Genomic DNA, 111,528 nt, shown 5'->3' with positions numbered 1-111,528 from the left:
CAGCCGGTCCACCGCGTCGTCGGTGAGTGACCGCCCCTCGCCCCTGGGGTTCAGCGCGTCGGCGACGTCCTTGCGGCCGCCGGTGGCGGCCAGATGCACGGCCACGGCGCGGAGGTAGGTGGCCTTCCCCTCGCGCAGGTCGTCACCCGAGGGTTTGCCGGTGCTCGCGGGGTCACCGAAGGCGCCGATGAGGTCGTCCCGGAGCTGGAAGGCGATGCCCGCGCAGCGCCCGGCGGACCGCAACGCGTCGGTGGTGCGGTCGTCGGCCCCTGCCAGGGCGGCGCCGAGCGCCAGCGGACGCTCGACCGTGTAGAGCGCGCTCTTGAGACCCGCGATGCGTACGGCTTCGACCACCGAGGAGGATCCGGTGGCCTGGGCGTGCATGTCGAGGTACTGGCCGGCGACGAGCTCCGTGCGCATCGCCTGCCACTCCCGGTGGACGCGCGGCCCCTGAGGGGACATCAGCGCGGTGGAGGTCATCAGATCGTCGGCCCACGACAGCGCCAGGTCTCCGGCGAGGATCGCGGCGGCGGTCCCGAAGGCGGCGCTCGATCCGCGCATTCCCTTCGTGGTGTGTGCCTGGGCGAAGGCGGCGTGCACGGCGGGTGCTCCACGGCGCACGGGTGACTCGTCCATGACGTCGTCATGGACGAGGGCACACCCCTGGATCAGTTCGATGGCGGCTCCGAGCCGCAGTGCCGCCTCCGCCTCCTCGCCGTCGGTGGTGCCTCCGGAGGCACGCCAGCCCCACCACAGGAAGCCCGCCCGCAATCGTTTGCCACCGCGTATGACGAACTGGGCGAGCTGTTCGGCGACATCGGCGGCGAATCGTGCGTCGACCCGGGAGGCCTCGTGCACACGCTCGCGTACGTACCGGCCGAGGACCTGCTCGACGGCGGCGGTGACGTCCCGGTCGACGTGCGGGCCCGCTGTCGGTGGGGTGCCGGTCTGCGGGCGGCCGGTGAGGATGCCCGTGCCGTTCTGCATCACCTGCGTACCGAGCATGCACGCCGCCTTCGTTCAACGGGGAGGTGTCACCGGACATCCACTCTTCGGCCGGGAGACCGGGTTCGGATGCGGTGATCTCTGCCCGTTCGGCGGAGAAATCGTGGGGTGTTCGCCCCTTTGGCGGCGTGGAAACACGTCTGCCGGAGCCCGGCGGGGCTCCGGCAGACGCGGGGCGGAAGGTCAGGTTTCCGCCCGTGCTCCCGCCGCCGTGAGCAGGGCGAGGGGGGTCGCCGCCGCCCACGCCTGGGGGGAGCACGCATGGGGGTAGGGGACGGGTCCCTCGTCCTCCTGCCGGGTGTGGCCGGCGATCACTTCCGGCAGCCGGTCGCCGTGGCGGGCCGCGGCCTCGACGAGCGCGGCGGTCACGGCTGCGGCTTCGGCGTGCAAGCCGTACCGCGCCAGGCCGAGGGTGATCACGGCATTGTCGTGCGGCCAGATGCTGCCGCGGTGGTACGACAGCGGGTGGTGGGGGGCCTGGCCCGCGGCGAGCGTACGGATGCCCCAGCCGGTGAAGAAGTCGGGCTCCAGCAGCCGCCGGCCGACGGCTTGTGCGTGGACGTCGTCGAGGATGCCGGACCACAGCAGATGGCCGGCGTCCGAGGCGAGGGCGTCGACCTGGCGTCCCGAGCCGTCGAGGGCGAGGGCGTAGAAGGTCTGCTCCGGCATCCAGAAGTCGGCGTGGAAACGCTCGCGCAGGGCCTTGGCGTGGGCGTCGAGCTCGTCCGCCCACGCGGGGTCGTCCCACACGGTGCGGGCCAGCTGTGCCGATCGGCGCAGGGCGTCGTAGGCGTAGCCCTGTGCCTCGGCCACGGCGATGCTGCCCGTCGCCTGGGTGCCGTCGGTGAAGCAGACCGCTCCCTCGGAGTCCTTCCAGTTCTGGTTGAGCAGACCGTGGGTGTCGGCCTCGTAGGTGAGGTAGCCGCGCTCGTCGAGGCCGCCGTCGGCGAACATCCAGCCGACCGCCGCGCGGGCGTGGGGCTCCAGCTGCCGGGCGAGGGAGGGGTCACCGGTCTGTTCGGCGTGGGCGCCGAGCAGGGTGAGGAACAGGGGGGTGCTGTCCACCGATCCGTAGTACCGGCCGTAGGGCACCTGACGGAAGTGGGCCAGTTCGCCGTGGCGGATCTCGTGCACGATCTTCCCTGGCTGGGCGATGCGTGCCGGGTCGTACTCGGTCGCCTGGGTGGCCGCGAGAGCGCGCAGGGTGGCCTCCGCCAGCTCCGGCCGGTAGGGCAGCGCGAAGTGCGAGGTCAGCAGTGAGTCGCGGCCGAAGAGGGTGAGGAACCACGGCACGCCGGCGCCGGGTACCAGGACGTCTTCGCCGTCCGGCCCGACGGCCGGGACGCGCAGCCGGGCGAGGTCGCGCAGGCCCTGCTCGCAGGCACGGACGAGGTCGTCGGAGACGTCCCGTACCGGGAGCGGGGACTCGTCGGTGAAGTCGTCCCTCTCCCGCCGGATCAGCGCGAGGACCGAGCGGACGTCCGGCGGCCCGGCGGGACGCGGGTCGGCACCGCCGGCAAGGGCGGTGACCTTGACGGTGATCTCCGCCGTGCCGTGCGGAGAGAGCCGGACGCGCCACGCAAGGGTTCTGAGCGTGCCCCGGGATGCCGGGGTCACCGCGGGCTCCGGGTCGGCGGTGACCGTGGTGTCCGCCTGCCACTCCTCGCGGTGGTAGGCGAAGCGGGTGCCGTCCGCCGAGTCCGAGACGGTGATGCGGGCGCCGGCCTTGTCGTAGATCCGGCGGTCGCTGCGCAGTTCGAACTGGTCGGCGAAGTCCGCGTCGGCATCGATGGCGACGATGACCGTGATCTCGCGTGCGGTGTTGTTGCTGAGCCGCAGGTTCTCCGTCAACCGGCCGTGGAACAGGGCCTGTCGTCGGTGCAGCGTCCATGGCGACGGTTCGTCGCGGGTTGCTGCCGCGGTGAGCACGGCGGCTGCTCCCCCGTCGCCGTACGCCGGCACGAGGACGGTCGGCTCGGTGCCGTCCACCGTGAGGCGCCAGTGGCTGAGATGGCGGGCGTCGCGGACGAACAGTCCGTCGGGTGAGGTGCCGCGGGTGCCGGAGATGTCCCCGCCGCCGCTGAGGGCGGCGAACGTGCCGGCGTGCACGAGCAGCTGAGGTGCCGTCATCGTGTCCCTCCCCCACAGTCGACGTCGGCCAGCAGGTCGAGGACGACGGCGGCGGTCCAGCTGAAGTCGGTGGTCCCCCGGGCCTCGCCGGTGTACGGGTCGACGTACTCGGCGAAGCCGGAGTCCGCACCGGCCGTGAGGACGGCTTGCCGCAGGGTGTCGGCGCAGTCCGCGGTGCCGTAGTGACGGAGTCCGCGTTCCAGCACCCAGTTGATGTTGAACCAGGCGGGTCCGCGCCAGTAGCGCGAGGGGTCGAAGGCGTGGCCGCGCAGGTCGTAGCTGGGGGTGAGGGCGGTGGTCGAGCCCAGTCCGAAGTGCTCACCGGCCGCGGTACGCAGCAGGGCCCGGGCGATGTCGTCGGGGAGGCCGGGAACGGCGAGCGGCAGGAGGCCCGTGACGCTCTTCTCCTCGATGGCCCTCCCGGCCCGTACGTCGTGGCAGAGGAAGAGACCCGCGTCGTCGTCCCACAGCCGCTCCACCAGGGCGTCGGTAAGCCGGCGGGCCCGTGCCCGGTGGGAGTCGGCGTCGTGTCCCAGGGCCTGGGCGATGTCGGCGAGCGCGTACTCGGACAGGATCAGCAGGGCGTTGAACCCGGGGTCCTCGACGACGAAGGAGTGCTCGGTGCCGGCGTCGCGGTAGCCATGGTCGCGGTAGTCGCCGGCCAGACGGACATAACGTCCGTAGTCCAGGTCCGTGGGCCGGTCGGCGGCGTCGCCGTGGGTGAGGTCGGCGCGGCGGAACGAGGCGGCGGGGGCGGGCTCGACGCGTGCGAGGGGCTCGTCCCAGCAGGGGCTGTTGTCCATGCCCGGCTCCCACGGGTGCAGGACGGCCGCCAGTCCCCGGCCACCGAAGTCGCGGTGGTGGGTGAGGTAGTGGTGCCAGGCGACGAGCCGTGGGTAGAGCCGTTCGAGGAAGCCGCGCCGCCGGGAGGTCTCGGGGTCGCTCTCGTGGACGAGCGCGGCCGCGAGCGCGTGGACGGGCGGCTGGACGATCCCGGAGGTCTCGATGCCGGCCGGTGCGCCCGCGGCCCTGCCCGCCGACGTCGACTGCCAGAAGTCGGGGCTCGGGAAGTAGGCGTCGAGCGGCACCGCCGGGTTGAACACGATGTGGGGAATGCGTCCGTCGGCCCACTGCCCGCCGAGCAGGGTCTCCAGTTCGCGCTGTGCGCGGCGCGGTGAGAGATGGCGCAGCCCGATGGCGATGAAGGCGGAGTCCCAGCTCCACTGGTGCGGATAGAGGGTGTGGGACGGCACGGTGGACGCGCCGGTCCAGTTGGTCAGCAGTACCCGGGCGGCCTCCCGCTCCACGCTGCGGTGGTCGCGGACGGCGCTCGGGGCGTCGGCAAGGGCGATCGTCATGCTCCCGACCTGCGCAGGAAGCCGGGAATGGAACGGACCGCGGCGACCGGGTCGCCGGTGAGACGGCATTCGGCGGCGAGGTACCCGCCGTAGCCGATGGCGTGCAGCGCGGAGAGCCAGGCCGGCCAGTCGAGGTGTCCGGCGCCGGGCTGGAACCGGTTGGAGTCGCTGACCTGGGCGTGTCCGATGTACGGCGCGGCCGCGAGGATCGAGGCGGCGGGGTCGGCCTCCTCGATGTTCATGTGGTAGCTGTCGATGCCGATCCTCACCGAGTCCAGGCCGACGGCGCGGATCAGTTCCACGGCCTGGTCGAGGCGGTTGACCATGTGGTCCTCGTACCGGTTGAGAGGTTCGAGGTAGAGGGTCACACCTTCGCGCCGGGCGTGCTCGCCCAGTTCGGTGAGGCCCTCGAGCAGGACGGTGCGCTCCTCGTCCTCGCCGCGGGGCGGCTCGAAGGGGGGCAGCCGGCGGGAGAACATGCCGTACGAGGCGGGCGTCTGGGCACCGGTGCCGCCCAGTTCGCCGATGACGGACAGCTGGGACTTCATCTGGTCGATCGCATCGCGGCGCAGGTCCGCGTCGAACGCCCCGAAGAAGTGCAGCATGTCGACGCACACCGTGGGCATGACGACGCCGTCCTTGAGGGCGGCGCGCAGTTCGGGGAGCCGGCCCTCGAAGTGGCGGTCCCCCTTGCCGCGCAGCTCGATCGCGTCGTAGCCCGCGGCCTGGGCGAAGTCCCACTTCTCCTGGAGGGTGTCGCCGGGCAGCAGTTGTTCCTGGCAAGCGGTCTTGAGCATGGGTGGATGGCCTTTCAGAATGCCAGGACGACCTGGAGCGCTTCGGCGGGTCGCTCGTCGAGCAGGTGGTAGGCGTCGGCGGCTTCCTCGACGGGCACGACATGGCTGACGAGGGACCGGACGTCGACCTGCCCGGAGGCGACCAGGGCGAGGAAGGTCTGCTGCAGGCGCTCGACGCTCCAGCGGGCGGACAACTGCGGTGGTACGCCGCCGATCTGGGAGCAGATCAGCTGGACGCGGTTGTGGTGGAACTCGTCGCCGAGCCTCAGTCCCACGCCGTCTCCCTGGTAGAAGCCGGAGGCGACGACCCGGCCGTCGACGGCGACGGACCGCAGGGCCTCGTGGAGGGCGGGGTAGACGCCGCTGATCTCGATCGCGGTGTCGGCGCCACGGCCGCCGGTGGCTTCGCGGATGCGCTCGGCGACGGCATCGGTACGGGCGTTGAGCGTGTGGACCGCTCCGTACTCCTTGGCGGTGGCGAGCCGGCTGTCGAGGGCGTCGACCGCGGTGACGCGTGCGCCGTTCAGATGCGCGAGGCGGGTGGCGAGGAGTCCGATGACGCCCTGGCCGAAGACGGCGACGTCCTCGCCGAGGTGGATGTCGCTGGAGAGGACCGCGTTGTAGGCGATGGCACCGACGCGGGCGAACGCGCCGGCCAGGGGGTCGAGTCCGTCGGGCAGGGTGTGGCCGCGCATGCGCTCGGCGGGGACGATGCCTTCGCTGCGGTGGCCCCAGATGCCCCAGACCAGGTCACCGACGACGGGCAGGCCGGGAGTGCCGACGAGCTCGGGCGAGACCTCGGTGACCTCGCCGACCTCGGAGTAGCCCCAGCCCGCGACGGGGTATTCGATCCCGGCCGCTCCGTCGCGGAAGAGGCGCGCCTCGGGGTCCCAGGTGCGGGTGAGGTAGGGGTTCGTGCCCCGGTAGGCCGTGAGCTCGGTGCCGGCCGAGATGCCGGAGTAGCGGGTGCGGACCCGTAGATGGCCGGGGGGCAGCGCGGCACCGGCGTGCTCGGCGACGTCGACCTGGCGAGGGCCGGTGAACTGGACAACACGTTCCACGAGGGGCTCCGAGGGGTTGGACTCTCCACTTAGGTCGAAGATATCCCAGGCTTATGTCTTGTCAACACGCAAAAGTGATGCTGTGATGCTTTCGAACTCGACATAAGCACGGTGAGGACATCACATGCTCAAGTGGATCCGTCGGTCAAAGGCGACGGCGGCGGGCCTGGCCGCGATCGTGGGCCTCGGCGGCCTCGCCGGCTGCGCCGACCCCGGCGACGCGGCCCGGCCGGACAACAGGATCACCGTGTGGTCCCAGGAGAACCTTCCTCCGCGGATGGCGGCGACCAACAAGATCATCGACCGGTTCGAGAAGCAGACCGGGATCAAGGTCGACCTCGTCGGCGTGGACGAGGGCCAGCTGCCGCAGCTGATCATGTCGGCGGCCGCCGCCGGCAAGCTGCCCGATGTCATCGGCGCGGTCCCCATGGGCCAGGTCTGGCAGATGTACAGCAACAAACTGCTGAACACGCAGGTCAGCCGCGAGATCGTCGACAGCCTCGGTACGAAGACGTTCAATGCGAACGCCCTGCGGCTCACCTCGGAGGGCAACACGCAGCTGGCCGTCCCCTCCGACGCCTGGCTGCAGCTCCTCGTCTACCGCAAGGACCTGCTCGCCCAGGCCGGACTGCCGGTCCCCGACACGTACGACAAGCTGCTCCAGGCCGCCAAGGGACTCGACACGAAGGGCCGCGACGGGATCTCGGTCGCCACCGACCCGGGCGATGTCTTCACCCAGCAGAGCTTCGAGAACCTCGCCCTCGCCAACGGCTGCCGTCTCGTCGACGAGCAGGGAGAGGTGCGGCTGGACTCACCGGCCTGCAAGACCTCCTTCGATCTGTACGACAAGCTCGGCCGCACCTACGGAGCCCCCGGCACCCAGTCCGTCGACTCCACCCGGGCCAGCTACTTCTCGGGCACCTCGTCGATGATCGTCTGGTCCTCCTTCCTCCTCGACGAGCTGGCGGGACTGCGCGACGACGCACTGCCCAGCTGCTCCGCGTGCAAGAAGGACAAGGACTTCCTCTCGGACAACAGCGGCATCGTCACGGCGCTCAAGGGGCCCGACGGCGCCGAGCCCGCCCAGTTCGGCGAGGTCACGTCCTGGGCGGTCACCCGGACCGCGGAGACGGCGGCGTCCAAGAAGTTCGTCGAGTACATGATGAACAGCGGCTACGAGGACTGGATCGGCATGGCGCCCGAGGGCAAGATCCCCGTCCGCCCGGGCACCGCCGACGACCCGGACCGCTACGAGCGCGCCTGGCGTGCGAGCGAGGTCGGCGTCGACACCCGCAAGCCCATGAACGAGGTGTACTCCGCGGCGCTGCTGGACCAACTGACCCAGGGCGTCGGCGACATGAAGCGCTGGGGCATCACCGAGGGCCAGGGCGCCCTGGTCGGCGCCACCAACGGCGAACTGCCCGTTCCCAAGGCGCTCGGCGCCATGACGAGCGGCCAGATCTCGCCGGGCGAGGCCGCCCGCGAGGCGGACGAAGAAGTCTCCGCCCTGCAGAAGTCCCTCCAGTAACCGCGGCCCCGCCGCCCCGTCGAGGATTGCCATGACCACTGCACCACCCGGCGCACCGAAGCGCCGCCATCTGACCTCCGGACAACGCCAGAACCGGGCCGGACTGGCCTTCGTCACCCCGACCTTCCTGGTCGTCCTGGTCGTCGTCATCATCCCGATCCTGTGGACCGTCCTGCTGGCCTTCCAGAACGCCAGGCTCGTCGACATCCAGAGCATGAGCCTGTTCGGCAACTGGACCCTGGACAACTTCAGCAAGATCTTCGGCTCCGCCGGATTCTGGACCAGCCTCAGCACCACACTGATCTACACCGTGGGAGCCACCGCCGGATCCGTGCTGCTCGGCCTGATCGCGGCGCTGGCCCTGCGCAAGCCCTTCCGCGGGCGAGGTGTGCTGCGCGGCTCGATGCTGCTGCCGTACGTCGCACCCGTCGTCGCCGTCGCCTTCGCCTGGGAGGTGGCGCTCAGCCCCCAGTACGGCATCGTCAACGAGTGGGGCTCGAAGCTCCTCGGCTGGGACGACCCGATCGCGTTCCTGTCCACCCGCTCGTACGAGCTGAACGTCCTCGGCGCGCACTTCGACATCCCCCTCGCGCTGCTGACCGTCATCGTCTTCGAGATATGGCGCTACTTCCCCTTCGCCTTCCTGTTCCTCCTGGCCAGGCTGCAAGCCGTCCCGGAGAGCCTGGAGGAAGCCGCCCGGGTGGACGGCGCCACCCCGACGCAGCGGTTCCGCCACATACTTCTGCCGCAGCTGATGCCCGTCATGGCACTGCTGTGCGTCCTGCGCTTCATCATGACGTTCAACAAGTTCGACGACGTCTATCTGCTCACCGGCGGCGGCTCCGGCACCGATGTCGTGGCCGTGCGTGTCTACGACTTCCTCACCGCCCGCTACGACGTCGGCGCGGCAGCTGCTCAGGCCCTGGTCCTGGCCGGCGTGCTGGTCGTCCTGCTCGGCATCTACTTCATGTTCTTCGCCAAGAGGGTCCAGGAGGAGGGGTCATGACCCGTACCCAGTTCGAGGAGAGACTGTTCGGAGTGCTGCGGTGGGTGACCATCGCCTTCCTGGCCGTCATCACCATCGTGCCCTTCTACTACATGCTCCTGCTGTCGGTGAAGCCGATCGACGCGCTGCTGCTGGATCCCGGCTCGCTGTGGGTTTCGGCGACGGACTTCACGCTCGACACCTACCGCGCGGTGCTGCGGCCGACCTCGGAGGGCGGCCAGGGATTCCTGCGCCTGCTGGGGAACTCGGCGGCGGTCTCCCTCGGAACGGTGCTGCTCACCCTCGCCGCCGCCGTGCCCGGCGCGTATGCGATCAGCCGGCTGAAGTTCTTCGGCAGCCGGCAGGTGGGCGCGATCTTCCTCGCCGTCTACCTCTTCCCGGCGACCCTGCTGGCCGTCCCGCTCTTCGTGATGTTCGCCAAGGTCGGGCTGTCCGGGAGCCTGCTGGGTCTCGCCATCGTCTACATCGCCCAGACGGTGCCCGTGTCGATCTACATGATGAAGAACTACTTCGTCACCATCCCGTACAGCATCGAGGAGGCGGCGGCGCTCGACGGCTGCACCCGCTTCCAGGCACTGCGCAAGGTGATCCTTCCGCTGGCGCTGCCGTCGCTGATGGCGACAGGGCTGTATGTCTTCATGATCGCGTGGAACGAGTTCCTCTTCGCGCTCCTCTTCCTGGCGGCGGACCCCGACGCCTGGACGGTTTCCCTCGGCCTGCAGCAGCTCGCCAACGGAATCGAGGTCCCGAAGACCGTCCTCATGGCAGGCTCCGTCGTGTTGACCATTCCCGTGGTGCTGTTGTTCTTCGCCGCGGAACGTTTGCTGACCGAGGGTCTGACCAGCGGCGCGGACAAGAGCTAGGAGTCGAGAACCATGCCGGCGAACCAGGCGAGTGCAGGCCATCTGCTGCAACTGATCCGCAGCGGACAGGCCACCACACGGGGCGAGCTCCAACTCGCCACGGGGCTCTCCCGATCCACCGTGGGCCACCGCCTCGACCAGCTCTTCGACGCGGGCTGGCTGTCCCACACCACAGGGACCTCGACCGGCGGACGCCCTTCGGTGCGCCTGGAGTTCGACTCCACGCACGCCGTGGTGCTCGCCGTCGACCTGGAGACCCGGCACGGGCGGGCCGCCGTCATCGACCTCTCGGGGCGGATCCTGGCCGAGCACACCGCGCAACTGCTCATCGCCGACGGCCCCGACCTGGTCCTGGACACCGTCGCCTCCTGGTTCCCGGACCTGCTCACGCAGGCGGCCGTCGACGCGAGTGCGGTGTGCGGGATCGGGCTGTCGGTACCCGGTCCGGTCGACTGGGACACGGGGCGGGTCGTGCAGCCCCCGATCATGCCGGGATGGGACGAGTACCCGATCCGGTCACGGATGCAGGAGGCGTACGCCCGGCAGGTGAATGCGGCGGCACCCGTCCCGGTCCTCGTCGACAACGACGCCAACCTCATGGCGTACGCCGAGCAGCGCCACCACTACCCGGACTGCTCGGCGTTCGTCCTCGTCAAGGTCTCCACCGGTATCGGTGCCGGAGTCGTCGTCGGCGGTGAGCCCTACCGGGGCATCGACGGCGGCGCGGGCGACATCGGCCACATCCGGCTGCACGACCGCTCCGACGCGCTGTGCATGTGCGGTTCCTACGGCTGCCTCGCCGCCGTGGCCAGCGGCCGGGCCATCGCCGGGCAACTGGCCGCGGCGGGTGTCCCCACCTCCTCCGGCTCCGACGTGCGCACCCATCTCGCCGCCGGGCAGCCCGATGCCGTACGGCTGGCGCGTGAGGCGGGACAGCGCGTCGGCGAGGTGCTGGTGACCGTCGTGACCCTCCTCAACCCGGGCGTCCTCGTGCTCGCCGGCGACCTGGCCAGTACCCCGTTCCTCACCGGCGTCCGGGAACTCCTCTACCAGCGGGCCATGCCCCGCACCACCGCCCACCTCAACGTGGTCACCTCCCGCCTCGGCGAATACGCCGCCCTCAGCGGAGCCGCCGCGATGGTGGTGGAGCACCTCTACGCCCCCGAACTGGCCGACGCCCGCCTCCAGGCGGCGACCGGCTCGCCCTCCTGACCGTCTCCCCCACGCGTTTCGCGCTTTCCTCCCAGGAGCACCCGTGCAGCACGCCTCACCTTCGGACGACTCCCTCCCGGCCCCCGTGCGGGTCGGACTGGTCGGCGCCGGGCCCTGGGCCAGGGCGATGCATGCCCGGATGCTCGCCGCCGGCCCCGAGACGACGCTGACAGCTGTCTGGGCACGGCGCCCGGAGGCGGCTCAGGAGACGGCGGCTCCCTTCGGCGCCAAGGTCGCCGCGTCCTTCGACGAACTGCTGGAGCAGTGCGAGGCGGTCGCCTTCGCCGTGCCCCCGGCGGTGCAGGCGGAACTCGCCGTACGGGCCGCGAAGGCGGGCCGGCCGATGCTGCTGGAGAAGCCGCTCGGCCCGGACCTCGCAGCCGCCCGCAGGGTCGCCGACGCCGTCGCCGAGCACCAGGTCGTGACCCAGCTCGTCCTGACCAAGCGCTACCACCCCCGCACCCGGGACTTCCTCGCCCGCGCGGCAGGTCTGACGGTGAGCGGAGCACGGTCCTGCTATCTCCACGGAGCCTTCCTCGGCGGGGACTTCGCCACCTCCTGGCGCCTCGAACACGGCGCCCTGCTGGACCTCGGCCCGCATCTGCTCGACCTGCTCGACGTCGCCGTCGGCCCCATCACCTCGATCCGCAGCACCGGTGACCCCCGCCGCTGGATCGAGCTGACCTGCGAGCACGCCGACGGAGCCGTCAGCCAGGCATCGCTGTCCGGGTCGGTGAAACTGGAACCGGCCCGGACGCGGATCGAGTTGTTCGGACCGGGCGACGAACTCGTCTACGACACCGCGGACATGGACCACGACGAGTGCTGGCCGGTGCTGCGCCGCGAATTCGCGACCGCGGTCCGCTCCGGTATTGATCACCCCTTGAACGCGGCGCGCGGCCTGCGGCTGCAGGAACTGCTGGCGATGGCCGAGGGAGTATCGGCCCGGTAGGACGGTGAGACCGGGGAGAGCAGGGCCCGCTTGTGGCGGCGCGCCCTGCTCCCGCTGTATGCGCCGGGGATCGACGCCGGGAGTGACCGGCGGCATGTACCCGCCGAGGTGTGACCATCGCGGTCCGCTGCCACGACGACCGCGAGTGGATTCCGGTGTGCTCCGTGCCACGTACACTCCCCCCATGGGTTGCACACACGCGATGAGGGAGTGCCTGCGAAGGGCCCCGTCCGCGATGCGCCCGTTCGCGCCGCGGATTCATTGCCGCGCGCTGCACGGCCACGGCTAGCCATCTCCTGACCGGGCCCCGTCCGGGCACCCACTCCCGTCCACGACGCCTGTGCGGCCTGTAGGACGGGCGCCTTCCCTCGTGCTCCCCCGCTCGACCGGTGACGGTCCCGCCTCCGCGGCCCGCCCCTCTCCACCGCGCACTCCCCCTGCACCACTCCCGCGGCCGTTCGGCGTGCCGTCGCCCCTGTCGGCGACGGCACACCACCGGACTGTCCGCACCTCCGAGAGGATCCCTGTGAAGTTGAGCGAACTGCTGGCCGGGCACGAGCACGAGGTCCTCGCGGGCGATCCCGACACGGTGATCACCGCCGGAACGTGCTTCGACGCCGATCGTGTGTCTCCCGGATCCCTGTTCATCGCGGTTCCCGGTCATCGCGAGGGCGGTCCCGAGGCCGTCGTCCCGGCCCTGGCGCGCGGCGCCGTCGCCGTCCTCGTCGAGGACTCCGCTCCCTGCCTCCCGCCGGCGGTGCAGACGGGAGCCGCCGTGTGCGTGGTGCGGGTCCCGGACGCGCGTACGGCCGCGGCTGTCGTCACCTCCCGGTTCTACGGCGAACCCGGACGGCAGATGGACATGATCGCCGTGACCGGCACCAACGGGAAGACCTCGGTGTCGTACATGGTCGAGTCCGTGCTGCGGATCTCCGAAGAGGCACGGGTGGGTGTCATCGGAACCGCCGGCAGCCGGATCGGCGACGAGCTGATCCCCATGCCGAGGTCCGTCCTCACCACACCGGAGTCCCCCGACTTCCAGTACCTGCTGGGCCATATGCGCGACCGCGCGGTGAGCACGGTCGTCCTGGAGGCCACGTCGATGGGCCTGCTGAACCACCGCGTCGACAACGCTTTCATCGACGTCGGCATCTTCACCAACCTGACCCAGGACCACCTGGACGACCACGGCACGATGGAGAACTACCGGGACGCCAAACTGCGCCTGTTCCAGGGGCTGTGCCGGCGCGCCGTGGTGAACTCGGGCGACCCGGTGGGCGCGGGCATCAGCGCGATGATGCCGGATGCGGTGACCACCTATGCCATCGACGGCGAGGCCGACTACCGGGCGAGCGATCTCAGCATGGACGCGTTCGGTACACGCTTCACCCTCCATCACGCCGGACGCGACTACCCGGCGGCCGTTCCGGTACCGGGACGGTTCTCGGTGTCGAACGCACTGGCCACCGTCGCGGCCTGCCACCTGCTGGGGCACGACCTGCCGGGGCTCATCGCCGCGCTCGGCCTGATGCCACCGGTTCCCGGCCGCTTCGAGCGGTACCAGACCCCGTCCGGCACCGCCGTGATCGTGGACTACGCCCACTCGCCCGACTCGCTCGAGAAAGTCCTCACCGCCATCCGGGAGTTCGCCGAAGGAGATGTCATCACCGTCTTCGGCTGCGGCGGCGACAGGGACACCACCAAGCGCGCGCAGATGGGCGAGATCGCCGGGGAACTCTCCGATCTGGTCGTCCTCACCTCGGACAACCCGCGCAACGAGGATCCCGAGGCCATCCTGGACCAGATCACTCCCGGTCTGCTGGCCGCGGACAGCCGTTTCAAACGATGCACGGACCGCCGTCAGGCCATCGACATCGCCCTCGCCGCCGCGGGCCCGCACGACATCGTTCTCGTCGCGGGCAAGGGCAGCGAGCCGTACCAGATCGTCGGCGAGCAGTTGGTGCCGTTCAGCGACATGGCAACGGTGCGTGAGCTGGCCGCCGCACAGGACACCGGCGGCCGGTGAGCGTGCGGGCGGGCCACACTCCGTAGGGTGGCGGGATGTCCCTATGGCTGACGCTCACACGGCACGACGCAGCGCAGATCGAAGAGCTCCTGGAGCACCCGGAGGGTCCGTCCGCCGGACGGGAGAGGCTGCGGCTCGCCTGGAACGACGTCGTGTTCGAGGACGACGAGGACGGAACTGCCTACCCGAGGGTGATCGAGGAGACCAGTGAGGTCCGCCGCAACTGGGACGCCCTCCATGTGCTGCTCACCGGCGCGGAGAGCTTCGACGAGGACGGCGAGCTGCTCACCTCCGCACCGGCGCCCGCCCGTGACGTGGTGATGGGCGGACTCGTCCTCGCGGAGCAGGGAGGCAACCAAGGACGGCTCTACAACCCGTTGTTGCTCATGCCGGACCAGGTGAGGGCCGTCCACTCCTTCCTTCAGGGCCTCGATGCCCCGACGCTGATCGCATGTCGTGGTGATCTCCTTCGGAAGGCCACCTTCTACTCGTTCAGCACGGACATCCCGCAGCCGGACGGCACCCTTCGGACGGAGAGCGTCGTCGAGGACGGTTCCCTGGCCGCCGGCGTGGACATCGTGCGTGGTTTCTACGCGCGAGCCGCGGCCGCGGGAAACGCCGTCATCAAGGAAGTCTCCTGACCCCCGGGCGGGGTGTGTCGGTCGGGGTGCCCGAGGGGTGTCGCGCGGCCGGTGTCAGGCGTCCGGTGCGCTCGCCGCAACCGCCGGCTCGTCCGCGGCGGCCTTCTTGTCGACCGCCGTGTAGTACACCGAGTTCTGCTGCTTGGAGCGCTCGCTCTGGTTCTTGGCGACGGACGCTTCGAGGGCGTTGCGCACCAACTGCACGGTCAGCGGGCGGTCGGGGTGTGCCCGTGCCAGCTCCTGGGTGACCTCGGCCGCGGACCAGGGCTCCTGGCGCCGTCCCAGGATGCCGACGGCGAGCTCCCGCAGGGGCGTGGAGGCGGTCTTGGGCGCGGTGGTGCTCTTGGGCGCGGAGTTGGCCTTGGGCGCGGTGGTGCTCTTGGGCGCGGTGGTGGTTGCCGCCGGCTTCTTGGCGGGCTTGCTCTTGCCCTTGGCGGTGGTTGCGGCAGCGGTGGTTGCGGATCCGCTCGCGCGACGCGCCTTCGGGACGGTCGCGCCCTTGGCGGCCGTGGCGGTCTTCGCCGGCTTGGCGTTCTTGGTCGACTTGGTGCTCTTCGCCGGTGTGCCGCCCAGGGCGGCCTGCATGCTCACCAGCAGTTCGTGGTCCTTCTGCAGTGTCTCCAGCCGGGCCTGCAACGCTGCCGCCTCGGACCTGATGCGCTCCTGCTCGGAGGAGTTGTTCTCCAGGTCGGCTGCAACCTGCTGGGCGTAGTGGGACTGGAGGTGGTTGGGGTTGTGCTCCGGCATGACAGCTCACTTTCCTCGCATACCAGTTGTGGTGCCGGATGCTACCTACAAACAACGCTCCACTGAACGTCCGGGCAGGTATCGACGGTGCTCACACTCACAACGAGACATGCTGTTCGAAGACTTCGGGCAGTTTCGACCCGTCTCGGTCACCCTGTCGCTCTCACTGCAACGGGGTCAGGGTTTCGGCGGCGCCGCATTTCGTGCACGCCCTGGTGCCCGGGCGCCGGAGCACCATCAGGGTCTGGTCGAGGTCGAGTACATCGCCGTCGTCGGCATCCTCGCAGTCATGCACGTGCACCACATTCCAGCCGGGGCGGCCGCGCTCACGCGGCAACCGCTCGATCCGCCAGGCCCGTCGTGACTCACCCGCCTCCACAGCGGGGGTTGCCGCGGGGACGAGTACCCCGTCCGGTTCGGGCGCGGGTGCCGCGGCAGCGGGCGGACCCGCAGCGGCAGTTGCCGGTGCGGGCACAGGTTCCACCTGCTGCGTGGGGATGTCCTCGTACGGGACGCCCTCCATCGGCCGGACGTATTCGGCGGGCACCCACAGCACCAACTCGGCCGGCTCCACCCACTCCTCGGCCGTGGTCTGCCACATGGGCACACCGACCTGGTACATCCATCCGCGTGAGGTCTGGAGCCGGGAGTGCACCAGACCGCGGACCTCCTGTCCGTCCGGGAGAACCACCACGATCGGCGGCAGCGGGTCTGCGTTCATCCCCCCACCGTACGTCCGCACCCATGATGTGCTGCCGTCGCGGTGACCTTCGGTTTCTGACGGACTGCCGGCGTCGGCCGGCGAAACCGCTGTGGTGTGGGCGTGGGGGCGGAGACATGGGACCGAGGTTGCGCAGGAGAACGAGGCCCCGCGGCCGCGGGTCACCGGTTCGAGGGACAACCGGCTCCGTAGGCCCTTGGACGCCTCCATGGAGGGAACACGGGTGGAGACGGACCGACCTCCACTCCGAGGAGACCGCACGATGAGTACCGAACTGACGGTCGCTCTGATCGTCGCCGCGACTGCCGTTCTGGCGATGCTGGTGGTGACCGTGGTGCTGGCGGTCAGGGTGTGGAAGGCGCGCGCCGTCCTGCGCGAGGCCGGGGTGCCGCTGAAGAACAAGGCGCTCTTCTGGGGCTCGCTCGTCTACGCCGTCAGCCCGGTCGACCTGCTTCCCGACCCGGTCTATCTCGACGACATCGGCGTACTCCTGCTGGCGCTGCGGGCCCTGCACTCCGCGGCGGCCGCGGCGAGGGGGCCCGTGCAGGGCCCCGCCCGACGCCGGCGGTCACTCGAGAAACCCCTCGAGCAACTCTGAGGTCCGCGAGCGCCGAGGCGCCGGTCCCCCGTCAGGTGGGACCGGCGCCTCGGCGCTGCTGGGGCCGTGCCGTGTCAGGCCTGGCTCGGCGGGCGGCTCAGTAGGGACCGTTCACGTTGTCGATCGAGCCGTACCGGTCCGCGGCGTAGTTGCACGCGGCGGTGATGTTGGCGACGGGGTCGTAGCTGTCCATCGCCGTGCCGGGCACGTGGTAGGCCAGGAACGTCGGCTGGATGACCTGGAGCAGACCCTTGGACGGGGTTCCGGCCGCGGCGTTGGAGTCCCAGTTGTTGATGGCGAGCGGGTTGCCCGAGGACTCGCGCATGATGTTGCGGTGGATGCCCTCGTACGAGCCGGGGATGCCGTGCTGGGCCATGATGTCCAGCGACTCCTTGATCCAGCCGTCCAGGTCGTTGGTGTAGCTCTTGACCGGTGCGGCCTTCTCGGCCGGTGCGGCCTTCGCCACGGTCTCGACGGCCGGCATCGACGTCCGCTCGGAGCGGTCGGCCCGCTCGGTGGAGGTCCTGGCCGGGGCGGGGGCGTCCGCCGTGGCCTTCTTGCCGACGGAGAGCTTCAGGCCGGGGTGGATGAGCGCCGGGTCCGCGCCGACGGCCCTGCGGTTGTCCTGGTAGAGCTTCTTCCAGCCGCCGCTCACGGCGAGCTGGTCCGCGATCGAGGACAGGGAGTCACCGGCGACGACGGAGTAGGTCGTGGGGGCCTTCTTCGCGGGAACCGGCGCGGCGGGGGCCACGGCCTTGTGGCCCAGGGACGGGTGCGTCGTCGCCGGGGCGGCGCCGGCGGTGGTCGCCCCGATCACCGGGAGGACCAGAGCGGCCCCGCCCGTACCCGCGGCGACAATGCCCCGGGTCAGTGAACTGTTCTTGGGACGGCGGTGCTTACCCTTTGCAGGCATGACGCATTCCTCTCCGTCGCCTGCGAGGTGAGCTGTCGGGTGCGGACTGGAGATGTCCGGCCGCGGTTGAATGCGACTTGACCCCGAGCCGTTCCGGATTGCGGATCGGCGGCTTACCTGGTTCCCCCGCTCCTGCCATGGGTCAGTGGTCGTGGTTTACGGGTGGCGGCAGGATTCGGCGTTCCACCCGGATTGACGGTGACGTTAAGCGAGGCGGGCGCGAGGGAACAAGCCCCGAATTCACGACGTAAACCCCTGCGATGATCCAATGGGGGTAAATACCGTCGGGCCGCATCGGGCGGGAGGTTCAACTTTCTTTACGCAGAACGGATCTGGGCCGACGTGCATAGATCGCGATTTCCCCGCGGAGTGACCCATTTCACTGCAACCAATTGCGAAGCCGGGCAGTCCGCGGGGGCGCACGAAAGAAAGTAAATCGCCTCTGGTTCCCCTAATTCAGACATTGCGCCACATGGTGAACAATTACTCAGGAGACGACTTTTCGGACATGCAGCATGACCTAGATGCCCGTTTCCGTCCTGGATTAATGGCGATATGACCGGTTTGCACTCTCAGGCGGTATCTCTGCATGATCTGGACGGTCTGCGGGTGGTCCCGCGTCGTCACCGGCCCTCGGGCAGGTCTGAGGGCTGTCCCGTCATCGCCGGCGGGCGCACGACGACAGCCCTTAGCGAAGGTAGTTGTAGACCGTCGCCCGGGAGATGCCCAGAAGGTCCGTGAGGGCCTGCACCGAATGCTTCACCTCAAGAAAGCCGCGCTCTTTGAGTGAACGCACCAATTCACGCCGCGATGCGCCATCGAGGCTTCGCGGGGTCTGACCCCGCGCGGCGGAGAACTCCTCGACAGCCGCGCGCAGTTCACCGCTGCTGCGGGCCCGGAGTGTTTCCTCCAGTGATACATCGGGCTCCTCGGTTCGCACGAGCCCGGCGAGACTCCGGGCCGCCGTGGCGAAGAGGGAGACATCCAGATTGAGGCAGATGGCCGCCACATAGTGGCCCCGGCTGTTCTTCAGACCGATGGAAGTGCTCTTGGCGGGACGGCCGTCGGGAAAGCGATTGGGGTAATTCTGAAGGACGCTCGGGTAGTCGGGATCCGCGATCCGGGCGAGGCCGAGTTCGGTCGCCGGGTCGCCCACGGTACGGCCGGAGAGGTTGTTCTCGATCGCCCGGACGGCATGGTCCGGATAGCGCAGGTCGTGCAGGACGACCTCGCAGAGCCCCGGGAACATCCGCCCCAGTGCGACGACAATCTTCTCCCCCTCGCGCAGGAGCAGTTCGTCCTCCGCGCGCTCGTGGTCCCCGGACGCGGCGCTCACGCGACGGTGCCTTCCGTGAACAGATTCCCCATCGCGGTCGCCGCCTTGAGCCCGGAACCGGTCAGCACCACCACCGTCGTCTCCCCTTCGCGGATGGCGCCCCGCTCGCGGAAGACGTCGATGGCCGCGACGGCGGTCGCACTCGTGGGCTCGGCATACAACCCGGTGGCGGCGAGCCGGCGGACGCCGTCGGCGATGGCGGCTTCGGGAATCGCCGCCATGTCTCCGCCGGACCGGCGGACGGCGGCCACCACCTCGGGCAGCCGGACGGGCGAACGGATGGCGGTGCCCTCGGCGATCGTCGGGCCGAACGAAGGCGCCGGGGCGCCGTGGAGCGCGGCATGGATGGGGGCGCACGCGGCGGGCTGCGCCACCAACAGCCGTGGCCGCCTGGCGATCTGACCTGCTGTCAGCAGTTCGGAGAATCCGAGATCGAGACCGAGCACGAGGCTGCCCGCTCCTGCCACGGTGACCACCGCGTCCGGGGCGGCGAAGCCGAGGTCTTCCCAGAGCTCGTAGGCAAGGGTCTTGGTGCCCTGGAGAAAGAAGGGGTTCCAGTTGTGCCCGGCGTAGCACGTGCGGTCCGAGCGGCGCAGGGCCTCGGCGGCGGTCGCGTCCCGCCCACCGGGGACGGGCTCGATGGTGGCGCCGAACGCCCGGGTCTGGAGCATCTTCGCCGGTGAGGTCCCCTCCGGCACGAGGATCGTGGCTCCGACGCCGGCCGCGGCACAGTAGGCAGCGACCGACGAGCCGCCGTTGCCCGAGCTGTCCTCGATCACCTCGCGCACCCCGGTCGCCGCCAGCGCCGAGATCATGACGCTGCTGCCACGGTCCTTGAAACTGCCGGTGGGGTTGAACCACTCCAGTTTGAAGCCGACGCGTGCGCCGTCCCACTCCCTGTCGAGCAACGGGGTGCTGCCCTCCCCCAGGGTGACCGGCCGCCCGACGGCCGACGGCAGCGCGGCCCGGTAGCGCCAGAGGGAACGCGTGCCGCTGTCGATGTCGGCCGGGGTGAGACCCGGCAGCGGTGAGACGCTCAACGGCGCGCCGTCGTCACCGCGCCAGCGGCGGGCGTCCAGCTCGTACGTCCTGCCGGAACGCTCGTCGACCAGGCGCGGAGCGTGCCCGGGCCGGTCCTCGCGTCCGTCCCCTGCTTCGCCGCCGTGCAGGTCCTCAGGTGTGTGCCGGTCGTCCACCAGGTCTCCTCCCGCCGGTCCCGCCACCTTGACGCTGGACACTTTATCCAGCGATGGACGAAACGTAAAACATCCCGATGACCGGCAGGGCGGTGGTTACCTGTGCGTTCTGCACAGGTCGAAGGTGACAGCCGTGACTGTCGGAGCCTCTCCACCACGTGACAGCGTCGGTCCCGTCATCGACCGAGGGAGTTCGCGTGAACAAGGGGTACGCCGTCTTCTGCGACGCAGACCGGCACTTCTACGACGCGCCGCACCGGCTGTCGCTCACCGACGACGCCGGACGCACCTCCCCGTACGAGCCCGCGCGCCGCCCCGTCCCCGCCGGCTGGCAGCGCAACCGGTCCGGCGACTGGCTCGCGCTCCGCCCGGTCGACACCGATCTGCCCGCCCAGGGCTGGAAGATCCACGTGTCCGCCTGTCTCGACAACGCCGAATCGGTCCTCGCCCGGGTGTGGACCTACTGCGTCGCACGGGACATCGCCTTCAAGTTCATGCCGAGCCGGTATCTGCTGCACAACCGCAACGCCAAGTACGCGGACCGGGCCGGCAGCGGCAAGTTCATCACCGTCTATCCGGCCGACGACGAGCAGTGCGGCGTCATCGCGGAGGAGCTCGCCGCTCTCCTGGCCGGCGAGGCCGGCCCGTACATCCTCAGTGACGTCCGCTGGGGCGACGGACCCGTCCACCTGCGCTACGGCAGCTTCACCCGGCGGCACTGCTACGACGAGCACGGTGAGCTGCGCCCCGCCGTCGCGAACGCCGACGGCGAACTGGTGCCGGACCTGCGGGGACCGGTGTTCCAGATACCCGCATGGGTCACGCCGCCCGACTTTCTGAAGCCTCACCTCGACGCGCGCTCGGCGGTCACGGTCGACGCCATGCCGTACACCGTCGAGAAGGCGCTGCACTTCTCCAACGGCGGTGGTGTGTACGCCGCCCGTGACAACCGCACCGGCGAGAAGGTGGTCCTGAAGGAAGCGCGGCCGCATGCCGGGCTGGCCGCCGACGGCGCCGACGCCGTGACGCGTCTGCACCGCGAACGGACCGCGCTGGAGCGGCTGTCGGGCCTGGCATGCACCCCTGAGGTCCGCGATGCCTTCGTCCTCGGCGACCATCACTTCCTGGTACTGGAGTACATCGAGGGCAAGCCGCTCAACTCGTTCTTCGCCCGCCGTCACCCGCTGATCGACGCCGATCCGGGGCCGGATCGCCTCGCGGAGTACACGGCGTGGGCACTGCGCATCCACGGGATGGTGGAGCAGGCCATGGAAGCGGTGCACTCCCGCGGCGTGGTCTTCAACGATCTGCATCTGTTCAACATCATGGTCTCCGAGGACGAGTCGTCCGTCGTCCTCCTCGATTTCGAGGCCGCGCACCAGAAGGGGCAGGACGGCCGCCAGACGGTGGCGCATCCGGCCTTCGTCGCGCCGGCCGGCCGTCGCGGGTTCGACGTGGACCGCTACGCCCTGGCGTGTCTGCGGCTCGCGCTCTTCATCCCGCTGACCAGTCTCTTCGCCGTCGACCGGGCAAAGGCCACGCACCTGGCCGACATCATCGCTCGTCAGTTCCCGGTGGACCGTGCCCTTCTGGACGATGCCGTGCGGGAGATCCTGCGGGACCCGGGCAGTGCACCGGCAGGCGCCGCCGGCTCCCCGGGGTCCGGCAGCTATCTGCCCGTGTCACCCGCCGACTGGCCGCACAGCCGCGACTCCCTGGTCCGTGCCGTCCTGGCCTCCGCGTCACCGGAGCGGGAGGACCGTGTCTTCCCGGGTGACATCGCCCAGTTCGGTACCGCGGGCGGAGGTCTGACCTTCGGTTACGGAGCGGCCGGCGTGCTGTACGCGCTGGACGCGAGCGGGGCGGACCGCTGCCCCGCGGCAGAGGAATGGTTACTCCTGCGGAGCAAGGAACCGCCGTCGGGAACACCCGTCGGCTTCTACGACGGCCTCGCCGGCGTCGCCTGGACCCTGCAACGTCTCGGCCACACCGAACACGCGCTGTCGCTCGCCGAACTCGCCCTCGGCCAGCCGTGGGACGAACTCGCGCCGGACCTCCACAGCGGCCTGGCCGGACTGGGTCTCGCCTTCGACGCCCTCTCCGCGGAGACGGGCGACACGGACCTTCGTACGGCGGCGCTGCGGTGTGCGGATCTCGCCGCCCGCTCCCTGGACGCAGGGCCGGGGCAGAACGCAGGCAGCCACACGGGCCGCGACGGATCGCGTGCCGGGCTGCTGCACGGAGCGTCGGGTACCGCCCTGTTGTTCCTGCGGCTGTACGAGCGCTCCGGCGACAGCGCCCTCCTCGATCTGGCGGCGGAAGCTCTGCGCCGTGACCTCGCCCGCTGTGTACACGGCGCGGGCGGCACCCTCCAGGTCGACGAGGGCTGGCGCACCATGCCGTATCTGGGCGCGGGCAGTGTCGGTATCGGCATGGTGCTCGACGACTACCTGGCCCACCGCCCGGACACCGATTTCGAGCGCGCCCGGACCGAGATCGTCCGCGCCGCACAGGCGACCTTCTACGCCCAGCCCGGACTGTTCCGGGGCGCCGCCGGCATGGTTCTCCATCTGAGCCGTACGACCACGGGCGGACCAGGTACGCAGCCGGCCGACGTCCGCCGGCAGATCGACGCCCTCGCCTGGCACGCCCTGACGTACCAGGGCCACCTGGCCTTCCCCGGCGAGCAGATGATGCGTCTCTCGATGGACCTGTCGACCGGCACCGCGGGCTGTCTGCTCGCGCTCGCGGCGGCACAGGGCGACCATCACGCTCATCTGCCGTTCCTCCCGCCGCTCCGGCGGCCCCAGAACCGGCCCGACTCCGGGCCGTCCTTGAGCACCACCGTCCCCGAATGAGAGGAAACATCATGAACCTTCTCGACCTGCAGTCGATGGAGACCCCGAAGGAAGAGGCGATCGGCGACGTCGAGACCGGCGGAAGCCGCGCCAGCCTGCTGCTCTGTGGCGACAGCAGCCTGAGCGTCACGACCTGTAACTGAGGTCGCCGGGCCCCGGTCGGTGGCGCCACGCCGCCGGCCGGGGCCCGTCCCGTCCCGGGCGGTTCGCCGCCCGGGACGGCCTGCATTCCCCGACCCGCACGAGGCCGTGGCCCGCGGCCGGCCACAGAGGAGCCCCCGCGATGGCCTACAAGCGCCCCCGCCCCAGCGGCACCGACTCCGGTGGCAGGGTGCCCACCGGTGGCGCGCACCGCCTGCTGCGTGCCGCCGTCCGGCGCAGCGCCACCCGTACCGCGGCGATCCTGCTCTGCTCCGTCGCATCCGCCGGCGCGGCCGTCGCGTCGCCCGCCGTTGTCGGACACACGCTGGACCTCCTCCTCGACCGGCAGAGCGATGCCACGTCCTGGGTCGTGCTCAGCGCCGTGCTCCTCACCGCCGAAGTGTTCCTGGACGCAGCCGTAGCCCTGTTGACCGGTGTCACCAATGCCCGGTCGACCGCCTGGCTGCGGACCGGCGCCCTCGGACGGCTTCTGGCGACCTCACCGGACCGGGCGTCCCCGCTCTCCCCGGGAGATGTCGCGACACGTCTGTCGGTCAACGCGACCGAGGCCGGGACGGTGCCCGCGGCGGCCGCCGCGCTGAGCGCGTCCCTGCTCGGTCCGGCCGGTGCCGTGATCGCCCTGCTGTTCATCGACGTGTGGGTCGCTCTCGCCTTCCTCGCCGGACTGCCCCTGCTGGTCCTTGTGTTGCGTGCCTTCGCCCGCAAGTCCTCGGACACGGTGGGCCGGTACCAGCAGATCCAGTCGGACATCGCGTCCCGGCTCCTGGAAGCGCTCGACGGGGCGCGCACCATCGCCGCCGCGGGCATCGAGGACCGGGAACGGGCCCGCGTTCTCCAGCCCTTGGCCGGCCTGGACCGTGAGGGACGGCGCATGTGGCGGATCCACGGCAGGGCGGTCGCGAACAGTCAGGTGCTGCTGCCGTTGCTGACGACCGCTGTTCTGGGTGTCGGCGGAATACGGCTCGCCGCCGGAGCCATCAGTGTCGGCGAACTGCTCGCCGCGTCCCGCTACGCAGCCCTGGCGGCGGGCATGGGAGCCCTGGCCGGCCTCCTCGGTGCGATCGTCCGAGGCCGCAGCGCCGCCGCCCGCCTCGCCGTGCTCCAGGACCTGCCCGCCGTTCGGCACGGAGAGGGAACACTGCCGCACGAGGGCAACGGCACGGTCGAGTTGCGCGGAGTCACCGTCGTCCGGGAGGGCCGCACGGTGCTCACCGATGTACACCTGGTGGTGCCCGGCGGGAAGACCGCGGCCGTGGTGGGCCGGTCCGGAGCCGGCAAGTCGACCCTGGCGGCCGTCGCCGGGCTCCTCACCGAACCGGACGAGGGCAGCGTCCTGCTCGACGGTGTCCCGCTGGGTTCCCTCGCACGCGACCGGTTGCGCCAGGAGGTCGCGTACGCCTTCGAACGGCCGGTCTTCCTGGCGGGGACGGTGGCCGACGCCATCGCCTCCGGGGCCCGTCGCGCCTCGGCGGACGAGATCCGTACCGCTGCACGGGCGGCGGGCGCCGACGGATTCGTCCAACTCCTGCCCGAACGCTACGAATCCCCCGTCGTCGGCGCACCGCTGTCGGGAGGGGAACGGCAACGCCTCGGGCTGGCCCGCGCGTTCGCGCATGCGGGCCGGCTGCTCATCCTCGACGACGCCACGTCCAGTCTCGACACCGCCACCGAACGGCAGGTGGACCGGGCGCTCGCCCAGGAGGTACGGCCGGGCACCCGGCTGGTGGTCGCCCATCGGATCTCCTCGGCGAGCAGGGCGGACCTGGTGATCTGGCTGGAGGACGGCGGGGTACGGGCCGTGGGGCGGCACCGTGATCTCTGGCAGGACCCCGCCTACCGTTCGGTCTTCGCCGCATCCGAAGCGCCCAGCGAAGCGACCCCCGAAGCGCCGGCGGACAGGGCACCCGCACCGCAGCAGGCGCAACCGCCCCGTCCCGTAACCGCGGACGTGGTGCGCGGTCCGGCAGCAGGACGGGCCGCCCGATGACGGCCGCCGAGACCCGCGAGCCGCGCGCCCGCGTCGCGCCCGGCGCGCTACGGCGTCTGCTGCCCCCCGCCCGCCGCTTCCTCGCGAACCGGAAGAGGGCCCTGGCCGCGCTGGCGGGCTGGTCCCTCGTCGAGTCCGTACAGACCTTTCTGGGCGGCTACTGCATCGCCCAGGCTCTGGACCGCGGATTTCTCGCGGGTGACACGGAAGCCGGACTGCTGTGGCTGTCGGCCGCCGCGGTGTCCATCCTCGTGGCCGCGCCGGTCGTCCTCGGTGTCTTCGCCCAGCTGACGCATCTCGTCGAGCCCCTCCGGGACGCCCTGGTGACGCGGGCCGTCTCGCGATCGCTGCGCAACGCGGTCGCCGCACCGGGCCGCACGGACGGCACGGCGGTGTCGCGGCTCACCCAGCAGACGGAGATCGCCCGCGACAGCTTCGCCGGACTGGTGCTCACCTTGCGGTCGTTCGCCTTCACCGCAGCGGGCGCGCTGGCCGGACTGTTCACGCTGGCGCCCGAGTTCCTGCTCATCGTCCTGCCGCCCCTGGTCCTCGGCATGGCGCTGTTCGCCGCCACGCTGCGGCCGATGGCCACGGCCCAGAACCGGTTCCTCGACGCCGACGAAGCGCTGACGCACCACAGCGGAGCCGTCCGTGCCGCGCTGCGCGACATCGTCGCCTGCGGGATCCAGACCGAGGCGGAACGCCGGGGCTCGCGGCTGATCTCGGACGCCGAGGAGGCGTCCCGTTCGCTGGCCCGCTGGGCCGCGGTACGGACGCTGGCGCTGGGCGTCGGCGGCCAACTGCCCGTCATTCTGCTGCTGGTGGCCACCCCATGGCTGCTGAGCCGGAACGTGACGGCGGGCGCGCTGATCGGTGCGCTCACCTACCTGGTCCAGGCGCTGTTGCCGGCGCTGCACACCCTCATGACGGCGCTCGGTGCGGCGGGCACCCGGCTCGTGGTGGTTCTCGACCGGTTCGTCCGGGACACGTCCGGGACTGCGTCCTCCGTCGGGCCCGTCGCCGACACACCGGTGAAACGGGCCGACTCGACAACAGCCGTCGACTTCCGCTCCGTTCGCCTGGCGTACGGGCCGCGGGCCCGGCCCGTCCTCGACGGTCTCGATCTCTCCGTCCGGACCGGGGAGCACATCGCGGTCGTGGGGCCGAGCGGCATCGGGAAGTCCACGCTCGTCGGCGTGGTGGCCGGCATGCTGACACCGGACCGGGGCACGGTCCACCTGGCGGGCCGCCCGGTCACGGGGCGCCCGGCCGACGAGCTGGCGCCGCTGCGGGTGTTGACACCCCAGGAGGCGTACGTCTTCACCGCCACCGTGCGCGAGAACCTCACCGCGTTTCGTCCCGGGGCGCCGACCGAGGACATCGAGGCGGTCGCCGATGCGCTGTGTCTCGGGCCGCTGATCCGGCGCCTCGGCGGGATCGACGCCGACGTGACACCCTCCACCCTGTCACAGGGTGAGCGTCAGCTGCTGTGCCTCGGGCGCGCCCATCTGTCTCCGGCGCCGCTGCTCCTGCTCGACGAAGCCACCTGCCACCTGGATCCGGCCGCGGAGGCCCATGCGGAGCGGGCGCTCGCCCGGCGGCCGGGAACCCTGATCGTCGTGGCCCACCGCCTGTCGTCCGCGCTGCGGGCGGACCGGGTACTCGTCCTCGACGGAACACGCGCGGAGTTCGGGAGCCACCCTGAGCTCCTGACCCGCTCGGAGCTCTACCGGGATCTGGTGGGCCACTGGCAGGAGGACCGCTGAGCGCCCCCCTGCCGGCCCCTCGTGTCGCTGTCGGGTTGCCTTACGTCCAGCCGGCGCCCTGGGCGATCCGGATCGCGTCGACGCGGTTGCGGGCCCCAATCTTGCGGATGACGCTGGCCATGTAGTTGCGGATCGTGCCCTGCGACAGATGCAGGTCACCGGCGACCTCGGCGATCGTCGCACCTTCGGCGGCGAGCGACAGCACACTGAGTTCGCGAGGAGTCAGGGGCATCTCCGCGGCCTGGAGAAACCCGAAAGCGAGCGATTCGTCGATGAATCGCTCGCCTTTGGCAACGGTGTGAATGGCCTCGAGTAATCGACAGGGAGAACAGTCCTTGTCGACATAGCCCAGCGCGCCGGCGTTGAACGCCTTGCGCAGCACTCCGGGCTTCTCGGGTGAGGCCAGCACCAGCAACGCGCCCTCCGAGCAGGCCTCGGAGAGTGCAGCGCGGCTTCCCCGCACCGACGGCTCCAGGGAGTCCGCGTCGGCGACACACACATCAGGCGACAGCGCCCCCCGTTCCTGCCTCCTCGGAATGCAGGATGCAGCCGAGACGTCAAGCGCGCCATCGGAACGCAGCAGTTCCACGAGAGCAGATCTCATCAGCTGCGCGTCGTACGCGACGATGACCCGGATCATGTCCACCCCTTCAACTCACCGACTACCGCGGCCGATCTGCCGGCCGCCGCCCCACCCTCACCCGAGTGCCCACATCGGCGCCGAAAGAACGGGCGCGCGGGGGCACGCCGGGAGCACGCCGGGTGCACGAGGGAGCGCATCGGCAACCCCGCAGGTGGTGCGGGGTTGCCGAGTCACGGCGCGGTGTAACGGGTCCCGAAGGTGCGTCGAAACGGTGCCCGAAGGCCCGTCGCTACGGTGTCAGGCCGATCTCCTCACAGTCGGCCTTGTACTTCGCGGTGCAGATCTCCTCGACCGTGTAGACACCGTCCTTGACGACCGTGTCCTTGATGTTCTCCTTGGTCAGCGAGACCACCGGCACCAGTACCGACGGAATGCCCTTGGTGGTCGGGCTGTCGATGTCGGCCTGGGCCATGGCGCCGAGTCCGATACCCCTGGCCAGCAGGATGGCCATCTCCGCGGCGGCGCTCGCCTCCGGCGCGTTGGGCTTGTAGACGCTCATGAACTGCTCGCCGGCGACGATGCGCTGTACGGCGGCGAGTTCCGCGTCCTGGCCGGTGACCGGCGGGAGCGGGGAGACGCCGGCCTTCTTCAGGGCGGCGATGATGCCGCCCGCCATGCCGTCGTTGGCGGAGTAGACACCGGCGATGTTGTCACCGCTCAGGCTCACGATCGCCTCCTGCATGTTCGCGTTGGCGTTCTCCGGCTTCCACTCCTTGGTGTCGTACTCCCTGCCGATCTCCACCTTGCCGTCGAGCTCGGAGTGCGCGCCCTTCTTGAACATGGCGGCGTTCGGGTCGGTGACCGCGCCGTTCATCATCACGATCTTCGAAGACTTGGCCTTGTCCCCCAGCGCTTCGAGGAGCGCCTTCCCCTGGACATGGCCGACCTCTTCGTTGTCGAAGGAGGTGTAGGCGTCGATCGGCCCCTCGGCGAGACGGTCGAAGGCGACGACGGGGATGTCGGCGTCCTTCGCCTTCTGCACCGCGGTCGCGATCCCCTTGGAGTCGACGGCGTCGATGATGATGACGTCGACCTTGCTCTCGATCATGGTGTCGACCTGCTGCGCCTGGAGAGCCGCGTCCTGTTTGGCGTTGGCGTAGACGACCCGGCCCTTGTCATTGGTCAGCTGGCTGACCTTCTTCTCGATGACCGGTTTGTCGAACTTCTCGTAGCGCGCCGCCTCGTTCTCCGGAAGGAGCAGGCCGACGGTGATGTCGTCGCTGGTTCTCACGCCCGTGCCCTCTTCGCTGCCACAGGCAGCGAGCGACACGGCCATCGCGGAAACGCTGATGGCTATGGCGGTGCGACGCAAATGTGCGTTCATCTGTGGAAATCAACCTCCCTGACAGGCCGCTTGCTTGCGACCGAGGTGGCTGGAAGTCAACTCCGCTCCGACAAATGCGTCAAGAAGTGCAATATTAACGAGATGGCAACAGGTTTTGTCCGTTAGTTAAGTGAACGCAGACATCTCTCCACGAAGGCCCTGGACACTTACTGACATAGCGGAAGCTTCGGACGCGAAAATGTTCGCGCCGAACCACGGTCTCGGCACGGGAAATCCGGCTTGGCGCAGGAGAAACGGAATCCCGCGCCCACCGACGGGCGCCCCGGCCCGCAGCCTTACGGCGAGAGGAACCGTCAGCGGGTCTGCTGCTGAAATCCCTCGAGCCGGGCCTGCACCTGCGGGTAGGGCGTCGCCTCGGGCAGGGCGCGGCCCTCGCGTACGGCACGCGCCGCATCGGCTGCGGCATGGAGGGCGGCGCGGTAGGGCAGCGAGCCCGTACTCACCCGGCGGACGCCCAGGGCCGCCAGGTCGGCGGGCGACAGGCCCGGGACCGCGAGCACGTTCAGCGGCACCGGGATGCTGCGGGCCAGCTCGCGGAGCACGGCCGGCTCCGACACACCGGGCACGAAGATCCCGTCCGCACCGGCCTCCACATAGAGCGCGGCACGGTCGAGTGTCGCGTCGACGGTCGCCTCCTGCCGGAGCCAGTAGGTGTCGACGCGGGCGTTGACGAAAAGATCCGGGCGGCGGCGCTTGACGGCCGCGACCTTCGCGGCGTGCGCCTCCGGCCCGATGAGCCGCTCGGCGGAACTGTCCTCGATGTTGATGCCCGCCGCATCCGGGTCGGCCGTGTAGTCGGCGACAGCGTCCGGCTCGTCCGCGTAGCCGTCCTCGATGTCCACACTGATGTAGCACGGCAATCGCGACAGGGCGCGGGCGAGGAGGATGTTCGCCGCCTTGGTCGCACGCCCGCCGTCGGGGCGGCCCATGCTGGAGGCCACGCCGAGGCTGGTCGTCCCGATGGCTTCGAAGCCGGCGTCGAGGAATGCCAGAGCCGAGGGCACGTCCCAGGCATTGGGCAGAACCAGCGGCAGTTCGCGGTGATGGAGCTCATGGAAAGCCATGAGCTCCATCTTTCCGCTCCGGAGCGGCGGCCGGCGCGAGGCCGACCGGCGTCCGGCCGGACCCGGCTGTCGGTGCACGCGGGACCGGGCCCGGTGCACGGCGAGGCGGACGGCCTGCAGCTCGGCCGGCACCGGCCCACCCGCGAGGTACCGTGCGCGCCCGGAGGCGGCGGCCGGTACGGCACCGGGAGGAAGTGCCGCACCGGCCGCCCGGTCGGTCCGTCAGGCGGTGTGGAGCCGCAGCCCGTACCGGCCGAGGATCTCGTTGATCGGCTGGTGCCAGGTCTGGCCTCCGCCGCTGCAGTTGCCCCAGCCGCCGGAGGTGACGCCTTGCGCCTGGTCGCCGCTGATGAAGGAGCCGCCCGAGTCGCCGGGTTCGGCGCACACGCTCGTCTTCGTCATCTGATGGACGGCGCCCTGGCTGTAGTTCACGGTCTCGTTCTTCGCGAGAACCGCCCCGCAGTGCCAGTGCGTGGTGGAACCGGACCGGCAGATCGAAGCCCCTATGGGAGCCTCGGCGGACCCGCGGACCAACTGGTCCGGCACCGTGCCCCAGCCGAGGACCACGGGAACGGTCCACCAGCCGCTGCCGACGCTGACCCAGGCGTAGTCGTCACCGGGGAAGGACGATCCCTGGAAGTTTCCGATGTGGGAGCCGTCCCAGCCCCTGACCGCCGCACCCCCGCCACCGCAGTGCCCGGCGGTCACGAAGCCGCCGTGGACGGAGAAGCCGATGGAGCAGCGGACGTTTCCGGTGTAGTACGGGTCGCCGCCCACGGTGCCCGCGGCAAAGGTCTTGGGCGCCTCGGCCGTCTTCTCGACCTGGACGGGTCCGGCCTGGCGCGCACGGGCGAGGAAGGCCTTGACATCGTTGTCGGCCTGCTGGTCGGCGACGACGTTCACGACTACGCGGTTGATACGCGGGTCCACATGCCAACTGCTCACGCCGGCAGGGGCCTTGAAGCCGTCGATCTTCTTCTTCACCGCATCGAGCCGGGCGGCGTCGTAGGTCACGAGCCGAACCGACGCGCCGGTGGCGCGGACGGCGTCGGCCCTGGCGGGGTCGGTGAGGGCGACACCGAGCTTGCCGGTGCCCGCGTCGAACCAGGCACCGCCGAAGGCGGCGCCCGCCGCGCGGCGCGCCGTACTCTCGATGGCGGTGGCGGCCCGCTCCGCCGCGAGGCGGGACCGGGCCTGATCCTTCGTCAGGCCGAGGTCCCTCTCCATGGCGTCCAGCAGGCCGGCGGACGCCTGCGGTTCGGCGGTGGGGGCGGGTGCTGCGGCGGATGCCGGGGCGAGTCCGGCACCGGCCCAGGCACCCAGGACGAGAAGTGCGGACATGCCGGTGCGCAGAGCTGTTGTGCGTCTCAAGGCGTTGCCCTTCGATTGTTCCAACGAGGTGGGGGTGGAACGGCACAGTCGTGGGAGCGCTCTCAACCGCTCCCGGGCGGAGCGTAGCCGAGGCACATCACCAGGTCCATGACAAGCGCACGGCGGATTCCCGGGCAACGGCTCACGGCTGCCGTGGAGTTCCGGCGGCAGCGCCCGGAACTCCACCCGTGAACAGCCGAGTTGACCGAACGGTTGGTCTAGACCTGAACGGCTCCACTGCGTCATAGTGAAGGAGTCCTCGCGACCGACCACCCACCGCGGGACCGCCGACCCGCGCCACCCCCCGATCGAACCGCCTCCCCACCGCCCGGGGAGGCGGTTCTTCGTCCGCGAGCGCCCCGGACCGTCACCCACGGATCCCGCCGTACAGAAAACAGTAGCCATGTACATAGTAGCCATGTACGGTATTTCTCGTGAGTTCAGCAAGGGAGAACGCCACGGCGGGGTTTCTCGTCTGGCGCCTGTCGATGAAGTGGCGGGTGGCCGTCGACCGGGCGGTCGCGCCGCTCGGCCTGACCCATGCGCAGTACGCGCTGATGGCGTCGCTGTACGGCATGCGGCGCTCCGGACTGACGCCCAGTCAGCGCGGCCTCGCCGACCACACCGGGCTCGAACCGCTGTACGTCTCCAAACTCGCCCGCGCACTGGAGGCCTCCGGGCTCGTCGCCCGCACCCGGGACCCGAACGACCCGCGCGCCATGCAGCTGTCGCTCACCGAGCAGGGGCTTGCCGTCACGCGACGCGCAATCACGGTGGTCCAGGGTCTGCTCGACCAGTTGCTGGAGCCGCTCGGGGGTCAGAACAGCGCGCGCACACGGCAGTTCACCCGTGAGCTGGCCACCTTGCTCGACGCACCTCTTGGTCCGCACCCCGAGAACGAGAAGGAGCCGTCATGACCACCACCACGGCACCCGCGGCCAACGCCCGGGTCATAGCCCTGGCCCACTACGCCGGGCGCGCCCTCCTGGAGGGCGTACTGGCGCGCCACGGCGTCACGTTCCACCAAAGTGTCACGCTCCGGGCCCTCGTGGCCGCGGGCGAGTCCGTCGACCGTGACCGCCTCGTCGCCGACGTCACCGGCTCGCTGAAGACCGAGGAGTCACTCACACGCGGCGTGATCGAGGAGATGACGGCCGCGAAGCTGCTGGAAGAGGACCCGGCCGAGACATCGCGGGTGCGGCTCACGGACGCCGGGCGGGAGTTGTTCGACACCACCTCCGCCGAGAGCGCCGAGATCGCCGCCCGGCTGTACGGCGGCATTCCGGCCGAGGACCTCGCGGTCGCGGGACGGGTGCTGTGCCTGGTCACGGAACGCGCGAACGCCGCGCTGGCCGGCGCCTGAGCCGGAGCGCCGGGCGCCCGGGCCGGGATGCGCTGCCCCGCGGGAGCCGAGCCCTGCCCCGCCACTCCTGAACGAAGAGGACGGCGGCGTGCCCTGCACGGCGATCCCTTCGTGGCCATGACCGGACCGGACCCGGCGCAGTCCGCCCGCTGCGGCCGGTCCGCTCCGGCCACCGACGCTCGACGGCCGGGCGGCGGGCCCCCGTTACGGCCGGCGTGACGACCGGCCACAGCTGGCGGCTCCGCTCCGCAGCGAGGGGCACGCGGGCCCGACCCGTCGGTCAGTGCGGCCGGTCGTGGGCGTCGGATTCGGCGGCGGACTTCAGTTGGCGCAGCCAGGCTTCCAGGCCCGCGCCGAGGAGCTCGGTCGCCGTGGGGACGTCCGCCTCGACCTGGGCGCCGGTGTGGGTCTCGTCGGTGCTCACCCGGACGCCGCCCTTGACCTTGGTGAAGGTCCATACATGCACGCCGTCGATGTGCAGCCCTTCACCGACCGCGGGTCCGGTCCACCGGATGCACGAGTTCTGCTTGATCTGCCGGACGGTCGAGGTGATGTCCAGACTGGTGGCGGGAGTTGCGGGGTTGGGAGGGATCGGGGTCGTCCACCGGAACGCCGAACCCTTGCGGAACGGGCCGTGGTCGAGGCGTTTCACGGACTCGACGGGGGTCTGCCAGGTCGGCCATCGCTCCACGTCGGTCTGAAGCCTCCAGATCGTGCGCAGCGGGGCGTTTATCACGACCGCGGTCCGGTGACGGACGAGAGCGTCGGGGTCGACGCCTTTCCCGCGGCAGGTGACGGACCTGTCCGGGTGGGGGGTGTGGGAGGCGGCGGCCCCGGCGGGCGCTGCTGCTGCGCCGAGGAGGCCGAGGACGAGAGGGACGGAGCAGAGGGCGGCGCGACTGCCGGTGCTGCGGATGCCGGACATGGAGTTCTCCTCTGTCGGAAGGGGTGAGCACTGCCGGTGGGCGTGTCACGCGACTGCCTCCGCAGCCGCGCTCCGCTAGAAGCTCATGCGTTCGTTAGAAGTTATAACCCCCTGCGAAGCGGCCGGTCAATGGGTTGCGTGATAACCTCTAACGAAATTTTGAGGCTGTAGACCGATGGATCGGAACGGTGGCAGGCCATGGCGACGACAGGCGCGAACACACCGCGGGAGCGCTACCGGACCCAGGTGCGGGCGGAGATCACGGAACGCGCCTGGGAGCAGATCGCCACGGCGGGAGCGTCCGCGCTCTCCCTCAACGCGATCGCCAAGCAGATGGGCATGAGCGGGCCGGCGCTCTACCGCTACTTCGCCGGCCGCGACGACCTGATCACCGAGCTCGTCCGTGAGGCGTACCGAAGCCTCGCCGACACCCTCCGCGCGGCCTCCGACACCGGCGCCGACCTGGCGGGGCTGGCACACACCCTGCGCGGCTGGGCGCTGGCGGACCCGCAGCGGTACTTCCTGATCTACGGCTCCCCCATCCCCGGCTACCACGCGCCCGAGGACATCACCGCGATCTCCTCCGAGATCATGACGACTCTGGTCGACGCGTGCGCCGCGACGGCTCCGGGCGGCGCCCCGACACCGTTCGCCGGCCATCTGGAGGACCACCGGGACTGGGCCGCCGGCCACCCCGCACCGCCGGAGGCCCTCCATCGGTTCCTGACGTTCTGGACCCGTCTGCACGGCGTCCTGTCACTGGAACTCGCGGGCCAGTTCGCGGGGATGGACTTCGACCCCGCCCTGCTCTTCGCCGCCGAAGTGGACGACCTGCTCGCGCCAAGGCCCGGAGCTCGGAGCTCCTGAGCTCAGAGCCGCCCCGCCATGTCGAGGAAGCGGTGGATCGATGCCTTCATCGCCGCGACGAAGTTCTGACGGGTCTCGTCGGCCACCAGGTCCAGCGACAGATACGGGTTGAGGTCCTCCAGCTCGACGAGCAGCAGTTCGCCGTCGGGGGCGCGGCAGGCGTCGACGCGCTGGATGCCCGAGGTGATGGTGTTCCAGTCGATGAAGCGCCGGGCGAAGTCGATGTCCGCCCCGGTCGGCTCGTACGGCTCGAGCACCCACCGCCGCTCGGGATCGGGGGCGTACAACGCGTACTGGAAGGCGTCGTCGACGAAGTAGAAGGACACCTCGTAGCGGAAGTCGATCCGCGGCTGGACGAGCACCTCACCGTAGGTGAGATGCGACAGGCGCTCGCGGGTGACGAACTCCAGGCCGATCGAGTCCGCGCCGGCCTTGGGCTTGACCGCGTACTGCTGCGCCGCCGGAAGGACGTCGAGGTCCGCGAGCCGGTCGACGGTGGGTATGACGGGGTGGCCGTCAGCGGTCAGATCCAGCAGATACTGCTTGCCGGCCATGTCTCCCCTGCCGGAGAGCGGGTTGTAGACGGGAATTCCCCAGGCAGTGGCCCGGTCACGGAAGGCGTCGTAGGCGTCCTGGTAGTGCAGGACGGGGCCGCTGTTGCGCACCACGACCGCGTCGAAGCCGTCCATCAGCGCGAGGGCCTCCCGCGGGTGGCACAGGGCGAGGTCGAATTCCTCGCGCAGCCGGGAGGTCAGGAAGATGTCCTCGTCGCAGTAGCGGCGACCCCGTGCCGGATAGGCGAGGTCGGTGACGAAGAGCAGTCGCGGTCGGACGGGCACGGGCATCTCCCGGGGAGTGTGGTCGACACCGGACTCCGGGCATCTCGCGGAGTTTGGTTGAGCTCCAAACTACCCATCGCCCGGAGCGCGCCCCGCGCCGGGGCCCGCCCGCGGCCTGCCGCGCCCTCGATCCGGTTGCGCAGGTCAAAGACGGTGCAGGCGAATGTCGGACAGCCGCCCTTCGGCCACATCCACGGTCATGAAGGTGCGGTACGGCTGACGTCGCCGGTCGGTCGGGGAACCCGGGTTCAGCAGCCGCAGCCCACCCGGAGCAGCAGTGTCCCAGGGGATGTGACTGTGCCCGAACACCAGCACGTCGAGGTCGGGAAACCGCTCCGCGCACCGCTGCTCCCGCCCCTTGGCCTGGCCGGTCTCGTGGATGACGCCGAAGCGCAGACCGCCGAGCTCGGCCCGCGCCACTTCCGGCAGGCGCGCCCGGAGTTCGGGGCCGTCGTTGTTGCCGTACACGGCAAGGAGCCGGGACGAGCGGGCCTCCAGCAGGTCGAGTGTGGCGCTGTCGACCCAGTCACCGGCGTGGAGCACCACGTCCGCCTCGTCGATCCGCTCCAGCAGCTCGGCCGGGAGGTGCCGGGCGCGCTTGGGAACATGGGTGTCGGAGGTCAGCAGCAGTCGCATCCCTCTACCCTGCCCGCCTTCCAGCTGTGCCGGTCCTTCTGACGCGCGGAGGCCGGTGCGCGGGGGTCCGGGTCAGCCGGCGGCTCGGGCGAGCAGTCCCGACAGCAGCACTTCGAGCGTCTGGCGCAGCGTGGACGGGAAGTCCAGGCGCAGGGCCGCGAGGGCGGGGTCCGCCTCGTAGGCCGCGAGCATGGCGGCCGACGGATGGGCGTGCGTCCAGACGGCGCCGGTCACCATGATCATGCCGCCGGTGAACCGCAGGGCGTCGTGTTCGCCGAGTTCGGGCAGATGGGTGCGGACCAGTTCGGCCATGGCCATGGCGCCGGCGATGGCCGAGCGCTTGTACTCCGCGGCGACCTGCGGGGAGACATTGCGCTCCAGCACCGCGGCCTGAGCCCCGATCAGGTCGCACAGCACCGGGCGCTCGGCCAGCGCGGACGCGACGACGGCGGCGATCCTGTCGGCGCGTTCGGTGACGGGTGCGGCAGCGTCGAGCGCCTCCGGCAGCGTGGTGCGCAGGTGCTCCACCAGTTCCTGGCACGCGGCGTCCAGAAGTTCGAGGAGAACGGCCTCGCGGGACTCGAAGTAGCGCAGCACGTTCGACTTCGCGAGACCGACGCGGCGGCTCAGTTCGTTCAGACTCACCTGCGCCACCGGCATCTCGGTGAGCATGGCGGCCGCCGTGTCCAGGATCGCCTTGCGGCGCTGGGCGCGCTGCTCCTCGTTGCGGGCGCGCTGGAATGTCGTTGCCATGACCACATGCTACAGACCCCCGGTCTCTTGTTATCGGACCACCGGTCTGCTAACTTCGAAATACAACAGACCGGCGGTCTGCTAGCCGTCGGCACACCTGCCATCCCAGGAGCCACCATGTATGCCGTTCCCGACCAGACCGGGAAGTTCGCCGTCGTCACCGGCGCCAACAGCGGAACGGGCAAGGAGACCGCACGCCGTCTCGCCGACGCCGGAGCCCGCGTCGTCCTCGCCGTCCGCACCCTCTCCAAGGGCGAGCGGGCCCGCGACGAGATCATGGCTCGGCACCCCCACGCCCAGCTCGAAGTTCGCCGCATCGACCTGGCCGACCTCGACTCGGTGAAGGAGTTCGCCGACGGGCTCATCGCCGACGGCACACCCCTCGACCTGCTGGTCAACAACGCCGGCGTCATGGCACCGCCCACCCGCATGACCACCGCCGACGGCTTCGAACTGCAACTGGGGAGCAACTTCCTCGGCCCCTTCGCCCTGACGCTGCGGCTCCTGCCGCTGCTGCTCACCGCCCCGGCTCCGCGCGTGGCCACCATGAGCAGCGGCACGGCCAACTACGGCCGGATCCACTTCGGCGATCTCCAGTGGGAGAACCGGCGCTACAGCCCCAACCTCGCCTACGCCCAGTCCAAGCTGGCCGACCTGATCATGGCCCGGCAGCTCACCGCGGTCGCCGCCGAGCGCGGCTGGAACCTGCTGAGCACCGCCGCCCACCCCGGGTACACCACGACCAATCTCCAGACCGCGGGCGCGAGCCTCGGCCGCGGCAAGCCCTCCCGGCTGCACGCACTGGTGAGCGCCATCGACTTCCTGCCCAAGCAAGGTGTCGAGCAGGGTGCAGAACCGCTGCTGTACGCGGCGACCGATCCGGAAGCCGTCGCGGACGGCTACTACGGTCCCAGCGCCCGGTTCGGCCTCGTCGGCCCGACCGGCACGGCACGGGTGACCCGCCGGGCCCTGGACCCCGCGACCAACGCCCGCCTGTGGGCCGAGGCCGAGCGCCTGACCAGCGTGTCCGTGCCGTCCACCGTCGCCTGACACCCGGACGCCGGCCCGCCTCGCACGCACCGCCCGGCAGTCGCCGCCGGTGCCGCCGAACGCGTGGACCGAGCACCGATGTGACATCCCACCGCACACGGACGCCGCGAGTGGGTAGGCGTGAGCCATGGACGTTGTGGACTCAGACGAGCTGTTGCGGCGAATCCAGCGAGCGCGTGACTGGGCGGGCCGTGAAGAGGAGTCGTGGAAGGCCCGGACCGGCGAGATGCAGGGCGATGATCCGGACGGGGCGCGTCGCGCCGAGGTGTTCGGATCGGCCTTCGAGACCGTCCGGAAGGTGCTGGACGAGATCGTCTCGCCCGGCCGATCGACCTAGGTCGTGTCCGTGAGCCCTCCTTCCTCCCGGCCCTCGGACCACGCCGCAGGGCCCTCTCCCCCGTGACCGAAGTCGCTGTGTGCACACCGCGGTTCATCCCTCCGGCACCGCATCAGAGACCTTCGCCGGACGCCGCACCCCGTCCACCCGACCAGACTCGGAAACGGCGACGTCACCCGACCGTGGCGTTGTGACCGTGGACGAAGAGGCGGGGAGACATGGTGCGTGACCAGCGGATGAGCCGGGCTCGGTTTCTGGCCGGGGCGGGGGCCGCGGGGATCGCGGCGGCCGGACTGCTCCCGACGGCGGGGACAGCCGCGGCGGCGCCGGAGACCCGCGCCGAGGAGAACAAGCAGCGCGGCCTGACCTACCGGGGCGTCTGCTACGAGGTCGGTGACGGCGAGACCCCGGGGACCGCCTGGAGTACCGCACGGATGCGGCAGGACATGCTGGCGATCAGGAACGACCTGCATGCGAGCTCGGTGCTGATCGGGGGCGTCGGTGTCGACCGGCTCACCTCGACCGCCACCGAGGCCGTCGAACGCGGACTGCATGTCTGGCTCCAACCGACCCTGGGCGACCGGTCCGAGGCCGACATCCTGGAGCATGTGGCGGAGGCGGGCAGGCACGCCGACCGTCTGCGCCGGCAGGGCGCCCGGATCCACCTCAGTGCGGGCTGCGAATTCGTGCTGTTCGTGCCGGGAATCGTGCCCGGCGACAATGCCGTGGAACGGATCGAGAACCTGCTGAGCGGGAACGTCGACCCCGAATTCATGGCACGTCGGCTGCGTGCCTTCACCGCACGAGCGGCCGCCGTCGGCAGGTCCGTCTTCCGCGGCCGGCTGACATACGCGGCGGCTCAGGACGAGCAGGTCGACTGGAACCTCTTCGACATCGTCGGCATCGACTACTACTCCTCCCACCCCCGCCGCGCCGACCACGTCCGGGAGATCAGCCGGTACCTGCGACGGGGCAAACCGCTGGCGATGCTGGAGTTCGGCAGCTGCACCTTCCTGGGCGCTCCGGAACAGGGCGGCATGGGCTGGAACACCGTCGACCACAGCAAGGACCCGCCCGAGATCCGCGGCGACCTCGTCCGCAGCGAGCGGACCCAGGCCGCCCATCTCACCGATGTCCTGGACGTGTTCGAGTCGATGAACCTGTACGCGGCCATGGCGTACACCTTCGTGACGCCCGACGCCCCGCACCGGCCGGAGCCACGCTACGACCTCGACATGGCCTCGTACAGCATCGTCAAGGCGATCAGGGACAGGGCCGACGACCCGGCGTCCGGCTGGCACTGGGAGCCGAAGGAGTCGTTCCACGCGCTCGCCCGGCAGTACTGCCGGATGCGGTGAGAGGGAGTTCAACGCTCAGTCGACCATGGGGAGTTCGACACTACGCCGCCCGGCGCGCCAAGGCGCCGGGCGGCGGCACGGATCGGGTTCGTCAGCCGTAGGTCACGGTCACCTGGCGGAAGCCGAGGGAACGCAGCAGGCCCTGGAGCATGGCCGTGGTGTTCTTCTCGGCGCGTACGTTCAGCTCGCTTTCCTTGGCGGCCTCACCGATGCGCTGGGCGGCGAGCCGGTGCACGGCCCGCTCGTCGGCCGGGTTGTCGGAGAAGAGGTCGCCGAGCCTGTCGAGGAGTCCGCGCTGCTTGGAGACGGCGTACGAACGGTCCGCGTTCAGGGCCGGGGTGCCGAGCCGGGCGTGCGGCAGGCGCAGCGTGGCCTCGGTCCGGTCCTCGTTGACGGTCACGCTCTTGTCGCCGAGCCGGTTCAGATCGACGTACGCGCTCACCGTGCCCGCGCCGACGTACAGGGTGCGGGTGCCCCGGATGGCGTCCGGCAGGAACTTGGCGTCCTTCTCCAGGTCGACGACGATCTGGAAGTTGCCGGCGGCGCCCTCGTAACGGTTCATGTCCTGAATGGATTTGAGTACGGCAGGACCCGATCGGTCCTTGGTCTCCTCACCGAAGACGTCATCGAGGCCGGGCACCAGGCTGAAGCGTCCGGCGAGCACGAACAGGACCAGGACGACCAGCAGGGCGACGGGTACCTTCACCCACCACGGCACCGGCGAGCGCCCCGTGGGGTGCTGCTTCTCAGGAGCTCGAGTAAGTGTCTTCACGGGCTCCGGGTTCCCCCGAAGGGCGGAGGCAGTCGCGCACCGCGGGCACTTTGCGGCACCGCTCCCGCCGGCCGGTGCCCACCCTGCTCATGGTCCCCTCATGCCACCCGCAGCACGCCGTCCGACGCGCTGTCACCCCTCGGACGGGAAGGGCTGCTCCGTCCAGATCGTCTTGCCGGACGGGGTGTAGCGCGTGCCCCACCGGTGGACGAGCTGGGCGACGATGAACAGTCCGCGCCCGCCTTCGTCGTCCTCGGCGCTGTGCCGCAGATGGGGCGAGGTGTGGCCCGTGTCGGCGACCTCGCAGAGCAGCGAGCGGTCGAGGATGAGCCGCAGATGCAGCGGCCCCTCGGCATGCCTGATGGCATTGGTGACCAGCTCGCTGACGACGAGCTCGGTCGAGAACACCAGGTCGTCCAGGCCCCATTCGTGGAGCTGTTCGGCGGCGAGCCCCCGGGCGTGACCCACCGCCACCGCCTCCGCCGGGAGTTCCCAGTCGACGACCTTCCCGGGGCCGAGTTCACGGGTGCGGACGAGCAGCAGCGCGGTGTCGTCGGCCGTCGTACCGCCCGGCAGGAGCTCGGACAGCGTGCGGTCGCAGAGCTCTTCGAGACTCCCCCGTCGTTCACCGAGCACCCTGCCCAGAGCGTCCAGACCCTGGTCGATGTCGCGGTCGCGTGACTCGATCAGACCGTCCGTGAACAGCGCCAGCAGGCTGCCCACCGGGAGTTCGATGTCCATGGACTCGAAGGGCAGGCCTCCGAGACCCAGCGGCGGCCCGGCCGGCAGCGCGGGAAACGACACACGGCCGTCGGGCGCCTCGATCGCGGGCGGCAGATGTCCCGCCCGGGCCATGGTGCAACGCCGGGTGACCGGGTCGTAGACCGCGTAGAGGCAGGTCGCTCCCGTGGCGTCGTCGTGCGGAGGGTCCTGCGCGCCGGAGCCCGCGGACGGCTCGTCGGCCGACTGCCCCACCAGATCGTCGACCCTGGTGAGCAACTCGTCCGGTGTCAGGTCCAGTTGGGCGAGCGCACGCACCGTCGTCCGCAGGCGTCCCATGGTGGCCGCCGCCTGGAGGCCGTGCCCGACCACGTCACCGACCACCAGTCCGACCCGGCTGCCGGACAGCGCGATGACATCGAACCAGTCACCGCCGACACCGGTCACGTCGTCGGTGGGCAGGTAGCGGTACGCCAGGTCGACGGCCGACTGCTGCGGCAGATGTTGCGGCAGCAGCTGCCGCTGGAGGGCGAGGGAAGCCCTGCGTTCCCGGGTGAAGCGCCGGGCGTTGTCGATGGACACGGCCGTACGGGCCGCGAGCTCGTCCGCCAGCGCGACTTCGCCGCGGTCGAAGGCCGCCGAGGGCGACTGGCGCGCAAAGGTCACCAGCCCGAGCACGTTCCCCCCGGCCCGCAGCGGCACGACCAGTGTGTTGTCCTCGAGCACCAGCCCGCCGGAGGAGAGACTGCGGTCCTGAAGCGAACCGGTCGGATACTCGACCGGGGCCGGCGGTTTCGTCCGTGCCGGGTCGTCGGGGCCGAAGGCCGGTTCGGGCCGGGCGGCGACCCGTACGAGAGCGGTGGCCTCCGAACCGCCCGGACCCTGCTCCTCGCCCTCCAGGACGCCGGACGCCAGATCGACGGTGACGGTGTCGGCGAAATCCGGCACCGCCACCTCGGCGACCTCTTCGGCCGTACGGACGACGTCGAGCACGGTCCCGATGCTGCGCCCGGCCTCCACGAGCAGGGCCAGCCGCTGCTGCGCCTCGTAACGGTCGGAGATGTCGAAGGCGTCCTCGCAGACGCCGAAGACATGCCCGTCGGCATCCTGGAGGCGGTAGTACGAGCAGGACCAGAGGTGCTCCTGTCCGGGGTCGCTGGGCGGCCGGCCACGGAAGTGGAGGTCGAGGATGGGTTCACCGGTGTCGAGGACGTGGTGCATGACCTCGTCGAGGGTGTGCGGATCGCCCTCGGTGATGAACCTGCCCTCCGAGTACAGCTCATCGGCCCGCAGGCCGCGGAACTCGGCGAACGGCAGCCCGATCTCCCGTTCGTAGGCGGCGTTGCACCAGGTGAGGCGCAGCTCCGTGTCGTAGATGCCGAGGCCCACGGGTGACTGCGTGGCGAGGCCCTGGAGCAGCGCCAGCCGGGACTCCCAGAGCCTCAGGCCCTCCAGATCGGTCGCGACCAGCACGCGGGCCGCCGGGCCGCCACCGGGCAGTGTGCAGACAGCGGTGGCGACCATCAGGCTGCGGCCGTCGCGATGCCGGGCGATACGGATCTCGGTGCCGCTGGGTGTGCCGGAACCGGGTCCGGACTCGGCCGCAGGGACCTCGGCGGGGTGCCGCGGCGACAGAAAGGCGTCCAGCGGCCGGCCGATGATCTCGTCCTGGGTGTATCCGAGGAGCTCTTCGGCGGCGCGGCTCCATCCGACGACGGTGTCGTGGGCATCGAGAACCGCCGTGGCGGCTCGGGTGACGTCGAGCGGACCACGGAAGTCGGGACCCTTCGTCGCATTCCCATCGCTCATGGCGCCACACCAGCCCGATTCATTGCCTCCAGAATCCGCCCTGACCGAGACCGGCACAAGCGCAATGGTTCTGTTGCCCGGACCGTTTTCGCCCCTACGGCCGGCCGACTGCCCCGGCGGCGGCGCGGGGTGGGACGCCGGCGCCGTGAGCAGACGCCCACGGGTCGCGGATCGGGCGGTGGAGCGGGGTCGCGCGGAAAATCCAGGCGGGCTCGAAAAGGCGCGGCACAGTCCTCCGACCTGGGCAGGGTCAGCCGCTGAACGGTGACGGAGCGTCAGAAGTCCTCGCACTCCCAGGGCTTGCGCCGAGAGGGCACACTGACCGCGCTCCAACACCTGGCCGCATAGCTTGGATGAGCCCCCAATCGCATCCCTGCGCCTCATTGTTCACTCGCACGAGTGACAGGATCATCCACGCATCTCGATGAGGCACGTGTCTGCATGTGACAATCATCGCCAATGGTGGCCGGATCTTTACCGGTGAGGTAATTCACAGAACTCGATAGTTTCGTTCTCAACAAGCCGGTGCACCGAAACATCGGACCACAAATCACTACTCCCGGGTCAGCTCGACAAAAGGACGCAGCCGCGAACACCACAATTCCGGCGCGGCGTCAAGGTCGGGATTGCCCAGGCGCGCGATCTAGTGCACTCTGTGCCCACGAGCCACGCAGTACGTGCAGCTCGGACGGCGGAGCAGCCCATCCCCGACCAAGGCCCCACCCAGGCCGGTCCGCTGCTTTCCGCCGCGCCGGGCAATAGTACAGACCAATGGGGGCGCAAGGGTGAAAGAATTTCCGCGGCCATCCGCCTCCTCCGGGGGCGAATCTCCGATTCCGGACGGGAATCCCTCCCTTGGCTCGGAAAAGGTGCAGACGAATGGGATATCCGTCTCGAGCCTGCTGGCCCACCATTGGCGGGCAGTTCTCGACTACGCGTACATCTGCACCGTTTCTCCCGAGAGCGCGAAGAAACTAGCCGGCGGCGCATTCCTCCGCACCATCGGCGACCTCTCCCCCGGTGCCCCCGGCAGCCCCGGCTCAGATGCCCCGGGTCCCGCCAGTCCGTGGCGCATCCGGCTGCTGACCGCCGTGCTCCAGACGGCCAGGGAATGGGCCGGGGACGAGCGCAGATTCACCCTCCAGCCGGGTCTGCGCGAACTGCCCGGAGACAGGGCGGGGGCGCAGTCCCGTCCCGAGCACACCAACCTCGTGCGACGTGCGTTCAACGCGCTGCCGGAACGCGCGCAGGCACGTCTGTGGCACGCGGAGGTGGAGGCCGAGGACATCGGCACGTCCGCCGTCATCGGCAGCCCGAACCCGGCCGCGGCCCGGGTGGAACTCCAGCGCGACCGGGTGCTCCTGCGCACGGCGTGCCAGCAGGCCCATCTCAATCTGGGCGGTGACTACTGCCGCAGGTACAACCGGCTCCTCGACGTCTACACGAGCCGTCCCGGAGTGCCGATGATGGCCGACCTCCAGGAGCATCTGGACAGCTGCGCCTTCTGCCGCCGGGCCGCGGATCAGCTCGACCACTCCGGTGGACGGCTGCGCCGCCTCCTCGCCGGAGCGGTGCTCGAATTCGGCGCGGACGCCTATCTGGCCGCCCGGCAGGCCGGCACCGCAACCACCGGCGGAGCCGTCCCCGCCGGCGATCCGCTCCCGGAGCACGGCAGGCACCGGACACCCGGCTCGCAGCCGCGACTCGTCCTGCGGCAGGCCCGGCAGCGCCCGGTCCTCACGCTGGTGATCGCCGGAAACGTTGTCATCGCGGCTCTTGCGGCCGGCTTCTTCCTCTTCCCGGCCGACTCGCCGTCCTCGGCCTCCCCGGCTCCGTCCGCACCCCCGTCCGCGACGGCACCGGCGCCCGGTCCCTCCGCCGCCCCGTCGGCCCGCTTCCGCAACGCCGCGACCAGTCTGTGCCTCGACGCGCGTTCCCCCGCGACATCCGGAGCCACGGCCGTCACCGCGCCCTGTTCGACGCAGCCCACGCAGCGCTGGCAGTTCGACGCGGCCGGTCTGCTGCGCAATGCCGGGACGGACGACCTGTGCCTGGCGTTCCACCGGACCTCGTTCCGGCTCCAGCTCTCGCCGTGCAGCACGCAGAGCGGCGACGAGGCGGCCTCGCCCTTCGATCTGTCGCCCGACGGGCTGCTCGTACCCCGCGAGGAACAGGGACTCGCGGTGGTCCCCGTCGACCGGACGGCGTACACCGCGGTGGTTCTCAAACCGGCCCAGTCGTCGTCCGCGACACAGCAATGGAGAAGCGACGCTCTCACCCCCTGAACGTCGCACACCTGTCCGGCCTCACTGTCCGTTTCCGACCACAGAGGTCATATTCTGATGACCGGTCATCACAGAGCTGCTCGTTCGGCCCTTCCACCACGGACATCCCGGCATAGAGTGAGGCGCTCACGGCGAGGGCTCGATCTCGGCCAAGCGGGTATCTCTACGCCACGAACCTTTGGCGCGGCCACGGCTTCCTGGGAGGCGATGCAGCCTTGACAAGGCAGGGTTTTGCTTTCTGCGGGGCCGATTTCGCAGCCGTTTATCTCTACTCGGGGGAAGACGGCCGGCTCGACCTGGCCGACGTGGTCGAAGGGCCCGACAATATCTGCGCACTGCCCGAGGCCTTCTACCTCTCCGGCAGGTCGCCGATCGCGGACGCCTTCCGCGACGACCGCATCCGATGGCTCGGCCCGGCGCAGCTGACGGAGTACGCGCGGGCGGGCGACGCGACGCCCGGTCCGGACACCGTCCTCGCGGAATGCGTCAAGGCCTGGCCGAGCAGTACATCGCTGGGCGCCCTTCCCCTGGGCGGCCACACCAGCAAGCTCGGCTGCCTCGTTGTCGTGGGTGCTTCCGCGGAGGGCTTCGACACGGACTGCCGGCATCTGCTGGAGCTGTACGCCGATCAGGTCGCGGCGGGGATCGAAGCGCTCGACACACAGGTCGTGAAGCGGCAGCCGAAGGTCCGTCCGCGTCGGGGTGCCGGACTGTTCCCACCCCGCAGCGGCGCCTTCACGCTGGTGCTCAAGACAGGCGACATGAAGGCCGACGACCAGGTCCTGGAACTGCTCGGCGTCGCTGCCGAGGATTTCGACGGGCGCGCGGAGACACTCCTCGCCTGCGCCGTCCCGGATGATGTGCCCGCGCTCATGTCGATCGTGGAGCCGGGGCGGTCGTCGTCCACGGACCACCAACTGGCGTTCCGTATCCGCCGGCCCAACGGCGAGCTCCGCTGGCTCGGCCTGCGGTGCCGGATGCTGCTCTCGCCCGACGGCAAGCCGGAACGCATGCTGGGTGTCGTCGCCGACGCCTCCTATCTGCGGCCCAACGCCGACGAGGTGTCCCGTGTGCAGCGGCTGTCCGCCAAGCTGGCCGGCGCCACGACCGTCCGGGATGTCAGCGAGGTCGTGGTCGCGGCTCTGCGCGCACCGCTCGACGCCAGCCGGGTCGCCGTGGCGGAGCTGGAGGCCGACCGCCTGGTCGTCACCATCCTCGATCCGCCCGACCCCGACGCCTGGCCGGAGGTATGGAGATCGGAGTGGCGGTCCGAGTGGCCCGACGCGGCCAGCAGCGCCCTGCCCACCCTCAGGAGCGCGCTGCGCGAGGGCACGGTCTCCGTGTGGCTGCCCGGCGCCGATCTGGAACCCGGACTCGCGAACATCGGACCCGGCGGTCTCGCCGTGCTGCCGCTGCTGGCCGACGGCAGGATGGTCGGAGCCTGTCTGGTGGGCTGGGACCAGGAGCACCGGTTCGGCCCGGAGGAACGGTCCCTGCTGACGGCGACCGCCAGTCTGGTCGGCCAGGCCCTGATGCGCGCCCATGTGCTGGACGCCCGGCACGAGCTGGCCAGAACGCTGCAGCGCAGTCTGCTGCCCCGCAAGCTTCCGGTGCTGCCCGGCGGCAAGGCCGTGGCGCGCTATCTGCCCGCGACGGTCGGGCTCGAAGTGGGCGGCGACTGGTACGACGTCATTCCGCTCCCGGACAGCCATGTGGCACTCGTCATCGGTGATGTCCAGGGGCACAGTGCCGAGGCGGCCACCATCATGGGACAGATGCGCACGGCCATCAGGGCGTACGCGGTGGAGGGACATCCGCCCGACGTCGTGGTCAGCCATGCGAACCGGCTGCTCATCGGCATGGAGACCGACCTCTTCGCGACCTGCTGCTATGTGGACCTGGACATGGAGGAGGGCATCGCCCTCTTCGTACGGGCGGGCCATCTTCAGCCCCTGCTGCGGTACCCGGACGGTTCCACCGACGAACTGAACGTCCAGGGCGGCCCACCGCTCGGCGTCATGACGGATGCTCAGTTCCCCATGACCGAGGCGGGGTTGACTCCAGGCACGGTGCTGACGCTGCTCACGGACGGGCTGGTCGAGTCGGCGAGCCTGCCGCTCGAGGACGGTATGAACCGCCTCCGTTCGCTGCTCAGCGCCGCGGATCCGTCCGACACGGGACGCACGGCCGACGACCTCCTCGGGAACGTCGACCGGCGGGACGACGACGTGGCCGTGCTGCTCCTGCGCTACGACGGCATGCTCATACGGCCGAAGCGGGCGCGCTGGACGGTGTGGAGGCTCCCCGACGCGATCGTGCACGCCCGCCGCTTCACCGCCCGGACCCTGCGCGGCTGGGAGGCGGTGGACGAGATGGACGTGGCTCTCCTCATCGTCTCGGAACTGGTCACCAACGCGATCGCGCACACCCAGGGGCAGGTGCGGCTCGACCTGACGCTCGCTCAGGACCGGCTGAGGATCGCCGTCAACGACTCCTCACCCCGCTCCCCCGCCCGGCCGACGACCCTGGACCTGGACGCGACGGGCGGTCGCGGACTGCTCATCGTCGAGGCACTGTCCACTGCCTGGGGTTCGGTGCCGTTCGCCGGCGGCAAGCAGGTGTGGGCAGAGATCGCGCTCTCACCGGGCGAGCAGATGAACGCGCCGCCGAAGGCGTAGCGGACACCCGACGGTGTGAACTCCTGCCGCCGTTCGGGGGAGTTCGAACAGCACACCGTTCGTGATCATGGATCCTCTCTGTGGACCCGAGCCCTTCGGCTGCGGGCATCACCTTTTCGAGTAGGAGACATCCATGGTCATGCGCCGTTCCCTGTCGGTCGTCATCGGTGCCGTTGCCCTCGTCCTCGGCGCCACCACCGCGTCGGCGGCCCCCGCGGCCCCGGCCGCGGGAACGGCCCGCATGAACCCGTGCGGGTTCTACGAGACGTCCAGCGACGCCTACTACCAGCACTGCACGAGCGACGGTTCCCGCGTGATCGTCGAGGTGGAAGTCTTCGGGCCCAACTACGAGCGCTGTGTGGCGCCCGGGACCACCTGGCTCGGATCCTCCGGCAAGATCGACGGCGCGTTCTACACCGGACGCACCTGCTGACACCCTTCGGGCACCGGGCCCGCGGCGCGAGCGGCGGGCCCTCGGTACGGCGACGCATCGCCACCGGAACGCTTCGGTACCGGAACGCGTCGGTACCGGAACGCTGCGCCACCGAGGCGCACCGGCACCGGGGTCGTTTCGGTACGGGGTCGTTTCGGTACGGGGCGTGAGACAGCGATGAGTCCGGCCGTCCGGTCCGGTCTCCACTCCTGGGTACTGATCTCGCAGGTACCGATCCCCAGACGAGGAGAGGCCCGATGCGGCAACCGACACCTCATTCCGCGCTGCGCCGCCTGGACGTGCTCGTGGGCGTATGGGACATGTGGGCCCTCGGGCGCCGGGCCGGGCCGGTGCGGACCGAGTTCTCCTGGCTGGAGGGCGGGGTCGTTCTCGTGCAACGCGCGGACGTGGGGCCGGATTCGGCCGTTCCCGCCGAGTGGGGTCCGCATCTGCCGTTCCCCACCGTCACGCTGACCGGCTACGACGACACGGCCGACGAGTTCACGACGCTGTATGCCGATGGCCGGGGTGTCGCCCGCGTCTACCGGACGAGTGTGAACGACGGTGTGTGGAAGCAGTGGCGGGCAGCGCCCGGCTTCCACCAGAGATTCACCGCCACCATCGACGACGGGGGCGGCACGATCAGTGGCGGCTGGGAGGGATCGCGTGACGGCGAGACCTGGACGCCGGACTTCGATGTGACGTACACAAGGGTCGGCTGAGATCTTCCGCTGCCACCGGCCTGCCCGGTGATCGGGGAGCGTGCGCTTCCCGCGACGGGGTAGCCGGGGTCTGCGGGCCGGAGCGCGCGTACAGGATTGGTCTCCTCCAGCGCGCGCCCCGGCCGCTTTTTCCTCCAGGTACAGGGACAGGAGATGGCAGTGAACAGCATCTGGAGCTATTCGGCAGCCGACGGATATTCAACAGGTCTGTCCCTCACAGGTTTTGTCGTCGAGGCGTCCGACGGCGTGGTCGGACACGTGGACAGGCAGCAGGACGACACGGGTGTGCAGCATCTGGTCGTCGACACGGGCGTGTGGGTGTTCGGCAAGAGCGTCCTGATCCCCGCGGGCCTGGTGACCCGTATCGACGTCGAGGCGCAGAAGGTCTTCCTGGGACGCACCAGGGACGAGATCAAGAGCGCGCCCCTGTTCTCCCGGGACAGCGAGACCGGTGACATGGCGTATCTGTCGTCGGTCGGCCGCTACTACCAGGAACTCGACGCGGCGCAGGGCATCTGAGCGGACCGACGGAGACGTCCCACAGCGCGCGGGGGCGAAGGGCAGACCGCCCTTCGCCCCCGCGCGCTGTGGTGACCCGGTGCCGAGTGCGGTCGTGAGCTGCGCAGACGGCGGAGAGTGACAGTTGGAGATGCGCAGCCGCGGGCTCGCTGTTTCGCTGATCTCATCCGTCTGCACGAGTTGAGGGAGGCTGTCCATGAGCGTGGCGAAGGAATCCGGTGGCCGTGCCCGCCAGCTGCGGGAGAAGGCCCTCGAACTGTCGGCGGCCGCCGCCCGCACCACCGATCCCGAACTGCGGCAACGGCTGGAGGACAAGGCCCGCCGGCTCCAGCAGCAGAGCGAGCAGCCCGGCATGGGCGGCCAGGACGCATATGCGCCGTGGAACGACGTGTAGATCCGTCGTTCCACGGCGCACTGTCCTGCGGGAGGTGCGTCCCGGGCCCGCGGCCCGGGACGTACGTCGGACGCCGGGCGACCTGCTTCAGACGCTGAGCAGGGAGTCGTCCTGCGGGCGGGCGCCAGGGAGCCGGTGGCGCGCGGCGACGAGTGCGGCGTCCACGTCCCGCGTACCGGTGGAGACGCACAGGGTGTAGGCGACGTCGTCCATGCGGCGCCGGACCTCCGCGCTTCCGGCCTCGGCGTGCAGGACCTTCAGCGTCTCGTACTGCTCGATGAGGTTCTGTAGTACCGCGGGGTGGGCCATCAGCACGGCAGGGCTCCTTCTCCGTCATGCTCCGTCATGGGGGACCCGACGTCCCGCTCGTCAGCCGCGTACCCCTGCGAAACCCATGCATTCCACACGGTTGTTGAACACGGGCAAACAACAGGCCGTCACAGGCCGGGGGTTGACCCGAGCGCTCGGCGCCACAGGTGGGCACGGGGCCATGCATCGAGCGCCCCTTCTCCGGCGGGATCGCGTGTTCGGGGCACCAAGCACGTCCGCGACCGTGCGTCACGCGCGGTGCACACAGAGCTGCCGCGGGCGCCGGGAAGGTGCCGCGGCAGCTCTGTTCATGCCGTCGGTCCTCCCGAGGGATGGGTCTCCTCCCCCTGGGTACCCGCAGCGAAGCAGCGGTGGGGTCATGAACCGCGCTTCAGCGCCCGGCCGGGCGCGAGATCTCGGTACGACGACCGCACAGCACACCCCGCCGACGAAGCGAGGAGGGAAGGTGAGCAGCGGTGACCATCTCTGAGCGCCGCGTAGAGCACGGCGAATCCAAGGAATCAGTGGGCGACTTGGTCTCCCAGGCGTCGCAGCAGTTGTCGCAGCTCGTCCGCGAGGAGCTCCGGCTGGCGCAGGCCGAGATGACGCAGAAGGGCAAGCGGTTCGGCAAGGGCGGCGGCATGTTCGGTGGCGCCGGCATCGTGGCGTTCATCGGGCTGCAGGCCCTCGCTGCCACCGCCATCGCGGCGTTGGTGCTGGTCCTGCCCCTGTGGGCGGCCGCATTGATCATCACCGGCGTGCTGTTCGTCATCGCGGCGGTTCTCGCGGCGATGGGCAAGAAGCAGGTCGGTATGGCCACACCGCCCACTCCCGAGCGGGCGATCGACAGCGTCAAGGCCGATGTGGCCGCGATCAAGGAGAGTGCACACCGATGAGTGGCAAGACCGGCCCGAAGGACTCCCCCACCCCCGACGAGTTGCGTCGGCAGGTGGAGGGCACTCGTGAGGAACTGGGCATCACCGTGGAGAAGCTGGCCGGAAAGGCAGATGTGAAGGGTCAGGCGCAGGAGAAGGCCGCCAAGGCGAAGACGCAGGTCCAGGACGCGGCCGCACAGGGCAAGGCCCAGGTACAGGAGACCGCGGCCCGCGTGGCGCACATCGCGCAGGAGAAGACACCCGAGCAGGTGCGCGAGAAGGCCGCTCAGGCCAAGGCGCAGATCGCGGAGACCGTGGCCACCGTGGCGCACACCTTCCAGGAGAAGACGCCGGACGCGGTGACCGACAAGGCGAGCCAGGCCGGCGACGTCGCGCGACGCCGCAAGGGGCCGCTGCTGCTCACCGCCGCCGCGGGCGCGCTGGTGCTGATCGCCGTCAAGCGCCGTGGCAGGAACCGTTGATGAAGGCGTCGAAGATCGCGTACAAGCCGGTCGGCATGGCTCTGGGTGCCGTGAGCGGCATGATCGCGGGCGCCGCGTTCAAGCAGGCGTGGAAGGCCATCGGGCGTCAGGACGACGCCCCCGACGCCACGGACCAGGACCGTTCATGGCGCGAGGTGCTGATCGCCGCCGCTCTGCAGGGCGCGATATTCGCCGTCGTGAAGGCCGCGGTGGACCGCGGCGGAGCGACCGCCACCCACCGGCTGACGGGCACCTGGCCCGGCTGAGGATGCTGTCCGGGTGCCCGGGGCGCACTGCGTGAAGCAGTCGGGCACCCGGACAGCCCGGGTCCGGGGGCCTGTGTGCACGCTCCCGCCGTGCCCGGTCGCACCCCGTCGCCTCGGGAAGAATTCCCGTGCCGCACGTCGGCCGCCTTCGTACACTGAGGGCATGAACCGACGACGACATTGATCCACCACTGAAGGTCCGCACGGAACGGGCTGTCGAGCGCCGCCCACGGGACGAGCGCCGACGCCGTCAACCGTTCCGCTCGCAGAAGGACCTTCGATGCTCTTTCCCACCTCAGGCGTGCCCGCACGCACCCGCGTGCCCGGCCCGCAGATCCGGCGGCTGGAGCGGACGCTCCTCGTGTCCGCCGGCTTCGAGGATCTGATCCTGCTCTACCCGGTCTACGCACTGCTCTTCGCCGAACACGGCCTGAGCACCGCCGAGATCTCCTCCCTCTTCGCCATCTGGTCGCTGACCGGACTGCTGCTCGAAGTGCCTTCGGGCGTGTGGGCCGACGTGGTCTCACGCCGTCTGCTGCTGATCATCGGGCCGCTGCTGTCGGCTGCCGGCTTCGCCCTGTGGGTCGTGGCCCCGTCATACGGGGCCTTCGCCGTCGGCTTCGTTCTCTGGGGCACCGGCGGTGCGCTGCGTTCCGGAGCGCAGGAGGCCCTCGTCTATGAGGAGCTCGACCGGCTCGGTGCCGCGTCGCGCTATGTCGGGCTCATGGGCCGCGCGGGGGCGGTGAGCATGGCCGCCACGGCGGTGGCCACCGCGGCAGCGGGCCCGCTGTTCGCCCTCGGCGGCTACGCGGCGCTGGGCACGGCCAGTGTCGTGGCGTGTGTGCTGTGCGCCGGTGCCGCGGCCCTTCTGCCCGAGCACCGGTCGGACGACTCGGCGGGGCAGGACGACGACGCCCCGGACGGCGGTTACGCGGCGACGCTCAGGACCGGTCTGGCCGAGGTCCGCGGGAGCAAGGCCGTACGCAACGCTCTGCTGATGGCGATCCTCCTGACCACGGTGTGGGGTGCGCTGGACGAGTATGTGCCGCTGCTGGCCATGGAGACGGGGGCATCGACGCGGGACGTGCCCTTTCTCGTCCTGGCCGTCTGGGTCGGTGTGACACTCGGCAGCCTGCTGGCCGCGCGCGCCGAACGTCTGGCGGTGCGCACGATGGGCGCGGCCGTCGCGGTCGCCGGACTGGTCATGGCGGTGGGCGCGCTGTCCGGCAGCCCGTACGGCTTTCTGCTTCTCGCGTCGGCCTTTCTGGTGTTCCAGATGGCCGACGTGGTCGCCGACGCCCGGTTGCAGGCGGCCATCACCGGGCCGAGCCGGGCGACCGTGACATCGCTGGCGGGTCTGGGCACCAGTGTGTCGACGCTGCTGATGTACGCGGCTTACGGCACGGCGTCCCAATACACCGGTCACGGCGCGTTGTTCGCGCTGTTCGCCGTGCCGTACGTCGTGGTTGCGTTCGCGATGGCGCGATCGGTGAGGTGAGGGCGACCACGACGGTGCACGGCTTCGCGAACGACGGCCGGACGTGCGGTGTTTACCGCCGGAAACCCCCGCACGACCTGCCCCGTTCCTACTGTGCCGAGGTACAGTAAGCGCGCCACCCATGGACGAAGGCGAGCCCGGCCGGGGGGCCGGGCCGCCGGGGGTGCGGGCGTTCGTGGTGGTCCATCGACGAGCCGCAGCGCCGGTGGGTGCGAGGGTGTCTGCCCAGGGCTGTGCAAGCATGGTGACACCGACCGCGTCCTCCCGTCCGAGGACGCCCGTCCCCCGGGGTACCGCCGTGACCAAGCCCGCCGCCCGCGAGCCGCAACGAAGCAATTCCCGCTCGAACCGGGCGCGGATCCTGGCCGTCGCACGCCGCGAGTTGGCGTTCAACCCGGACACCACCCTCGAGGAGATCGCCCGGGCCGCGGGGGTCGTACGACGTACCGTCTACGGTCACTTCGCCGGCCGCACCGCACTGCTCGACGCCCTCGCCGACGAGGCGGCGGGCGTGCTGAGGACCGCGGTCGACGTCGCGACCGCTCCGTCCGAGGACCCCGAGCGGGCCTTCGCGCGTTTCCTCCTGACCATGTGGCCCATCGGCGACCGCTACCGCATGCTGCTCTCGCTCGCACGACGCGATCTCGGCATGGAACGCGTCACCGACGTACTGGCGCCCGCGCGCCGGGAAGTGACCGGCATCCTCGACCGGGGCCAGGCCGCGGGCACCTTCCACGCCCATGTTCCGCCGGACGTCCTCAGCGCCGCGCTCGAAGCCCTGACGCTGTCCCTGCTGGAGAGCCTCAACACGCAGGCCTGGAAGGACAACGCGGAAGCCACCGCGGTCACCACGCTGATCGCCGCCGGTGTGCCGACGGAGCGGGCCGAGACCGTGGTGCGTGAACTGGCGGAGTCGATCGACGTCGTCATCGAGCCCGACGACACTCTCTGATCCCCCCACCCCCAGCAGGGCAGGTCCACCCACGCCGCTCGGGGCCTTTCACCCACCCCTCTCGGGGCCTTTTCACCCACGCCGTACGGCTGCGACCAGCCGCGCTTCAGCGTGGGCGGCATCGTCCACACACCGCTCCGGCACAGGTGCGCCACCTTGCCCCGGCACCGGCGCGCCACCTCCCCCGGGCAGCCCATTTGCACACGCCTGTGCAAGTAACTAGTCTGCACATGAGCGTGCAAATAGCTGTGCTCCCCCCATCCCCTCCCTCGAAAGACCAGACGATGCCTCTCCTCGCGAAGACGCCGGTCGACAGGATGGACACGCCCTATGCGCGGCGCTGGTGGGCGCTGCTGGTGCTGTGTCTCAGCCTGCTGATCATCGTGATGGCCAACACGTCACTGATCGTCGCGGCCCCGGACATGACCCGTGACCTGGGCCTGAGCAGCAGTGATCTGCAATGGGTGATCGACGGCTACACCGTGCCGTATGCGGCGCTGATGCTGGTCCTCGGCGCGATAGGCGACAAGTACAGCCGCCGGGGTGCCCTCGTCGTCGGTCTGCTGATCTTCGGCGCGGGATCGGTCATGGGAAGCCTCGTCGACGAGACCGGGCTGGTCATCGCCGCCCGCGGGATCATGGGTGTGGGGGCCGCCGTGATCATGCCGGCCACGCTGTCCCTGCTCGTGGCGACGTTCCCCCGCAAGGAGCGAGGCCGCGCCATCACCGCCTGGACCGCCACATCGGGCCTCGCCATCGCGGTCGGCCCGCTGGTCGCCGGCTGGCTGCTGGAGAACCACGCCTGGGGCTCCACCTTCCTCATCAACGTCCCCATCGTGGTCCTCACCCTCGTCGGAGCCCTGACGCTGATCCCGCCGTCGAAGGCGGAGGGCATGGGACGGCTCGACTTCGGCGGCGGACTGCTGTCCATCGTCTCGATCGCCGCACTCGTCTACGCGATCATCGAAGGCCCCCACTTCGGCTGGGGCACCGGTCCCGTCGCCGCCGCGGTGGTCGCCGCCGTGGGCCTGCTGCTCTTCGTCCTGTGGGAGCTGCGTCATCCGCAGCCCATGCTGGACGTACGCAAGTTCAGGATCCGTTCCTTCAGCGGCTCCATGCTCGCCGTGCTGTTCTTCTTCTTCGGCACCTTCGGCTCGATCTACTACGCCACGCAGCACCTGCAGTTCGTGCTCGGTTACGGAGCGCTGGACACCGGCGTACGTCTTCTGCCGCTCGCCGGCGCGGTGTTCGTGGGTGCCGCTCTCACCGGACGCCTCACGCCCAAGCTGGGCATGAAGACAACGGTGGTGGCCGGCATGGTCATCGGCACCGTCGGCGTCCTTCTGCTGACGCTGATCGACATGGACTCCACATACACGGACTTCGTCGGGCCCCTGGTGCTGCTGGGTGTGGCGATCGGGCTGAGCGTATCCCCCGCGACCGACACCATCATGTCGATGTTCCCGGAGAACGAACTGGGCGTCGGCGGCGGGGCCAACGACACCGCACTCGAACTCGGCGGATCACTGGGAATCGCCGTCCTCGGCTCGCTGCTCGGGACCACCTATCGCAGCGAGCTGACCGACCTGGTCGGCAGTCGGCTGCCCGCCGCGGCCCTCGACACCGCGACGGACTCCGTCGGCGGAGGACTCGCCGTCGCCGAGCGCCTCGCCCAGGACCCGGCCGTCGGGCCCCAGCAGGCACAGGCGCTCCTCGACGCCGTCCACCAGGCGTTCGCCCAAGCCGTGTCGAGCACCAGCCTGGTCGGAGGCATCACGATGGGCGCGGGCACGCTGCTCGTGCTGTTCGTCCTGCCGGGCCGCAAGCGGCGGAAGGCCGCGGCGGAGAAGGAGGCGGCGGCCAAGACGCCGGAGCAGGAGACCACGACGGTCGGCTGAACCGTCCGGCGGTGAGACGGACCGCGGCCGGCTCCGGAGTTCAGGGGCGTCCGTCGGGGCTCCGGAGTTCAGGGGGCGTCGGGGTTCCGGGGAGAGGCAGTTCACTCCCCGGAACCCCGACGCCCGCGGTCGCCGCCCCTCGACCGCGCTCCCTTCCCGGCCGGGCTCCAGAAGCGACGCCGGTCCGGCGGTGGGAGAATCGATCACGGGGGCAGCGCCCGCTGGAGGACCGTGGATCTGGAAAGCGTGACCGACGAGCTGTACCAGCTGCTGCCCCAGGACTTCACGGCCGCGCGCAATGAGCGCGCGGCCCGGGCCCGCACAGCGGGAGACCGCGAACTGGCCGCACAGATCAAGGAGCTGCGGCGTCCGACGCTGTCGGCCTGGGCCTGCAACCTTCTCGTACGGCAGCAGCCGGAGAAGGTGCAGCCGTTGATCAGCCTGGGGGAAGGGCTGCGCCAGGCCCATCAGCAGCTCGACGGTGGGCAGCTGAGGGAGCTCGGCCGGCAGCAGCACGCTCTCGTGGGTGCGCTGGCCCGGGAAGCGCGGAAGCTGGCGGAGGCGGCCGGCCAGTCGGTCGGCGAGGCGGCGCAGCGCGAGATCGAGGACACGCTGCATGCCGTGCTCGCCGATCCTCGGGCTGCCGAGGAATGGGCAGCGGGACGTCTGGCCAGGCCGCTGAGCGCGGCCGTGGGTTTTGCCGGGGCGGTGCAGACCACGGTGCCTCCCCGAGAGAAGTCGGCCACGCCGCCGGGCCGCCCGGCGAAGCCCGAGAAGCGGACACAGTCCCGTACGCAGACGCGGTCGTGGGCCGAGGAGCGGGAACAGCGCAAGCAGGTCGACCGGGCCCGGAAGGCGGCCGAGACCGCCGAAGCCGCGGAAGAGAAGGCGAGTGCCCTGGAGGCGGAGCAGCGGGAGGCCGAGTCGGAGAGGGATCGGGCGGACAGCGCGCGGGACGAGGCCGAGGAAAGGGTGTCGGAACTGGCCCGGGAACTCAAGGCCGCCCAGCGGAAGCAGAAGGACGCCCGCGCGGAGGCACGGACCGCGCGCGACACCGCGAAGGCGGCCGAGCATGCCGCGAAGTCGGCGCGCCGCGAGGCGTCGGCGGCGAGAAAAGCGGCCGAACGGCCGGCGGCGCAGACCCCCGAATGAGCCCCGGTGCGGCCGCCGGTGGCCGCGCGCGCCGCTTCCCGAGCCGCCACCGACCAGGTGCCGACCGCCTCCGGGTTCCGCCAACGACCCCGGCTCCGGCCGGCCCCCGGCGGTCGACGGGCCCGGATCGCCGCCCGACCTGGGATGGCGCCCGTGGGAGTCTGCTGAAAATGCGTCGACAGACGGCCGCAGCACAGAGATAGCATCCGTCGCCGTGACGACCTCGAACGACGACAGCATCCGCCCCTTCCGTATCGACATCCCGCAGAGCGAGCTCGACGACCTGCACGAACGTCTGGATCGCACCCGCTGGCCGGACGAACTGCCCGGGGCAGGCTGGGACTACGGAGTCCCGCTCGGTCACTTGCGGGAGCTCGTCAGGTACTGGCGGCACGAGTACGACTGGCGGGCGGCGGAGGCCGCACTCAACGCATGGCCGCAGTTCACCACGACGGTCGACGGGGCGACCATCCACTTCGCCCATCTCCGGTCCCCGGAGCCGGACGCGACACCCCTGATCGTCACGCACGGCTGGCCGGGCTCCGTCGTGGAGTTCGCCGCCGTCGCCGGCCCGTTGACCGATCCGCGGGCGCACGGAGGCGACCCGGCCGACGCCTTCCACCTGGTGATGCCCAGCATCCCCGGCTTCGGACTGTCCGGGCCGACGAAGGAGCGCGGCTGGGAGTTCCAGCGGGTGGCCGCCGCCTTCGGCGAGCTGATGGCGCGCCTGGGCTACGAGCGGTACGGCACGCAGGGCGGCGACTGGGGTGCGGCCATCGCCCGTGAGCTCGGCCGCATCCACCGCGACCGGGTCATCGGTGTCCACCTCAACCTCCTGCCGGGTGCGGCCGCGCCCGAGGAGCCGGGCGCCGAGGTTCTGGCCGCCCTGAGCCCGGCGGAGCGCGAGCGGACGCACGCCTCCTGGGAGCGCAACAAGGTGTGGATCCGCGAGCGCCAGGGCTATGCCGACATCCAGGCGACACGGCCGCAGACCCTGGCGTACGGACTGACGGACTCCCCGGTCGGCCAGCTGGCCTGGATCGCGGAGAAGTTCCACGAGTGGACGGACAGGCGCGAACACCCCGAGGGCGCTGTCGACCGCGATCACCTGCTCACCAACGTGATGCTGTACTGGCTGACGCGTACGGCCGGATCGTCCGCCCGCATCTACTACGAGCGCGCACACGCGGCCTATTGGGGCATGCCGCCGGACGTGTCGGACGCGCCGACCGCGCTCGCCGTCTTCCCGATGGACAACTTCATTCCCCTGCGCCACATCGGGGAGCGGACGAACACCTTCGTGCGCTGGACAGAGTTCGACCGCGGAGGGCATTTTCCGGCGATGGAGGTACCGGATCTGCTGGTCGGCGACGTACGGGCGTTCTTCCGGAGCCTGGCCGGCCGACGTCAGGTCTGATGTCCGCCCCGCGGGACGGGCCGAGGGGCACACTGAACACGCTGCCGATTCTGACGACGAGGAGCACCGTGCCGCCCGTTCCGATCATCATCGACTGCGATCCCGGACACGACGACGCCATCGCCATCATGCTCGCCGCGGGAGACCCGGCGATCGATCTGCTGGCCATCACGACCGTGGCCGGCAATCAGACGGTGGAGAAGACCACGCTCAACGCGCGCCGTGTCTGTACGGTCGCCGGCATCACCGACGTCCCCATCGCGGCGGGGTGCGCACAGCCGCTCGTACAGCCCCTTCTCGTGGCGGAGGACGTCCATGGCGACTCGGGCATGGACGGCCCCCGGTTCGGGGAACCGACGGTGGACACGGTTCCCGAGCACGCAGTGGAGTTGATGTACCGGATCCTGACCGGGCATCCGGAGCCGGTGACCCTGGTGCCGACGGCGCCGTTGACGAACATCGCCCTCCTGCTGACCCGGTATCCCGATGCGGCGGCCCGTATCCGCGAGATCGTGCTGATGGGCGGCTCCACGGAGCGTGGCAACCGGACCCCGGCCGCCGAGTTCAACATCCATGTCGATCCGGAGGCCGCGGACATCGTGTTCCGCAGTGGTGTGCCGGTCACGATGTGCGGTCTCAATGTCACGCACCAGGCTCCGGCAACCCCCGACGTACTGGCGCGGCTCGACGGACTGGACACGGAACTGGGCCATATGTGCGTGGAGTTGATGACCTACTTCGCCTCCACGTACCAGCGGCTGTGGGGCTTCACCTCGCCGCCGGTGCACGATCCGGTCGCCGTGGCACGGGTCATCGACCCGGCGATCGTGCAGTGCGTCGACGCGCACGTCGCGGTCGAACTGCACGGCCGGTACACGCGCGGCGCGACGGTGGTGGATCTCCATCAGTATCTGGACCGGCCGGTGAACGCGCGGGTCGCCGTGCACCTGGAGACCGAGTTGTTCTGGGACCGGGTGATCGCGGCGGTCGACACGCTCGGGCGCCGGACGGCGAGCCCGCCCGCATCCGCGTGAGGTCTGCGCCTGGCCGGGGGGCGCCGGGCGGTGGATCCCCGCGCACGGATGAGGCCCGGCCGATGGCCGGGCCTCATCCGTCGACAGCCGTCAGTCACACGCTCTACAGACGCAGCAGTCGTTCCGTCATCTCGCGGTAGGAGCGCAGCGCAAGGCGCAGATCCTCGGTGTCCGCCTCCCTCGAGCCGCCCTTCCCCTCGCCGTGCCAGTCGGCGCGAAGGGCGCGGCGCTGCTCCGTGAGCGCGGTCGTGATCTTCTGGGCGGCGTCGTCCATGACCGCGGCCGCGTCCTCGACGGCGTGCCGCGGGGCGTCGACGAACCCGCTGAGGGAGTCGCGCAGACGACGGGCCAGCTTCTCCCGCTCATCCTGCGCGATCAGATGACCCGATGTCTTGTGCTCCTGCGGCTCGGAGTGCGCGGGGCCGGCCGGAGCGCTGTGCGGAACCGGGGTGTCGTGGGACTCCGGAGTCCTGGGCACGTCCGTGGTCCCGATCCGCGGTGCGGTGGCGTCGGTGTCGGCCGCCACCGGACGGGCCGGTTCACGGGTGCCGGTCGCGGCGGCGGGCTCGACGAACGTCGCCGGTCCGGCGGGCTCGCGGGGCTCGACCGGTCGGCCGGAGTCCACAGGCTTCGCCGGCTCCAGCGGCTCGCCGGACTCGGGCCGTGCGCGGGACGCGGCCGGCTTCTCCGTCTCCAGCGGGTCGGGGGTACCGATGCGCTTCGGTGCCGGGACCTTCTCCTTTTCGTACGCCATCACACGCCACTCCCCTTCGGCTTCAGCAGGTGGCCGCGGCGGCCGCTGTCGACAGGACGCTCACGGGTGGTGCGGGTGTCCTCGGGCCCGGCCGTGACCAGGGCCTCGAAGAGCGCGCGGGCCTCGACCATCGCCTCGCGCAGTTCCTCCGTGCTCGACTTGGCGCGGGTGGCCAGGTGCATACGGCGGTAGCCGCCGACGTGCTGGGCGTGGTGCACGGAGAGGGCGTCCAGGTGCTCGTCGTGCTGCGAGGCCTCGGGGAAGCCCCGGTCCCGAGCGAGACGGGCGACGAGCTTGTCCGCGTCGGCCACCGCCTGGGCCGGGGAGTCGACGAACTGCTCCTGGAGACCGGCCCACTGGGCGACATACTGTTCGCGCGCCTCGTTGGCGAGGGGCTTCGGCCTCAGGTCACCGTGCCGCTTGACCCGTTCGTTCAGTTCGTGTTCCGTGGCCTTGGTGTCGCCGTCGTGGCGGGCGAGCACCCGGTCGTACTCGGGACCGAACCGGCGCTTGAGCCCCCGTCCGCCTCCCTTGCCCGGGCCGAGGTAGAACACCGCGGCGACGACGATCGCAACTACCGCGACCAGTGCGACGATGGTCAGGACTGTGGACATGGCTGCCTTCCCGTATCACGTGTCATGTGCCCAACTCGGTGAATTCGCTTGCTGGACGCCGTTCGAACGCCGGGTTGCCCGGATTGCAGCGGCCAAACCGGTGGTGCGAGGGCGCCCGTGCGCACGACGGACGGAAACACCGTCGGACGAAGTCGGACGAGCGAGAACACGAGGGGCGATGCCGGCCGGCTGCGGCACCGGCGGCTGTCCGGGTCAGCGGGTGGTACGCGAGGGCGACGGGTCACGCGAGGTGATCGGTGACCGGAGTCCTGACGGGCACATCAGGCGGTTCGGACAGGTCAGGCGGCAACGGTCAACTGCCCACGGGAAGGCGGGGTGGTGGCGAGAGGACGGTGCGGCGGGATGATCTCACCGTCCGGCAGCAGCTCGCCGGTGTCGTCGAAGACGACCGTGCCGTTGCACAGGAGGCTCCAGCCCTGTTCGGGGTGGGCGACGACGATACGTGCGGCGTCACGGTCGGGGTGGGCGGCGGTCGGGCAGGTGGGTCGGTGTGTGCACATCTCATGTCTCCGATTCCTGAATCTCCGGGTCTGTCTCTCATCGCGTCCGGCCTCGTGTCGAGTCCGGGTCTCTCATCAAGGATGCTGCGCTCCGTACGTCTTGTTTGTGTCACCGGATACGACCGGGCCGGCAACGAGAACTCATCGGATCGCGGCGGCCGTTCCGTGTTTCGTTCTGTGATCCGTTCTGTGGTGCCCACGGTTTCGTTGCGATCTGTTCCGTGGTGCACACGAGTCTGTCACCGGGGTCCGACAGTGCCGGCTCCGTCGATCTCGACACCTCGGAGAAAACTCTGCCGGAACCGATGAGTTCACGGCCACGGTCCCGTCTGCCTCGATGACAAATACAACCCGTCATGCGCCAGGAGGCAGCATCATGACCACCACGACCCTCACCACCGAACCCCGTACCTCCCGTGCGGCCCGCGTGTTCCGTGCCGCAGTGATCGCGCAGCCCGTGTGGCGGGCCGGTGTCGTCGCCGCCGTCGCGGGGGCGATCACGACCGAAGTCTTCGCGACCGTCGCCCGCGGCGCGGGCGTCCCGATGGAGGCGGCGAATCCCGGCGCGGATGCGGCGGCGGCGATCCCACCCCTCGGTTTCGCGTTCGGTGTGCTCTTCTGGTCCGTCGTCGGCATCGTCCTCGCGGTGCTGCTGGCCCGCTTCGCCAAGCGTCCGGCCCGTACCTTCGCCGTCACGACCGTCGCGATGACCGTGCTGTCCCTCGCACCGCCGTTCATGGCTCCGCACACATCGCTCTCGACCCAGATCGTCCTGGCCCTGTCGCACCTGGTCGCCGCGGCCGTGATCATTCCGGTGCTGACGATCCGGCTGACGCACCGTCGCCCCGCCGCGTCCTGACCGGTGGGTGCGACAGCCCGCTCGGAGACCCTCTGCCGCGGACAGGGTGGTGGCCCCGGATCCCGGGGGCCACCACCCTGTCCGCACTCGTGCCGCCTCAGCCGACGGGAAGCCCCGTGTAGTTGTCCGCCAGCTCCGCCGCCGCGTGCCGCGAGGTCGCCAGGCGGTTCAGCTGGGCCAGTTGCAGACGGGTGTCGAAGGCGGACTGGGCCGGATCGGTGTGGAGCATCGTCGTCATGGAGTACGAGAAGTACTCCGCGCGCCAGACCCGGCGCAGGCACGTGTCGGAGTAGGCGTCGAGGAGCTCCGCCGATCCGGTGTTCTGTTCGTGGATCAGGGCGCGGGCCAGGGTGATCACGTCGGATGCCGCGAGATCGAGGCCCTTCGCCCCCGTCGGTGACACGGCATGGGCAGCGTCCCCGGCCAGGAACACCCGGCCGTACCGCATCGGCTCGGTCACCGAACTGCGCAACGGCAGCACGGTCTTGGCGACCACAGGTCCTCGTCGGAGCTGCCACCCGGGGTCGCTGTCGAGGGCGAACCGGGCGTCCAGCTCGTCCCATACCCGGTCGTCGGGCCAGTCGGCGGGATCGGTGCCGTTCGGCACCTGGAGACAGAGACTGCTGACCGTGGCGGACCGCATGCCGGCCAGGGCGAACCCGCGATCGGAGTGTGCGTAGATCAACTCGTCGTACACGGGCGGCGCCTCGGCGAGAATGCCCAGCCAGGAGTACGGGTGGACCTGCTCGTACGTCGTCCGGACCGACTCGGGGATCGCGGTGCGGGTCACTCCGTCGGCGCCGTCGCAGCCCACGACACAGTCGCAGGACAGCGTCCGTTCCCGTCCCTCGTGGAGGAAGCGGACGACAGGCCGGTCCGTGTCGGCCCCCTCCACCGCGAGCACCTCCGCCTCGAACAACAGCGGGTCGCCCTGGCGCAGTTGGCGGGCAATCAGGTCCTTCACCACCTCGGCCTGCGGGTACACCATCACACTCCGGCCGCCGGTGAGCGCAAGGAGGTCGAGCCGGTGGGCACGCCGGTCGAAGCGCAGCTCGATCCCGTCGTGGGTCATTCCCTCGCGGTCCATGCGCTCGCCGACCCCCGCGGAGCGCAGGACGTCCACCGTGCCCTGTTCCAGGATGCCCGCGCCCTGGCGGCTCTCGACGTACCCCCGGTCGCGGGACTCCAGCGTCACGCTCGCTATGCCGGCGTTGCGCAGCAGCCGGGCGAGCAGCAGCCCGGCCGGGCCGCCCCCGACGATACCGACGGTGGTGTCCATCAGCACTCCTCCTCCCTGGATGAGGCTCCCTGGACGGGGCCGGTGGCGTGGGCGGTCCCCGGGTCAGCTCCCGGTGACCGCGGGCCGGGTCACGGACAGCTCACCGGGGCCCGCCGCCCCCGACACGGTCACCTCTCCAGGACGAGCGCCAGACCCTGGCCCACACCGATGCACAGGGCCGCGATGCCCGTGCCGGAGCCCGCAGCCGCGAGCTGGTGCGCCACTGCTCCGGTGATCCGGGCGCCGGACGCGCCCAGCGGGTGGCCGATGGAGATGGCGCCGCCGCGCGGATTGATCACGGCCGGGTCGAGTCCGGGCCATTGGCCGGCACACGCGAGCGCCTGGGCCGCGAACGCCTCGTTGAGTTCGAGGGTGCCGAGGTCACCGACCCCTCGGCCCGCCTTCTTGAGTGCGCGCTGTACCGCCTCGACCGGCCCGGCGCCGAAGTACTGCGGCTCGATGCCGGTCACGGCCGTGGCGCCGATGCGGGCCAGCGGTTCCCGGCCGGTGGCGCGCAGACCGTCCTCGTCGGTGAGGAGCAGAGCGGCGGCGCCGTCGTTGAGTGGTGAGGAGTTGCCCGCCGTGACCGTGCCGCCCTGGCGGAAGACGGGCTTCAGCTTGGCGAGTGCCTCGATGGAGGTGTTGTCGCGGATGCACTCGTCTCGGGCCAGGTCGGCGCCGTCGACGGGGACGACCTCGGAGTCGTACAGCCCCGCGTCCCAGGCACGGGCGGCCTTCTGGTGGCTGGCGAGCGCGAAGGCGTCCTGTGCCTCACGGTCGATGCCGTAGCGGTCGGCGACCAGTTCGGCGCCTTCGCCCAGGGCGACCGTCCACTCCTCGGGCATCCTCGGATTGACCATCCGCCAGCCGAGCGTGGTCGAGAACATCTCCTGGTGGCCCGCGGGGAAGGCGCGTTCGGGCTTGGGCACGACCCAGGGCGCGCGGCTCATGGACTCGACACCGCCCGCGACGGCGATGGACGCGTCTCCCACGGCGATGGCACGGGCGGCCTGGATGACGGCCTCCATACCGGAACCGCAGAGCCGGTTGACCGTGGCGCCGGGCACGGTGACGGGCAGTCCGGCCAGCAGCACGGCCATGCGTGCGACGTCCCGGTTGTCCTCCCCGGCCCCATTGGCGTTCCCGAAGATGACGTCGTCGATCCGCGCCGGGTCGAGGTCGGGCGTACGGGAGACGAGTGCGCCGAGGACGCCGGCCGCGAGGTCGTCGGGCCGGACGCCGGACAGCGCGCCGCCGTACTTGCCGATGGGCGTGCGGACGGCGTCCACGACGTAGACATCACGGAGGCGGTCGGTCATCTCAGCTCCTGGGTGCGGGCGTAAGGGGGTGTCATGGGGTGGTGACGGGCAGACGGACGGGCGCCGCGGTTCTCGCCCGGACCTCGTCGGGGGTGACGTCCGGCGCGGTCTCGACTAGCAGCAGCCCCTCCTCGGTGATGTCGAGGACGGCGAGGTCGGTGATGACGCGGTGCACGCACGCCCTGCCGGTGAGCGGGAGGGTGCACTCCCGGACGATCTTCGGGGTGTCGTCCCGGGCGGTGTGTTCGGTGAGGACGATCACCCGGCGGGCTCCGTGGACCAGGTCCATGGCGCCACCCATCCCCTTGATCATCCTTCCGGGGACGGACCAGTTGGCGAGGTCACCGGTGGCGGAGACCTGCATGGCACCGAGGACGGCGGTGTCGATGTGACCGCCGCGGATCATGCCGAAGGAGAGGGCGGAGTCGAAGCAGGCGGCTCCGGGCCGGACGGTGACGGTTTCCTTGCCCGCGTTGATGAGGTCGGCGTCGACCTCCTCGTCGGTCGGATAGGGCCCGACGCCGAGGATGCCGTTCTCGGAGTGGAGGACCACATCGACACCCTCGGGCAGGAAGCCGGGGACGAGGGTGGGCAGTCCGATGCCGAGGTTGACGTACGAGCCGTCGGTCAGCTCGGCGGCCGCGCGGGCGGCCATCTCGTTCCGCGTCCACGCCATCAGGCTCGTACCGTCCTCTTCTCGATCCGCTTGTCCGCGGCCTGCCCGGCGTCGAGCACGACCACGCGCTGCACGAACACACCGGGAAGGTGGACGGCGTCGGGGTCCAACTCTCCCGGTTCCACGAGCTCTTCGACCTCGGCGACGGTCACCCGCCCGGCCATCGCGGCGAGCGGATTGAAGTTGCGTGCGGCCTTGTTGAAGACGAGGTTGCCGTAGCGGTCCCCCTTCGCGGCCCGGACCAGCGCGAAGTCGGTGGTGATGCCGTACTCGAGGACGTGCTCCTGTCCGTCGAACACGCGGACCTCCTTGGCGGGGCTCGGCACGGCCACCGCGCCCGTACCGGTATCCGGCCCGGAGGGGGTGTAGCGGAGGGGCAGCCCGCCGTCCGCGATCTGGGTGCCGACACCGGCGGGGGTGAAGAAGGCGGGGATGCCGCAGCCACCGGCCCGCAGCCGTTCGGCGAGCGTGCCCTGCGGTACGAGCTCGACCTCCAGCTCTCCCCCGAGGTACTGGCGGGCGAACTCCTTGTTGTCCCCGATGTACGAGCCGGTGACACGGGCGATCCGGCCGGCGGCGAGCAGGGTTCCGAGGCCCGCACCGTCGACCCCGCAGTTGTTGGAGACGACCCGCAGTCCGCGGACCCCGCGGGCGAGGACGGCCGCGATCAGGGTGTTCGGCACTCCGCTCAGGCCGAAGCCGCCGACCGCCAGGGAGGCGTGGTCCCCGATGTCACCGACCGCGTCGGCTGCGCTCTGCTTGACCTTGTCCATCGCGGAGGTTCCTTGTCATGGGGCGGAAGCACCGACAGGGATGCGGTGGTTCGCCAGATGAACTACAGTTCATTTTTCACTCGGACGAGTGTGCGTTCACCGGCCACGCGATGTCAACGGCCCCACGGGCCGACTGGGGGCCGAGGCCGGGCTCCAGGGCATCGACGCAAGACGACCGCACGGAGGGCCGATGGCCGTCACGACCCCGATCTCCGACGCGGCGCCCCGGGAGGCCGTGGGCCCGCTGATGCGCGGTATCGCCGTCCTCGACGACATCAGCGAGGCGGACGGACGGGCCACCGTCAGCGAGCTCGTACGCTCCACCGGGCTCGCCCGCTCCACCGTCGACCGGATCGCCGCGACCCTGGCGCGCATGGGCTACCTCCGGCTCGACGGACACACCGCCGTCCTCGCGCCCCGGCTGATGGAACTCGGCAACGCCTACCTCGCCGCGATCCGGCTGCCCGGCCCGCTCGGCCCGCTCGCGGAACAGCTCGCCGACTCACTCGACGAGTCCGTCTCGCTTGCCGTGCCCGACGGTGACGGCATCCGCTTCGTCCACCGGACGAGGCGGCGGCGTGCGATGTCGCTCACCTTCGGCATCGGAGACCTCTTGCCGGCCGAACGGACCGCGCAGGGAGCGGTGTTCGCCGCGTCCTGGAGCGAGAAGGAGTGGTCGCACCGGCGCGCACGGCGCGGCGCCGGCCCGCAGGGCCACGCCGTCCTGCCGGCTGCGGATACCGCCGAAGAGGAGCCCGGCTTCGAGCAACGTGCCGCACAGGCCCGCACGCAGGGCTGGGCCCTGGACGATCAGCTCGTCGAACCGGGCCTGATCACGCTCGCCCTGCCGGTCCGCTCCCCCGACGGCCGGGTGGTCTGCGCCGTCGGCGTGGTGAGCCACACCAGCCGCCATACCGCGGCTTCGATGCGCGAGTCGCTGCTGCCCCGGGCGCGGGACGCCGTGGCCGCGATGGAGGAGCGGCTGAGGACGAGCCGGGTCGCGACCGAGCCCCGGGCGGGCGGGCTCGCCGCCTGGACCGGCGCCTCCAAGCAGGAACTCGGTGCCGAGTTCGTGGAGTCGCTGGCCCGCGGCCTGACCGTGCTCACCGCCTTCGGCGAGGGACGCGCGGAGCTCACGCTCGCCGCGGTCGCCCAGGCCACCGGACTCGCGCGCGCCACCGCCCGCCGCGCGCTGATCACCCTGGAGCACCTCGGACACGTGGAGGCAGGCGAGCGGACCTTCCGCCTCACCCCGAAGGTGCTGACGCTCGGGTATCCGCCGCTGTCGCGCATCACGCTGCCGGACATCGCCTCACCGCATCTGGCCGCCCTCGTGCGGGAGGTGCACGACTCGGCATCCCTGGCGGTGCTCGACGGCGATGCCATCCAGTACACGGCCCGGGTCGCGACCGGCCGCATCATGAGCGTCAACATCGGGATCGGTACGAGATTTCCGGCGTACGCGGCATCCATGGGGCGTGTCCTGCTGGCCGACCTGCCGGCGCGCGATCGTGCGGCGCTGCTGGCACGAACGGAACTGCGCGCACTGACGACCCGGACCGTCACCGACCGGGAGCGGCTCGACGCCGTTCTCGCACAGGTCGCGCAAGACGGATACGCACTGGTCCACGAGGAACTCGAAGAGGGACTGCGCTCCCTGGCGGTGCCGGTGCGAGACCTCGGCGGCCGAGCGGTCGGGGCGGTGAACGTCGCCATGCACAGCAGCCGCCGCACCGTGGACCAGTGCATGGCGGAGGTGCTGCCCGCGCTGCGGTCGGCGGCCGCCCGGATCGAGGCCGATCTGCGCATCGCCGGACGGTTCACCAGGATCCCGTCGTCCTGAGCGGTGGCCCTGGGCTTCGGCCCGAGCGGGGCACCTGCGGCAGCGGACGCCGCCGTCATGGCGACGTGGCTTCCCAGCAGTCCCAGTGGTTTACCCGCTTCTCTTCGGGCACCCGGAATGTGCGACTTTGCGCGTACGCACGCCGGTGCGGCACGCGCTTCGATTCGTGCCCGCCCACCACGGGGCCGATCTCACGGGAGACGAGGAGCCTGACATGTCCGACGAAGCACGTGGCGACGACGTGTACCAGCCCGACGCGACGGAGAGCCAGAACCGTCCGACCGACGACCTCGACCTGGAGAATGCGATCGGCGAGCGGGACCTGGACGACATCGTCGAGGAAGGCTACTCACCGCCCGAGCGCCCGTTGGGTGTGGGGAAGTACGGCACCACCGGCGAGGAACAGCGGGAGGGTGAGTCCCTCGATCAGCGGCTCGCCCAGGAGACTCCGGACGTCGAACCGGAGCCGGGTGACGGGATCGGCGATCTGCCCCGCGGCGAGGGCGAGCCCATCGACGACGAGGCGGGAGACGCCCGCTCCGGAAGGCTGACCCAGGACGGCTACGCGTCCCGTCAGTACAACGACGTGACGGCGCGGGACGTCGGCATCGACGGTGGCGCGGCGTCCGCGGAGGAAGCCGCGATGCACACGATTCCCGACGAGGAGGACGGCACCCCGTAGCGGCTGCGGGCCCGCCGGGCATCCGCACGGCCGCCGCACGGCGGGACTTCTGCCGGGCAGGTGACTTCAGCGGTTTTGCGGTTACCCGTAACGGCATGGCACGCATCTGGCACACCAAGGAACAGCCTCCGGCACACCCCGAGGACCCCTCGGCGCAGACCGGGAACCCTCCTCCGGGTGAGTCCGAGGCGGCCCCGGACACTCCGGCGGAGCTGCCCAAGAAGTCGTGGTGGTCGGTGCTGCGCCGTACGGCCGCGGAGTTCAAGGACGACGAACTCGCGGACCGGGCCGCCGCGCTCACGTACTACGGAGTGCTCGCGCTGTTCCCGGCGCTGCTGGTGCTCGTGTCACTGCTCGGCGTCGCGGGGAAGTCCACGACGCAGTCGATTCTCGACAATCTCGAGAAGCTCACCCCCGGGTCGGCGCGCCAGATCATCTCCGACGCCGTCGAGCAGCTCCAGGCCAGCAGCGGCACCGGATCGGTCCTGGCGATCGTCGGTCTGCTGGCGGCGCTGTGGTCGGCATCGGGCTATGTGGCGGCGTTCATCCGCAGCTCCAACGCCGTCTACGACATCCCCGAGGGCCGCCCGGTCTGGAAGGTCACTCCCCTGCGCCTCGTCGTCACGGTGGTGCTGATGGTCCTGGCCTGCGCCAGCGCGCTGATCGTCGTGTTCACGGGCGGAATCGCCCGGCAGGTGGGCAGCGCCCTCGGCATCGGGGACACCGCGCTGACGGTGTGGTCCATCGCGAAGTGGCCCGTCCTGGTGCTGCTGGTCACGGTCATGATCGCGATCCTGTACTGGGCCTCCCCGAACGCGAAGGGGCGCGGTTTCAAGTGGGTCACGCCCGGCAGCTTCCTGGCCCTGCTGATCTGGATCGCGGCCTCCGCCGGCTTCGCCCTCTACGTGGCGAACTTCGCCTCCTACAACAAGACCTACGGCACCCTCGCCGGCGTGATCGTCTTCCTGGTGTGGCTGTGGATCACCAATCTGGCGATCCTGCTCGGCCTGGAGTTCGACGCCGAGATGGCACGCGAGCGGGCCATCGTCGGCGGGCATCCCGCGGACGAGGAACCGTACGTCCAGCCCCGTGACACCCGGGCCTGGAGCGATGAGGAACGCCGCGAGATGGGCACGGAGTGAAGAGGGACCACGCCACAGGACGGGAAGCCGACAGTTCCCGGCCGGCCGACGAGGAGGACGGTGCACTCGTGAGCAAGCACTCTCAGGACGCCACGCAGCTCGGCGACCGCGCGGAGCCGACCGGCCTGCACCTGGCCGTCGGCAGCCCGGCGACCGGTCTCCCCGCCGAAGCCGCCCAGGGCGCCGGCCGGCGGAGCAGCCCATGGCCCCTGCCGCCGGACCGTACGCAGGCCATCCTGGAAGCGACCAAGCACGTCGCCGCCCGGCTCAAGAGCGGCGGGCACCCGTTCGCCCTGGTGGGCAGCGTCGCCGCCTACGCGCACGGGGTGCCCGCGAGCTTCCAGCACGACGTGGACTTCTGCATCCTGCGCGAGGACGCCGAGGCGGTGACCCAGGAGCTGGAGGCCGCGGGCGTCGAGGTCCGCACGCCTCCCGAGGACTGGCTGATCAAGGCGCGCAGCCACGGCGAGGAGATCGACCTGATCTTCGAGCTCGCCCAGCGTCCCGTGACGCACGAGCTGCTGGACCGGGCGGAGATCCTGCCGGTGGACTCGGTCCGGATGCCGGTCCTCTCCCCGACCGACCTGGTGAGCAGCCTGATGGCCGCGTTCTCGGAGCACCACTGCGACTTCGGCGCCGTCCTGCCGATCGCCCGGACGCTGCGGGAGAAGATCGACTGGGACCGGCTGCGCCGGGACTACGAGGACGCTCCGATGCCCGATGCCTTCCTCTACCTTCTGGAACGTCTGGAGATCATCGACGAGCGGGGTACGGACACCGAGCAGGGGGACGAGGACTCATGAGCCACACGGATACCGCCGAGTACCGCATCGCCCATCTGCGCGAGCGGCTGGCGAAGGGATCCGCCGCGGAGATGGGCGTGCGGATCGAGATACGCGGCGACAGCGTCCTGCTGTCCGGCAGCGTGCCGAGCGCCGCCTGCCGCGACGAGATCCTGCGTATCGCCGAGGACGAGCTCTCGGGGCTGCCCGTCCGTGAGGACCTGGTGGTGGTGTGTGCCACCGCCCCCGACCACCCCGAGGAGCTGGCGTGATCCGCGTAGCAGCAGTCGGCGACATCCATATGGCCCCGGACAGCGCCGGCGTGCTCCGCCCCGCTTTCGAGACGCTGGGCGAGTGCGCGGATCTGCTGCTCCTCGCCGGGGACCTGACACGGCACGGGACGCTCGACGAGGCCGCCGTCGTGGCCCGGGAGGTGGCCGGCCTCGACGTGCCCGTGGTGGCCGTGCTGGGCAATCACGACTACCACAGCGATCTCCAGACCGAGATCGCTCACCTGCTCGGCGAGGCCGGCGTCACCGTGCTGGAAGGCGACGGCACGGTGCTCGACATCGGCGGTGTACGCGTCGGGATCGCCGGGACCAAGGGCTTCGGCGGGGGCTTCGCGGGACGCGAGGGCGGCGATTTCGGCGAACCCGAGATGAAGGACTTCATCCGCCTGACGAAACGCTGCTCGGCGGAACTGCGGCGCTCCCTGGAGGATCTGGAGGCGCGCGGCTGCACCGTACGGATCGCGCTGACGCACTACGCGCCGGTGGCGGACACGCTGGCGGGCGAGCCGCTGGAGATCTTCCCCTTCCTCGGCAGCTATCTGCTGGCGGAGGCGATGGACGCCGCGGGCGCCGACCTCGCGGTCCACGGGCACGCGCATCACGGCGCCGAACACGGGATGACCAGCGGCGGTGTACGGGTGCGCAATGTCGCCCAGCCGGTGATCGGCAGGGCCTTCGCCGTCTACCACCTGGCCGTCCACGACGATGATGCGCAGGCCCGCGCCGCGAGCACAGGAGCGGGCGCCCTCCACTGAGGCCGCCGTGCAGCCGTCGCGGCCATGGATACGCCGGAACTTACCGAACCGGCCGTGGTGATCGACGCCGTTGGGCCCCGGGGCCGGTTCGCGCCTGCGTGACCGCTCCTGGCACGAGGCCGCGGTCGGCATAAGGCACATCACATGTCGGAACGGTGAATACCGGAACAACGCGGGCCGGCCGCCCGTTGAGCGGTATGTGGCTGCGGAGGGGACAGTGTCCCCGGGCCCTACCTACAGCCCATGGGGAAGATCGTTCGGCTGAAGCCCCATGGAGCCTTTCGCCGCGAGGCGACCGCCCTCCGTGTCCACCTCATACCGCCCCGGCTGGATTCCCCCCTCCAGCCGGGGCTTCCTCTTTCCCGATGCGGCCCGCTCCTCAGGGATGCGGCCAGTCGTCGACTCCGCCGCCACGCCACTCGATCAGATCCGTGTCGGACAGATCGATCACCTCGTCCTGGGCACCGAGTTCCTTGCGCAGCAGTTCCGCCAGGTCGCCGCGGCCGTGCGCGAGGCCGGCGATCTGTCCGTGGATGGTCACTCTTCGGCCGCCGCTGGGCGACGGAGGGTGAACGATGACCGGTGGGTGAGGAGGCATGCCTCCACCGTGCCTCGCACGGAGCGCGAATGCATCCCGGACGCCACAACCCGATGAGTCCGGCAACCCGATGAACCCGGCAACCCGATGAGTCCGGCGCACGGCGGCAGTCCTATGGAGGAGACCGAACCGACGTCTGGAGCCCGGACATGCGCGACCTGATCATCACCGAGAACATCACGCTCGACGGCGTCATCGATGCGGCAGAGGGCTGGTTCGGCCCGGCCGGGGTCGACGCGGAGGCGGACCGGTCCGACATCGAGGCAGCACTCGGCACCCATATGGCGGCCGCCGACGCGCTTCTCGTCGGGCGGGTCACCTTCGAGGAGATGCGAGGCTTCTGGCCCCGCCGGACCGACGACACCACAGGCGTGTCGGACTACCTCAACTCGGTGTCCAAGTACGTGGTGTCCGGCACCCTGGACGATCCCGAGTGGGACCGCACCACCGTTCTGCGCGGCGGCCTCATGGAGGAGGTGGAGGCGCTGAAGTCCGCTCCGGGCAAGGACATCGTCACCACCGGCAGCATGACCCTGGTGCGCGAACTCGTCGGGACAGGACTCGTCGACGAGTACCGGCTATTCGTGTACCCGGTCGTCATCGGCCACGGGCAGCGTCTCTTCGAGGACGCCGAAAAGGTCCCGCGGCTGCGCCTGGTCGAGACACGGCAGTTCAACTCCGGTGTACTGCTGCTGCGTTACCGGACCGCATAGCAACGAGCGGCGCCGGGGACGGCGAGCGCGGCAGAAGCCGCCGGCCGGGAGCTGTTCCTCGGTCCCCGGGGCACGGGAACCGGTCGTGACGGAATTGTGTCTGCCCTGGGGAGAGCAAGTGGGCTACCGTGCGGCGGTCGCGTTCCGTGCGACCACGCCCCGGACATACGGCGGGAGCACTTGCGGCAAGGGGGACGGATGAACGCGTGGACAGTGCCCGGGTACACGGAGACCCGTGAGCTGGGTTCCGGCGCCAGCGGGCGGGTCGTCCTGGCCGTCCATGACGCGACCGGCGTTCCGGTGGCCGTCAAGTACCTCAGCGAGACCCTGCGGACGGACACCGCCTTCGTCCAGGACTTCCGCTCCGAGGCCCGGCTGCTCGGCGGTCTCGACTCGCCGTACGTCGTCGGCCTGTACGAGTACGTCGAAGCGCCGCACGGCGCCGCCATCGTGATGGAGCTCGTCGACGGTGTCGCCCTGCGCACGCTGCTGCTCCGCGAGGGCGCCACCGGGCCCGAGGCCGCACTGGTGGTCCTCAAGGGCTCCCTGCTGGGGCTGGCCGCGGCGCACCGCGCGGGGGTCGTCCACCGTGACTACAAACCGGAGAACGTCCTGGTCGCCGCGGACGGATCGTCCAAGCTGGTCGACTTCGGTATCGCGGCGGGCCGTGGCACCACCCCCGGAGTGGCCGGGACCCCCGCGTACATGGCGCCGGAGCAGTGGAACGGGGAACCCGCCTCTCCGGCCGCCGATGTCTACGCGGCGACCGCGACCTTCTACGAATGCCTGACCGGACACAAGCCGTTCACCGGCGAGAACTTCGCCGAACTGGCCCTTCAGCACATCGGCGCGCCGGTCCCCGACGACGACGCCCCCGAACCGGTACGGCCGCTGATCCGGCGCGGACTGGCGAAGACCCCGGAGGAACGCCCGGAGAACGCGGCGGCGTTCGTGAACGAGCTGGAGGACGTCGCCCGGGCCGCGTACGGCGAGGACTGGGAAGAGCGGGGTCAGCGGCGGCTCGCCGCGCTGGCCGCCCTGCTGCCGCTCCTGTTCCCCTCCTCCGGCGGACAGTCGGCGGGAACGACGGCGGTGGCCACGACGGCGCTCGGCGGAAGCCGGGGCGGCAGCTGGAAGCCCGGCCTCCGGGGCATCCTGACCGGTGTCGCCGCCATCGTCATCGGGATACTGGTCGTGGTGGCCGCGGATGCCACGGGCGGCGGCGTCCCACAGGTGACGGCCCAGTCTCTCGCCACCACCAGTGCCCGGCCCGGCACGACCGTCTGGCCGAGCGAGGACCCGTCCCCGTCGGCGAGTCCCTCCGTGTCCGCATCCGCCTCGCCGTCCGCCACGGACTCCCCGTCCCCTTCACCGACGGACACCGCGAGCGGCGGAGCCGTCACCCCCACGCCCGTCGTGGATCCGCCCACCACTCCCCCGAGCCCACCGACCGCGGACCCCACGACCGCCGCACCCACACCCTCGGAGCCCACCACGGCTCCGCTGAGGGTCAAGTCCGTGTCCGTCACCGGCCTGCGCCAGGTGTCGACCACGGGCGGCGTCGCGTCGGTGGACGTCGCCACCGACGGAACGGGACCCGTCACCGTCGTCATCACCTGGTTCACGGGAGACACCCAAGGGCAACTCGGCGTCCCGGACGGGTCGCAGACCTTCGAGCGCAGCGGCGCGACGCAGTACACGCTGACGCTGGACCACACCTTCCAGGGGAGGGGCTGCTACTGGGGAGTACGGGCGTCGACCAACCCGGCGGCCGCCTCCGGCAGTTCCTCCCAGCAGGTCTTCATCCGGCGGTGCACGATCTCATGAACGACGACCGAACCCACCGTCTCCGTGACCACGACGGAGGACCCGGCTCCGAGGGCGGCCATGACCGTTCAGAGGTCGGACGAGGCCACGACGACGGCGGCGACGAGTACAGCGCGACCGCGCTCGGCAGCCAGTGGTTCGAACGCCCCGAACCCGAACCCGAACCCGAGACCGGCACCGAGAGGGCGACCCTGGTCCAGCGTGTGCGGCCGGACGCGGAGCCCGACCGGGTGGAGGGGAAGGTCCTGCGCTTCGGGCCGGGCGTGACGGCGCTCGCCCGCAACCGCGTCCCCCACAACTCCACGGCCGCGGTCTGGCACGGCGGCACCCTGGCGGGACTGCCCGAGAACGGCCGGCCTCCCGAGAAGCCCCGCCGCGGCGGCCTCCGCCGGTACACCCTGGCGGGCGTGGTGCTGCTGGCGGTTCTCGTCTTCCTCGCCTGGCAGCGCTTCGGGCCCGGTCTCGCCGTGCAGGACGTGTCCGTCCGTACGGTCACCGAGGGTCCCGGCTGCGACGGCACGGCCGATGTAGTGGGCGTGGTGGACACCAACGGCCGGCCGGGCACCCTCACCTACCGCTGGGTGCGGAGCGACGGCACCACATCGGGACTGCTGACCGAGAAGCTGACGCGCGGCCAGGAGCGGGCGCGGCTGCATCTGCTGTGGACGTTCCACGGGTCCGGGGAGTACCGCGCCCGGGCGGAACTGCGGATCGTCTCACCGTCCCCGCGCACGGCGGACGTCCGATTCGCATACAGCTGCCCCTGACGGGAACCGGCGGGGACCGGCGGGCGGTTCACGGGTGGCAGCGTCGACGGTCGCAGGGGTCAGGTGGATTGCGGGGTCAGGCGCGCCCGTACTCGTACCGCACGCGGCTGAGGTACATCTCGTCGGTCACCACGGACACCGTCCGGCGCAGCCTGTCGCCGGCCCGTACGACGGTGTCGGCGATCTGCGTGTCGCCGTCGTCCAGCCGCAGTCGGACGTCGCCGTACCGGTAGCCATCCGCGGAGGCCGGTTCGGTCACGGGATCGTGCAGCAGGAGGTGGCTCCCGGCGGGGGTGGTGACGATCCGGCCGTCGAACGGCAGGGCCTTGGCTTCGAGGACACCCTCCTCGCAGAACCACTCCACCTCGGCCGTACCCGATTCCGTGAAGGTGTCGTCGTCACCGATGTCCAGGGTCAGTCCCGCCGCCGGTTCCAGGGGCGGTTCCGCATCGAACGTCTCGCCGGCGAGCCACTTGCGCAGGAGCAGTGCCAGGTCCAGCCGGGTGCCGCCGATCACCGCGTCCATCCTGATCTCGTCCTCGGACTCGTATGCCACGTCGGGGTCGTGGGAGACCGCCCCGAGCAGTTTCCAGCGTCCCGTGAAGTCCGTCATGCCGTTCGCCCCGTCCGTAGGTGTCCTCCTTCGGGAGATCCACCATAGAACCTGGGTACGACAGTGGCGGACGGGCCGGAAGGCCCTGTCCGGCCGTTCTCCGGACAGGGCCCAGGGGGCGGACAGGCCCTAGTTGAACGGTTCCAGCGTCATGTAGGCCTCTTGCGGGTTGCCGTCGTGCACCAGGGACTCATGGGCACCCACGTCGTCGAAGGCGAAGCCGTACGCCTTACCGTCGACCATCTGCCCGTGGATGATGCGCGAGTAGTGGTTGGTGACCGCGTCCCGGTAGAAGTTGGCGTTGTTGGGGTCGGGCTGGTTGGGGTTGGTCAGCAGCGTCGAGCGGTTGTAGCCCGCGCACAGGGTGCGGGAAATCGGTCCGCGGACCAGGTCGTTGGGGGCGTCGAGGAGCTTGTAGCAGCCGAAGACGCTGTCGGAGTCGGGCTTCTGGAAGCTTGTGACCACTGCTCCCGAGCCGTTCGTGAAGTTCATGACGTTGCCCGAGACCCTGCCGTAGTACTTGGTGTTCGGCTGGTTCGCGAACGGCGTCACGGTGAGCGTGGACGAGCTGTACCTGCTCCAGACCCGGTTGATGTAGTCGTTCATGACGCCGGCGGAGAGGCCGCCCGCCTCGATGCCGTGACCGGGTGAGAGCGCACGCAGCGGAGTGCCGTCGGGGCGGTTCTGGATCAGTCCGCCCCAGCCCGCCGAACGCAGCTGGTTGAAGACGGCGTTGTACCCGCCCGGCTTGAGCCTGCCGGTGTTCTTGACCGTGCCGTTGGCGAGTTTGACGCCCACCGCGTACGGAGCCGAGAACATGTCGACCTGGGTGCTGTTGATCCACAGACCGGCGTCGTTCAGCGTGTACTCGGACCAGTTGAACAGGATGTTGCGGTTGGGGTCGGACGGATTCTGCACGGCGGGCTGCACCAGACCGCCGGTCGTGACCTTGAAGACGATCTTCTGGCCGATGGAGAAGTAGACGCGGCCCGAGAACTTGGGCATCCGGATCGTCCTGGTCTGCCCGTTGGCCGGTCCCGCGATCGAGGCGTCGGGGGCGGGCGTAGGCGGATTGCCTCCCGCCGGCCAGGGGTGGAACGTACCGTTGGCGTCGGCCCAGCCCTGCCGGCCCGACGAGAGTTCGGTGCCCAGGTTGTAGATGTAGACGGGTTCGCTGCGTCCCGAACTGTTCTTGATCGTGAGGGGAATGGTCGCCGGCACGGCCTCCGCGGATGTCGACGGGCCGAGGACCGTCAGGCCCGTGGCGACGACCAACGCCGACATCGCGGACGCGAGCATTTTCGGTAAGGGGAACACGCTCTTTCCTCCTTGTGGGGGTGAATCCCGAGGGACGGGAAGTGCGGCGCCCACGCGGCCTGTGGGTCGCCAGAGGGGAGGGAATGGACGGTGCCTGAAGGGTGAGAGCGCTCTCAGAATCCGGCCGCGTTCATCTTCTGTCAATGAACCTGACACAGCTGGGTCTGTCGATCCGGGCCGGGCGGGCCACTGAGCGAGGCCGGGTACGTCGGGTCAGGCGGGCGCGCGGACGGTGCGGGAGCGCTCTCGGAGGCGTGACGGGCCTCCGTCACGCCTCCGGCGTCGAGCACACTTCAGCGGTGCGGTCCGGCAGCCCCGCGGCACCTGCCCGGCGTCGGAGGGCTCATGGAGCCGTACTCACCGCACCGGGCCGGCGGTCTCCGCCCCCTCGTCCCGGCCGCCCACTGCGGGCAGATGGATCACGACGAGCACGAAGGCAGCGAGCATCACATTGCGGCTCGCGGCATCCAGCCCGTTCCAGTCGGACGACTGCCACATCTGGAACCACTCACCGCCGATGCCGATGAATCCGAGACCGAAGAGCAGCAGCATCATGGTCAGCCCCAGAGTGGACGCCCGTCGCGCCCGGATGAACTCGCCTCGCGCGAGACCTTTCACCCACCACCAGGTGGCCGCGACGAGGACGACCGCGGCGACCGTTTCCCAGACGATGATCCCGACGTACGCGATGTCGCTCAGCGTGCGGGACTCGATCGCCCGCCACATGACGTCCTCGTCCTTGAACGTGGTGTCCATGGCCAGCACATGCTGGACGAACTGCCGATTGGTGTCGAAGTCGGTGATGTTCCCGAAGGCCACCAGAGCCATGTACACCGCGACGGTGCCGGTGAGCGCGGTGGCCGCGAAGGGCAAGGTGCCGAGCAAAGATATCCGGTCCAGCCGGGTACGTGACCCCGGTCCACGCTCCGCCACACGCCCTCCAGTCGCCGTACAGCCCTTTGCTGCAAGGGAGTTGTAGCTTCTCAACGCGTCCCGCGCCTCTGTATTCCGGGGTGCACGGCACGGCGGGATTCCGTCGGTTGTCGTACCCGGGTGCCAGGCTGTGCCGCCATGGACACCGAAGAGTTCTGGAACGTCATGGAACAAGCTCGCGGCCGAGCTGCGGATCCGACCGATGCGGAGGACATCGCCCGCCGGGCCACGGAACTGCTGGCCGCCCAGGAACCCCAGCAGATCCTCGACGCCCAGCAGATTTTGTGGGACGTGATGGCCGCGTCGCACAAGTCGCCCCTCTGGGCTGCCGCCTATCTCATCAACGGCGGGTGTTCGGACGACGGTTTCGAGTACTTCCGCGGCTGGCTGATCACTCAGGGCCGTACCACCTTCGAGCAGGTCGTCGACGATGCCGATCGTCTCGCCGACCTGCCCGCCGTCCGCGCGGCAGCGAGCGTGGGCATGGATCTGGAAGGGGAACGGACCCTGAGCATCGCCTGGGACGCCTACGAGAGAGCCACCGATGCGCAGCTGCCCGGAGGCTCCTTCAGCATCAACTACCCCCCACTCGACCCCGCTTGGGACTTCGACTTCGACGACCACGGCCGGATCGCCGCCCGGCTGCCCCGGATCGCGGCGCTCTTCACGGACTGAGCCGTGCTGCCGGAGCCGCGACCCCGCCGCCGTTGCATTCCGGGGCGGGTGCTCCCGTCGCGGGCGGGCCCGCGCAGCCGACCGCCTACTGCGGCTGGGTCGCGATCTGGATGAGGTTGCCGCAGGTGTCGTCGAAGACGGCGGTGGTGACGGGCCCCATCTCCAGCGGCTCCTGGGTGAAGCGGACACCGAGGCCGCGCAGGCGCTCGTACTCCGCCGTCACGTCCTCGACGGCGAACTGGGCGAGCGGGATGCCGTCGCCGACGAGCGTGTCCCGGTAGGTCTTGACGATCGGGTGGCCGGCGGGCTCCAGGAGGAGTTCGGTGCCGCCGGGCTCGTCGGCCGAGACGACGGTCAGCCACCGGTCCTTCTCCCCCAACGGGACGTCATGCTTCTTCACGAAGCCGAGGATCTCGGTGTAGAAGCGCAGGGCCTTGGCCTGATCGTCGACGAAGACGCTGGTCAGACGGATCTTCATGGGGTGCTCTCTTCCGGTCCGGATGTGTCGGGCACGAGCCATCGCTCGGCGATCTGCCGAAGGGGGGCCGTGTTCAGGTCGTGGAACTTGTAGCGGCCTTCCCGCCTGGTCTCGACGAGCCCGGCGGCCTCCAGCACGGCAAGGTGCTGGGAGACCCCCTGGCGTGAGATCGCGAGCTGATGCTTCATGCTCAATCGCGAGCAGATCTCGAACAGGGTCTGTCCGGACTTCTCCGTGAGCTCGTCGAGAATGGTGCGCCGGGTGGGATCGGCCAGGGCTTTGAAAAGGTCGTCGGCCACGACCACATAATAGGCAAGCATTCACTTGCCTATCAAGTCGTGGTGCGCCGTTTCCGGTGTCGGCCCGCCGTCGAGGGTGGCCAGGACAGGGGTGGTGGACCGGGAAAGCCGTGTCCGGGATCAGGCCGCTTCGGCGGTGTGTGCTCGCCCCACAAGATCAAACGTGACGCACACGGCCCCGTGCTGTGAGCCACGCGGTCGCCTCACGCACTGCCCTCGCCGCCGGACTCGGGGGTGCTCCCGAAACGACGCTCGAACTGGGCGATGCGCCCCTCGGAGTCGACCGTCCGCGCCTTGCCGGTGTAGAAGGGGTGGCTCTCCGAGGAGATCTCGACGTCCACCACCGGGTACGTCTCGCCGTCGTCCCAGGTGATCTCCTGATCGCTCGTGGCCGTGGAACGCGTGAGGAAGGCGTAACCCGCCGCACGGTCTCGGAACACCACAGGACGGTAGGCCGGGTGCTTGTCTTCCTGCATGACAGCTCCTTGAGCATCAGACATGTGTGTCACCGGTGATCGGGTGGCCCGTCGCGCAAGCTCGCGGGGACTGCCGGACCGACTGGGCCAAGCCCTAAGCCGCTCGGGCCGGGCCCTCACCCTCGACGTCGAAGACCACCTGGTCCTCGTAGCACCACCACCAGGTCTCGCCCGGTTCGTACGAGCGAATCAACGGGTGGCCGGTGGAGGCGTTGTGTGCGGTGGCGTGGCGGGCGGGTGAGGAATCACAGCAGGCCACATGCCCACACATCTGGCACTCCCGCAGGTGCACCCATGTGCCACCTTCAGCGACGCATTCCATGCAGGAATCCGGGCTGTCGGGTGTGACCACGGGCCGGACCTGGTCGAGGTGACTGCAGACACGGAACACGTCAGTCATGGTGGCACCTCCTCGGCAGATCTCCTTGGACCACCCGCGGGCGACGTACGTACCGGCTTGCACGTACCGCTTGAACGTACCGGCATGACTCAGCGGCGTCGGCCGCACAACACGCCGGATTCACAGCGGCAGGCGCTGCCACCAGCCTGCCACCGAGATACCCCGTGTCAAGCGGAGCACCGGCAGACGAGTGCTTGACCAGGCATTTCCCGTCTCGGGACCAGTGCCGTACGAAGGTCAGCGCGAGGAGTCGTCCCCTGCACCCGACCAGTGCGTCGGCTCGCGGCAGGGGCCGCCGTACGGGGTGATGGCCAGGTATCGCGTGTCGGCCTGCGGCAGTCGGGACGCCAGTTCGGCGGGCGGGTCGGTTCCCTCAGCGACGGCATCCACGTAGCGGGGGGCGTCGGCAGGATTCAGTCCGCCCTCGGCGCGGCGAACCGCCTTGGACGCGTCGAGCCGGCGGCCCGCACATGCGAGCCGCCGCACCTCGACATCGAGCTCCCGAGGCGAGAGCTCGCCCCGGACCTTCTCCCGGTACTGGTCCTCCCATTCGAGGCCGTCACCGCAGGACTGCCGGTGCACCATGCGCAAGCTGCCGTCCAGGGCGTCGACGACGAACGGGCCGTGGCCGACGAGGGCATCGGCCGGCTCCCGCGTTCGTGCGCACCGCGCAGGCCGGCAATGGATCAGCCGGCCCAGCGCATGTCGCTCCCCACCGACGACCACCATCGGCGGCGTCGCCTGCCCGGCCGCTGCCACGAGCAGGTGCCGCTCCACCACGTCGATCACCTACGCACGCGAGATCACGCGACCACCGGACGTCGTTCCCTCACTCCCGCAGATCCATGTCACCGGCCACCGGACGACCCGGCACACCTCGGGCGTGGGGGTCGTCACCAGCCCGCTGCACCCCCGGCAACGCGGTGACCGCCGTGCGCGCCATCACCGAAACGCACACAGCAGTCCCCACGTTTCACCGTCCGCCGGTCACCGCCCCCTCGCGCAACTCCAGCCGCGAGCCGGAGAAGCGCGACCGCATCCGACGGTCGTGGGTGACCAGCACCAGCGCGCCCTCGAAACCGGTCAGCGCCGATTCCAGTTCCTCCACGAGCGCCGGTGAGAGATGGTTGGTGGGCTCGTCCAGCAGAACCAGGTCCACCGGCTCACTGACCAGACGTGCCAGTTCGATACGGCGCCGCTGGCCGTACGACAACTCCCCGACGCGCAGCCGCAGTGCCTCCGGTGCGAACAGCCCCAGCGACAGCAGCTGGTCCGCGTGTTCGTCCCGGTCACCGGGGCGGCCGTGTGCGAACGCCTCCAGGACGGTCAGTGCCGACGGCCACGGCGTTTCCTCCTGCCGCAGGTGTCCCACTCGCCCGGGAACCACCACGGTGCCGACGTCCGGGGCGAGTTCCCCGGCCAGGACCCGCAAGAGGGTGCTCTTACCGGCGCCGTTGGGGCCTGTGACCAACAACCGCTCCGCCGGGCCGATGCTCAGCTCGGGCACCCGCAGCCGGTCGTCCACGACGACACCGTCGAGCTTCGCCGCAGGCGCCTCGCCCGGTCCGCTGTCGGTGGCGATGCGGGCCGTGAACGACAACGGGTCCGGCGGCGGCGCCACGGGGTGCGCGGTGAGCCGCTCGACCCTTTCCTTGGCGTTACGGATACGGCTCATCGCGCCGTGTGCCCGCCCCCGCGCGCGGAACGCGGGGGAACCGAAGATGGCCTTCGGAATCTTGCGCGGGATGCTGCCCAGGCGCGCGACGTTGGACTCGGCCAGCCGGCGGCTCCGGTCGAGCTCAGCACGCCACTCGTCGTACTGCTGCTGCCGTCGGCGGCGCTCGGCGGCCTTGGCGGCGAGGTAGCCGGCGTATCCGTTGCCGTGGCGGGAAACGCGACCGCCGTCGACCTCCAGAACCGTGGTGGTGAGCCGCTCCAGGAACACACGGTCGTGCGTGACCGCGACGACGGTTCCGCGGTGGGCCCGAAGATGCTCCTCCAGCCACCCGACGGCCCGGTCGTCCAGGTCGTTGGTCGGCTCGTCGAGCAGCAGCAGCTCGGGCCGGGACGCCAGGGTGGCGGCCAGCGCCAGCCGCGACCGCTCACCGCCGGACAAGGTGCCGAGCTGCCGGTCCCGGGCGAGCCCCGGCAGACCGAGCCCGTGCAACGCGGCGTCCACACGGGTGTCGGCGCCGTAGCCGTCGCGGGCCTCGTACTGCTCGGTCAGCCGCGCGTACTCGGCGAGGCGATCGGTCAGATCCGCGTCCACGGGGGCCTCTGCGAGGGCTCTCTCGGCATGTCGCAGAGCCGCTTCGAGTGCACGCAGCTCCGCCAGCGCCAGGTCGACGGCGTCCTGGACGGTGGCTTCCGGGGGCAGGCCGAGGCTCTGGGCGAGATACCCGGTCCCGCCGGGCGCGGTCACGGTCAGCTCCCCCGCGTCGGGTTGCTCTCTGCCGGCGAGAAGATTCAACAAGGTGGACTTGCCGGCCCCGTTGTCACCGACGACGCCGGCCTTCTCACCGGGGGCGAGGCTGAACGAAACCTGGTCGAGCACGGTGCGGTCGTCGTAACGCTTGGAGACACCGCGCAGGGAAAGCTGTGAGAGGGATGACGAGGGATGTGGCGCACGCATGCGAAAGCCCCAGTTCTCGGCCGATGCCGATAGAACGGATTCGAGGACGAATCAACGCCGCGACCGCGGAGCAGAGCTCGACGCGGTCGTGCGGGGGGCTGTCACAGAGTTCCCATGCGGACGAAGGTACGCGCGCACAGGGCGACCGGGCAACGGAGTTTTCCGTCATCGGTCCCGCCGCCTGCTGCCGGGTGCGCGCAACCGGACCGGGTCCGCCGTCCTGACGAACTGCGCTGTGATTCCTGTGCAGTTGGCGTTTCCACCGTCCCGAAGGCGTCAACACCGGGATCGTCCGCATGCACTCAGAAGAGGCCGTCCTGATCGATGCGCACCGCCCGGCGCCGGACCGTGCGCGGAGCTCGCCGGACCGGCGACTCGTCACCGAACAGCGGGGCCGTACCGCACTCGTCGGGCTCGGCCGGAATGGCCGCAGGCCCCGTGGGGACTGCCAACTGCAGAGGGACGTCAGGGTCGAAGTCCGCGCGCGTCATGGCCGTCCAGTCGCGGCCCGGCTGCTCGGCCATGCGTCGTCTCCCCTCTGCCACTCGTCACCCACGCACCGCGCGCCTGTTGCGCGGGCAGCCGCATACGGGCGGGCCGCCTCACGTGCTCGTACCCCTATCCTTCCAGTGGATCACTCATGGCCTGCGTCATCCGGGCGACCCCAGTGCTTCGGCCGGGAAGGGTTCGACACGGCCTGACGGCCGAAAGTCCGTACGGACGCTCCCGCCGACGGATAGCGTCCCGTTCACGATGAAGGGGGCGTGACCGTGGCAGAACGTGCGGTTCCGGCTCGCGTGGTGGCCGCGGAGCGTGTCGCCTCCGAGACGGGATTCACGAAGAGTTGCCTTCCGGAAGTGGGCAGGTTGCTGAGTCTGGCCGCCGCTGCGAAACCCGACGGGGTGATTGCGGAGAGCGGCACCGGCTCGGGAGTGGGCACCGCCTGGCTGCACAGTGGGCTGGGCGCCGACGCGTACCTGGTCACCGTGGAGCGGGACGAGGAGCCGGCCCGTCGAGCGGCCGATGTCTTCGCGGACGACGCACGCGTCAGCGTGCTCACCGGCGACTGGCGCTTGCTGGAGCAGCACGCCCCTTTCGACGTCTTCTTCTGCGACGGCGGCGGCAAGCGTGACGACCCACGGCGGGTCGTCGAGATGCTCGCGCCCGGTGGCCTGCTCGTCCTGGACGACTTCACCCCGTCGCCCCATTGGCCGCCGCGTTTCGAGGGTGAAGTGGATGAACTCCGCCTGTTCTATCTCACTCATCCATCGCTGGACGCCACGGAGGTACTGACAACACCGGGCAGTTCAGCGGTGGTTGCGGCGCGCCGCGTCTAAGTGCGCCGTCCGGCGGCAACTCGGCACAGAGGAGAACGGATCGTGGCGGCAACCTACTACTGCGCCGACAGCGAGAACGGGCACCACATCGACGACCCGTCCGAGGACGCCCTGTTCGACCTCATCAGCGAACTCAACGACTCGGACAACACGTTCATCGTCGTCCAGCCCCACGAGGACGACCCCGCCTGGTTCGCCTCGGTGACCGTCCTCGACGAAGGGGGCTACGAGATCGTCCTGCGCGACAGCACACGACGCGAACACAGCGTCGATACCGACACGAACATCGGCGGGATCGCCGGCGACCTCATCATCTGGCTGGCCGCCCGCAGCTAGCCGGACCGGCCGACTCAGCGGTCCAGCATCTTCTGAACGCCCTGGGGACGGCGTGCGACCGCCGGTCGTCAGGTCATCGCGAGGGCGCGCAGAGAGGCGGCTCGCGCCGGCATGGCCGAGCCTGCCGATCGACGGCTCGGCGTCCGGCGCCGGGCGGGCGTGCCGGCACGTCCCGTCGCCATCGGACCCCCATACGAACAGCACCGTCCCGACGAGAATGGGAATGCCCCGTACGCCGATCGTCAGGCAACTCGTGCGGGCAATCAGGCGGTTGAGGATCGCCGGCCTCGCGCCGTCCCGGTCGTCCGGTGCCATGCCGCTTAGCCTCCCCGGGACGGCGGCCCACTGGCCCGGCGGACCCCGCTCCCGCCCGCGGAACCTGGCAGATCGCGGTCCGGCGCGCTATGCTCGCCGCGATGATCACTCATTCTGTTCACAGATTGGGGGTCCCGTCCGCGCAAGGTGAGTGCTGATGCTCACTCAGATCGCGAACGGGGATTCCCGCCTTTCCTTCTGGCTGCGCGTGCGTGACTATGCCGTGCCGCCGTCCATGATCGAGACTGCGACCGCCCGCCGCCATGCCGGGGACTGGGCAGGCGCGTGCGCCGCCGCAGGCATCGATGTCGACCTCGATATGCGCTCCGTGGTCCGCACTCATGGCCGCGACCTCGCGACCCGGATCCGGGCCGATCTCCGCCATCTGGCCCCCGACTTGCTGCGCTGGCACATGCCGAGGGTCGCTCCCGACGGACTGCTGCGCCCAGGTCTGACCATTGTCCTCGCCCGGTACGACGCTGCCGGGCAGAACGACGGATCGACTGTGCAACTGGTGGTCCGCACTCCGCCTGCCTGGGCGGACGGCGGTCAGCGGATCAGCCTCGCGCTGTGGGACGGATCCCATGCCGAACCCGGCGCCCGACGGCATCCGCACCCCCATCCCGACCGGCGGTTCCGCCTCGACCTGCACCGGCACCTCTGGGACGCGCGCAGGACCGATGAGCTGCGGGTCCGGTCCGGCGCGGGTGCGCTGTCCGCCGACTCCCCTCCCCCTGATCCGGATCCGTCGGGATTGGTGCCGCGGGAGCTCCGGTGTGCCATTGACCGATGGGCGGACGAGGCGGCGATCCTGCTGCGCGCCGAGGGGCGGAGGGACGGCACGGTCGCCGTGCGGTTCGGCGGACGGCGCAGGCTGCTGTTGGAGCCCGCCGCGGACGGGGACGGCCCCGGACCGTCCACCCTGCGGATCACGCCGGCGCCGGCCGACGGCGACATCTCGACCCTGCCCGTCCTGCCCGATGCGGCGACCTGGGTGCTGCCCGATCTGGACCTGATCCGCACCGGTTCGATCGAGGCCGGCCGGCTGCACCCCCTGGTCGCCTCGGCACTCGTACCCGGCCATGCGCCGGCGGCAGTCTCCCTCGTTCCCACCGGCGCGGGACAACCACACCTGGTGGAGTGCCGGGGAGTTCGGCATCGGGTCGGTCTGGTCGACGGGGTCCTCGTGCCCCTGGACCACGACCCCGCCGAGATCCTCCGGGAAGAACTGCTGCTCGCACTGACCGGTACCCCCCTTCCCTGCCTGCGGTTCATCGACCAGGCACATCGTCGGCCGGACTGTCTGGTCGGCGTGCGCGAACGTCTGGAGCACGGTGACACCGCCGGTGCGCTGGCCGTCGTCGAGGGCCTGCTGGGCTGCGAGGCCGTGCTGCGTGACGGCGCTCTTCGGGACGCGCTGGAGGCGGCCGCGCAGCGTCGGATCGCCTACGGCATCTACCGGGCAGGCCTGGTCGGCCCCGGGCCCGACCGCCTCCGCCCGGGGCCCGCTCGTCCCCGTGACCTGCGCTCCCGCCCGCGCCACACCACCGCGCGCTGACCCGGGGACCTCGGTCCTCCGCACCCACTCGCCCCGTCACGAACCCCAAAGGTGATCAGACATGCCCACATGCACCCCGTCCGCCACTGCCTCTACCGGCACACTCCCCGACGACCCCTCCCACGCTTCCCAGCTCGACGTCGCCGGTGAGTTGCTGACGCTGCTGCGCGATACCACCACCGAACCGCGTCCCGACACACAACTGGAGGCACTCACGCTCGCCGTGGCCGCCGACCTGCCCGTCGTCCTCTGGGGCGAGCCGGGAATCGGCAAGACCGCGGCCCTGACACAACTCGCCGCAGCCCTGGACCTTCCGCTGACCACAGTGATCGCCAGTGTGCACGAGCCCTCCGACTTCTCGGGTCTGCCCATCGTCGGGGACGATCCGGCGGAACAGGGTGTCCCGATGGCCCCGCCGGACTGGGCGGTGCGACTCGTACGGGCAGGCAAAGGGCTGCTGTTCCTGGACGAACTGTCCACGGCGCCACCGGCCGTTCAGGCCGCCCTGCTGCGTCTTGTGCTGGAGCGGCGGATCGGCTCCCTCCAACTGCCGCCCGGCGTACGGATCGTGGCCGCCGCCAACCCTCGGTCCTCGGCAGCGGACGGCTGGGAGCTGAGTCCGCCGCTGGCCAACCGTTTCGTCCATCTCCAGTGGACCCACGACCACGAGGTGGTGGTACGCGGCCTCGGTGGGACGTGGCCGCGGGCCACACTGCCCCGGCTCGACCCGGCGAGATTGCCGGACGCCGTGGACTTCGCCCGCCGCGCGGTGTGCGGGCTGCTCGCCGCCCGCCCGGGTCTCGTGCACCGGCTGCCCAGCAACGACATGCGCAGGGGCGGACCGTGGCCGTCACCGCGGAGCTGGGAGATGACCCTGTGTCTGATCGCTTTCGCGACCGCGGCCGGCTGCTCCCGGGAAGTACTCTCCCTGCTGGTCAGGGGCACCGTGGGCGACGGTCCGGGGCTGGAGCTGCTGGCCGGTCTCGACCGGATGGACCTCCCCGATCCCGAGGTGCTGCTCGCCGACCCGGCGAGCGCGGTCCTGCCCGAACGGGGAGATCTGCGCCAGGCCGTGCTCGACGGTGTCGTGCAGGCGGTCCGCACCCGGCCGGAGAAGTCCCGCTGGGACGCGGCCTGGGCGCTGCTGGTCAGGGCGTTGGAGACGGGAGCTCCGGATCTGGTGGTGGTCCCCGCGACCACCCTCGCGTCGCTGCGCCGCGAGGACTGGGACGTACCGACGTCGATCGAAGGCCTCGCCGGAGTGGTGTCCCTGTCCCGGCGAGCCGACAAGGCGGCGGCCCGTGCCGCGGTCGCCACGCGGGCCGGACGATGATGCCGGACGCACCGAGGACACTGGACCTCGACAAACTCTTCGCCGCCCGGCTTCAGGCCGCCCGGGCCCGGCCGTACCTGGCGACCGCACTCTTCGCCCTGCACACCGTGGAGTCGCGGACGGTACCCACGATGGCCGTGGACCGGCACTGGCGGTGCTATGTCTCACCGGCCTTCGTGGCACGGACGCCGGTGGAGGAACTGGCCGGGGTGTGGGTGCACGAGGTGTCGCACCTGCTGCGCGACCATCACGGCCGCAGTGACCGGGTCGCCAAGGAGCGGGGGCTGACCGGTCCGGGGGAACGGCTGCGGATGAACATCGCCGCGGACTGCGAGATCAACGACGACGCCTTCGGTGACGGGCTGGTCCGGCCCGACGGCGCGGTCGATCCGGAGCTTCTGGGGCTCCCCGAGGGGGAGTTGATGGAGGACTATCTGCGCCAGTTCGGGCTCGGGCCGCGTACGCAGAGCATGACCTGGCTCGACTGCGGCAGTGGCGCCGACGGACTGGCACGGGAGTGGGAACTGGGACCGGACGGCGCGCACGGCCTCAGCGACCAGGAACGTGACGCGGTCCGGTTCCGGGTGGCGCAGGGCATCACCGGCCGTCCGGGGAGCGCGCCCAAGGGGTGGCGGCGATGGGCGGAGGAGGCCTTCCACCCGCCGCAGCCGTGGCGGGAGTTGCTGGGGGCGGCGGTGCGTTCGGCGGCCTCCGCCGCCGGTGCGGGCGAGGACTACACCTACGGCCGGCCGTCGCGGCGTTCGGCCGGCGTGCCGGGCGCCGTCCTGCCGAGCCGGCGGCGCGTGCCGCCCCGGGTCGCCGTGGTCATCGACACGTCCGGGTCGGTCAGTGATGCCGAACTGGGCAGCGCGCTCCTCGAAGTCGCCGCGATCTCCCGTGCCGTGGGCGGCCGCCGCGACCTGGTCACCGTGGTGCCGTGCGACGCGGCGGCCGAGTTCGCGCACTCGCTGTGCCGCGCCGAGGGAATTCCACTCATGGGCGGCGGCGGTACGGATCTGCGTACGGGCTTCGCCAAGGCACTCCGCACGCGACCCCGGCCGGACGTCGTCGTGGCCCTCACCGACGGACAGACGCCGTGGCCCGACACGCGACCACCGTGCCGGACGGTGGTGGGTCTGTTCCCTCGGCAGACGCGCGCGACCTGGGACGAGGACGATCCGGACTACGTGCCGGACTCGCCACCGTCGTGGGCGCGAGTCACGCACATCGGGTCCGGCCCCGGGGCTGGGTGAGCCCGGGGCCGGCGACCCGATCGCGCCGCGGTGCGGGTCGGCGTCGAGGTCCCGCGGCCACGGGCGACTCGCGCAACCTCCTTGCGGGGAGGTCCTGTTCAGTCGATGACCGCGGTGGCTTCGACCTCGACGAGATGGTCGGGTACGTCCAGTGCCGCGACTCCCAGCAGCGTGCCCGGCGGCACCGGGGTGCCCCCGAGCTTCTCGGCCGCCCGGGCGACACCTGCGAGGAACAGGGGCATCTTGTCGGGGGTCCAGTCGACGACGTAGACGGTCAGTTTCGCCACGTCGTCAAAGGATCCACCGGCCGCGGCCAGCGCGGTGCCGACATTGAGGTAGCACTGCTCGACCTGAGCGGCGAGATCACCTTCGCCGACCGTGGTCCCTTCGGCGTCCCAGGCGACCTGCCCGGCGATGAAGACCAGCTTCGACCCGGTCGCGATCGACACCTGCCGGTAGGCATCGATCTGCGGCAATCCGCTGGGGTTCACCAGGGTGATGGCCATGCTGCCCGCCTCCTTGTTCATGACGGGCCCAGGGGCCCGCTGTCACCGGACCGGGGCACTCCCGGTCTCTTGTGGTTACTCAGGAACTGTAGGAGAGTGACCGCTGACGTGGAAGAACGCACTTTTCGGTGACTGGGGAACCTGATGGTGACCAAGCAGTTCAGCGGCTCGCCCGACGAAGCGGACCTCAGGCGCGCGGATTCGCTGGCGCGGGAGATCTTCTCGGACGTCGCCAACAAGTGGGCGCTCCTGATCATCGAGGCCCTCGGGGAGCACACCCTGCGCTTCGGCGAGATACGGAACGAGATCGAGGGCATCAGCCACAAGATGCTCACCCAGAACCTGCGCATGCTGGAGCGCAACGGCCTCATCGAGCGGACAGTGCACCCCGTCGTGCCGCCGCGGGTCGAGTACACCCTCACCGAGCCGGGCCAGGCCCTGCGGGTGACGATCGACGGCATGTGCGACTGGACCCACCGCTACCTCGGCCACATCGAGGCCTCGCGCCGCCACTTCACCCCGTGACGGGGGACTCGCGGGCGTCGATCATCCCGTGCATCACCGACACGGGCAGCGCGGGATTCCCGGCCGCGACCTGAGCACGCTCGCGGTCCCGCAGGAGTCCGATCAGCGTTCGTGCGGGCAGGCACGGATTCCCGGCGGCCTCGAGGCGCACGGACGACCGGGGGTCGTCGGTCAGTCGTACGGCGGATGCGGCGGACAGCCGAGGGTCGCTCGCGGCCCGCGCCCGTACCTCCTCGTCGGGGTCCCGGCTGAACCGCTCCACCAATTCGGCCGTGGAGTCGGGGTCGTCCAACGCCAGCAGGCGCATCCGTGGATGAGGGTCGTCCGCGTACCGCAGCAGACCTGTGCGGGGAAAGTTGGGGTGCCCGTGCGGCCGGCCGGGAAAACTGAAGCTGCCGGACCACCAACGCCACACCTCCAGCAGCATCCAGCCCGGCGCGTCGTCGCACGACTCGGCGAGGAAGAGGCGGACGACCCGGTCCTCGTCCCGGGCGAGCCGCTCCACCACGTCCGGCGGCAGACGCTTCGCGCGGGCGACACCGCTGCGCACCAGGAGATGGGACGAGGCGGCGCAGAGCCGCATAGCCTCCGGGTCGTCGTGCAGGTCCGTCACCCACGACACGCCGCGCCGAAAGTTCCGCGGGTCGATGTCGACGCGCACGGCCGCGCGCTGTTCCTCGGTGAGGTCGGGCCGGAGCGAGACCGCGAGCCGCACATCGTCGTCCGGGTCCTCGGCCAGCTGCGCCACCAGGCCCGGTTCCAGGTGCGGGTTGCGGGCCAGCGCCAGCCGCCACTGCGGATCCGGATGTACGGACCGTTCCTCGGCGTGGGCGCGCTCGACGGCATACCGTTCGATCCCGCGAGGGCCGAGGTCCAGCTCGTCGAAGAGGGACCGTGGCATCGGATGGTCTTCGTGGTGCTTCAGCAGTGCGGCGGTGCGCACCTCGCCGTCGGGGTCGGTGAGCAGGGCGTCCCGTGACGGCCGGTCGAGATGGGGCCACAGGTGGGCGCATGCCGTGGCCCGTACCGCTGAATCGGGGTCGTCGGCCAGCAGGGTGAGCAGGCGCCTGGGCAGCCCCGGCAGACGGGCTGCCGCCGCACGGGCGTGCGGAGAGGGATCTCCGGCGAGTCGCTCGTAGCCGGCATCCGTCAGACTCACCTGCCGGTGCGCGGCCAGCTCTGCGAGCTGAAGACGGCGCGCATGCCCGGGCTCGCCGAACACCAGCCGGGTCCACTGATCGGCCGTCATGTCCGGCTGGGATTCCGCCAGACGGCTCCTGACCTGCCAGTCGGGGTGGGCGATCGCGGCATCGACCACGGAGGCCGGCTGCTTACGCCACAGGAAGTGGTGGGCCCTGCCCAGCAACCGCCGCAGGACGTCTTCGGGCGCGGCCCTGTTGCCTCCCAGCCCCTCCATCCAGGAGGCGTACAGCTGCTCGGTGGGACGCGGCCCGTTCAGCAACGAGGCCCAGGCGGCCGCCCGTTCCTGAGGGCTCTCCCTGGCCGCGGCCCGAGCGGTCTCCTCCTGCCACTGCCCCACCCGGTCCTTCGCGACGAGCCAGGTCTCGTACTCCTCGCTCGTCATCCCGAGGATCGCGTCCCCGTCGGTCGCCGCCGTGAGGAACTCCGCCAACCCCGGCCTGTCCCCCAGCGTCCCCGCGAGGTCCCACGAGTGGGCCAGGCGGACGCGCGTCCATCCCCCACCCGCACCGCCCGACGCGGAGATCAGGAAGTCGCCGTCCTCGCCGATCACTCCGCACTCCACGGCGAGGCGGAACCACTGAGCGTTCAACTCGGCGACGAGGTCCGGCCGGTCGTGCCTTACTGCGACGGTCGGCTCCGCGTTGCCCGCCACAACAGGACGCATGGCGACCCACGTCGGCAGGACGTCGTCGCCGCGACCGTCACCCACGATCTCCAGACCCGCCCTCGTGAGCAGCTGTGCGTACTCGTCTCCCCCGGCGTTCATGCGAGCCATCGTGCCGGACCGCGGCGAGCGACCCGTACGGGGGCCTCACCCGGTGCGGTGCTCAGTCCCCCGGTGCCTCCAGGACTCTGGCAGTGAACGCCGCCAGGCGGTCTCTCATCTGCTGACGCGTCATCCCCTGCCGGCCCACGAGGTGCTCGACGAGGTCGGCCCGGGTCACGGCCAGCAGTGCGTGCGCGGTGAACTCGCTGTCCGCGAGTCCGGGAATCCGCTCCAGCGCGGCCCGGAGCGTGCCGTGCCAGCGTTCGTAGTGTTCCGCCGCGTAAGGGCTGTCGCCGCCGGTCCCTTCCAGCGCCAGCGCGAGATGGCGGTTGTCGATCTTGAAGCACAGGATGGCGTCGAGGAGGGCGGGCACGCGCTGAAGCGGCGGAGCGGCCGGGCCCAACGGCGACTCCCCCTGCTCGGCGGCGTGTCTGACCGGTGCGAGGCGCATTTCGTACAGCGCACGGATCAGGCCGGTGCGGTCGCCGAAGCCGCGGAAGAGCGTCGCCTTCCCGACGCCGGCCGCTGCCGCGATGTCGGCCATGGTGACCGCCTCGGGGCTCGCGCAGCGGGCGAAGAGTGCGTCGGCGGCCGCGAGGACGGCCTCACGGTTGCGCGTCGCGTCCGCGCGGGGTTTGCGGTCGGGCATGCGGCTCCTCCTTGCAAAGCGGACCACGGGTCCGTATTGTCGAACACGAAGCGGACCCACGGTCCGCATCGTACTGGACGGAGTCACCCCATGACCGCGATCACCACACCCGCGGACCTGTACCGGCACGGCTTGAAGCTGCTGCTGGACAAGGACATCCCCGCCTGGGTGGACCTGTGGGACGAGGCCGGCGTCCTCGAATTCCCCTTCGCACCGGACGGTTGGCCGAAGCGGCTGGAAGGCAAGACCGCCGTCGCCGGCTACATGCGCGGCTACCCGGACCACATCGATCTTCACGACTTCCCGTATGTCGAGATCCACCGGACCGTCACCCCGGAGACCATCGTGGTCGAGATGCGTGGTGTGGGCCGCCTGGTAAAGACCGGAGGCCCCTTCGACATGTCCTACATCGCCGTCGTCACCGTCGAGAACGGCCTCATCACCCGGTACCGCGACTACTGGAACCCGCTCGCCCTCCAGGACCCCGCCACCGACTTCGCCGGGAGCAACGGATGACCACGGCCCGCAAGTTCACCCTGGTCGTCGGGGCCACCGGCACCACTGGCAGCCGCGTCGCCGCGCGGCTCACCGCCGCGGGACACCCCGTGAAGGCGGCCGGCCGACGCGCCACACCGGTGGAGGGGTGCAGCCCGGTGCGGTTCGACTGGGACGACCCCGCCTCCTTCGCCGGCGCCCTCGAAGGCGTGGACCGGATCTATCTCATCCCGCCGCTCGGCGCTCCGGACCCGGCGGCCGTGATGCTGCCCTTCCTCCGGCAGGCCCGCGGCGCAGGGGTGCACCGCGCCGTGCTGCTCAGTTCGTCGGCGATCCCCGAGGGCGGTCCCGCAGTGGGCCAGGTGCACCGGGCGCTACCGGGGCTGTTCCCCGAGTGGGCGGTCCTGCGGCCCTCGTGGTTCATGCAGAACTTCACCGGCGACCACGCACACGCCCGGACCATCCGCGAGGAGGGGACCATCCGGACGGCGGCCGGTGACGGGCGCATCGGGTTCGTCGACGCGGATGACATCGCAGCCGTCGCCGTCCACGCACTGACCGAGGCGCAGGCCCCGAACACCGACCTCGTCGTGACCGGACCGCAGGCACTGAGCCACGACGACATCGCCACCGTTCTCGGCGAGGTCACCGGACGGGCCGTCAGCCACTGTCGGCTGACGTACGAGCAGATGCGGGACCGCCTCAGCGCCGAGATGCCCACGGAGTTCGCGGAGATGCTCGCCGGCATGGACCTCGCCATCGCCGAAGGCGACGAGAACCGCACCACCGACACGGTCGAGCGTCTCACCGGCCGCCCGCCGAGCAGCTTCCGCGGCGTCGCCGAACGGGAGTTGGGCCCGGTCGGGCGCTGACACCCCGCCTTCACCGCGCGCCGGCATCGACTCCTGCAAGGACGGCCCTCGGGCCAGGGCTGCGCGTCAGTGGGCGAGTTCCGGGGGCCAGTAGCGGCTCGGCAGCATCATCGCCCTCGGTGTGAGGTCCGGGTGGATGAGCAACGGGAAGAGGGCGTGACGGAGGACGCCGTCGGGCAGATGGCGGCGGCAGACGATGATGTGGGTGCAGTAGACCTCGTCGTCACCCGCCAGATTCCTCGGCACGCGCATCCTCGGCAGGTATTGCGTCTCGTCGGCGAGCGTCGCGGCGAAGGCACCCGACGCAGGATCCTCGTGGCCGTCGCTCTTCAGCGCGTACAGAGCCTGGGCCGTGGCGCGCAGGCGTTCGGGGTGCTCGTCGAAGGCGGCGGCGTCCGGGCTGTAGATCACCGTCGCGGGGTGGTCGTGATCACCGGGCAGGAAGAGCCGCTCGTCCGCCCGCACCAAGGAAGCCCAGACCAACCGCCCTTCCCGGAGCAGGGTGTTCTGCTGCCAGAGAATCTCCCGCAGGGGTTCCGCGGCCGCGATCCACTCGGGCAGGGGGATCCGCAGATAGCGGCGTTTGTCGCCGAAGTCGAACGTGCGTGGCGCGGGGCCGAGGTTCGTCCGGCATGCATGGAGACTCTCGGCTGCGGATCCGGTCATGGGGTGGAGCTTACGGACCGGCCACCGGGCAGCAGACACAACGAGGGCGCCGAGGACGCCGGTACGGCCGGACGCGGCCCGCTTCACCGACCACCTGACAAGGAGAGATCCGTCATCGAACCCTCTGCCCTATGCGAGCGGCGTCACCGTGCCAGTGCCGTGCTCCCGGGCAGGGGCCGGCTCGATGCCGGGCCTCCCCACCCGGAAGCTTTGCACAGTGCAATGGATTGGTCCAGAGGGCTGGTCGAAGCCACCACGGGGTGCGATCGGCACGACGCAGCACTACTTCGGCTTCACGGCCGTTTCGACCTCCTGGAACGTCGCACTGTCGACGAACCCGGTGTCCTCGAGAACTTCGAGATGGTCCAGGACGGTCTGGTTGGCCTGACGCGCGTGGCGGCGGATCAGGTCGTTCTGCGTACCCGCCCGGACTTCGGCGATCGTGGCGAAGATCTTTCCGTGCGAGGCCCGCAGCAGGTTGGCGAAGATCCGGTCGAACTCCGCCCCCTGGGCGTTCTCCATCTGCTTCACGAATCCCTGCTGTTCCGCTGTGGCCTCATTGGGCAGGGCGACGCCGAGGATCCGGGCGTCTTCGCGGACCAGCTGATCGAGCTTGCTGTGACCGTCGATGAGGTGCAGTCCGGCCCGTTTCACGGACTCACTCGCGGCGTGCGTCTGTGCCAGCTTCCCGGCCGGGATCTCCCACAGGCCCGCCTGACGCACCTTGACCAGGAACGTCTTGTCCAACTCGGTAAGGGACTGGCCTTCCGGTGGCGCCGCCTCGACGGCCGCGTCGGCACCGGCGTCATGGGCGCCGGCATGCTGCGGCACTCCCGCGGAGACCGGATCGGCGGCCGCTTCCTCGTCGCCGCCTCGCGTGACGATCAGCAACGTGGCGACGACCGCGCATGCGGCGAGGATGATCCCGATCGTGCGCAGGGGCAGGGCGGATGGGGCGCGTCGATTCGATGGCATGGGTGCCTCCCGGTTCGGTCCGACGAACGAACTGCTCTTGTGTCGGGAGCACTGGGACGGCGACTGGCACGGCGCGCACCCGTCAGTACGGACGAAGGTGCCGGACCGTTCAACGCGACCGGGAGGAAACGCGGTTCACACACCCGCTGTCGCGACCCACCACCCTGCTTCGGGGGGAGTCGGGGCGGCCGCCACGCCTGGATTCCGGTCATCCACCGCTCTGCTGCGGGCTGATGAGCAGCAGGGCGATGTCGTCGCCACGGCCTGGCGCGTGCTCGATCAGCGTGTCCGCGAGGCTTTCCAGGTCGTCGGCGTCCGCGTCCTCGACGAGCCGGGCGAGTGCGGCGACGGCGTCGTCGGGGTCCACTCCGGGGGATTCGATGAGTCCGTCGGTGTACAGGACGAGCACACTGCCGGGTGGCAGCGGGATTTCGAGAGCCGGGTACTCCGCTTCCGGGTCGATGCCGAGCAGAAGCCCGGGCGGGACATGCAGGACATGCGTACGGCCGTCTGCGTGACGCAGCAGTGGTCTGGGGTGGCCGGCCGTGGCCAGACAGGCGGCCTGGCGTCCGAGGTCCAGGTGCACGTACAGACAGCTGGTGAACAGGCCGGGGTCGAGGTCGATGAGCAGACGGTTCGTCCGGCTCAGGACATCCCCTGGGGGTGCGCCCACCGTGGAATGGGCGTGGACGGCGGTGCGGACCTGCCCCATCAGGGCGGCGGCGTCGATGTTGTGGCCCTGGACGTCGCCGATGGCCGCCGCGGCGGTCGTGCGGTCCAGACGGATCAGATCGTAGAAGTCACCACCGACATCCATGCCGTGTCCGGCGGGCAGATAGCGGGCCACCACGCTCAGGCCCGGGACGCGAGGAAGGGCGTCGGGCAGCAGCGCGTCCTGGAGGCGCCGGGCGACGCGGTGTTTGGTGTCGTAGAGCCGGGCCCGGTCCAGGGCTTGGCCGATCAGGCCGGCCAGGGAGATGAGGACCGCACGTTCGGCCGGTGCGAAGGTGCGGGGCCGGGCGTAGGCGAGAACGAGTGTGCCGATGGTGCGGTTGGAGGCGATCAGCGGCAGAAAGGCCCACGAGGCCATGTCGTCCTGATGGACCGCCGCGGCATAGGAGCGCTTCAGGTCGGCGAAGGAGGCGAAGAAGCTCGGAGCGCCGGTGGCGAGGACATGGGCTGCGGGAGTGTCCGCGGACAGGGGGATGAGGTCGAAGCGCTCGATGAGCGCGGCGTTGTAGCCGCGATGACCGACGATCTTCAGTCGCCCCTCCTCCGCGGTCATCATGGCCATGGCCTGCGCGCCGAGCGCCGGCATGAGCTGGTCGGCGGCCTGGTCGACGACGTCCTGGACGCCGATGGCCTCGGTGAGCGTGGCGGCCATGTGCATCAGGTGGTACAGCAGGGTGGCACGGCTCGGCCCCGCGCTGCGCACGGGCTGAGCTGCGGCGTTGCTCTCGGCGGGGCGGCTCGGGGTGATGCGGACACTGATGCCGGAGGGGTCCGGGTACAGCTCGAACGCCAGCCAGGTGTCCGGCGGCCGCACGACGGTGAACGACGTGGGCTGCTCACTGACCAGCGCGGCCCGGTAGCGGTCCTCGACCTCGGGCACGTCCATCCACGGCAGGGCTTCCCAGGGCCGTGCGCCCAGCAGGTCGGCCGCGTCGGCGCCGAGGAGTTCGGCCGCATCCGGGGTGACGAAGGTGATCCGGCCGCCCAGGTCCAAGGCGCACGACCCGCCCGGCAGCCGGTCGATGAACGCCGCCGTCGCCGTCGCCTCCCCCAGTGCCAGGGGGGCCAGGATGCGGGGCCGGTTCGGCGGCAGTGACGCCCCCTCGTCGGCAGCCACCTGGAGGATGCGCCCCAGGCGCCGGCAGCCCTCCTCCGTGGCCTCGCGCTCGGCGGGGCTCATACCGGGCGCATGCAAACCGGGCCACAGCAGGACCAGCGCGCCCTGTACCGTGCCTTTCGACGTGACCGGGGCAGCCGCCAGGGCGAAGTCGTACGGCAGCACCAGGGACAGCCGCGGGTATCGGCGCGCCGCGTCCTCCATGCCGCCGACCCAGACCAGACGCCGTTCCCGCACCGCGTCCGCCACCGGAATCGGATCGGCCAGCCCCACCCGGGTCCACGGAGCGGCGATCTCCCGGGGGGTGCCGGTGACCACCACCAGCCACAACGCCTCCCCCGCCGGCGACAGCACATAGAACATCCCTCGGGACGCACCGGCCTGTCGCACCACATCGATCAGAGCGGTGTCCAGCAGCTGACCGCCGGAGTCCACGGTCGCCGTGGGGCGGAACGGTTTCCGGCTCATCCGGCCCCCCGCGGAGCGACCGGGCGCAACACCCGCGTCCGTCCGATCGCGCGTGCGCGGCACCAACCGCACCGAACCTCACCCATAAGGGGACACTACGCCCGTCCGCACGGGACGACATTCGCCCGTTCCCCGGGTGGAGGACGCCTGCGGCCTCGCGGCCGCGGCAGTGAGCGCCTGATGGCATGCCGTCGCGGAGCCGGGCCGGTCATGGCTACAGCAGAGCCACCCCGAGGAAATAGATCAGGCCGCCGAAGACGACCCCCAGAGACAGCAGGAACACCACGCGCATCGCCTGTCACCCACACTTCGCCGTGCACCGATAGGGCCGCCACGCCACTGGACCCGCAATCGGCGGCGCGATCATGCGGTCCGTCATACCCGCCGCCGGTCCCACACACTCACCGCACCGCGCACGTGAGGCAAATGCAGCAGCGTCAGGCTCCGCCCTCAGGCGAGGACGACGTCCACCTTGTGCGCAGCGAAGAACGCCAGGATCTCGGCGAAGGGGGGTGACGCGTCGTACGTGAGAGGCGTGCGACCGAGGCATGCGCGGGCCACCTCGTGGTCGTGCCACACCAGGGTGAAAGGGGGCCGGGCACCACAGTCGTCGCCGAGTGCGTATTCGATGGTCCCGAAGCATGAGCCGAAGTAGCCACCCGGGCCGTTGACGGCCTCGCCGAGGGCGAGGGCGAAGCCCTGTTCGTCGGTGATGTATCTGCCGTCCAGATGGCGCGTGACCTCGGGCCGAGTGCCGGGCGTGGGACGCGCGGCCCGATTGTTCTGCGTGGCCCTCGACCAGGCGCCGCGCTCGAAGCCGCTGAGCGGGGCCCAGAGATTGGGCTCCCGGGGCGGTCCGTCCCACCACATGTCGTGGACCGTGCCGGCAGCCGAGGACCTGAAATCGTTGCACGACAGGTCGAGGGTGAGGTCCACGAGCCCCGTGCCCGCCGGAGAGGGAGTCCATGATGCGACGTGCAGACAGGTCCAGTGCTCGTCGATGACAACGCCGGTGCGGTCCAGGGACGACAGATATACACCGCCCAGGTCGAACTGGTCCTCTCCCGATCCCCATGCGGCCGACAACGGCCCCCGGAGCTCGCATCCCAGAAGCCGCGGAGGTGCGATGTCGGGTTCGGGTTCCTTGTCGATCAGAGCCACTTGCGTGCAGACGCCGAAGTCCTCGTCGCCCGTGCCCGTCAGCACGAATCCGCTGAACAGCGGGGGCACCTCGGGGACTTCCGGTTGCTCGTCGGCGTTCTCCCCTGCGTGGCCGCCCATGACCGCCTCGAGCGTGATGTCGACCGGAGCGTCATGCGCGCCCGCCGGCCCACCGCCCAGAATCCGTACGTCCGCCAGGCACCACACGTCCCAGGCCGGTTCCACGGGCACTCCGTGCCGGTCCAGAGCGTGCAGGGTGAGCCCGCCGAGTGGAGCCGGGCCGCCGGCGAGCGCCGATGCGACAGCCGCGGCGAGTCCGCCTTTCGGCAAGCACCCGCGAAGCTCGTAACGGTGGCGAGCAGGAAGGGGCAGGTCGACGTAGTAGGCCGCGGCGTCCGTGCAGAGGGCCACTGTCTCTTCCAGACCGTCGGGGGCGTCGGTCTCGACGGTGATACGGAACCGCATGGTGTGCCCTCACCTCGCTGTGTCGTTGTTCGCCCAGCATGGCACCGGAATCACGGTCGGCTGCAGACCCGCGGACACCGACCGCCCCGGCCGGACGGTGTCCGGCCGGGGCAGGTTCCGGTCAGCCGTGCCACACGCCGGTGGCGGCGGTGGCTCTGATGTAGTCCGTGACGTCACGGGGTTCGCGGTGCAGAACCTGCTGTACGCCATCGGCGAGCTCTGCGAAGCGGTTCTCGCTGATCCACCCGTAGAGCATGCTCAGCAGGGCCGTGTACTCCTGCGACAGGCCCTGCCGTACGGCGTAGGCCGCGAAGTCGGCCGGTGGGACGGGACGGTAGGCGATGTCCCGGCCGGTGGCCCGGGCGATCTCGTCGACCACGGTCCGCAGGCTCAGCAGACGCGGCCCGGTCAGCTCGTAGGCCTGCCCGCCGTGGCCGTCCCCGGTGAGGGCTGCCACGGCGACGTCCGCGATGTCCTCGACGTCGATGAACGGCTCGACCCCGTTCCCGGCCGACATCACGACATCACCGTCTTGCACCTGACCTCGGAAGAACGCGTCCTCGCTGAAGTTCTGCGCGAACCAAGCCGGTTTGAGGATCGTCCACTGCGCACCGGACTCCCGCACCGCGCGCTCGCAGGGAAGTTTCTCCTCGCCGGCCGGCACGACCCAGTCGCGGACGGACAGCAGCACCAGCCGCTCCGCGCCACCCGACACGGCCAGCTTGCTGAAGGAACTCAGCGACACCGCCGCGTCATCGAGCTGCGAGTCCACCAAGTAGGCCGCGCCGACGCCCTCCAGCACCGGCTCCCATGTGCTCTCGTCGTTCCAGTCGAATCGGGTCGGCCCTTTCCGAGAAGCCACCCGGACCTCATGTCCGCGCTGCCGGAGGCGGGAAGCCACACGGCGTCCCGTCTTGCCCGTGCCGCCGAGGACCAGGATCGGTTTGTTTGTCATGCGGACAGTCAATGCGTTCGGGGGTGAGCGGTGGAATGGCCTGTCCGCTCAGTTCGATGTCTCAACGTCTCACCGCGACAGCACATCGGCGTCTAGCGTTGCGGCATGGATGCGTTGGCAAGCCTGCTCTACGAAGTGCGGTCGGACGGTGCCCTGTTCAGCCGCAACCTCGTGGCCCCGCCGTGGTCGGTGCGCTTCGCCGACCGGACACCGCTCACCCTGATCACCATGCTGCGGGGTACCGGCTGGGTCGTCCCCGGCGACGCCGCGCCCGTGGCGCTCGGCGGTGGAGATGTGGCCATCGTCGTCGGCTCGGAGCCGTTCTCCGTCGCCGACTGCGCCGACGTACCGACGGCGCCGCTGTATGTGCTCCACGGACCCGATCACTGCACGACCGCCGACGGCGAGGAGATCAGCGACGAACTCGTTCTGGGCGTTCGCACCTGCGGGAACAGCCTGGACGGCCCGACCGTCCTGCTCACCGGCAGCTACCAGGTCGGCGGCCGGGTCTCCGAACGGCTGCTGAGCACGCTGCCGCGGGTGCTCGTCGTTCGCCACGACGGCAGGCCCTCGCCGATCCTGGACCTCACCGCCCTGGAGATCAGCCGGGACGATCCGGGGCAGCAAGCCGTCCTGGACAGACTGCTCGATCTGCTGTTGCTGGCCACGCTGCGGGAATGGTTCACGCGCCCGGAGGCCGACCCGCCCGGCTGGTACCGCGCGCTCGGCGACCCGGTCGCGGGGAAGGCCCTGCGGCTGATCCACGACGAACCCGCGCGCCCGTGGACGGTGACCACACTCGCCGAGGAGGCCGGCGTATCGCGAGCGACTCTCGCCCGCCGCTTCAGTGACCTGGTCGGAGAGCCGCCCATGGCCTATGTGACCGGCTGGCGCCTCGCACGGGCCGCGGATCTGCTGGCGCGCACCGAGGCCACCGCGGAATCGATCGCCCGGCAGGTGGGCTACCGAAGCGCCTTCGGACTGAGTGTGGCCTTCAAGCGTGTGTACGGCACCCGGCCCAGCCTCCACCGGGCGGCCGCCCAGGGCACGTCCTCGGAATCGAGGGCCGGAGCGGGAGCGGATGGGTGACGGCCCGGCTCCTGAAGCGGCGGACCGCGCCTGTTCGGGCGGCTCTTCGCAAAGGTCTACGCCCAGGGCCTGTTCGACGTCCGGGCGGTTCGTCGCGACGGGCTCCTGGTCGGACATGCCGAGATCAAGCCGACGGCTTTGACACCCCTGGGACTGGAGGAGGTGTTCGCGACTACCGGCGCTCCACCTCAGGTTGACGAGGGCGCACTGGTCGCGGTTGTCTCCGCCGGCTCGGGGTGGGAGCGGACGGCGACTGTCAGAGCGACAGCGATCACGCCGAAGACCACAGCCGCGGGATTCACATAGCCGGGCACAGCGCCTTCGTGGATCCGCCCGCCTTCGACGCGGCACCCGAAGTGCAGGGGGACGAACGACGGTTCGTAGCCCTCGACGCGCTGGGCGTTCTCCTTGCCCACCGCGTCCCTACACGCCAGGGATTGTCCGCTTTCGTCCAGGAAGGCGAGGTGCAGTACGCCCCAGGTGTACACACCGACCGCACCCGCCCAGGCCAGCACGGCAAGCCCCTTGGCGCCGGCACGCGCGGACCGCGTGGCGCCCGCACGGATCAGCAACACCACCGCCCGGACTCCGACCCAGGGTGTGACGAGGAGGCCCGCCAGGGCCAGCAGCAGTACGAGCAGGGGGTTGTGGCCGTCGTACGGATCTCCCGACATGCGGCGCAGCCTGCCATACGGGCCGGGCGGAGATGGGCGCCTTTCTCACCGGGCCGACACCGCCCGCATGATCAAAAGACGGACGGGTTAGCATATGAGCACCGCCTAGCTCGAAAGATATTCCTGTGACTGTCAATGACGACTCGTTCACCAACTGGAAGAACCGCGAGGAGATCGCGGAGTCGATGATCCCCGTCATCGGGAAGCTGCACCGGGAGCGGGACGTCACGGTCCTTCTCCACAGCCGCTCCTTGGTGAACAAGTCGGTGGTCAGCATCCTCAAGACCCACCGCTTCGCCCGGCAGATCGCCGGCGTCGAGCTCTCGGTCACCGACACGCTTCCGTTCCTGCAGGCCCTGACCACGCTCGACCTCGGTCCGTCCCAGATCGACATCGGCCTGCTCGCCGAGACCTACCGGACCGACGACCGCGGCCTCTCGGTGGCGGAGTTCACCGCCGAAGCCGTCGCCGGCGCCACGGGCGCCGACAAGATCGAGCGCCGCGAGCCGCGCGATGTGGTCCTCTACGGCTTCGGCCGCATCGGCCGTCTCGTCGCCCGGCTGCTCATCGAGAAGGCCGGCTCCGGCAACGGCCTGCGCCTGCGGGCCATCGTCGTCCGCCAGGGTGGCGACCAGGACATCGTCAAGCGCGCCTCGCTGCTGCGCCGCGACTCCATCCACGGCCAGTTCCAGGGCACCATCACGGTCGACGAGTCGAACAGCACGATCAACGCCAACGGCAACGAGATCAAGGTCATCTACGCGGGCGACCCGTCGGAGGTCGACTACACGGCGTACGGCATCAAGGACGCCATCCTCATCGACAACACCGGCAAGTGGCGTGACCGCGAGGGGCTGTCGAAGCACCTGCGCCCCGGTATCGACAAGGTCGTCCTGACCGCCCCGGGCAAGGGCGACGTCCCCAACATCGTGCACGGCGTCAACCACGACACGATCAAGCCGGACGAGCAGATCCTGTCCTGCGCGTCCTGCACCACCAACGCGATCGTCCCGCCGCTGAAGGCGATGGCCGACGAGTACGGCGTGCTGCGCGGTCACGTGGAGACCGTCCACTCGTTCACCAACGACCAGAACCTGCTGGACAATTACCACGCGGCCGACCGTCGTGGCCGCTCCGCGCCGCTCAACATGGTGATCACCGAGACCGGTGCCGCCTCCGCCGTCGCCAAGGCACTGCCCGACCTGAAGGCGAGGATCACCGGCAGCTCGATCCGCGTCCCGGTGCCGAACGTCTCGATCGCGATCCTGAACCTGCGGCTCGCACGCGAGACCACCCGCGAGGAGGTCCTCGACCACCTCCGCAACGTCTCGCTGAACTCGCCGCTCAAGCGCCAGATCGACTTCATCAGCGCCCCCGACGCGGTCTCCAGCGACTTCATCGGCTCGCGCCACGCCTCGATCGTCGACGCCGGCGCCGTCAAGGTCGAGGGCGACGACGCGATCCTCTACCTCTGGTACGACAACGAGTTCGGCTACTCGTGCCAGGTCATCCGCGTCGTCCAGCACGTCTCCGGGGTGGAGTACCCGACGTACCCGGTTCCGGTGGCCTGACCGGACCATCAGCACCAGCTAAGCGGCCGGCCCTCTGAGGGCCGGCCGCTTAGCTGTGGGTGCGCATCGGTGCGGATGACCACCGGGGGCTGCGAACCGGCCCGAGCGGGCGGCGCGTTGACGGCCGGAGGACACAGCCGGGGCGGTCGCCACACAGACACCCGACCACTTTCGTCTTATTGACGATAACCCGTCGGAGCCTATATCGTCGAGGAGACGAAAAGGGGTCCCGGCATGGCCGACATCATCAGGCGCTTCGGATGGCGCCACCTTCGTTCCGCGCCCACGGCTCACGTCCGCCACCACCGGCGGGGCGAGCTGGTCCACGACGGACCCGGCCTGAGCTTCTGGTACCGCGCGCTCACCGCCGCGCTGTGTGAGATTCCCGTGGACGACCGGGAGGAGTCCATGGCCTTCCACGCCCGCACCGCGGACTTCCAGGACGTGAGCGTCCAGGCCGCCGTGACCTACCGGATCGGCGAACCGTCCACCGCCGCCTCGCGGCTCGACTTCTCCATCGACCCCGACACCGGCGTCTGGCGCGGCGCACCGCTGGAGCAGATCTCCACCCTGCTCACCGAGACCGCCCAGCAGCACGCCCTCGACGTACTGGCCCGCACCCCCCTTGCCGCCGCCCTGACGGACGGTGTCGCCGCCGTACGGGAGCGCATGAGCGACGGGCTGGCCGGGGAGCCCCGGCTGGCGGCCACGGGCATCGCCGTCGTGGCCGTCCGCGTCGTCGCCCTGCGGCCCGAGCCCGAGGTGGAACGGGCGCTGCGCACGCCCGCGCGGGAACAGATCCAGCAGGAGGCGGACCGGGCGACCTACGAACGGCGGGCCGTGGCCGTGGAGCGCGAGCGCGCCATCGCGGAGAACGAGCTCGCCAGCAAGATCGAACTCGCCCGCCGGGAGGAGCAGTTGGTCGAACAGCGCGGCACGAACGCCCGTCGCGAGGCCGAGGAGACGGCCGCTGCCGACGGTGTACGGGCGGCGGCGGAAGCGGCTCGTACGGTCCGGCTCGCGAAGGCGGAGGCCGAGGCCGCCCGTGAGGTGGGTGACGCCCGGGCGCACGCCCAGGCCGCCTGGCTGCGGGTGCACGCCGAGGTCGACGCGTCCACGCTGCACGCGCTGACGGGTTCCCGGCTGGCCGAGAACCTGCCGCGGATCGACAGTCTCACCGTGTCCCCGGACGTGCTGACCGGGCTGCTCGCCAAGCTCGGCCGCCCGCAGGGGGAACAGGAATGAGTCTCGCCCCGCGGGCGGTGCTGGTGCACCGCACCAGTGAGTACGAGGAGTTGCTCGCGCTGCACGGGACACACGGGCAGGCGGGCTTCTTCCTCTCCTCACGCGGGCGGAGCATCGACGAGGTCGCCGAACGCCATCGGCGCGCGCGGCGCATCCTCTCCGAGGTGACGGCCTCGGTGCCGTTGAACTGGCGGCAGGCGCGCGTGGAGCGAGCCGATCTCGACCGCTTCCTCTTCGGCCCCGAGGACGTCGTGGTCGTCGTCGGGGCGGACGGCCTGGTGGCCAACACCGCGAAGTACCTGGCCGGTCAGCCGGTCATCGGCATCGACACGGATCCGGGCCGCAACCCGGGCGTCCTGGTGCGCCACCGGTCGCGGGACGCCGGCCGGCTGCTGGGAGCGGCGACGAGCACGGGCGGCTCGTTCGACGAGCTCACCATGGTGGAGGCGGTCGCCGACAACACCGAGCGGCTGCGGGCACTGAACGAGATCTATCTCGGCCGGCCCGGCCACCAGAGCGCCCGCTACCGGCTGCATGCGGGCGGGGACGACGATGCTTCGGAGACGCAGGCCTCGTCGGGTGTTCTCGTCGGCACAGGCACCGGATCGACCGGCTGGTTGCGCTCCCTGTGGCAGGAGCGCGCCAGCCGGCCGGTGCTGCCCGGTCCCGCCGATCCCCGGCTCGTCTGGTTCGTCCGCGAGGCCTGGCCCTCCCCCACCACCGGAACCACACTGGTCGGGGGCGTCCTCGAACGCGCCGAGCAACTGCGACTGGTCGTGGAGTCCGACCGCCTGGTGGCTTTCGGCGACGGCATCGAGAGCGACGCCCTGGAGCTGACCTGGGGCCAGAGCGTACGTGTCGGTGTCGCGGACACCAGGCTGCGGCTGCTGCTCTGAGGGCCGCCCGGCCGGGGAAGACCCGCGGCCCCCGCCGGGAACGGGAGCCGCGGGAGTCCAGTGCCGCCGGGCGCCGCCGGGATGCGCGAGACCGCGATCCGTCAGGCCTGGCGCAGGACGCCGGCCAGCGGGGACGATCTAGCCCAGCAGCTCGGCCACCTGCGGGTAGAGGGCGGCGGGGTCGGCGGCGAGGCCGGCCTTCACCTGCGCGCTGATGTCGTCGGCGAGGTACTCGAACCGGCGGGCCTCGATGGTGTCGAGCGCCCCGTGGGCGACCTTGGCCGGGTCGGTCTTGGGCCCCTCGACCGCCGCAGCCATGTCGGTGTCCATGTATCCCACGTGGAGCGCGGTGACCAGGGTCCCCTGCGCGGCGAGCTGGACCCGCAGGGCGTTCGTCACGGCCCATTCGGCGGCCTTGGCCGCGCTGTACGCGGCGTTGTCCGGGAACACGTACCAGGACAGCACCGACAGCACATTGAGCAGCGCGCCGCCTCCGTTGCGGGCCAGCACGGGGGCGAAGGCCCTGCTCATGTCCAGCGTGCCGAAGACATGGGTGTCCATCTCGCGCCGGAACCCGTCCGTACTGCCGTCGAGGATGCCCGTCCCGGTGGAGATTCCCGCGTTGTTGATCAGGAGCGTCACGTCCTGGGCCTGCTCGGCCGCGGCCCGTACGGATGCGGGATCCGTGATGTCGAGCGCGAGGGGCACCGCACCCGGGGTGGTCACGGTGTCCGGGTTGCGGGCCGCCGCGTAGACCTTCGCCGCTCCGCGGTCGAGGAGCGCCTTGACGAACTGGTCCCCCAGTCCGCGGTTGCCTCCGGTGACCAGAGCTACTGCGCCCTCGATCTGCATGGTGATCTCTCCTCGTTCCGTGTGGGGCCGCGAGAGGGGTGTTTCGCACGGCATGGAAACCGATCGGTTTCCACCAAGGTAAACCGATCGTTTTCCATAGGCAAGTCCGCGAGGTAATCTCGTTCGCATGACCACGACAGCGACGGCGTCCACCCGCGACCGGCTGCTCGACGCAGCGGCCGAGCTCTTCTACCTGCAGGGCGTCAACATCGGCGTCGAAGCGCTGTGCAAGGCCGCCGGGGTCTCCAAGCGCTCGATGTACCAGCTGTTCGACAGCAAGGACGCGGTCCTCGCCGCCTGCCTGGAGCGGCGCGCCCCCGCGTATGCCACGGCGCTCTTCCCCGCGGCGGACGACTCCCGACCGCCGAGGGACCGGATCCTCCATGTCTTCGAGCGGCTGGAGGCGGAGGCCCTGGCCGCCGACTTCCGGGGCTGCCCGTTCCTCGCCGCACAGGTCGAGCTCAAGGACCCGGAGCATCCGGCGAGCAAGGTCGCCCGCGAGGTGAAGCGGACCCTCACGGAGTACTTCCGCCTCGAGGCGCAGCACGGCGGCGCCCACGACCCGGTCCTGCTCGCACGGCAGTTGACGCTTCTGTTCGACGGGGCGAGCGCACGGGCCGGCGTGGGCGCCGAGCAGCTCGACGGACTGACACTCACCACCGCACAGGCCCTCATGGACGCATCGGGAATGACGAAGTAGTCCGGTCCGGAGCGCCTCTTCCCGCGAAGAGCCGAATCGACGCGTCCAGTTCCGGACACGTGCCGAGGGTGACCCAAGGGTGGCGATCGGGCCCATAACGGCGGCTTCCCACGGTCCGTCCGCCCCGCACGGACCGGTCGGCCGAGTCGCCGGCGGGGTGTCACCGCCGCGCCAGGCCCCGCCCGGACCGCCCGACGGCACCCTCGGAAGGGTTCGCGCCCGTGTGCACCCGCCACGGGTGGGCCTGTTCGATGCGCGTAGATCACCCGAGAGGCCGCGAACGAACGCTGCCGCTGTCGATCAGACGCTGAACAGCCGAAACGGTGCGCGACGTTCCGGTTCACGCCGCGCGTACCACTCGAAAACCTTGTGTCACACCTGACGCGCCCGCCAGCTGACGCTACGTGAGCAAACGGTGGCTCGCACCGCGCCACCCCTTCGCGACGCCCGCGCCGCCATCGCCCGCACGGCCCAACCAGTGGCCGCCGCCCGGCAATTCGCCTCGCGCGGACCACGGACGCGCGTAGAGCGGCCGAAAGGCGATCTTGTCGCCACCCCATCCGGAGCACAGGATTCCTACCGCACCGCTTGGCAGGCTCATGACCGTTCACCCGGTCGACGAGCCGGCCGTTCGGCGCTCAAGGGCCCGCCCACCCAACGGGCCCCGGATCCCCCACCGGAGGATGTAGTGAACATCAAGCGCTTCTCCCCCCTCGGCGGCGTAGGCAGACGCGGCCGGCTGATCGCCGTAGCCACCGGTCTGCTGACCGTCTCCGCGCTTGCCGCCCCCACCGCCGTCGCCGAAACGGGCACCGTCGCACGAGCCACGACGGCCCAGCTCGCCCAGGCGAACAACGCCGTGCTCGGCGCGGACGTCGCCGGCACCGCCTGGTACACGGACAAGGCGACGGGCAAGCTCGTCGTCACGGCCGACCAGAGCGTCTCGGCCGCCGAGATCGCCCAGATCAAGAAGGCCGCCGGGGCACAGGCCGGCACCCTCGAGATCAAGCGCACCCCGGGCACCTTCAACAAGCTCATCGCGGGAGGCCAGGCCATCTACGCCGGCGGCGGACGATGCTCCCTCGGCTTCAACGTCCGCAGCGGCAGCACCTACTACGCGCTCACCGCGGGCCACTGCACCAACATCGGCAGCACCTGGTACACCAACTCGGCCAACACCACGGTGCTGGGCACGAGGACGGGATCCAGTTTCCCGACCAATGACTACGGCATCATCCGGCACTCGAACGCGTCGGCCGCCGACGGCCGGGTCTACCTCTACAACGGCTCGTACCGCGACATCACGTCCGCGGGCAACGCCTCCGTCGGCCAGGCCGTGCAGCGCAGCGGCAGCACCACGGGTCTGCGCGGCGGCACGGTGACCGGTCTCAACGCGACGGTCAACTACGGCGGTGGCGACATCGTCTACGGCATGATCCAGACCAACGTCTGCGCCGAGCCCGGCGACAGCGGCGGCTCCCTGTTCGCCGGTTCCACCGCGCTCGGTCTGACCTCCGGCGGCAGTGGCAACTGCAGCGCCGGTGGCACCACGTTCTTCCAGCCGGTCACCGAGGCGCTGAGCGCCTATGGCGTGAGCGTCTTCTGACACACCGGTTCGACGCCCCGATCCGCTCAGCGATCGGGGCGCTGACCGGGCACACCCGATCGACGCACGACGAGGGCCGGTGGTCCGCCGCGAGGCGGGCCGCCGGCCCGACGCACGTCCCGGTCTCCCGAGCCGCGCCGAACGCTGCTTACTGGTAGGAAAGGGGCAAAGCGCCGGACGAGCGAGCGAAGGGCACTGCGCCGTGGAGCCAACCAGCCGACCGGAGGGCACGGTCACCCAGAGCCCGGTGAGCGCCCACCGCTCCTCCCTCACCCTCCGGGTGAACGGAACCCAGCGCCCTCTGACACTCGACCACAGGACCACCGTCCTGGACGTGCTGCGGGAGCATCTGGATCTGACGGGTACGAAGAAGGGCTGCGACCACGGACAGTGCGGCGCCTGCACCGTGCTCGTCGACGGCCGTCGCGCCAACAGCTGTCTGCTGCTCGCGGTCGCCCACGACGGGGCGGACATCACCACCGTCGAAGGCCTCGCCGACGGCGCGTCGCTCCACCCGTTGCAGGAGGCGTTCATCGCGCGGGACGCCCTCCAGTGCGGCTACTGCACCCCGGGCCAGCTCTGCTCCGCGGTCGGCATGCTGACCGAGGCGGCCGACGGGCACCCCTCCCATGTGACACCGCCGGAGTACACGGGCGGCGGTGAGGCGGAGCTGACCCCCATGGAGATCCGGGAGCGCATGAGCGGCAATCTGTGCCGCTGCGGCGCCTACCCGTCCATCGTCCGGGCGATCGAGGACGTGGCGCGGTGAAACCCTTCGCGTACCTCCGCGCGGCCACCGCCGATCACGCCATCGACACCTTCGCCTCCCACCCCGGAGCGCAGTACCTCGCCGGCGGCACCAATCTCGTGGACCTCATGAAGCTCGGTGTCACCGCGCCGGAGCTGCTCATCGACATCCGCCGGCTGCCGTTCGACCGGATCTCCGACACCCCCGAGGGCGGGCTGCGTATCGGAGCGGGCGTGCGCAACAGCGATCTCGCCGCCCACCCCGGCGTCCGGTCCCGCTACCCCTGCCTGTCCCAGGCGCTGCTCGCCGGCGCGTCCGGCCAGCTGCGCAACACCGCGACCACCGGCGGGAATCTGCTCCAGCGCACACGGTGCCCGTACTTCCAGGACACGACGAAACCCTGCAACAAGCGACTCCCCGGCAGCGGGTGCCCCGCACGGGAGGGCGCCCACCGGGATCTCGCGGTCATCGGCCACTCCGACCACTGCGTCGCCACCCATCCGTCGGACATGGCCGTGGCCCTGTCCGCGCTCAACGCCACCGTGCATCTGTACGGCCCGGAGGGTGAGCGTGCCGTGCCCGTCACCGACTTCCACCGGCTCCCGGGCGACCACCCCGAGCAGGACACCGTCATCCGGCCGGGTGAGCTGATCACCGCCGTGGAACTGCCGCCCGGCCCCATCGGCGTCCGCTCCCGGTACCGCAAGGCCCGCGACCGGGCGTCCTACGCCTTCGCCCTCGTGTCCGTCGCCGCCGTGCTGGACCTCGAACAGGGCGCCGTGCGCTACGCGGCCCTCGCGTTCGGCGGGCTCGC

General features: G+C 70.5%; 109 protein-coding genes, 1 pseudogene and 1 riboswitch (2 of these 111 cut by a window edge). Of the genes and pseudogenes, 61 read left to right on the top strand and 49 right to left on the bottom strand.

Features of this window, described 5'->3' with window-relative positions:
• The 5 genes from RPQ07_RS34545 to RPQ07_RS34525 all read right to left on the bottom strand — a co-directional run.
• Positions 1–1,005: the 5' portion of a polyprenyl synthetase family protein gene (locus tag RPQ07_RS34545; RefSeq protein ID WP_313948192.1), read on the bottom strand. The gene continues 183 nt to the left of window position 1, outside the view; only the first 1,005 of its 1,188 coding nucleotides appear in the window; the start codon lies at positions 1,003–1,005; the stop codon falls past the left edge of the window.
• A 183-nt stretch (positions 1,006–1,188) separates the two neighbouring features.
• Positions 1,189–3,135, bottom strand: a complete 1,947-nt coding sequence (locus tag RPQ07_RS34540) for a glycogen debranching N-terminal domain-containing protein (RefSeq protein ID WP_313948191.1) — start codon at positions 3,133–3,135, stop codon at positions 1,189–1,191.
• On the bottom strand, positions 3,132–4,493 hold the full coding sequence (locus tag RPQ07_RS34535) for an amylo-alpha-1,6-glucosidase (RefSeq protein ID WP_313948190.1): 1,362 nt from the start codon (positions 4,491–4,493) through the stop codon (positions 3,132–3,134). The genes RPQ07_RS34540 and RPQ07_RS34535 overlap by 4 nt, the downstream gene beginning before the upstream one ends.
• Positions 4,490–5,290 carry a sugar phosphate isomerase/epimerase family protein gene (locus RPQ07_RS34530; RefSeq protein ID WP_313948189.1) on the bottom strand — a complete coding sequence of 267 codons (801 nt, stop codon included), beginning with the start codon at positions 5,288–5,290 and terminating at the stop codon, positions 4,490–4,492. Before RPQ07_RS34530 ends, RPQ07_RS34535 begins: the two co-directional genes overlap by 4 nt.
• 14 nt (positions 5,291–5,304) lie before the next feature.
• The gene (locus RPQ07_RS34525) at positions 5,305–6,351 is read right to left on the bottom strand and encodes a zinc-binding alcohol dehydrogenase (protein ID WP_313948188.1); all 1,047 of its coding nucleotides are present in this window, start codon (positions 6,349–6,351) and stop codon (positions 5,305–5,307) included.
• Positions 6,352–6,475: 124 nt separating this feature from the next.
• Here RPQ07_RS34525 and RPQ07_RS34520 point away from each other — a divergent pair, with 124 nt between their 5' ends.
• The 7 genes from RPQ07_RS34520 (at position 6,476) to RPQ07_RS34490 (ending at position 14,579) form a co-directional block, all read left to right on the top strand.
• A complete protein-coding gene (locus tag RPQ07_RS34520; RefSeq protein ID WP_313948187.1) occupies positions 6,476–7,879 on the top strand; it encodes an ABC transporter substrate-binding protein in 1,404 nt (467 codons plus the stop codon).
• A gap of 31 nt (positions 7,880–7,910) precedes the next feature.
• A complete protein-coding gene (locus tag RPQ07_RS34515; RefSeq protein WP_313948186.1) occupies positions 7,911–8,885 on the top strand; it encodes a sugar ABC transporter permease in 975 nt (324 codons plus the stop codon).
• Complete coding sequence (locus RPQ07_RS34510; protein WP_313948185.1) at positions 8,882–9,748, top strand: carbohydrate ABC transporter permease; 867 nt, start codon at positions 8,882–8,884, stop codon at positions 9,746–9,748. Before RPQ07_RS34515 ends, RPQ07_RS34510 begins: the two co-directional genes overlap by 4 nt.
• 12 nt (positions 9,749–9,760) lie before the next feature.
• Complete coding sequence (locus RPQ07_RS34505; protein WP_313948184.1) at positions 9,761–10,960, top strand: ROK family protein; 1,200 nt, start codon at positions 9,761–9,763, stop codon at positions 10,958–10,960.
• 43 nt (positions 10,961–11,003) lie between these two features.
• A complete protein-coding gene (locus RPQ07_RS34500; protein ID WP_313948183.1) occupies positions 11,004–11,912 on the top strand; it encodes a Gfo/Idh/MocA family oxidoreductase in 909 nt (302 codons plus the stop codon).
• A 526-nt stretch (positions 11,913–12,438) separates the two neighbouring features.
• Positions 12,439–13,938 (top strand): UDP-N-acetylmuramoyl-L-alanyl-D-glutamate--2,6-diaminopimelate ligase, encoded by a 1,500-nt coding sequence (locus RPQ07_RS34495; RefSeq protein ID WP_313948182.1) that lies wholly within the window; start codon positions 12,439–12,441, stop codon positions 13,936–13,938.
• Positions 13,939–13,973: 35 nt separating this feature from the next.
• Positions 13,974–14,579, top strand: coding sequence for a DUF1877 family protein (locus RPQ07_RS34490; RefSeq protein WP_313948181.1), 606 nt, complete (start codon positions 13,974–13,976; stop codon positions 14,577–14,579).
• Between the two features lie 54 nt (positions 14,580–14,633).
• On the opposite strand, the gene RPQ07_RS34485 is transcribed toward RPQ07_RS34490, so the two are convergent.
• Both RPQ07_RS34485 and RPQ07_RS34480 read right to left on the bottom strand, forming a co-directional pair.
• Positions 14,634–15,326 carry a hypothetical protein gene (locus RPQ07_RS34485; RefSeq protein WP_313948180.1) on the bottom strand — a complete coding sequence of 231 codons (693 nt, stop codon included), beginning with the start codon at positions 15,324–15,326 and terminating at the stop codon, positions 14,634–14,636.
• A gap of 163 nt (positions 15,327–15,489) precedes the next feature.
• Positions 15,490–16,047 carry a DUF6233 domain-containing protein gene (locus RPQ07_RS34480; protein ID WP_313948179.1) on the bottom strand — a complete coding sequence of 186 codons (558 nt, stop codon included), beginning with the start codon at positions 16,045–16,047 and terminating at the stop codon, positions 15,490–15,492.
• A 262-nt stretch (positions 16,048–16,309) separates the two neighbouring features.
• On the opposite strand from RPQ07_RS34480, the gene RPQ07_RS34475 reads away from it, so the two are divergent.
• A complete protein-coding gene (locus RPQ07_RS34475) occupies positions 16,310–16,645 on the top strand; it encodes a YkvA family protein (protein WP_313948178.1) in 336 nt (111 codons plus the stop codon).
• Between the two features lie 97 nt (positions 16,646–16,742).
• Here RPQ07_RS34475 and RPQ07_RS34470 read toward each other — a convergent pair whose 3' ends face one another.
• From RPQ07_RS34470 to RPQ07_RS34460, 3 genes are all read right to left on the bottom strand, one after another.
• A complete protein-coding gene (locus tag RPQ07_RS34470) occupies positions 16,743–17,558 on the bottom strand; it encodes a LysM peptidoglycan-binding domain-containing protein (protein WP_313948177.1) in 816 nt (271 codons plus the stop codon).
• A gap of 4 nt (positions 17,559–17,562) precedes the next feature.
• Positions 17,563–17,716, bottom strand: a riboswitch (cyclic di-AMP (ydaO/yuaA leader).
• 530 nt (positions 17,717–18,246) lie between these two features.
• Positions 18,247–18,894, bottom strand: coding sequence for a transcriptional regulator (locus RPQ07_RS34465; RefSeq protein WP_313948176.1), 648 nt, complete (start codon positions 18,892–18,894; stop codon positions 18,247–18,249).
• Positions 18,891–20,006: a threonine synthase gene (locus tag RPQ07_RS34460; protein ID WP_313949122.1), complete on the bottom strand. Its 1,116-nt coding sequence runs from the start codon at positions 20,004–20,006 to the stop codon at positions 18,891–18,893. The genes RPQ07_RS34465 and RPQ07_RS34460 overlap by 4 nt, the downstream gene beginning before the upstream one ends.
• Before the next feature lie 281 nt (positions 20,007–20,287).
• Here RPQ07_RS34460 and lanKC point away from each other — a divergent pair, with 281 nt between their 5' ends.
• The 4 genes from lanKC to RPQ07_RS34440 all read left to right on the top strand — a co-directional run bounded on the left by lanKC (position 20,288) and on the right by RPQ07_RS34440 (position 26,863).
• The gene (gene lanKC / locus RPQ07_RS34455; RefSeq protein ID WP_313948175.1) at positions 20,288–22,948 is read left to right on the top strand and encodes a class III lanthionine synthetase LanKC; all 2,661 of its coding nucleotides are present in this window, start codon (positions 20,288–20,290) and stop codon (positions 22,946–22,948) included.
• 11 nt (positions 22,949–22,959) lie between these two features.
• Entirely contained in the window at positions 22,960–23,091 is a 132-nt protein-coding gene (locus tag RPQ07_RS34450) for a SapB/AmfS family lanthipeptide (RefSeq protein ID WP_313948174.1), read from the top strand.
• A gap of 140 nt (positions 23,092–23,231) precedes the next feature.
• The gene (locus RPQ07_RS34445; RefSeq protein WP_313948173.1) at positions 23,232–25,097 is read left to right on the top strand and encodes an ABC transporter ATP-binding protein; all 1,866 of its coding nucleotides are present in this window, start codon (positions 23,232–23,234) and stop codon (positions 25,095–25,097) included.
• Positions 25,094–26,863: an ABC transporter ATP-binding protein gene (locus RPQ07_RS34440; protein WP_413777805.1), complete on the top strand. Its 1,770-nt coding sequence runs from the start codon at positions 25,094–25,096 to the stop codon at positions 26,861–26,863. Before RPQ07_RS34445 ends, RPQ07_RS34440 begins: the two co-directional genes overlap by 4 nt.
• Before the next feature lie 40 nt (positions 26,864–26,903).
• Here the strand turns inward: RPQ07_RS34440 and RPQ07_RS34435 are convergent, their stop codons facing one another.
• The 4 genes from RPQ07_RS34435 to RPQ07_RS34420 form a co-directional block, all read right to left on the bottom strand.
• Entirely contained in the window at positions 26,904–27,503 is a 600-nt protein-coding gene (locus RPQ07_RS34435; RefSeq protein WP_313948172.1) for a response regulator transcription factor, read from the bottom strand.
• A gap of 232 nt (positions 27,504–27,735) precedes the next feature.
• Positions 27,736–28,830 (bottom strand): sugar ABC transporter substrate-binding protein, encoded by a 1,095-nt coding sequence (locus RPQ07_RS34430; RefSeq protein ID WP_313948171.1) that lies wholly within the window; start codon positions 28,828–28,830, stop codon positions 27,736–27,738.
• Positions 28,831–29,144: 314 nt separating this feature from the next.
• Positions 29,145–29,915, bottom strand: a complete 771-nt coding sequence (locus RPQ07_RS34425) for an isocitrate lyase/phosphoenolpyruvate mutase family protein (RefSeq protein ID WP_313948170.1) — start codon at positions 29,913–29,915, stop codon at positions 29,145–29,147.
• Positions 29,916–30,137: 222 nt separating this feature from the next.
• Positions 30,138–31,286 (bottom strand): S1 family peptidase, encoded by a 1,149-nt coding sequence (locus RPQ07_RS34420; protein WP_313948169.1) that lies wholly within the window; start codon positions 31,284–31,286, stop codon positions 30,138–30,140.
• A gap of 434 nt (positions 31,287–31,720) precedes the next feature.
• Between RPQ07_RS34420 and RPQ07_RS34415 the strand changes: the two genes are divergently transcribed.
• Both RPQ07_RS34415 and RPQ07_RS34410 read left to right on the top strand, forming a co-directional pair.
• A complete protein-coding gene (locus tag RPQ07_RS34415; RefSeq protein ID WP_313948168.1) occupies positions 31,721–32,203 on the top strand; it encodes a MarR family winged helix-turn-helix transcriptional regulator in 483 nt (160 codons plus the stop codon).
• Positions 32,200–32,649: a MarR family transcriptional regulator gene (locus RPQ07_RS34410; protein WP_313948167.1), complete on the top strand. Its 450-nt coding sequence runs from the start codon at positions 32,200–32,202 to the stop codon at positions 32,647–32,649. Before RPQ07_RS34415 ends, RPQ07_RS34410 begins: the two co-directional genes overlap by 4 nt.
• 280 nt (positions 32,650–32,929) lie before the next feature.
• Here the strand turns inward: RPQ07_RS34410 and RPQ07_RS34405 are convergent, their stop codons facing one another.
• Positions 32,930–33,574 carry an SRPBCC family protein gene (locus RPQ07_RS34405; RefSeq protein WP_313948166.1) on the bottom strand — a complete coding sequence of 215 codons (645 nt, stop codon included), beginning with the start codon at positions 33,572–33,574 and terminating at the stop codon, positions 32,930–32,932.
• A 198-nt stretch (positions 33,575–33,772) separates the two neighbouring features.
• Between RPQ07_RS34405 and RPQ07_RS34400 the strand changes: the two genes are divergently transcribed.
• Positions 33,773–34,441 carry a TetR/AcrR family transcriptional regulator gene (locus RPQ07_RS34400; RefSeq protein WP_313948165.1) on the top strand — a complete coding sequence of 223 codons (669 nt, stop codon included), beginning with the start codon at positions 33,773–33,775 and terminating at the stop codon, positions 34,439–34,441.
• 2 nt (positions 34,442–34,443) lie between these two features.
• On the opposite strand, the gene RPQ07_RS34395 is transcribed toward RPQ07_RS34400, so the two are convergent.
• From RPQ07_RS34395 to RPQ07_RS34385, 3 genes are all read right to left on the bottom strand, one after another.
• The gene (locus RPQ07_RS34395; RefSeq protein WP_313948164.1) at positions 34,444–35,286 is read right to left on the bottom strand and encodes a hypothetical protein; all 843 of its coding nucleotides are present in this window, start codon (positions 35,284–35,286) and stop codon (positions 34,444–34,446) included.
• Positions 35,287–35,424: 138 nt separating this feature from the next.
• A complete protein-coding gene (locus RPQ07_RS34390; RefSeq protein ID WP_313948163.1) occupies positions 35,425–35,916 on the bottom strand; it encodes a metallophosphoesterase in 492 nt (163 codons plus the stop codon).
• Between the two features lie 72 nt (positions 35,917–35,988).
• Positions 35,989–36,669 carry a TetR/AcrR family transcriptional regulator gene (locus tag RPQ07_RS34385; protein WP_313948162.1) on the bottom strand — a complete coding sequence of 227 codons (681 nt, stop codon included), beginning with the start codon at positions 36,667–36,669 and terminating at the stop codon, positions 35,989–35,991.
• 117 nt (positions 36,670–36,786) lie between these two features.
• Here RPQ07_RS34385 and RPQ07_RS34380 point away from each other — a divergent pair, with 117 nt between their 5' ends.
• From RPQ07_RS34380 to RPQ07_RS34370, 3 genes are all read left to right on the top strand, one after another.
• A complete protein-coding gene (locus RPQ07_RS34380) occupies positions 36,787–37,719 on the top strand; it encodes an SDR family oxidoreductase (protein WP_313948161.1) in 933 nt (310 codons plus the stop codon).
• A 127-nt stretch (positions 37,720–37,846) separates the two neighbouring features.
• Positions 37,847–38,056, top strand: a complete 210-nt coding sequence (locus RPQ07_RS34375; protein WP_313948160.1) for a hypothetical protein — start codon at positions 37,847–37,849, stop codon at positions 38,054–38,056.
• Between the two features lie 218 nt (positions 38,057–38,274).
• The gene (locus RPQ07_RS34370; protein WP_313948159.1) at positions 38,275–39,414 is read left to right on the top strand and encodes an abortive phage infection protein; all 1,140 of its coding nucleotides are present in this window, start codon (positions 38,275–38,277) and stop codon (positions 39,412–39,414) included.
• A 91-nt stretch (positions 39,415–39,505) separates the two neighbouring features.
• Here the strand turns inward: RPQ07_RS34370 and RPQ07_RS34365 are convergent, their stop codons facing one another.
• Both RPQ07_RS34365 and RPQ07_RS34360 read right to left on the bottom strand, forming a co-directional pair.
• Complete coding sequence (locus RPQ07_RS34365) at positions 39,506–40,120, bottom strand: DUF4230 domain-containing protein (protein ID WP_313948158.1); 615 nt, start codon at positions 40,118–40,120, stop codon at positions 39,506–39,508.
• Positions 40,121–40,318: 198 nt separating this feature from the next.
• On the bottom strand, positions 40,319–42,715 hold the full coding sequence (locus RPQ07_RS34360; protein WP_313948157.1) for a SpoIIE family protein phosphatase: 2,397 nt from the start codon (positions 42,713–42,715) through the stop codon (positions 40,319–40,321).
• 869 nt (positions 42,716–43,584) lie between these two features.
• Between RPQ07_RS34360 and RPQ07_RS34355 the strand changes: the two genes are divergently transcribed.
• From RPQ07_RS34355 to RPQ07_RS34330, 6 genes are all read left to right on the top strand, one after another.
• A complete protein-coding gene (locus RPQ07_RS34355; protein WP_313948156.1) occupies positions 43,585–45,000 on the top strand; it encodes an RICIN domain-containing protein in 1,416 nt (471 codons plus the stop codon).
• A gap of 215 nt (positions 45,001–45,215) precedes the next feature.
• Positions 45,216–47,678: a SpoIIE family protein phosphatase gene (locus tag RPQ07_RS34350; RefSeq protein WP_313948155.1), complete on the top strand. Its 2,463-nt coding sequence runs from the start codon at positions 45,216–45,218 to the stop codon at positions 47,676–47,678.
• 133 nt (positions 47,679–47,811) lie between these two features.
• Positions 47,812–48,111, top strand: coding sequence for a DUF6355 family natural product biosynthesis protein (locus RPQ07_RS34345; RefSeq protein WP_313948154.1), 300 nt, complete (start codon positions 47,812–47,814; stop codon positions 48,109–48,111).
• Between the two features lie 257 nt (positions 48,112–48,368).
• A complete protein-coding gene (locus RPQ07_RS34340; protein WP_313948153.1) occupies positions 48,369–48,833 on the top strand; it encodes a hypothetical protein in 465 nt (154 codons plus the stop codon).
• A gap of 153 nt (positions 48,834–48,986) precedes the next feature.
• Positions 48,987–49,352: a PRC-barrel domain containing protein gene (locus RPQ07_RS34335; protein ID WP_313948152.1), complete on the top strand. Its 366-nt coding sequence runs from the start codon at positions 48,987–48,989 to the stop codon at positions 49,350–49,352.
• A 196-nt stretch (positions 49,353–49,548) separates the two neighbouring features.
• Positions 49,549–49,746: a DUF6381 family protein gene (locus tag RPQ07_RS34330; protein ID WP_313948151.1), complete on the top strand. Its 198-nt coding sequence runs from the start codon at positions 49,549–49,551 to the stop codon at positions 49,744–49,746.
• An 87-nt stretch (positions 49,747–49,833) separates the two neighbouring features.
• Here RPQ07_RS34330 and RPQ07_RS34325 read toward each other — a convergent pair whose 3' ends face one another.
• Complete coding sequence (locus tag RPQ07_RS34325; protein ID WP_313948150.1) at positions 49,834–50,061, bottom strand: DUF5133 domain-containing protein; 228 nt, start codon at positions 50,059–50,061, stop codon at positions 49,834–49,836.
• 470 nt (positions 50,062–50,531) lie between these two features.
• Between RPQ07_RS34325 and RPQ07_RS34320 the strand changes: the two genes are divergently transcribed.
• The 9 genes from RPQ07_RS34320 (at position 50,532) to RPQ07_RS34280 (ending at position 59,629) form a co-directional block, all read left to right on the top strand.
• Complete coding sequence (locus tag RPQ07_RS34320) at positions 50,532–50,951, top strand: phage holin family protein (RefSeq protein WP_313948149.1); 420 nt, start codon at positions 50,532–50,534, stop codon at positions 50,949–50,951.
• Positions 50,948–51,412: a DUF3618 domain-containing protein gene (locus tag RPQ07_RS34315; RefSeq protein ID WP_313948148.1), complete on the top strand. Its 465-nt coding sequence runs from the start codon at positions 50,948–50,950 to the stop codon at positions 51,410–51,412. The genes RPQ07_RS34320 and RPQ07_RS34315 overlap by 4 nt, the downstream gene beginning before the upstream one ends.
• Positions 51,412–51,678 (top strand): DUF4235 domain-containing protein, encoded by a 267-nt coding sequence (locus RPQ07_RS34310; RefSeq protein WP_313948147.1) that lies wholly within the window; start codon positions 51,412–51,414, stop codon positions 51,676–51,678. Before RPQ07_RS34315 ends, RPQ07_RS34310 begins: the two co-directional genes overlap by 1 nt.
• 280 nt (positions 51,679–51,958) lie before the next feature.
• On the top strand, positions 51,959–53,176 hold the full coding sequence (locus RPQ07_RS34305; protein WP_313948146.1) for an MFS transporter: 1,218 nt from the start codon (positions 51,959–51,961) through the stop codon (positions 53,174–53,176).
• 298 nt (positions 53,177–53,474) lie between these two features.
• The gene (locus RPQ07_RS34300; protein WP_313948145.1) at positions 53,475–54,128 is read left to right on the top strand and encodes a TetR/AcrR family transcriptional regulator; all 654 of its coding nucleotides are present in this window, start codon (positions 53,475–53,477) and stop codon (positions 54,126–54,128) included.
• 284 nt (positions 54,129–54,412) lie between these two features.
• Positions 54,413–56,026, top strand: a complete 1,614-nt coding sequence (locus RPQ07_RS34295; RefSeq protein ID WP_313948144.1) for an MFS transporter — start codon at positions 54,413–54,415, stop codon at positions 56,024–56,026.
• Positions 56,027–56,257: 231 nt separating this feature from the next.
• Entirely contained in the window at positions 56,258–57,178 is a 921-nt protein-coding gene (locus RPQ07_RS34290; RefSeq protein WP_313948143.1) for a hypothetical protein, read from the top strand.
• A gap of 214 nt (positions 57,179–57,392) precedes the next feature.
• The gene (locus RPQ07_RS34285; protein ID WP_313948141.1) at positions 57,393–58,595 is read left to right on the top strand and encodes an epoxide hydrolase family protein; all 1,203 of its coding nucleotides are present in this window, start codon (positions 57,393–57,395) and stop codon (positions 58,593–58,595) included.
• Between the two features lie 68 nt (positions 58,596–58,663).
• Positions 58,664–59,629, top strand: coding sequence for a nucleoside hydrolase (locus tag RPQ07_RS34280; protein WP_313948140.1), 966 nt, complete (start codon positions 58,664–58,666; stop codon positions 59,627–59,629).
• Positions 59,630–59,732: 103 nt separating this feature from the next.
• On the opposite strand, the gene RPQ07_RS34275 is transcribed toward RPQ07_RS34280, so the two are convergent.
• The 3 genes from RPQ07_RS34275 to RPQ07_RS34265 all read right to left on the bottom strand — a co-directional run bounded on the left by RPQ07_RS34275 (position 59,733) and on the right by RPQ07_RS34265 (position 61,518).
• The gene (locus tag RPQ07_RS34275; RefSeq protein WP_313948139.1) at positions 59,733–60,383 is read right to left on the bottom strand and encodes a hypothetical protein; all 651 of its coding nucleotides are present in this window, start codon (positions 60,381–60,383) and stop codon (positions 59,733–59,735) included.
• Positions 60,383–60,997, bottom strand: coding sequence for a hypothetical protein (locus tag RPQ07_RS34270; RefSeq protein ID WP_313948138.1), 615 nt, complete (start codon positions 60,995–60,997; stop codon positions 60,383–60,385). Before RPQ07_RS34270 ends, RPQ07_RS34275 begins: the two co-directional genes overlap by 1 nt.
• Positions 60,998–61,296: 299 nt before the next feature.
• On the bottom strand, positions 61,297–61,518 hold the full coding sequence (locus RPQ07_RS34265) for a DUF5999 family protein (RefSeq protein ID WP_313948137.1): 222 nt from the start codon (positions 61,516–61,518) through the stop codon (positions 61,297–61,299).
• Between the two features lie 376 nt (positions 61,519–61,894).
• Here RPQ07_RS34265 and RPQ07_RS34260 point away from each other — a divergent pair, with 376 nt between their 5' ends.
• Complete coding sequence (locus RPQ07_RS34260; protein WP_313948136.1) at positions 61,895–62,377, top strand: DUF6069 family protein; 483 nt, start codon at positions 61,895–61,897, stop codon at positions 62,375–62,377.
• Positions 62,378–62,474: 97 nt separating this feature from the next.
• Here RPQ07_RS34260 and RPQ07_RS34255 read toward each other — a convergent pair whose 3' ends face one another.
• The 4 genes from RPQ07_RS34255 to RPQ07_RS34240 form a co-directional block, all read right to left on the bottom strand.
• The gene (locus RPQ07_RS34255; RefSeq protein WP_313948135.1) at positions 62,475–63,656 is read right to left on the bottom strand and encodes a 4-hydroxybenzoate 3-monooxygenase; all 1,182 of its coding nucleotides are present in this window, start codon (positions 63,654–63,656) and stop codon (positions 62,475–62,477) included.
• Positions 63,657–63,784: 128 nt separating this feature from the next.
• Positions 63,785–64,975, bottom strand: a complete 1,191-nt coding sequence (locus tag RPQ07_RS34250) for an acetyl-CoA C-acyltransferase (protein ID WP_313948134.1) — start codon at positions 64,973–64,975, stop codon at positions 63,785–63,787.
• Positions 64,976–65,006: 31 nt separating this feature from the next.
• On the bottom strand, positions 65,007–65,651 hold the full coding sequence (locus RPQ07_RS34245; protein ID WP_313948133.1) for a CoA transferase subunit B: 645 nt from the start codon (positions 65,649–65,651) through the stop codon (positions 65,007–65,009).
• Positions 65,651–66,424 (bottom strand): CoA transferase subunit A, encoded by a 774-nt coding sequence (locus tag RPQ07_RS34240; RefSeq protein ID WP_313948132.1) that lies wholly within the window; start codon positions 66,422–66,424, stop codon positions 65,651–65,653. Before RPQ07_RS34240 ends, RPQ07_RS34245 begins: the two co-directional genes overlap by 1 nt.
• 190 nt (positions 66,425–66,614) lie before the next feature.
• On the opposite strand from RPQ07_RS34240, the gene RPQ07_RS34235 reads away from it, so the two are divergent.
• From RPQ07_RS34235 to RPQ07_RS34210, 6 genes are all read left to right on the top strand, one after another.
• A complete protein-coding gene (locus tag RPQ07_RS34235; protein WP_313948131.1) occupies positions 66,615–68,267 on the top strand; it encodes an IclR family transcriptional regulator C-terminal domain-containing protein in 1,653 nt (550 codons plus the stop codon).
• A 214-nt stretch (positions 68,268–68,481) separates the two neighbouring features.
• The gene (locus RPQ07_RS34230; RefSeq protein ID WP_313948130.1) at positions 68,482–68,949 is read left to right on the top strand and encodes a DUF5709 domain-containing protein; all 468 of its coding nucleotides are present in this window, start codon (positions 68,482–68,484) and stop codon (positions 68,947–68,949) included.
• 95 nt (positions 68,950–69,044) lie between these two features.
• A complete protein-coding gene (locus RPQ07_RS34225) occupies positions 69,045–70,091 on the top strand; it encodes a YihY/virulence factor BrkB family protein (RefSeq protein ID WP_313948129.1) in 1,047 nt (348 codons plus the stop codon).
• 68 nt (positions 70,092–70,159) lie between these two features.
• Positions 70,160–70,894 (top strand): nucleotidyltransferase family protein, encoded by a 735-nt coding sequence (locus tag RPQ07_RS34220; protein ID WP_313948128.1) that lies wholly within the window; start codon positions 70,160–70,162, stop codon positions 70,892–70,894.
• Positions 70,891–71,145, top strand: coding sequence for a hypothetical protein (locus RPQ07_RS34215; protein ID WP_313948127.1), 255 nt, complete (start codon positions 70,891–70,893; stop codon positions 71,143–71,145). Before RPQ07_RS34220 ends, RPQ07_RS34215 begins: the two co-directional genes overlap by 4 nt.
• Complete coding sequence (locus RPQ07_RS34210) at positions 71,142–71,918, top strand: metallophosphoesterase family protein (RefSeq protein ID WP_313948126.1); 777 nt, start codon at positions 71,142–71,144, stop codon at positions 71,916–71,918. The genes RPQ07_RS34215 and RPQ07_RS34210 overlap by 4 nt, the downstream gene beginning before the upstream one ends.
• 379 nt (positions 71,919–72,297) lie before the next feature.
• Here RPQ07_RS34210 and RPQ07_RS34205 read toward each other — a convergent pair whose 3' ends face one another.
• Positions 72,298–72,516, bottom strand: coding sequence for a hypothetical protein (locus tag RPQ07_RS34205; protein WP_313948125.1), 219 nt, complete (start codon positions 72,514–72,516; stop codon positions 72,298–72,300).
• 149 nt (positions 72,517–72,665) lie between these two features.
• Between RPQ07_RS34205 and RPQ07_RS34200 the strand changes: the two genes are divergently transcribed.
• The 3 genes from RPQ07_RS34200 (at position 72,666) to RPQ07_RS34190 (ending at position 75,823) form a co-directional block, all read left to right on the top strand.
• Positions 72,666–73,229, top strand: coding sequence for a dihydrofolate reductase family protein (locus tag RPQ07_RS34200; RefSeq protein WP_313948124.1), 564 nt, complete (start codon positions 72,666–72,668; stop codon positions 73,227–73,229).
• Between the two features lie 198 nt (positions 73,230–73,427).
• Positions 73,428–75,056: a serine/threonine-protein kinase gene (locus tag RPQ07_RS34195; RefSeq protein WP_313948123.1), complete on the top strand. Its 1,629-nt coding sequence runs from the start codon at positions 73,428–73,430 to the stop codon at positions 75,054–75,056.
• Positions 75,053–75,823 (top strand): hypothetical protein, encoded by a 771-nt coding sequence (locus tag RPQ07_RS34190; protein ID WP_313948122.1) that lies wholly within the window; start codon positions 75,053–75,055, stop codon positions 75,821–75,823. Before RPQ07_RS34195 ends, RPQ07_RS34190 begins: the two co-directional genes overlap by 4 nt.
• A 76-nt stretch (positions 75,824–75,899) precedes the next feature.
• On the opposite strand, the gene RPQ07_RS34185 is transcribed toward RPQ07_RS34190, so the two are convergent.
• From RPQ07_RS34185 to RPQ07_RS34175, 3 genes are all read right to left on the bottom strand, one after another.
• Entirely contained in the window at positions 75,900–76,436 is a 537-nt protein-coding gene (locus RPQ07_RS34185; RefSeq protein ID WP_313948121.1) for a hypothetical protein, read from the bottom strand.
• Positions 76,437–76,565: 129 nt separating this feature from the next.
• A complete protein-coding gene (locus RPQ07_RS34180) occupies positions 76,566–77,720 on the bottom strand; it encodes a glycoside hydrolase family 64 protein (RefSeq protein WP_313949121.1) in 1,155 nt (384 codons plus the stop codon).
• A 390-nt stretch (positions 77,721–78,110) separates the two neighbouring features.
• Positions 78,111–78,686, bottom strand: coding sequence for a DUF2165 domain-containing protein (locus RPQ07_RS34175; RefSeq protein ID WP_313948120.1), 576 nt, complete (start codon positions 78,684–78,686; stop codon positions 78,111–78,113).
• 138 nt (positions 78,687–78,824) lie between these two features.
• Between RPQ07_RS34175 and RPQ07_RS34170 the strand changes: the two genes are divergently transcribed.
• Positions 78,825–79,361, top strand: coding sequence for a DUF4240 domain-containing protein (locus tag RPQ07_RS34170; RefSeq protein ID WP_313948119.1), 537 nt, complete (start codon positions 78,825–78,827; stop codon positions 79,359–79,361).
• An 85-nt stretch (positions 79,362–79,446) separates the two neighbouring features.
• Here the strand turns inward: RPQ07_RS34170 and RPQ07_RS34165 are convergent, their stop codons facing one another.
• The 7 genes from RPQ07_RS34165 to RPQ07_RS34135 all read right to left on the bottom strand — a co-directional run bounded on the left by RPQ07_RS34165 (position 79,447) and on the right by RPQ07_RS34135 (position 84,170).
• Positions 79,447–79,839, bottom strand: a complete 393-nt coding sequence (locus RPQ07_RS34165; protein WP_313948118.1) for a VOC family protein — start codon at positions 79,837–79,839, stop codon at positions 79,447–79,449.
• Positions 79,836–80,138, bottom strand: coding sequence for a metalloregulator ArsR/SmtB family transcription factor (locus tag RPQ07_RS34160; RefSeq protein ID WP_313948117.1), 303 nt, complete (start codon positions 80,136–80,138; stop codon positions 79,836–79,838). The genes RPQ07_RS34165 and RPQ07_RS34160 overlap by 4 nt, the downstream gene beginning before the upstream one ends.
• A 203-nt stretch (positions 80,139–80,341) precedes the next feature.
• Positions 80,342–80,614: a type B 50S ribosomal protein L31 gene (locus tag RPQ07_RS34155; protein ID WP_313948116.1), complete on the bottom strand. Its 273-nt coding sequence runs from the start codon at positions 80,612–80,614 to the stop codon at positions 80,342–80,344.
• Positions 80,615–80,708: 94 nt separating this feature from the next.
• On the bottom strand, positions 80,709–81,014 hold the full coding sequence (locus tag RPQ07_RS34150; RefSeq protein ID WP_313948115.1) for a UBP-type zinc finger domain-containing protein: 306 nt from the start codon (positions 81,012–81,014) through the stop codon (positions 80,709–80,711).
• Between the two features lie 237 nt (positions 81,015–81,251).
• A complete protein-coding gene (locus RPQ07_RS34145; RefSeq protein WP_313948114.1) occupies positions 81,252–81,803 on the bottom strand; it encodes a hypothetical protein in 552 nt (183 codons plus the stop codon).
• Positions 81,804–81,987: 184 nt separating this feature from the next.
• Positions 81,988–83,646 (bottom strand): TlrC/CarA/OleB/SrmB family ABC-F type ribosomal protection protein, encoded by a 1,659-nt coding sequence (locus RPQ07_RS34140; protein ID WP_313948113.1) that lies wholly within the window; start codon positions 83,644–83,646, stop codon positions 81,988–81,990.
• A gap of 302 nt (positions 83,647–83,948) precedes the next feature.
• Complete coding sequence (locus RPQ07_RS34135; RefSeq protein ID WP_313948112.1) at positions 83,949–84,170, bottom strand: hypothetical protein; 222 nt, start codon at positions 84,168–84,170, stop codon at positions 83,949–83,951.
• 240 nt (positions 84,171–84,410) lie between these two features.
• On the opposite strand from RPQ07_RS34135, the gene RPQ07_RS34130 reads away from it, so the two are divergent.
• The 5 genes from RPQ07_RS34130 to RPQ07_RS34110 all read left to right on the top strand — a co-directional run bounded on the left by RPQ07_RS34130 (position 84,411) and on the right by RPQ07_RS34110 (position 89,778).
• Positions 84,411–84,983 (top strand): O-methyltransferase, encoded by a 573-nt coding sequence (locus tag RPQ07_RS34130; protein ID WP_313948111.1) that lies wholly within the window; start codon positions 84,411–84,413, stop codon positions 84,981–84,983.
• A 42-nt stretch (positions 84,984–85,025) separates the two neighbouring features.
• Entirely contained in the window at positions 85,026–85,319 is a 294-nt protein-coding gene (locus RPQ07_RS34125) for a hypothetical protein (protein ID WP_313948110.1), read from the top strand.
• Positions 85,320–85,791: 472 nt separating this feature from the next.
• Positions 85,792–87,192, top strand: a complete 1,401-nt coding sequence (locus tag RPQ07_RS34120; protein WP_313948109.1) for a hypothetical protein — start codon at positions 85,792–85,794, stop codon at positions 87,190–87,192.
• 61 nt (positions 87,193–87,253) lie between these two features.
• Positions 87,254–88,525 carry an AAA family ATPase gene (locus RPQ07_RS34115; protein ID WP_313948108.1) on the top strand — a complete coding sequence of 424 codons (1,272 nt, stop codon included), beginning with the start codon at positions 87,254–87,256 and terminating at the stop codon, positions 88,523–88,525.
• Positions 88,522–89,778 carry a DUF2201 family putative metallopeptidase gene (locus RPQ07_RS34110; protein WP_313948107.1) on the top strand — a complete coding sequence of 419 codons (1,257 nt, stop codon included), beginning with the start codon at positions 88,522–88,524 and terminating at the stop codon, positions 89,776–89,778. Before RPQ07_RS34115 ends, RPQ07_RS34110 begins: the two co-directional genes overlap by 4 nt.
• 98 nt (positions 89,779–89,876) lie before the next feature.
• Here RPQ07_RS34110 and RPQ07_RS34105 read toward each other — a convergent pair whose 3' ends face one another.
• Positions 89,877–90,284, bottom strand: a complete 408-nt coding sequence (locus tag RPQ07_RS34105; protein ID WP_313948106.1) for a RidA family protein — start codon at positions 90,282–90,284, stop codon at positions 89,877–89,879.
• A gap of 144 nt (positions 90,285–90,428) precedes the next feature.
• Between RPQ07_RS34105 and RPQ07_RS34100 the strand changes: the two genes are divergently transcribed.
• Positions 90,429–90,809, top strand: a complete 381-nt coding sequence (locus RPQ07_RS34100) for a helix-turn-helix domain-containing protein (RefSeq protein WP_313948105.1) — start codon at positions 90,429–90,431, stop codon at positions 90,807–90,809.
• On the opposite strand, the gene RPQ07_RS34095 is transcribed toward RPQ07_RS34100, so the two are convergent.
• The gene (locus tag RPQ07_RS34095) at positions 90,799–92,778 is read right to left on the bottom strand and encodes a PE-PGRS family protein (protein ID WP_313948104.1); all 1,980 of its coding nucleotides are present in this window, start codon (positions 92,776–92,778) and stop codon (positions 90,799–90,801) included. The genes RPQ07_RS34100 and RPQ07_RS34095 overlap by 11 nt on opposite strands.
• Positions 92,779–92,839: 61 nt before the next feature.
• On the bottom strand, positions 92,840–93,427 hold the full coding sequence (locus tag RPQ07_RS34090; RefSeq protein WP_313948102.1) for a TetR/AcrR family transcriptional regulator: 588 nt from the start codon (positions 93,425–93,427) through the stop codon (positions 92,840–92,842).
• A 90-nt stretch (positions 93,428–93,517) separates the two neighbouring features.
• Between RPQ07_RS34090 and RPQ07_RS34085 the strand changes: the two genes are divergently transcribed.
• Both RPQ07_RS34085 and RPQ07_RS34080 read left to right on the top strand, forming a co-directional pair.
• Positions 93,518–93,943, top strand: a complete 426-nt coding sequence (locus RPQ07_RS34085; protein WP_313948101.1) for a nuclear transport factor 2 family protein — start codon at positions 93,518–93,520, stop codon at positions 93,941–93,943.
• Positions 93,940–94,794 carry an NAD(P)H-binding protein gene (locus tag RPQ07_RS34080; RefSeq protein ID WP_313948100.1) on the top strand — a complete coding sequence of 285 codons (855 nt, stop codon included), beginning with the start codon at positions 93,940–93,942 and terminating at the stop codon, positions 94,792–94,794. The genes RPQ07_RS34085 and RPQ07_RS34080 overlap by 4 nt, the downstream gene beginning before the upstream one ends.
• A 66-nt stretch (positions 94,795–94,860) precedes the next feature.
• Here the strand turns inward: RPQ07_RS34080 and RPQ07_RS34075 are convergent, their stop codons facing one another.
• From RPQ07_RS34075 to RPQ07_RS34055, 5 genes are all read right to left on the bottom strand, one after another.
• A complete protein-coding gene (locus tag RPQ07_RS34075) occupies positions 94,861–95,460 on the bottom strand; it encodes a hypothetical protein (RefSeq protein WP_313948099.1) in 600 nt (199 codons plus the stop codon).
• Positions 95,461–95,742: 282 nt separating this feature from the next.
• The gene (locus tag RPQ07_RS34070; protein ID WP_313948098.1) at positions 95,743–96,435 is read right to left on the bottom strand and encodes a DUF4142 domain-containing protein; all 693 of its coding nucleotides are present in this window, start codon (positions 96,433–96,435) and stop codon (positions 95,743–95,745) included.
• Positions 96,436–96,643: 208 nt separating this feature from the next.
• Positions 96,644–98,752: a SpoIIE family protein phosphatase gene (locus tag RPQ07_RS34065; RefSeq protein ID WP_313948097.1), complete on the bottom strand. Its 2,109-nt coding sequence runs from the start codon at positions 98,750–98,752 to the stop codon at positions 96,644–96,646.
• Positions 98,753–99,202: 450 nt separating this feature from the next.
• On the bottom strand, positions 99,203–100,378 hold the full coding sequence (locus tag RPQ07_RS34060) for a hypothetical protein (protein ID WP_313948096.1): 1,176 nt from the start codon (positions 100,376–100,378) through the stop codon (positions 99,203–99,205).
• A 121-nt stretch (positions 100,379–100,499) separates the two neighbouring features.
• Positions 100,500–101,333 carry an NmrA family NAD(P)-binding protein gene (locus RPQ07_RS34055; protein ID WP_313948095.1) on the bottom strand — a complete coding sequence of 278 codons (834 nt, stop codon included), beginning with the start codon at positions 101,331–101,333 and terminating at the stop codon, positions 100,500–100,502.
• Positions 101,334–101,438: 105 nt separating this feature from the next.
• Between RPQ07_RS34055 and RPQ07_RS34050 the strand changes: the two genes are divergently transcribed.
• Positions 101,439–102,422 (top strand): AraC family transcriptional regulator, encoded by a 984-nt coding sequence (locus RPQ07_RS34050; protein ID WP_313948094.1) that lies wholly within the window; start codon positions 101,439–101,441, stop codon positions 102,420–102,422.
• Positions 102,415–102,557, top strand: a pseudogene (locus RPQ07_RS34045) (GNAT family N-acetyltransferase); the annotation flags it as partial. The gene RPQ07_RS34050 and the pseudogene RPQ07_RS34045, both read left to right, overlap by 8 nt.
• Positions 102,558–102,610: 53 nt before the next feature.
• Here RPQ07_RS34045 and RPQ07_RS34040 read toward each other — a convergent pair.
• Positions 102,611–103,096 carry a hypothetical protein gene (locus RPQ07_RS34040; protein ID WP_313948093.1) on the bottom strand — a complete coding sequence of 162 codons (486 nt, stop codon included), beginning with the start codon at positions 103,094–103,096 and terminating at the stop codon, positions 102,611–102,613.
• A 125-nt stretch (positions 103,097–103,221) separates the two neighbouring features.
• Between RPQ07_RS34040 and RPQ07_RS34035 the strand changes: the two genes are divergently transcribed.
• The 3 genes from RPQ07_RS34035 to RPQ07_RS34025 all read left to right on the top strand — a co-directional run bounded on the left by RPQ07_RS34035 (position 103,222) and on the right by RPQ07_RS34025 (position 106,808).
• Complete coding sequence (locus RPQ07_RS34035; RefSeq protein ID WP_313948092.1) at positions 103,222–104,667, top strand: glyceraldehyde-3-phosphate dehydrogenase; 1,446 nt, start codon at positions 103,222–103,224, stop codon at positions 104,665–104,667.
• A 234-nt stretch (positions 104,668–104,901) separates the two neighbouring features.
• A complete protein-coding gene (locus RPQ07_RS34030) occupies positions 104,902–105,912 on the top strand; it encodes an SPFH domain-containing protein (RefSeq protein ID WP_313948091.1) in 1,011 nt (336 codons plus the stop codon).
• Positions 105,909–106,808, top strand: coding sequence for a hypothetical protein (locus tag RPQ07_RS34025; protein WP_313948090.1), 900 nt, complete (start codon positions 105,909–105,911; stop codon positions 106,806–106,808). Before RPQ07_RS34030 ends, RPQ07_RS34025 begins: the two co-directional genes overlap by 4 nt.
• 138 nt (positions 106,809–106,946) lie before the next feature.
• Here the strand turns inward: RPQ07_RS34025 and RPQ07_RS34020 are convergent, their stop codons facing one another.
• Positions 106,947–107,660, bottom strand: coding sequence for an SDR family oxidoreductase (locus tag RPQ07_RS34020; RefSeq protein ID WP_313948089.1), 714 nt, complete (start codon positions 107,658–107,660; stop codon positions 106,947–106,949).
• A gap of 127 nt (positions 107,661–107,787) precedes the next feature.
• Here RPQ07_RS34020 and RPQ07_RS34015 point away from each other — a divergent pair, with 127 nt between their 5' ends.
• The 4 genes from RPQ07_RS34015 to RPQ07_RS34000 form a co-directional block, all read left to right on the top strand.
• Positions 107,788–108,360, top strand: coding sequence for a TetR/AcrR family transcriptional regulator (locus RPQ07_RS34015; protein WP_313948088.1), 573 nt, complete (start codon positions 107,788–107,790; stop codon positions 108,358–108,360).
• A gap of 688 nt (positions 108,361–109,048) precedes the next feature.
• The gene (locus tag RPQ07_RS34010) at positions 109,049–109,966 is read left to right on the top strand and encodes a S1 family peptidase (protein ID WP_313948087.1); all 918 of its coding nucleotides are present in this window, start codon (positions 109,049–109,051) and stop codon (positions 109,964–109,966) included.
• 202 nt (positions 109,967–110,168) lie between these two features.
• Positions 110,169–110,735, top strand: coding sequence for a 2Fe-2S iron-sulfur cluster-binding protein (locus tag RPQ07_RS34005; RefSeq protein ID WP_313948086.1), 567 nt, complete (start codon positions 110,169–110,171; stop codon positions 110,733–110,735).
• Positions 110,732–111,528 carry the 5' portion of a xanthine dehydrogenase family protein subunit M gene (locus RPQ07_RS34000; RefSeq protein WP_313948085.1) on the top strand. It continues 208 nt past the right edge of the window, so the window shows 797 of its 1,005 coding nt (coding positions 1–797); the start codon lies at positions 110,732–110,734; the stop codon falls past the right edge of the window. The genes RPQ07_RS34005 and RPQ07_RS34000 overlap by 4 nt, the downstream gene beginning before the upstream one ends.

Source organism: Streptomyces sp. AM8-1-1 (assembly GCF_032229325.1).
In the GTDB taxonomy this organism is placed as follows: domain Bacteria; phylum Actinomycetota; class Actinomycetes; order Streptomycetales; family Streptomycetaceae; genus Streptomyces; species Streptomyces achmelvichensis.
Note: the sequence above shows the minus strand (reverse complement) of the source record. Positions and strands in the feature narration are given on the sequence as shown.

Excerpts from the sequence above, each read along its gene's own strand:
- RPQ07_RS34275 (WP_313948139.1), bottom strand. The coding sequence starts at position 60,383 with ATGGCGTACGAAAAGGAGAAGGTCCCGGCACCGAAGCGCATCGGTACC.
- RPQ07_RS34025 (WP_313948090.1), top strand. The coding sequence starts at position 105,909 with ATGAGTCTCGCCCCGCGGGCGGTGCTGGTGCACCGCACCAGTGAGTAC.
- RPQ07_RS34080 (WP_313948100.1), top strand. The coding sequence starts at position 93,940 with ATGACCACGGCCCGCAAGTTCACCCTGGTCGTCGGGGCCACCGGCACC.
- RPQ07_RS34490 (WP_313948181.1), top strand. The coding sequence starts at position 13,974 with ATGTCCCTATGGCTGACGCTCACACGGCACGACGCAGCGCAGATCGAA.
- RPQ07_RS34030 (WP_313948091.1), top strand. The coding sequence starts at position 104,902 with ATGGCCGACATCATCAGGCGCTTCGGATGGCGCCACCTTCGTTCCGCG.
- RPQ07_RS34540 (WP_313948191.1), bottom strand. The coding sequence starts at position 3,135 with ATGACGGCACCTCAGCTGCTCGTGCACGCCGGCACGTTCGCCGCCCTC.
- RPQ07_RS34390 (WP_313948163.1), bottom strand. The coding sequence starts at position 35,916 with ATGCGACTGCTGCTGACCTCCGACACCCATGTTCCCAAGCGCGCCCGG.
- RPQ07_RS34400 (WP_313948165.1), top strand. The coding sequence starts at position 33,773 with ATGGCGACGACAGGCGCGAACACACCGCGGGAGCGCTACCGGACCCAG.
- RPQ07_RS34405 (WP_313948166.1), bottom strand. The coding sequence starts at position 33,574 with ATGTCCGGCATCCGCAGCACCGGCAGTCGCGCCGCCCTCTGCTCCGTC.
- RPQ07_RS34050 (WP_313948094.1), top strand. The coding sequence starts at position 101,439 with ATGGATGCGTTGGCAAGCCTGCTCTACGAAGTGCGGTCGGACGGTGCC.
- RPQ07_RS34205 (WP_313948125.1), bottom strand. The coding sequence starts at position 72,516 with ATGCCTCCTCACCCACCGGTCATCGTTCACCCTCCGTCGCCCAGCGGC.
- RPQ07_RS34090 (WP_313948102.1), bottom strand. The coding sequence starts at position 93,427 with ATGCCCGACCGCAAACCCCGCGCGGACGCGACGCGCAACCGTGAGGCC.
- RPQ07_RS34250 (WP_313948134.1), bottom strand. The coding sequence starts at position 64,975 with ATGACCGACCGCCTCCGTGATGTCTACGTCGTGGACGCCGTCCGCACG.
- RPQ07_RS34040 (WP_313948093.1), bottom strand. The coding sequence starts at position 103,096 with ATGTCGGGAGATCCGTACGACGGCCACAACCCCCTGCTCGTACTGCTG.
- RPQ07_RS34195 (WP_313948123.1), top strand. The coding sequence starts at position 73,428 with ATGAACGCGTGGACAGTGCCCGGGTACACGGAGACCCGTGAGCTGGGT.
- RPQ07_RS34425 (WP_313948170.1), bottom strand. The coding sequence starts at position 29,915 with ATGGCTTTCCATGAGCTCCATCACCGCGAACTGCCGCTGGTTCTGCCC.
- RPQ07_RS34515 (WP_313948186.1), top strand. The coding sequence starts at position 7,911 with ATGACCACTGCACCACCCGGCGCACCGAAGCGCCGCCATCTGACCTCC.
- RPQ07_RS34475 (WP_313948178.1), top strand. The coding sequence starts at position 16,310 with ATGAGTACCGAACTGACGGTCGCTCTGATCGTCGCCGCGACTGCCGTT.
- RPQ07_RS34450 (WP_313948174.1), top strand. The coding sequence starts at position 22,960 with ATGAACCTTCTCGACCTGCAGTCGATGGAGACCCCGAAGGAAGAGGCG.
- RPQ07_RS34240 (WP_313948132.1), bottom strand. The coding sequence starts at position 66,424 with ATGGACAAGGTCAAGCAGAGCGCAGCCGACGCGGTCGGTGACATCGGG.
- RPQ07_RS34310 (WP_313948147.1), top strand. The coding sequence starts at position 51,412 with ATGAAGGCGTCGAAGATCGCGTACAAGCCGGTCGGCATGGCTCTGGGT.
- RPQ07_RS34235 (WP_313948131.1), top strand. The coding sequence starts at position 66,615 with ATGGCCGTCACGACCCCGATCTCCGACGCGGCGCCCCGGGAGGCCGTG.
- RPQ07_RS34345 (WP_313948154.1), top strand. The coding sequence starts at position 47,812 with ATGGTCATGCGCCGTTCCCTGTCGGTCGTCATCGGTGCCGTTGCCCTC.
- RPQ07_RS34410 (WP_313948167.1), top strand. The coding sequence starts at position 32,200 with ATGACCACCACCACGGCACCCGCGGCCAACGCCCGGGTCATAGCCCTG.
- RPQ07_RS34335 (WP_313948152.1), top strand. The coding sequence starts at position 48,987 with ATGGCAGTGAACAGCATCTGGAGCTATTCGGCAGCCGACGGATATTCA.
- RPQ07_RS34135 (WP_313948112.1), bottom strand. The coding sequence starts at position 84,170 with ATGGCCGAGCAGCCGGGCCGCGACTGGACGGCCATGACGCGCGCGGAC.
- RPQ07_RS34070 (WP_313948098.1), bottom strand. The coding sequence starts at position 96,435 with ATGCCATCGAATCGACGCGCCCCATCCGCCCTGCCCCTGCGCACGATC.
- RPQ07_RS34435 (WP_313948172.1), bottom strand. The coding sequence starts at position 27,503 with ATGATCCGGGTCATCGTCGCGTACGACGCGCAGCTGATGAGATCTGCT.
- RPQ07_RS34370 (WP_313948159.1), top strand. The coding sequence starts at position 38,275 with ATGGTGCGTGACCAGCGGATGAGCCGGGCTCGGTTTCTGGCCGGGGCG.
- RPQ07_RS34165 (WP_313948118.1), bottom strand. The coding sequence starts at position 79,839 with ATGAAGATCCGTCTGACCAGCGTCTTCGTCGACGATCAGGCCAAGGCC.
- RPQ07_RS34375 (WP_313948160.1), top strand. The coding sequence starts at position 37,847 with ATGGACGTTGTGGACTCAGACGAGCTGTTGCGGCGAATCCAGCGAGCG.
- RPQ07_RS34440 (WP_413777805.1), top strand. The coding sequence starts at position 25,094 with ATGACGGCCGCCGAGACCCGCGAGCCGCGCGCCCGCGTCGCGCCCGGC.
- RPQ07_RS34260 (WP_313948136.1), top strand. The coding sequence starts at position 61,895 with ATGACCACCACGACCCTCACCACCGAACCCCGTACCTCCCGTGCGGCC.
- RPQ07_RS34480 (WP_313948179.1), bottom strand. The coding sequence starts at position 16,047 with ATGAACGCAGACCCGCTGCCGCCGATCGTGGTGGTTCTCCCGGACGGA.
- RPQ07_RS34530 (WP_313948189.1), bottom strand. The coding sequence starts at position 5,290 with ATGCTCAAGACCGCTTGCCAGGAACAACTGCTGCCCGGCGACACCCTC.
- RPQ07_RS34245 (WP_313948133.1), bottom strand. The coding sequence starts at position 65,651 with ATGGCGTGGACGCGGAACGAGATGGCCGCCCGCGCGGCCGCCGAGCTG.
- RPQ07_RS34105 (WP_313948106.1), bottom strand. The coding sequence starts at position 90,284 with ATGGCCATCACCCTGGTGAACCCCAGCGGATTGCCGCAGATCGATGCC.
- RPQ07_RS34395 (WP_313948164.1), bottom strand. The coding sequence starts at position 35,286 with ATGCCCGTGCCCGTCCGACCGCGACTGCTCTTCGTCACCGACCTCGCC.
- RPQ07_RS34340 (WP_313948153.1), top strand. The coding sequence starts at position 48,369 with ATGCGGCAACCGACACCTCATTCCGCGCTGCGCCGCCTGGACGTGCTC.
- RPQ07_RS34190 (WP_313948122.1), top strand. The coding sequence starts at position 75,053 with ATGAACGACGACCGAACCCACCGTCTCCGTGACCACGACGGAGGACCC.
- RPQ07_RS34085 (WP_313948101.1), top strand. The coding sequence starts at position 93,518 with ATGACCGCGATCACCACACCCGCGGACCTGTACCGGCACGGCTTGAAG.
- RPQ07_RS34265 (WP_313948137.1), bottom strand. The coding sequence starts at position 61,518 with ATGTGCACACACCGACCCACCTGCCCGACCGCCGCCCACCCCGACCGT.
- RPQ07_RS34140 (WP_313948113.1), bottom strand. The coding sequence starts at position 83,646 with ATGCGTGCGCCACATCCCTCGTCATCCCTCTCACAGCTTTCCCTGCGC.
- RPQ07_RS34065 (WP_313948097.1), bottom strand. The coding sequence starts at position 98,752 with ATGAGCCGGAAACCGTTCCGCCCCACGGCGACCGTGGACTCCGGCGGT.
- RPQ07_RS34060 (WP_313948096.1), bottom strand. The coding sequence starts at position 100,378 with ATGCGGTTCCGTATCACCGTCGAGACCGACGCCCCCGACGGTCTGGAA.
- RPQ07_RS34180 (WP_313949121.1), bottom strand. The coding sequence starts at position 77,720 with ATGTCGGCGTTGGTCGTCGCCACGGGCCTGACGGTCCTCGGCCCGTCG.
- RPQ07_RS34505 (WP_313948184.1), top strand. The coding sequence starts at position 9,761 with ATGCCGGCGAACCAGGCGAGTGCAGGCCATCTGCTGCAACTGATCCGC.
- RPQ07_RS34380 (WP_313948161.1), top strand. The coding sequence starts at position 36,787 with ATGTATGCCGTTCCCGACCAGACCGGGAAGTTCGCCGTCGTCACCGGC.
- RPQ07_RS34295 (WP_313948144.1), top strand. The coding sequence starts at position 54,413 with ATGCCTCTCCTCGCGAAGACGCCGGTCGACAGGATGGACACGCCCTAT.
- RPQ07_RS34230 (WP_313948130.1), top strand. The coding sequence starts at position 68,482 with ATGTCCGACGAAGCACGTGGCGACGACGTGTACCAGCCCGACGCGACG.
- RPQ07_RS34270 (WP_313948138.1), bottom strand. The coding sequence starts at position 60,997 with ATGTCCACAGTCCTGACCATCGTCGCACTGGTCGCGGTAGTTGCGATC.
- RPQ07_RS34520 (WP_313948187.1), top strand. The coding sequence starts at position 6,476 with ATGCTCAAGTGGATCCGTCGGTCAAAGGCGACGGCGGCGGGCCTGGCC.
- RPQ07_RS34110 (WP_313948107.1), top strand. The coding sequence starts at position 88,522 with ATGATGCCGGACGCACCGAGGACACTGGACCTCGACAAACTCTTCGCC.
- RPQ07_RS34170 (WP_313948119.1), top strand. The coding sequence starts at position 78,825 with ATGGACACCGAAGAGTTCTGGAACGTCATGGAACAAGCTCGCGGCCGA.
- RPQ07_RS34330 (WP_313948151.1), top strand. The coding sequence starts at position 49,549 with ATGAGCGTGGCGAAGGAATCCGGTGGCCGTGCCCGCCAGCTGCGGGAG.
- RPQ07_RS34150 (WP_313948115.1), bottom strand. The coding sequence starts at position 81,014 with ATGACTGACGTGTTCCGTGTCTGCAGTCACCTCGACCAGGTCCGGCCC.
- RPQ07_RS34215 (WP_313948127.1), top strand. The coding sequence starts at position 70,891 with ATGAGCCACACGGATACCGCCGAGTACCGCATCGCCCATCTGCGCGAG.
- RPQ07_RS34535 (WP_313948190.1), bottom strand. The coding sequence starts at position 4,493 with ATGACGATCGCCCTTGCCGACGCCCCGAGCGCCGTCCGCGACCACCGC.
- RPQ07_RS34115 (WP_313948108.1), top strand. The coding sequence starts at position 87,254 with ATGCCCACATGCACCCCGTCCGCCACTGCCTCTACCGGCACACTCCCC.
- RPQ07_RS34120 (WP_313948109.1), top strand. The coding sequence starts at position 85,792 with ATGCTCACTCAGATCGCGAACGGGGATTCCCGCCTTTCCTTCTGGCTG.
- RPQ07_RS34430 (WP_313948171.1), bottom strand. The coding sequence starts at position 28,830 with ATGAACGCACATTTGCGTCGCACCGCCATAGCCATCAGCGTTTCCGCG.
- RPQ07_RS34255 (WP_313948135.1), bottom strand. The coding sequence starts at position 63,656 with ATGGACACCACCGTCGGTATCGTCGGGGGCGGCCCGGCCGGGCTGCTG.
- RPQ07_RS34385 (WP_313948162.1), bottom strand. The coding sequence starts at position 36,669 with ATGGCAACGACATTCCAGCGCGCCCGCAACGAGGAGCAGCGCGCCCAG.
- RPQ07_RS34075 (WP_313948099.1), bottom strand. The coding sequence starts at position 95,460 with ATGACCGGATCCGCAGCCGAGAGTCTCCATGCATGCCGGACGAACCTC.
- RPQ07_RS34360 (WP_313948157.1), bottom strand. The coding sequence starts at position 42,715 with ATGAGCGATGGGAATGCGACGAAGGGTCCCGACTTCCGTGGTCCGCTC.
- RPQ07_RS34015 (WP_313948088.1), top strand. The coding sequence starts at position 107,788 with ATGACCACGACAGCGACGGCGTCCACCCGCGACCGGCTGCTCGACGCA.
- RPQ07_RS34020 (WP_313948089.1), bottom strand. The coding sequence starts at position 107,660 with ATGCAGATCGAGGGCGCAGTAGCTCTGGTCACCGGAGGCAACCGCGGA.
- RPQ07_RS34095 (WP_313948104.1), bottom strand. The coding sequence starts at position 92,778 with ATGAACGCCGGGGGAGACGAGTACGCACAGCTGCTCACGAGGGCGGGT.
- RPQ07_RS34225 (WP_313948129.1), top strand. The coding sequence starts at position 69,045 with ATGGCACGCATCTGGCACACCAAGGAACAGCCTCCGGCACACCCCGAG.
- RPQ07_RS34485 (WP_313948180.1), bottom strand. The coding sequence starts at position 15,326 with ATGCCGGAGCACAACCCCAACCACCTCCAGTCCCACTACGCCCAGCAG.
- RPQ07_RS34305 (WP_313948146.1), top strand. The coding sequence starts at position 51,959 with ATGCTCTTTCCCACCTCAGGCGTGCCCGCACGCACCCGCGTGCCCGGC.
- RPQ07_RS34185 (WP_313948121.1), bottom strand. The coding sequence starts at position 76,436 with ATGACGGACTTCACGGGACGCTGGAAACTGCTCGGGGCGGTCTCCCAC.
- RPQ07_RS34200 (WP_313948124.1), top strand. The coding sequence starts at position 72,666 with ATGCGCGACCTGATCATCACCGAGAACATCACGCTCGACGGCGTCATC.
- RPQ07_RS34100 (WP_313948105.1), top strand. The coding sequence starts at position 90,429 with ATGGTGACCAAGCAGTTCAGCGGCTCGCCCGACGAAGCGGACCTCAGG.
- RPQ07_RS34315 (WP_313948148.1), top strand. The coding sequence starts at position 50,948 with ATGAGTGGCAAGACCGGCCCGAAGGACTCCCCCACCCCCGACGAGTTG.
- RPQ07_RS34445 (WP_313948173.1), top strand. The coding sequence starts at position 23,232 with ATGGCCTACAAGCGCCCCCGCCCCAGCGGCACCGACTCCGGTGGCAGG.
- RPQ07_RS34155 (WP_313948116.1), bottom strand. The coding sequence starts at position 80,614 with ATGCAGGAAGACAAGCACCCGGCCTACCGTCCTGTGGTGTTCCGAGAC.
- RPQ07_RS34055 (WP_313948095.1), bottom strand. The coding sequence starts at position 101,333 with ATGACAAACAAACCGATCCTGGTCCTCGGCGGCACGGGCAAGACGGGA.
- RPQ07_RS34510 (WP_313948185.1), top strand. The coding sequence starts at position 8,882 with ATGACCCGTACCCAGTTCGAGGAGAGACTGTTCGGAGTGCTGCGGTGG.
- RPQ07_RS34470 (WP_313948177.1), bottom strand. The coding sequence starts at position 17,558 with ATGCCTGCAAAGGGTAAGCACCGCCGTCCCAAGAACAGTTCACTGACC.